Annotated in this window: 81 protein-coding genes, 5 pseudogenes and 1 other annotated feature (1 of these 87 cut by a window edge); of the genes and pseudogenes, 78 read left to right on the top strand and 8 right to left on the bottom strand. The window is 37.9% G+C overall.

Annotation, left to right across the window (positions count from 1 at the left end; all coding sequences use genetic code 11):
• Window positions 1-274 (bottom strand): transposase family protein (locus ABP870_RS02090; RefSeq protein ID WP_350013835.1); only part of this gene is annotated, 274 nt, incomplete at its 3' end.
• A 98-nt stretch (window positions 275-372) separates the two neighbouring features.
• Between ABP870_RS02090 and ABP870_RS02085 the strand changes: the two are divergent.
• A pseudogene (locus tag ABP870_RS02085) lies at window positions 373-918 on the top strand (glycosyltransferase); the annotation flags it as partial.
• Between the two features lie 56 nt (window positions 919-974).
• Window positions 975-1,826, top strand: coding sequence for a dTDP-4-dehydrorhamnose reductase (gene rfbD / locus ABP870_RS02080; protein WP_350013834.1), 852 nt, complete (start codon window positions 975-977; stop codon window positions 1,824-1,826).
• An 82-nt stretch (window positions 1,827-1,908) separates the two neighbouring features.
• Here the strand turns inward: rfbD and ABP870_RS02075 are convergent.
• Window positions 1,909-2,259, bottom strand: a pseudogene (locus ABP870_RS02075) (hypothetical protein); the annotation flags it as partial.
• 677 nt (window positions 2,260-2,936) lie between these two features.
• Window positions 2,937-5,360, bottom strand: coding sequence for an LTA synthase family protein (locus ABP870_RS02070; RefSeq protein WP_350013833.1), 2,424 nt, complete (start codon window positions 5,358-5,360; stop codon window positions 2,937-2,939).
• 78 nt (window positions 5,361-5,438) lie between these two features.
• On the opposite strand from ABP870_RS02070, the pseudogene ABP870_RS02065 reads away from it, so the two are divergent.
• The 24 genes and pseudogenes from ABP870_RS02065 to ABP870_RS01955 all read left to right on the top strand — a co-directional run bounded on the left by ABP870_RS02065 (window position 5,439) and on the right by ABP870_RS01955 (window position 29,598).
• Window positions 5,439-6,252, top strand: a pseudogene (locus ABP870_RS02065) (IS5 family transposase).
• 195 nt (window positions 6,253-6,447) lie between these two features.
• Window positions 6,448-7,236, top strand: a pseudogene (locus ABP870_RS10685) (IS30 family transposase); the annotation flags it as partial.
• A 280-nt stretch (window positions 7,237-7,516) separates the two neighbouring features.
• On the top strand, window positions 7,517-8,668 hold the full coding sequence (cps2T, locus tag ABP870_RS02060) for a beta 1-4 rhamnosyltransferase Cps2T (protein ID WP_350013832.1): 1,152 nt from the start codon (window positions 7,517-7,519) through the stop codon (window positions 8,666-8,668).
• Window positions 8,658-9,602, top strand: coding sequence for a glycosyltransferase family 2 protein (locus ABP870_RS02055; RefSeq protein WP_350013831.1), 945 nt, complete (start codon window positions 8,658-8,660; stop codon window positions 9,600-9,602). The genes cps2T and ABP870_RS02055 overlap by 11 nt, the downstream gene beginning before the upstream one ends.
• Window positions 9,599-10,324, top strand: a complete 726-nt coding sequence (locus ABP870_RS02050; RefSeq protein WP_350013830.1) for a glycosyltransferase family 2 protein — start codon at window positions 9,599-9,601, stop codon at window positions 10,322-10,324. The genes ABP870_RS02055 and ABP870_RS02050 overlap by 4 nt, the downstream gene beginning before the upstream one ends.
• Window positions 10,324-10,668 carry a DUF2304 domain-containing protein gene (locus ABP870_RS02045; protein WP_350013829.1) on the top strand — a complete coding sequence of 115 codons (345 nt, stop codon included), beginning with the start codon at window positions 10,324-10,326 and terminating at the stop codon, window positions 10,666-10,668. Before ABP870_RS02050 ends, ABP870_RS02045 begins: the two co-directional genes overlap by 1 nt.
• Window positions 10,668-12,434, top strand: coding sequence for a hypothetical protein (locus tag ABP870_RS02040; protein WP_350013828.1), 1,767 nt, complete (start codon window positions 10,668-10,670; stop codon window positions 12,432-12,434). Before ABP870_RS02045 ends, ABP870_RS02040 begins: the two co-directional genes overlap by 1 nt.
• 8 nt (window positions 12,435-12,442) lie before the next feature.
• A complete protein-coding gene (locus ABP870_RS02035; protein ID WP_350013827.1) occupies window positions 12,443-13,267 on the top strand; it encodes a LicD family protein in 825 nt (274 codons plus the stop codon).
• Between the two features lie 2 nt (window positions 13,268-13,269).
• Window positions 13,270-13,992 (top strand): IspD/TarI family cytidylyltransferase, encoded by a 723-nt coding sequence (locus ABP870_RS02030; RefSeq protein ID WP_350013826.1) that lies wholly within the window; start codon window positions 13,270-13,272, stop codon window positions 13,990-13,992.
• The gene (locus ABP870_RS02025; RefSeq protein WP_350013847.1) at window positions 13,993-15,051 is read left to right on the top strand and encodes an NAD-dependent epimerase/dehydratase family protein; all 1,059 of its coding nucleotides are present in this window, start codon (window positions 13,993-13,995) and stop codon (window positions 15,049-15,051) included.
• 1 nt (window position 15,052) lies between these two features.
• On the top strand, window positions 15,053-15,991 hold the full coding sequence (locus ABP870_RS02020) for a glycosyltransferase (RefSeq protein ID WP_350013825.1): 939 nt from the start codon (window positions 15,053-15,055) through the stop codon (window positions 15,989-15,991).
• Between the two features lie 15 nt (window positions 15,992-16,006).
• Window positions 16,007-17,359, top strand: coding sequence for a DUF2142 domain-containing protein (locus ABP870_RS02015; RefSeq protein ID WP_350013824.1), 1,353 nt, complete (start codon window positions 16,007-16,009; stop codon window positions 17,357-17,359).
• A 2-nt stretch (window positions 17,360-17,361) separates the two neighbouring features.
• Window positions 17,362-18,783: an oligosaccharide flippase family protein gene (locus ABP870_RS02010; protein ID WP_350013823.1), complete on the top strand. Its 1,422-nt coding sequence runs from the start codon at window positions 17,362-17,364 to the stop codon at window positions 18,781-18,783.
• Entirely contained in the window at window positions 18,780-19,616 is an 837-nt protein-coding gene (locus ABP870_RS02005) for a glycosyltransferase (protein WP_350013822.1), read from the top strand. Before ABP870_RS02010 ends, ABP870_RS02005 begins: the two co-directional genes overlap by 4 nt.
• Entirely contained in the window at window positions 19,603-20,736 is a 1,134-nt protein-coding gene (locus tag ABP870_RS02000) for a glycosyltransferase family 4 protein (protein WP_350013821.1), read from the top strand. The genes ABP870_RS02005 and ABP870_RS02000 overlap by 14 nt, the downstream gene beginning before the upstream one ends.
• Window positions 20,737-21,332: 596 nt before the next feature.
• The gene (locus ABP870_RS01995) at window positions 21,333-22,565 is read left to right on the top strand and encodes an efflux RND transporter periplasmic adaptor subunit (RefSeq protein WP_350013820.1); all 1,233 of its coding nucleotides are present in this window, start codon (window positions 21,333-21,335) and stop codon (window positions 22,563-22,565) included.
• A gap of 2 nt (window positions 22,566-22,567) precedes the next feature.
• Window positions 22,568-23,275, top strand: coding sequence for an ABC transporter ATP-binding protein (locus ABP870_RS01990; protein ID WP_350013819.1), 708 nt, complete (start codon window positions 22,568-22,570; stop codon window positions 23,273-23,275).
• A gap of 9 nt (window positions 23,276-23,284) precedes the next feature.
• Window positions 23,285-24,499: an ABC transporter permease gene (locus ABP870_RS01985; protein WP_350013818.1), complete on the top strand. Its 1,215-nt coding sequence runs from the start codon at window positions 23,285-23,287 to the stop codon at window positions 24,497-24,499.
• Window positions 24,492-25,097, top strand: a complete 606-nt coding sequence (locus tag ABP870_RS01980) for a TVP38/TMEM64 family protein (RefSeq protein ID WP_350013817.1) — start codon at window positions 24,492-24,494, stop codon at window positions 25,095-25,097. The genes ABP870_RS01985 and ABP870_RS01980 overlap by 8 nt, the downstream gene beginning before the upstream one ends.
• A 100-nt stretch (window positions 25,098-25,197) precedes the next feature.
• A complete protein-coding gene (locus ABP870_RS01975) occupies window positions 25,198-25,479 on the top strand; it encodes a GNAT family N-acetyltransferase (RefSeq protein WP_350013816.1) in 282 nt (93 codons plus the stop codon).
• 742 nt (window positions 25,480-26,221) lie between these two features.
• Entirely contained in the window at window positions 26,222-27,376 is a 1,155-nt protein-coding gene (locus ABP870_RS01970; protein WP_350013815.1) for a betaine/proline/choline family ABC transporter ATP-binding protein, read from the top strand.
• A gap of 1 nt (window position 27,377) precedes the next feature.
• Window positions 27,378-28,013: an ABC transporter permease gene (locus ABP870_RS01965; protein ID WP_350013846.1), complete on the top strand. Its 636-nt coding sequence runs from the start codon at window positions 27,378-27,380 to the stop codon at window positions 28,011-28,013.
• A 6-nt stretch (window positions 28,014-28,019) separates the two neighbouring features.
• Window positions 28,020-28,934 (top strand): osmoprotectant ABC transporter substrate-binding protein, encoded by a 915-nt coding sequence (locus tag ABP870_RS01960; protein ID WP_350013814.1) that lies wholly within the window; start codon window positions 28,020-28,022, stop codon window positions 28,932-28,934.
• A gap of 1 nt (window position 28,935) precedes the next feature.
• Window positions 28,936-29,598 (top strand): ABC transporter permease, encoded by a 663-nt coding sequence (locus ABP870_RS01955; RefSeq protein ID WP_350013845.1) that lies wholly within the window; start codon window positions 28,936-28,938, stop codon window positions 29,596-29,598.
• 161 nt (window positions 29,599-29,759) lie between these two features.
• Here the strand turns inward: ABP870_RS01955 and ABP870_RS01950 are convergent.
• Window positions 29,760-29,999: pseudogene (locus ABP870_RS01950) on the bottom strand (IS3 family transposase); the annotation flags it as partial.
• A 112-nt stretch (window positions 30,000-30,111) separates the two neighbouring features.
• Between ABP870_RS01950 and ABP870_RS01945 the strand changes: the two are divergent.
• The 23 genes from ABP870_RS01945 (at window position 30,112) to msrB (ending at window position 57,268) form a co-directional block, all read left to right on the top strand.
• Complete coding sequence (locus ABP870_RS01945; protein ID WP_350013813.1) at window positions 30,112-30,504, top strand: PaaI family thioesterase; 393 nt, start codon at window positions 30,112-30,114, stop codon at window positions 30,502-30,504.
• An 11-nt stretch (window positions 30,505-30,515) separates the two neighbouring features.
• Window positions 30,516-31,232 (top strand): SDR family NAD(P)-dependent oxidoreductase, encoded by a 717-nt coding sequence (locus tag ABP870_RS01940; protein WP_350013812.1) that lies wholly within the window; start codon window positions 30,516-30,518, stop codon window positions 31,230-31,232.
• 1,625 nt (window positions 31,233-32,857) lie between these two features.
• Window positions 32,858-34,066 (top strand): DegT/DnrJ/EryC1/StrS family aminotransferase, encoded by a 1,209-nt coding sequence (locus ABP870_RS01935; protein ID WP_350013811.1) that lies wholly within the window; start codon window positions 32,858-32,860, stop codon window positions 34,064-34,066.
• A 945-nt stretch (window positions 34,067-35,011) separates the two neighbouring features.
• Window positions 35,012-35,455: a MarR family winged helix-turn-helix transcriptional regulator gene (locus tag ABP870_RS01930; protein ID WP_350013810.1), complete on the top strand. Its 444-nt coding sequence runs from the start codon at window positions 35,012-35,014 to the stop codon at window positions 35,453-35,455.
• 41 nt (window positions 35,456-35,496) lie between these two features.
• Window positions 35,497-37,257 (top strand): ABC transporter ATP-binding protein, encoded by a 1,761-nt coding sequence (locus ABP870_RS01925; RefSeq protein WP_405054634.1) that lies wholly within the window; start codon window positions 35,497-35,499, stop codon window positions 37,255-37,257.
• Window positions 37,247-38,995: an ABC transporter ATP-binding protein gene (locus ABP870_RS01920; protein ID WP_350013808.1), complete on the top strand. Its 1,749-nt coding sequence runs from the start codon at window positions 37,247-37,249 to the stop codon at window positions 38,993-38,995. Before ABP870_RS01925 ends, ABP870_RS01920 begins: the two co-directional genes overlap by 11 nt.
• Before the next feature lie 481 nt (window positions 38,996-39,476).
• Window positions 39,477-40,208, top strand: a complete 732-nt coding sequence (locus ABP870_RS01915; RefSeq protein ID WP_350013807.1) for a GDSL-type esterase/lipase family protein — start codon at window positions 39,477-39,479, stop codon at window positions 40,206-40,208.
• Between the two features lie 241 nt (window positions 40,209-40,449).
• Window positions 40,450-41,031 carry a uracil-DNA glycosylase family protein gene (locus tag ABP870_RS01910; RefSeq protein WP_350013806.1) on the top strand — a complete coding sequence of 194 codons (582 nt, stop codon included), beginning with the start codon at window positions 40,450-40,452 and terminating at the stop codon, window positions 41,029-41,031.
• A gap of 83 nt (window positions 41,032-41,114) precedes the next feature.
• Window positions 41,115-41,291, top strand: a complete 177-nt coding sequence (gene rpsU, locus ABP870_RS01905; RefSeq protein ID WP_002884573.1) for a 30S ribosomal protein S21 — start codon at window positions 41,115-41,117, stop codon at window positions 41,289-41,291.
• A gap of 166 nt (window positions 41,292-41,457) precedes the next feature.
• The gene (locus ABP870_RS01900; protein ID WP_350013805.1) at window positions 41,458-42,633 is read left to right on the top strand and encodes a CapA family protein; all 1,176 of its coding nucleotides are present in this window, start codon (window positions 41,458-41,460) and stop codon (window positions 42,631-42,633) included.
• A gap of 743 nt (window positions 42,634-43,376) precedes the next feature.
• Window positions 43,377-43,450: a sequence feature (ribosomal protein L21 leader region), on the top strand.
• A 34-nt stretch (window positions 43,451-43,484) separates the two neighbouring features.
• The gene (gene rplU / locus ABP870_RS01895) at window positions 43,485-43,799 is read left to right on the top strand and encodes a 50S ribosomal protein L21 (protein WP_062709086.1); all 315 of its coding nucleotides are present in this window, start codon (window positions 43,485-43,487) and stop codon (window positions 43,797-43,799) included.
• A 5-nt stretch (window positions 43,800-43,804) separates the two neighbouring features.
• Window positions 43,805-44,140 carry a ribosomal-processing cysteine protease Prp gene (locus ABP870_RS01890; RefSeq protein WP_350013804.1) on the top strand — a complete coding sequence of 112 codons (336 nt, stop codon included), beginning with the start codon at window positions 43,805-43,807 and terminating at the stop codon, window positions 44,138-44,140.
• Between the two features lie 20 nt (window positions 44,141-44,160).
• Entirely contained in the window at window positions 44,161-44,454 is a 294-nt protein-coding gene (gene rpmA, locus ABP870_RS01885; protein WP_350013803.1) for a 50S ribosomal protein L27, read from the top strand.
• 717 nt (window positions 44,455-45,171) lie between these two features.
• Window positions 45,172-45,756 (top strand): MptD family putative ECF transporter S component, encoded by a 585-nt coding sequence (locus ABP870_RS01880; RefSeq protein ID WP_350013802.1) that lies wholly within the window; start codon window positions 45,172-45,174, stop codon window positions 45,754-45,756.
• A gap of 78 nt (window positions 45,757-45,834) precedes the next feature.
• On the top strand, window positions 45,835-46,740 hold the full coding sequence (locus ABP870_RS01875) for a LysR family transcriptional regulator (protein ID WP_350013801.1): 906 nt from the start codon (window positions 45,835-45,837) through the stop codon (window positions 46,738-46,740).
• Between the two features lie 11 nt (window positions 46,741-46,751).
• Window positions 46,752-47,237 (top strand): signal peptidase II, encoded by a 486-nt coding sequence (gene lspA, locus ABP870_RS01870; RefSeq protein WP_350013800.1) that lies wholly within the window; start codon window positions 46,752-46,754, stop codon window positions 47,235-47,237.
• The gene (locus tag ABP870_RS01865) at window positions 47,197-48,093 is read left to right on the top strand and encodes an RluA family pseudouridine synthase (RefSeq protein ID WP_350013799.1); all 897 of its coding nucleotides are present in this window, start codon (window positions 47,197-47,199) and stop codon (window positions 48,091-48,093) included. Before lspA ends, ABP870_RS01865 begins: the two co-directional genes overlap by 41 nt.
• Window positions 48,094-48,279: 186 nt before the next feature.
• Entirely contained in the window at window positions 48,280-48,801 is a 522-nt protein-coding gene (gene pyrR, locus ABP870_RS01860; protein WP_062709060.1) for a bifunctional pyr operon transcriptional regulator/uracil phosphoribosyltransferase PyrR, read from the top strand.
• Between the two features lie 169 nt (window positions 48,802-48,970).
• The gene (locus tag ABP870_RS01855; RefSeq protein ID WP_350013798.1) at window positions 48,971-49,888 is read left to right on the top strand and encodes an aspartate carbamoyltransferase catalytic subunit; all 918 of its coding nucleotides are present in this window, start codon (window positions 48,971-48,973) and stop codon (window positions 49,886-49,888) included.
• 34 nt (window positions 49,889-49,922) lie between these two features.
• Window positions 49,923-51,008, top strand: coding sequence for a carbamoyl phosphate synthase small subunit (locus tag ABP870_RS01850; RefSeq protein WP_350013797.1), 1,086 nt, complete (start codon window positions 49,923-49,925; stop codon window positions 51,006-51,008).
• A gap of 312 nt (window positions 51,009-51,320) precedes the next feature.
• The gene (gene carB, locus ABP870_RS01845; RefSeq protein WP_350013796.1) at window positions 51,321-54,500 is read left to right on the top strand and encodes a carbamoyl-phosphate synthase large subunit; all 3,180 of its coding nucleotides are present in this window, start codon (window positions 51,321-51,323) and stop codon (window positions 54,498-54,500) included.
• A gap of 690 nt (window positions 54,501-55,190) precedes the next feature.
• Window positions 55,191-56,543 (top strand): glutathione-disulfide reductase, encoded by a 1,353-nt coding sequence (gorA, locus tag ABP870_RS01840; RefSeq protein WP_350013795.1) that lies wholly within the window; start codon window positions 55,191-55,193, stop codon window positions 56,541-56,543.
• A gap of 287 nt (window positions 56,544-56,830) precedes the next feature.
• The gene (gene msrB / locus ABP870_RS01835; RefSeq protein WP_350013794.1) at window positions 56,831-57,268 is read left to right on the top strand and encodes a peptide-methionine (R)-S-oxide reductase MsrB; all 438 of its coding nucleotides are present in this window, start codon (window positions 56,831-56,833) and stop codon (window positions 57,266-57,268) included.
• 161 nt (window positions 57,269-57,429) lie between these two features.
• Here msrB and ABP870_RS01830 read toward each other — a convergent pair whose 3' ends face one another.
• Window positions 57,430-57,879: a DUF6556 family protein gene (locus tag ABP870_RS01830; protein WP_350013793.1), complete on the bottom strand. Its 450-nt coding sequence runs from the start codon at window positions 57,877-57,879 to the stop codon at window positions 57,430-57,432.
• Window positions 57,880-58,108: 229 nt separating this feature from the next.
• On the opposite strand from ABP870_RS01830, the gene ABP870_RS01825 reads away from it, so the two are divergent.
• From ABP870_RS01825 to ABP870_RS01795, 7 genes are all read left to right on the top strand, one after another.
• Window positions 58,109-59,251: a cysteine desulfurase family protein gene (locus ABP870_RS01825; protein WP_350013792.1), complete on the top strand. Its 1,143-nt coding sequence runs from the start codon at window positions 58,109-58,111 to the stop codon at window positions 59,249-59,251.
• Window positions 59,252-59,265: 14 nt separating this feature from the next.
• Window positions 59,266-60,486 (top strand): tRNA uracil 4-sulfurtransferase ThiI, encoded by a 1,221-nt coding sequence (thiI, locus tag ABP870_RS01820; protein WP_350013791.1) that lies wholly within the window; start codon window positions 59,266-59,268, stop codon window positions 60,484-60,486.
• A 106-nt stretch (window positions 60,487-60,592) separates the two neighbouring features.
• On the top strand, window positions 60,593-61,744 hold the full coding sequence (hemW, locus tag ABP870_RS01815; protein WP_350013790.1) for a radical SAM family heme chaperone HemW: 1,152 nt from the start codon (window positions 60,593-60,595) through the stop codon (window positions 61,742-61,744).
• Window positions 61,745-61,779: 35 nt separating this feature from the next.
• On the top strand, window positions 61,780-62,520 hold the full coding sequence (locus ABP870_RS01810) for an acyl-ACP thioesterase domain-containing protein (RefSeq protein WP_350013789.1): 741 nt from the start codon (window positions 61,780-61,782) through the stop codon (window positions 62,518-62,520).
• Between the two features lies 1 nt (window position 62,521).
• On the top strand, window positions 62,522-63,139 hold the full coding sequence (locus ABP870_RS01805) for an NUDIX hydrolase (RefSeq protein WP_350013788.1): 618 nt from the start codon (window positions 62,522-62,524) through the stop codon (window positions 63,137-63,139).
• 23 nt (window positions 63,140-63,162) lie between these two features.
• Window positions 63,163-63,936 carry a TIGR01457 family HAD-type hydrolase gene (locus ABP870_RS01800; protein ID WP_350013787.1) on the top strand — a complete coding sequence of 258 codons (774 nt, stop codon included), beginning with the start codon at window positions 63,163-63,165 and terminating at the stop codon, window positions 63,934-63,936.
• A 93-nt stretch (window positions 63,937-64,029) separates the two neighbouring features.
• Entirely contained in the window at window positions 64,030-64,683 is a 654-nt protein-coding gene (locus tag ABP870_RS01795) for a TIGR01906 family membrane protein (protein ID WP_350013786.1), read from the top strand.
• A 587-nt stretch (window positions 64,684-65,270) separates the two neighbouring features.
• Here ABP870_RS01795 and ABP870_RS01790 read toward each other — a convergent pair.
• On the bottom strand, window positions 65,271-65,576 hold the full coding sequence (locus ABP870_RS01790; RefSeq protein ID WP_350013785.1) for a hypothetical protein: 306 nt from the start codon (window positions 65,574-65,576) through the stop codon (window positions 65,271-65,273).
• Window positions 65,577-65,725: 149 nt separating this feature from the next.
• Between ABP870_RS01790 and trhO the strand changes: the two genes are divergently transcribed.
• From trhO to ABP870_RS01775, 3 genes are all read left to right on the top strand, one after another.
• On the top strand, window positions 65,726-66,712 hold the full coding sequence (gene trhO / locus ABP870_RS01785; protein WP_350013784.1) for an oxygen-dependent tRNA uridine(34) hydroxylase TrhO: 987 nt from the start codon (window positions 65,726-65,728) through the stop codon (window positions 66,710-66,712).
• Window positions 66,713-67,388: 676 nt separating this feature from the next.
• The gene (locus ABP870_RS01780) at window positions 67,389-67,694 is read left to right on the top strand and encodes a hypothetical protein (RefSeq protein WP_350013783.1); all 306 of its coding nucleotides are present in this window, start codon (window positions 67,389-67,391) and stop codon (window positions 67,692-67,694) included.
• 30 nt (window positions 67,695-67,724) lie between these two features.
• Entirely contained in the window at window positions 67,725-68,303 is a 579-nt protein-coding gene (locus ABP870_RS01775; protein ID WP_350013782.1) for a hypothetical protein, read from the top strand.
• Between the two features lie 49 nt (window positions 68,304-68,352).
• On the opposite strand, the gene ABP870_RS01770 is transcribed toward ABP870_RS01775, so the two are convergent.
• Window positions 68,353-68,529: a DUF3042 family protein gene (locus ABP870_RS01770; RefSeq protein WP_082785098.1), complete on the bottom strand. Its 177-nt coding sequence runs from the start codon at window positions 68,527-68,529 to the stop codon at window positions 68,353-68,355.
• Between the two features lie 109 nt (window positions 68,530-68,638).
• On the opposite strand from ABP870_RS01770, the gene miaA reads away from it, so the two are divergent.
• The 18 genes from miaA (at window position 68,639) to rfbB (ending at window position 85,769) form a co-directional block, all read left to right on the top strand.
• Window positions 68,639-69,526, top strand: a complete 888-nt coding sequence (gene miaA, locus ABP870_RS01765) for a tRNA (adenosine(37)-N6)-dimethylallyltransferase MiaA (protein ID WP_350013781.1) — start codon at window positions 68,639-68,641, stop codon at window positions 69,524-69,526.
• 112 nt (window positions 69,527-69,638) lie between these two features.
• Window positions 69,639-70,877 (top strand): GTPase HflX, encoded by a 1,239-nt coding sequence (gene hflX / locus ABP870_RS01760; protein ID WP_350013780.1) that lies wholly within the window; start codon window positions 69,639-69,641, stop codon window positions 70,875-70,877.
• Window positions 70,870-71,508 (top strand): cystathionine beta-lyase, encoded by a 639-nt coding sequence (locus ABP870_RS01755; protein ID WP_350013779.1) that lies wholly within the window; start codon window positions 70,870-70,872, stop codon window positions 71,506-71,508. Before hflX ends, ABP870_RS01755 begins: the two co-directional genes overlap by 8 nt.
• A 10-nt stretch (window positions 71,509-71,518) precedes the next feature.
• Window positions 71,519-72,451: a ribonuclease Z gene (rnz, locus tag ABP870_RS01750; protein ID WP_350013778.1), complete on the top strand. Its 933-nt coding sequence runs from the start codon at window positions 71,519-71,521 to the stop codon at window positions 72,449-72,451.
• The gene (locus tag ABP870_RS01745; protein WP_350013777.1) at window positions 72,448-73,212 is read left to right on the top strand and encodes an SDR family NAD(P)-dependent oxidoreductase; all 765 of its coding nucleotides are present in this window, start codon (window positions 72,448-72,450) and stop codon (window positions 73,210-73,212) included. Before rnz ends, ABP870_RS01745 begins: the two co-directional genes overlap by 4 nt.
• Window positions 73,213-73,509: 297 nt before the next feature.
• Window positions 73,510-75,711, top strand: a complete 2,202-nt coding sequence (gene recJ / locus ABP870_RS01740) for a single-stranded-DNA-specific exonuclease RecJ (RefSeq protein ID WP_350013776.1) — start codon at window positions 73,510-73,512, stop codon at window positions 75,709-75,711.
• Between the two features lie 3 nt (window positions 75,712-75,714).
• Window positions 75,715-76,071: a hypothetical protein gene (locus tag ABP870_RS01735; protein WP_350013775.1), complete on the top strand. Its 357-nt coding sequence runs from the start codon at window positions 75,715-75,717 to the stop codon at window positions 76,069-76,071.
• 450 nt (window positions 76,072-76,521) lie between these two features.
• Entirely contained in the window at window positions 76,522-77,040 is a 519-nt protein-coding gene (locus tag ABP870_RS01730) for an adenine phosphoribosyltransferase (RefSeq protein WP_350013844.1), read from the top strand.
• A gap of 105 nt (window positions 77,041-77,145) precedes the next feature.
• A complete protein-coding gene (locus ABP870_RS01725; RefSeq protein WP_350013774.1) occupies window positions 77,146-78,081 on the top strand; it encodes a homoserine O-succinyltransferase in 936 nt (311 codons plus the stop codon).
• Entirely contained in the window at window positions 78,081-78,758 is a 678-nt protein-coding gene (locus tag ABP870_RS01720) for a DnaD domain-containing protein (RefSeq protein WP_350013773.1), read from the top strand. Before ABP870_RS01725 ends, ABP870_RS01720 begins: the two co-directional genes overlap by 1 nt.
• A 464-nt stretch (window positions 78,759-79,222) precedes the next feature.
• On the top strand, window positions 79,223-79,909 hold the full coding sequence (locus ABP870_RS01715) for a tRNA (adenine(22)-N(1))-methyltransferase (protein WP_350013772.1): 687 nt from the start codon (window positions 79,223-79,225) through the stop codon (window positions 79,907-79,909).
• Window positions 79,899-80,687, top strand: a complete 789-nt coding sequence (locus tag ABP870_RS01710; RefSeq protein ID WP_350013771.1) for a Nif3-like dinuclear metal center hexameric protein — start codon at window positions 79,899-79,901, stop codon at window positions 80,685-80,687. Before ABP870_RS01715 ends, ABP870_RS01710 begins: the two co-directional genes overlap by 11 nt.
• 9 nt (window positions 80,688-80,696) lie before the next feature.
• Window positions 80,697-81,521 carry a ZIP family metal transporter gene (locus tag ABP870_RS01705; protein ID WP_405054523.1) on the top strand — a complete coding sequence of 275 codons (825 nt, stop codon included), beginning with the start codon at window positions 80,697-80,699 and terminating at the stop codon, window positions 81,519-81,521.
• A gap of 20 nt (window positions 81,522-81,541) precedes the next feature.
• Window positions 81,542-82,651: an NAD(P)/FAD-dependent oxidoreductase gene (locus tag ABP870_RS01700; protein ID WP_350013770.1), complete on the top strand. Its 1,110-nt coding sequence runs from the start codon at window positions 81,542-81,544 to the stop codon at window positions 82,649-82,651.
• Between the two features lie 76 nt (window positions 82,652-82,727).
• Window positions 82,728-83,597, top strand: a complete 870-nt coding sequence (gene rfbA / locus ABP870_RS01695; protein ID WP_350013769.1) for a glucose-1-phosphate thymidylyltransferase RfbA — start codon at window positions 82,728-82,730, stop codon at window positions 83,595-83,597.
• Entirely contained in the window at window positions 83,597-84,190 is a 594-nt protein-coding gene (locus ABP870_RS01690; protein ID WP_350013768.1) for a dTDP-4-dehydrorhamnose 3,5-epimerase family protein, read from the top strand. The genes rfbA and ABP870_RS01690 overlap by 1 nt, the downstream gene beginning before the upstream one ends.
• 1 nt (window position 84,191) lies before the next feature.
• Window positions 84,192-84,680: a phosphoribosylanthranilate isomerase gene (locus ABP870_RS01685; protein WP_350013767.1), complete on the top strand. Its 489-nt coding sequence runs from the start codon at window positions 84,192-84,194 to the stop codon at window positions 84,678-84,680.
• Between the two features lie 42 nt (window positions 84,681-84,722).
• Window positions 84,723-85,769, top strand: a complete 1,047-nt coding sequence (gene rfbB / locus ABP870_RS01680) for a dTDP-glucose 4,6-dehydratase (RefSeq protein ID WP_018379794.1) — start codon at window positions 84,723-84,725, stop codon at window positions 85,767-85,769.
• 479 nt (window positions 85,770-86,248) lie between these two features.
• Here rfbB and ABP870_RS01675 read toward each other — a convergent pair whose 3' ends face one another.
• Complete coding sequence (locus ABP870_RS01675; RefSeq protein WP_062708960.1) at window positions 86,249-86,440, bottom strand: hypothetical protein; 192 nt, start codon at window positions 86,438-86,440, stop codon at window positions 86,249-86,251.
• A gap of 234 nt (window positions 86,441-86,674) precedes the next feature.
• Here ABP870_RS01675 and ABP870_RS01670 point away from each other — a divergent pair, with 234 nt between their 5' ends.
• Window positions 86,675-86,894, top strand: partial view of an NUDIX hydrolase gene (locus ABP870_RS01670; RefSeq protein WP_350013766.1) — the beginning only. 266 nt of this gene lie beyond the right edge of the window; 220 of the gene's 486 nt are visible here — the first part of the coding sequence; its start codon is at window positions 86,675-86,677; its stop codon lies off the right edge, out of view.

Here is an 86,894-nt window from a genome sequence, read left to right as displayed (position 1 = left end):
ACCACATCTGCGTCACTTCTACTAGAACTTGAGGATCTAGGGTGGCAAAGACACGTTGTAGCGTATCGTGAGACGGAACCCCATTTTCTAACTCCAACACAGTTCGCAAGGAAGACTCATAGGCATTCCCAAACTCCTCGATTTCGTCCCAATATTCTGCACCTGATAGGCGTGCGAAGAAAATAAGCAATACAATATCTGATAAGTGGTGTTTAATTTTCCATGCTTCTCTGTCATCGCGAACATCTATCAAGAAATCTAGTATCTCATTCATAACAAAATCCTCCACTATCTTTAGTATAGCAAAGGGGTCAAACTTATTTTATGAAACTGTTATCTGAAAACGATGGTTTCTTCATGCGTTTGTCGTGAGGAGAACCCACATTAAGATCATTCTTTGCTAGGACATTTTATTGGTTAATCAACCGTATTTCCAGTACGGAGATGGTAGATGGTGCTAGGGACTACCGATTGATGACTCGTCAAGTTGTTGATAGTATTTTAGAACTTGGTGAAGTGAATCGTTTTTCTAAAGGATTGTTTTCATGGGTTGGCTATGATGTGACTTATATTTCTTTTGAAAATAAAGAAAGAATAGCCGGGAGCACATCATGGACTTTTTGGGAACTCTTAAAGTACTCTATTGATGGGTTTGTCAATTTTTCGGAAGCTCCTTTGACATTAGCTGCTTGGGCTGGTTCAGGTTCCTTTATATTATCTATTTTAGCTATGTTTTTTATCATTATTAGGCGTTTAGTCTTTGGCGATCCCGTAGCAGGCTGGGCAAGTCTAGTCACTATTATACTTTTTATAGGTGGTGTGCAATTGCTAGCTATTGGTGTTATTGGAAAATACATTGCCAAGATTTTTCTAGAAACTAAGAAACGTCCTATTTATATTGTTAAAGAAAAAGGGTGAAATAAAACCCTTTTTTTGATATACTTTGTTACAGAATAGAACCAAGGAGAATGACAATGATTTTAATTACTGGTGCCAACGGACAGTTGGGAACGGAACTTCGTTACTTATTAGATGAACGTAATGAGGAATACGTGGCAGTTGATGTGGCTGAAATGGACATTACTGATGAAGCGAAAGTTGAAGAAGTGTTCAAGCAAGTCAACCCCACTTTGGTCTATCATTGCGCTGCCTATACTGCGGTTGATGCTGCGGAAGATGAAGGAAAAGAACTCAACTACGCTATTAATGTAACTGGTACAGAAAATGTTGCTAAAGTTGCTGCTAAACATGATGCTACCTTAGTCTATATTTCAACAGACTATGTTTTCGATGGTGAAAAACCAGTAGGGAAAGAATGGCTTGAAACAGACACACCAGATCCTAAGACTGAGTATGGGCGGACCAAACGTTTAGGTGAAGAAGCTGTTGAAAAATATGCTAAGAACTTCTACATCATTCGTACCGCATGGGTATTTGGTAATTATGGCAAAAACTTTGTCTTTACCATGCAAGAATTAGCGAAAAAGCATCCCCGTTTGACAGTGGTAAATGATCAGCATGGCCGTCCAACCTGGACTCGTACCTTGGCTGAATTTATGACTTACTTGGCTGAAAATCGTAAAGAGTTTGGCTATTACCATCTATCAAATGATGCAAATCAAGACACGACATGGTATGATTTTGCAGTGGAAATCTTGAAAGATACAGACGTTGAAGTTGTGCCGGTTGACTCATCTGCTTTCCCAGCAAAAGCCAAGCGTCCACTTAATTCAACGATGAGTTTAGAAAAAACCAAGGCTACTGGCTTTGTCATTCTAACATGGCAGGATGCTTTGCAAGAATTTTATAAACAAGGGAAAAAATAAACATGTTACCTGAAAGATCCTTTTTAGCGGACACTGCTAGAAAGGACCTTTTTTTAGTGGAAAGTATTCAAAGCAATTGTGGCTAATTGTCAACTGTAGTGGGTTGACTTATAACTAACACCGAGAGAGAATTAGATTGGTTCTCTCTTTTGTTGTGTTCAAAGCGAGATAAATAATCGTTCAAATGGGCAGAAATATAACCTTGTTTGCGACGATAGCTAAGGTTTTTCGTTTCAAACGGGATGACTTTCAAAACATAAAGGCACCATTTGCGGATAACGTTTAGGTTAAATGCGGCACGTTTATCCAAAGTCTGATGGTGATCTTCTCGATTGACAACATCCAAGAGCCAGTGCATACTTTCTACCAACCAATGCTCCAGAGCACAACTGGCAAAGGCCTCTACACCCTTCTTGAAACTAATAATATAGTAATGTTGCCCCTTTTTAGCCAATTCTTCCAGTCATTTGGCATCTATTGAAACAATAAAATCAACCATCGTAGTCATCTCTATCTTTAGTGTACTACTTTGATTAATTTTGTCATTATGATATAGTTTTCTGCAAACGCATAAAAAGTCTCTCTTCCCTGTTATTGGACGCTTACCAAGCCACAATTTGATAAGAACAGAACGAAATCAGTTCGTCCAGTATCATTGACTATAGATCGTTTTCTTTGAAAAGTGGATCAATAACTATCTAAAAAAATGCTTGAACTACTTATTTTCTAGACAATTTTTACGGAATGGTTAATTTGGACTTGAAGTTTAGCACTTACGGCATTTCTATTGATATTCCAACATTTTCTAGCTATAAGCTTGACACCTCAGACGTGTTGGACATGATCAACTCACTTCAATTTTGCAGGAATAAAGACCAATTCTTGACGTGGAACGGTTGAACCAATTTCTTTCAACTTTTCTTGGTTTTATCGTTCTAACCTAGTAGTTAGGTGCCCCTGTTATATTAGTATTAACCATTTAAAACAGTATGACGTTAGTTTTAGAAAACCTTAGCTGATTCAGAAATGCTATTTGGATGAACTTTATTTGTTTCATGTCACTATACCTAGTTATTGATAATCTCTCTTGAATGGCTTGTAAGACATAATTTACTCTAAGATTTCAAAAAAATCGGGATAATTTTTTAGATAGTTATTTCCTACGGTTAAATCATATTGTATTAGTTTTAAATCCTCTTGAGAAATTTTATTTACCTTATTTTCTTTATTTGGTAATGCTTTGGTTAGAAGAGCATAGTAAGGTGAAACTTTTGAGTTTGTTACTTTAAACAGTAAGGCAGGAAAGTCATTCGATCGAATTTCCGAATGGTTAATAATATTATTGTTTTTGTTATGATTTGCCCAAATGAAATAGTCAGTTTTTTGCTTATTGTCGGGCTGCTTATCGAAAAAGTTTGTAGGGTATAGTCCAGGAAGATGATCACCATAAAATACAACTGTAATATTTTTTTCTTGAGATTGCAGTTTTTTCAAAAAAGATTTGGTTGCTTGATCAGTCTCAAATAATCTGTCAGAGTAATCTTTTAAGGCCACATTTTCTACTTCTGAAAAATTTTCCCCTGAAATATCAAATTCTTTCTGCGGTTTATGATAGGGACCATGATTTTGCATTGTTAAACCGTAAATGAACTGAGATTGATTATGATTTAATTCATTTAAAATATTAGCATAAGTCGATTGATCACTTGGATATGAGCCATAATTCTCATTAGCTGAGACTTGAGTATCCCCTCCAGAGAGCGCAATAAACTTATTGAATTGTAATTTTTTATAAACGGTTGTTCTATTGTAATTTTGCGCAGCATTAAGATGAATAATTGTTCTATTTTTAGGGTCATAATAATCACTGACTGAAGGTATTTTTTTCATTATAGGTACAATTTCAGAATAGGCAACGGAGACATTATTGTCAAAATTAGTGAATGGGAGGCCTGTTAAAGATTGGAATTCCATATTAGCCGTTCCCCCACCATAACCATCTGAAATCATCTGTCCGCCGGTGTGTTTTTGCATAACGGAATTTATATATAGAATTGGAGATTGAGTGGCCTGAATACCTTTTAAACGAGTCGGATCAGAAAAGCTTTCGCTAAGCACAAAAATTGTGGTTTGATCATTTATTTTATTAGGTCTTTCTTTATTTAATTCTTTAGCATATATATTATATTTTAAATAAATATTTTCAATGCTTGCTTGATTGTATTTTTGGGGTTTTGGCATTTTTTGGACAGTTAGATTTTTTAACCAAACATAAGATAGGGATTGAAAACGAGCGTTAGCATTGATACCCAGCCAGTTTATATCAAAAACATTAAAAACTGATGACACTATTGGAATTTTTTTAGGGAATGGTTGATTATCTAAGTTTTTTAAATAGTAAATAGGTGAAATAAAACAAACGAGTAAAACGGAAGTCAACATCGCCTGGGTTCTAAAAGATTTTATTATTTTTTCAGTGAAGAAATATTTTTGGGTTATCCAAATGATTATGATAATGATAACAAGAAGAATAGAAGTTAGCATCAAAGTTGAAGATGAGATGTAATCTTTAAAAAAAGTAATGTCTTTTAGCCAAACTAAATCATAAGGTAAAAGCGGCTCTAATCTAGATTTGTATTTTAAAGTATTAGCTACTGAAATTATGGAACCTAGTACAATGATGAATGTTGTTGCGATTATGTAACGATTTATTATTATATATAATAAAACAAAAATTGCGGAAAAAATAATAATTTGAAAAATGGTAGCCCCTGGAGTAATGAACAGATTATAGTGACTTCCGGTTTCTTTTATAGCAGATTGAACGGTGTAGTTAAATATTACAGCAAGTGCAATACTTGTAGTAACTGTGAGTATGAAACTTGCTTGTTTATTTTTAAAATCTCTCGTTGATTTTAATAGGTATAGGCTAACCCCAAAAAATAAGATGTAAAAACTAAGAGCATAAATGAAAATGTTGTTTCTTATTTGAAAAAATGATCCAGAGCTAGTAGGTAGTAATGTATTTTCTTGAACTCTGCTAAGCATTTGGTTTGAAGTAATATAGAAGCTTGTTAAAATTTGAGCTAGCACGTATGTGTCTTTACTTTTTTTTGTAAAAAAACGTTTAGTAAATGGAATTTTTTGAAAAACGATTTTAGATGTTACAGCGATAATCAAAATAATACTCAAATATATAAGACCATTATTTTGCAGAAAATTATCCAATATCTTCCAATGAAAATCTGGATTATTTAGCTGTAAGGTCATTTCAATAAAATAAGCAGAAACAATATAGAAAAGATAAAGAATAACTACTTTTATTAAAAATTTAGTATTTATTTTGATTGAGTATAAAATACCGAGATAGACTGATAATAATAGAGGCCATAGACTGGAAACAAAGTTAAACCTATCAGTATGTAATGCTACAAATCGATCGTATAAAATGATGGCAGATAGTAAGTAGCTTAGTAGGAAACTGATAACTACATAAAATGTGTTCTTTAGACCATTATTTGACGTTAAAAACAAGATCATGACTCCTTATTTTGAAATTGGTTTGTTAATTATTAGACTTGTTCGGTAACCCCAAAGTAGTATCATAAGATCATGAAAAGTGTATATGAAAATGCTGAAAAGCTTGATCCAGAACATTTTAAATTATTGATTGGTGTCAAAAAATAAACCTTCCAATTAATGCTTGAGCACCTCAATTCAGCCTATCAAACCCAACACCAAAAAGGTAGCCGCCCACGTGCTCTTAGTATGGAAGAACAACTTATCATGACCTTGCGCTATTTGCGGTACTACTCTACTCAGCGGTTATTAGCCTTTGACTTTGGGATTGGTGTCGCTACTGTTAATGCCATAATAACATGGGCGGAGGATACTCTACGCGCTTCTGGTAGTTTTGACTTAGACCACTTAGAAGCTCCAAGGACATCTGTTGCCATTGATGTCACAGAAAGTCCGATTCAACGTCCCAAAAAACCAAATCCAAAATGATTCTGGTAAAAAGAAACGACACACTTTAAAAACACAGATTGTACTTGATTTAAGCACTCATCATGTGTGTCAATTAGCTTTTGCGGATGGACATACACATGACTTTACTCTATTTAAAGAAAGTATAGGCCCTACTTTACCAGAGGAGACTGTCGCTTTTGTTGATTTGGGATATTTGGGAATAGCGAATTTTCATAAGAATACTTTTATTCCAGCTAAGAATTCCAAGTATCATCGTTTAACAGATAAAGAGATAGAGCTTAATAAAGAGATGTCAGCGATAAGAATTGAAGTAGAGCATTTTAATGCGACGTTTAAGACTTTCCAAGTGATGTCACAACCTTATCGTAACCGAAAAAAGAGATTTGAATTAAGGGCTGAATTGATTTGTGTTATTATCAATGACGAAACGGATTAGTTTCCGAACAAGTCTATTATATTATATTTATCGCTTTTTTAAATATTTAAAAAATAAGAATTGTGATTAACACAATAGAAACATACTAAGATTAGTAGTGAGTATTCTCTTTCGTCGGAGATTTCCTCACTACTAATCTTAGTATGTTTTCGTTTTGAAAACCTGTAATCGCTTTTCCGAGAATTATTTTACACTAACTACCACAAAGCAGGTCATTCCGCCTATGCTTACTATGAGCGTTACAAAGCGACTAAAAACCATTGTGGTTGTCATCAAACGAAGCTGACAAAACCTGTAAAAGCCTTTGTCCAAAGGTATCTGAAATTAGATTGGAGTCTTGATGTTATCAAAGGAACTTACCCTGATACCATTTCCCTGTTCGATGAGGACACTTTATCGTTTGGCTGATCGTGCTCCCTTTGATAAGCATGACTTACCATGGAAAGGTAAATGAAAACCAAACGGCAAGACAGAAACACGAGAAAAGCAGGCTTTCCGCAGAGACATTCGTGAACGTGCGGCGCTTTATCCAGATTTTGACACCTAATTTTGTCATCTTGAAGGGAATACGATGGTTGGTAAGCAACATAAAAGCGCTGTTATCACACTAGTCGAAAAGCAAGCGATAGCGATATTGAAACCTCTATTAATCAATGGCTGTCTCGATTTCCAAAACATCTGTTTAAGCCCATCACGTTTGATTGTGGGAAGGAATTTTCCAACTAAGAATCCATTTCTAATCAGCATGACATTGACATCTTCTTTGCAGATCCTGTTTGCCCAGGACAGAGAGGATTAAACGAGCATTCTAATGGTCTATTAAGGCAACATGGCCTTCCTAAGCAAATGGATTTTAATAGTATTTCTCAAAAGATCTTATCTGCTATAGCTGATAAGAGAAATAGCATTCCTAGAAAATCTCTAAACTATCAAACTCCTTATCATGTTTTTCTGAGTCAAATAAATCAGTCTAGCTTAATTTGACAATTCAGGATTTATAAAATGTAAGGGTAAATCCTGAAGTAATCAAAAACAAAAGTAATTTTTATAGCAGACAAAATTTTCATACATTGTCGAGAATAAGATTTAACAAAAGTATTTTTTTTCTTCCATTTTCTGAAGGATTCAGGAAGTATTTTAAAATAATTACTTTCCAAAAGTCCATTTCACTATCAACTACAGTTGTAGACGTGGAAAATTTCTGAAATAGCATTATTATTATGATATAATAAATCATGATTGTATCAAATAGAATGGAGTTTTTATGCGCCATATTTTTATTATAGGAAGCAGAGGTTTGCCTGCTAAATATGGTGGCTTTGAAACCTTTGTTGAGGAATTAGTGACACATCAGATTAGTGGTCAAATAAAATATCATGTTGCTTGTTTGAGTGATGAAAAGACGGGACAACATTTTGAATATAAGGGTGCAGATTGTTATACTGTTAATCCACCTAAACTTGGTCCTGCCCGTGTTATTGCTTACGATATGATGGCTATTAATGATGCACTTTCTTACATCAGGAAGCAGCAAATCGAACAACCTATTTTTTACATTTTGGGAAATACCATTGGTCGGTTTATGAAGCCTTTTGCTAAAAAAATCAAAGCAGTTGGTGGCAAATTATTTGTCAATCCAGATGGTTTGGAATGGCGACGGACTAAATGGTCAAAACCTGTGCAAGCCTACTTAAGGCAATCTGAAAAAGTAATGACGCAGGTTGCAGATCTTGTAATTGCTGATAATGAAGGTATTGAGAGTTATATAAAAGAAGTCTATCCATGGAGCAAGACACGATTTATTGCTTACGGAACAGAGACCGTGCCTTCTTCTCTAACTAGTAATGATGCACTTGTCAGAACATTTTATGACAAGTGGCATACTAAGGAAGATGACTATTATCTTATTGTTGGGCGCTTTGTTCCTGAGAACAATTATGAAGCTATGTTGAAAGAATTTATATCAAGTCAAACAAAAAGAAAACTCATTATTATTTGTAACCATGAGGGCAATTCTTACTTTGATGAATTAGCTAAAAAAACCGATTTTCAGTCAGATCCCAGGATTCATTTTGTTGGCACTGTTTATAATAAGGAATTGCTAACCTATATTCGTGAATCAGCCTATGCTTATCTTCACGGACATGAAGTTGGTGGCACCAATCCAGGTCTACTTGAAGCTTTAGCTCATACTGATATTAACTTAGTTTTAGAGGTTAGTTTTAATCAAAAAGTAGCTCAACAAACGGCCTTGTATTGGACAAAAGAAGAAGGAAGCTTGAGAAAACTCATTAATTCTGTAGAGGCTGAGGACTTTGGGGACTTAGGGAATCAGGCAAAACATCATGTCAAATCCAACTATACTTGGAAAAAAATTGTAGGAGAATACGAGGAATTATTTCTAAATGAAAGTTAATATTGTCATGTCCACCTACAATGGGGAAAAGTATTTAGCTGATCAAATAAAAAGTATTCAGGCGCAAACCTTTAAAGACTGGAATCTCTTAATCCGTGATGATGGTTCCAAGGATAACACAACCTCTATCATTAGGGAAATAGCTGAGGAAGATGATAGAATCCGTTTTATAAATGATGGTCAAAATGAAAACTACGGCGTCATTAAGAGTTTTTATCATTTGGTTAAGTTTGAGAAAGCGGATTATTATTTCTTTAGCGATCAGGATGATGTTTGGTTGCCTGAAAAACTAGAAATTACCTTACAAAGAGGGCAAAAGGAAAATCCAGATAAACCGCTGTTAGTTTATACAGATTTAAGAGTGGTCAATGAAAATTTGGAGATTCTTCAAGAAAGTATGATTAAGGCTCAGTCCCACCATGCCAATACTGAATTGGTACAGGAATTAACCGAAAACACAGTAACTGGCGGTACTATGATGATTAATCAAGCCTTAGCTGATAAGTGGCAGGTTTATGAAAATTTGCTTATGCACGACTGGTATTTGGCTCTATTGGCTGCATCACTGGGCAAGCTCGTCTACATAGATCAACCGACACAACTCTACCGCCAGCACGAAGCTAATGTGTTGGGAGCGAGAACAGAAGATAAGAAGTTTAAACTTCTCCGTTTAGGTCCAAAGGCTATATTTACAAAATATTGGCAAATAATTCATGATTCACAGAAGCAGGCTATGACGATTGTAGAATTGTTTGGAAGGGATTTAACCCCGAGAGATCGATTGTTAATTGAACAGTTCTACAATATTGACCGACAGTCAATTCTTAGGAGAGCTGAGAGATTGATCCGATATGGTTATAGCAAGAACCAACTGACACATAAAATAGTATTTAAAATTTTAATATTAACGAATTGGTATAATAGAAATAGATGAAAAAAGTATTGATGATTATCCCTGCTTATAATGAAGAGGGTAATATTGAAAAAACGGTTAGAAGTATTATTGATTATCGTGAATCAAATAATTTACCTTTTCAGCTAGATTATTTGGTTGTAAATGATGGTTCCAAAGATTCAACTCCTAAAATTCTTGATCAGCTGCAGTTTAATCATGTTGACTTGGTTCAAAATTTGGGAATTGGTGGCTGTGTTCAAACAGGTTATATCTATGCATCTCGAAATGGATTTGATATTGCAGTTCAATTTGATGGAGATGGGCAACATGATATTGTAAGTATCAATGACATTGTTGCTCCCATTATAAAGGGCGAAGCTGACTTTACGATTGGATCACGCTTTATTGATAAAACGAATGAAAATTTCCAATCAACAGCTGCAAGACGTATGGGAATTAACTTGATTTCTAAAGCCATAAAATTAATGACTGGTCGGAAAATTTATGATACTACCAGTGGTTATAGGGCGGCTTCTAAACCTGTCATCGATTATTTAGCGAAGCATTACCCTGTTTCGTATCCAGAACCAGAGTCTATCGTTCGAATTATTAAAAAAGGCTACCGTGTTAAAGAAATACATGCAAATATGTTTGAACGTTTGGAGGGAATATCAAGTATTCGAGCATTTAAGGTTGTGACTTATATGCTTGATGTATTGCTATCAATCTTTATTGCAGGTCTTATGAAGGAGAGAGATTAATGTCATTATTTTTACAAATAGAAATGTTTATATTGGCCTTAATGATTTTTTATTTCATCATTAGAATGGTCAATAAAAACGCTTTTTCAATAAGACGGGCGGCTCCATGGATCTTTGTTGGTCTGACAATTATTTTTATCAGTTTATTTCCTCAAGTAGTTTCGTTTGTCGCGCATAAAGCTGGTTTTGAATTAACGATGAACTTTTTACTCTTTGGCTCAATTTTATTTGTTTTTTTCTTGGAATTAATAAATACGTCAAGTAATACTAAAAAAGATAATCAGATAAAAGAATTGATACAGGAAATATCATTGATGAAGAAAGAAATTGAGGATAAAGAATAATGAAAAGATACTTCTTTATTTGTCTATCATTTTTATTTTTTTTAGTAGTTGTTGGTAGTTCGGAAAATGTTTGTGCAGATGAAAATACTAATTACGATATAAAAGTTCATTATCTTTATAATAACAACCCCATTTATAGCGTTCAAGTAGTTGCTAAAAACTATGATTTGGTACACAAAAAATTAACTACTGGAAAGTTCACCAAGTCTGATTTTGAACATTTTTCGATTTCGAAGTTAAAAGCAAATTATAAAGTTGAGAGACAAAAAGTTATTATTAATGACAAAATATCCTTCGGAAAAAATATATCCTTAACTAAAGAAGAAGCTTTTTTTGTTATCGCAGAACTTTATAAAAATAATCTAGATTTTCTAGACTATATCAATGATTTTGGACCTCAGGTAACCTTAAGAAATCCTGAAAATAAGAAGTATAAATTTACCAATAAAAAAGGTTTATCAATAGGTGAGATTCAAGAAGGAGTGACAGTATTCGTATCATCGGTTGATCCTAAAGATATCATCATAAAAGATATTAATAAAGATCAAGATATATACATGGGAAATACTCAGAAACTCCCAGGTATTACACTTATTTCTGATTATAATACTTCGTCCACAGTTGATGGCTTATCTGTTGACTACGGTCAAACAGTAACCTATAAAATTCCTATAAAACATTTAGATACAATTTATCTAGATATTTCTCCTAATTTTGTAATTGAGTCAATTAACTATCCTTATGAGCAGAGTTACAAGATTAATCCAGTTCGAAAAGGAGAGAAAGGAAAATTAACAGGTGGAACATCATTAAATATCATTGAAAATATTATTGATTATAAAATTGGCGATGAATATAGAGAAAGCGAACGATTAAGTAAAATTGCTAAGCAATTATCAAAACTTCAGTCCATTTATAGATTAAAAGTTGATCTGACTGGTAGAAGCCATGATTATGTAGAAGTAAAAGGGCATGTTACCGCAAAAGTACAGTATCAAATGAAGACTCAGATATCAAATGATACTAGCACAGATGTTTTTAGTGAAACTTATGATGTGTTCAACTCCAAAGTAAAACAAGGAATTTTTGTAAACGATGGAAAAAATTTTTATGAAACTCCTCAATTATCTAGTTATAACATAAATTTTGCCATGTACGATTCACATGACAATACTTTGACGACTGGCGGAAAATATGTTTTAGGAAAAATTGATAAATATAATAATTTTTACTTGTATAGTGGTGCTAATAGTGGGAAACCAAAATGGAAAAAACAAAGTGTTAAATTCAATGAAAAAATAAATATTTCTGAGAAAGAGGGTATGGTGATTAAGGGGAATAACAATTACTATATTGATGGTCAGAAACAACCTTTTGAACTTGATACATCGGTTTGGGATTTCAATGAAAAGACACAGAAGACAATCTTTAAGGCTTTGTTTACCCTAAAAGGTTTATCTAGCAGTTATAAATACGTTTTATATCAAGTAGAAGTCCCTGACAATTACAAATTAGAAATTCAACCAATCATTTTTAAAGTAAGTGAGGAAAGCGAAAAAAAAGCTCAATTTTCGAATTATCAAATAAACGGAGGTATTTTAGATATGAAATATAATGAAAATGAGTATAATGCACTTTCTTTGAATCCTAAAAATAAAAAAGTAAACAGAATACCAAATCCATATGTGATGACTGTGCTTGGCACTTTAATAATTGTTTTAATTGCATCAACAATATTAACACTTTTATTGAAAATAAATAGTTAGGGTATATAATGAAAAAAATGACAAACGAGGAAATCAGGAAAGTTCAGCTAGATATGATGGACTACTTAGATGATTTCGCTAGAAAAAATAATATTGAGTATTCTTTAGGAGGTGGAAGTCTGTTAGGTGCTATTCGGCATAAAGGCTTTATCCCTTGGGATGATGATATTGATATTATGCTTAAACGAAGTGACTATGAAAAGTTAATAGATGCTTTATCTAAAGAGGATAATCCTGATTATAAATTACTTCATCACTCTACTGAGAAAAATTTACTTCCGTTTGCTAAATTGTATAGCACTAAGACAATCATGCAAAGTAAAACAGATCGGATGCATCCATGGACAGGCCTATTTATTGATATTTTTCCAATGGATCAGTTGCCAGAATCGTCTGAACAACGCACAGCATTTTTTAAGGAAGTGCACTCATCAACGGAAAACTTACTTAGCACCTCTTTTCCAGAATATGCAAGTGGTTCAAACGCTGTATTCGCATTTGCTCGTCTGTTCTTAAGATTTCCAAGATTTGTCAAACATCATGGACAAACAAAAAAGATGGCTGTTGAAACCGATAAAGTGATGCAAAGGTATAACGGAAGCGACTCACCTTATATTGGCTTTGCTGATTCGCGCTATCGCTTAAAAGAGTGTTTTCCAAAGGAATTATTTGACGAATTCGAAGATATTGCCTTTGAGCATTTGACGACACGAAAAATCAAGAATCATCATGTTTACTTAACACAATTGTATGGCGCCTCTTATATGGAGTTACCTCCTGAAAATAAGCGTCAAAATCATGACTATTACATGTGGTATTGGAAGGAGGACTAACGATGAATATTGGTGTTATTTTTGCTGGAGGTGTTGGTTCCCGCATGCGTTCAAAAGGGAAACCTAAGCAATTTTTAGAAGTACATGGAAAACCTATTATTGTCCACACCTTGGAAATATTCGAGCAGTGCTCTGCAATCGATGCCACAATAGTGGTTTGTGTCAGTGACTGGCTGGATTATATGGAAACCCTAATCCCTAAGTTTAATTTAAAAAAAGTTAGAGCAATTGTTCCAGGAGGGAAAACTGGGCAACTATCTATTTTTAATGGGTTAGAAGCAGCGGAAAAAATAGCGACGAGCGATAAAGATATTGTGTTGATACATGATGGTGTTCGTCCACTAATTAATGTTGAAACACTGGAATTAAACGTTCAAACCGTTAAAGAATCTGGTTCAGCGATTACATCTGTCGCTGCTAAAGAAACGGTTGTTTTAATTAACGAAGATCGGGTTATTGATGAAGTTGTCGATCGAACAAGATCTTATATTGCTAAAGCGCCTCAGAGTTTTTATTTGAAGGATATTTTAGAAATAGAGCGTGATGCCATCTCTAATGGGATTGTAGATGCTATTGATTCTAGTACATTAATGGGAATGTACCAGAAGCCTTTGACGATTGTAGAAGGTCCTTATGAAAATATTAAAATTACGACTCCAGACGACTTTTATACCTTCAAAGCCCTCTTTGATGCGCGAGAAAATGCTCAAATATTTGGAATTTAGATTATGATTAATTATAGTAATAAGATTGTTCAAAGTGACATGCAGCAAATAACAGCGGCTTCCTATATTGACTGGCAAAAACTCAATGGTAAAACAGTTTTAATAACTGGTGTTAATGGGATGTTAGCTACGTATATAGTCTATGTACTTGCTTATTTAAATAGATATTACGATGCAGGTATTACTATTTTAGCAACTGCACGTAACATTAAAAAAGCTAAAGAACGCTTTTGGGGACTTGAAGGTCATTACCATTTTGAACTCATAGAATATGATGTCAATAATCCTTTTGACTATGGTGGTAATGTTGATTATATTATTCATGCAGCGAGTAATGCCAGTCCTAGATTTATCCTTAATGACCCGGTTGGTATCATTAAGGCAAATACTATTGGAACGATGAACTTGTTAGAGTTTGCCAAGGATAAGAATGTAACAAATTTCTTATTTTTATCAACAAGGGAAATTTATGGAAAATCCATAGAAGATAATATTGATGAGCAAGCATACGGCGCCTTTGACATTTTGGAAAGTAGAGCTTGTTATCCAGAAAGTAAGCGAATGGCAGAGACAATGTTGCAATCCTATTATGATCAATTTGCCATCCCTTATACGGTTGCTAGATTGGCTCATTCTTACGGACCAGGAATGGAACTGGCTAATGATGGCCGTATTATGAGCGACTTGCTGAATAATGTTGTAAGACGTGAAGACATAGTATTGAAAAGCGATGGTAGTGCAGAACGAGCTTTTTGCTACTTATCAGATGCTGTTACAGGTTTATTCACTGTGCTACTCAATGCCCAAAAATGTCAAGCCTACAATGTTGCTAATGAAGATGAACCTATCATGATTCGAGACTTGGCACAATTATTAATTGATAGTTTTCCAAATCGCCAATTGGAACTTATCTTTGATATTCCGAAGGTGATGGGAAAAGGTTATAGTAGGATGGGAAGAACTAAATTAAATACCAAGAAACTGGAGTCTCTTGGATGGCATAAAGAAGTATCGTTAAAAGAAGGTATTAAAAAGACAGTTGAAAGTTTTGAGGAATGACATGATAAAGACAGCTGTTTTGATGGCTACCTATAATGGTCAGGATTTTATTGAAGAGCAACTAGACTCTATCCGCCAGCAAACTCTGCGGCCAGACTACGTCTTGCTACGTGATGATTGTTCAACTGATGACACAATTAAGATTGTGACAGATTATATTGATCGTTATCATTTGACAGGATGGTCAATCACTAAAAATGAAACGAATTTGCATTGGCGCTTAAATTTTCGCGAGCTATTACGCGATGCAAGCCACCTTGATGCTGATTATATATTTTTCAGTGATCAAGATGATACTTGGTATTTGGATAAAAATGAAACTCAGGTAGCACATATGGAAGAAAATCACTCAATTGATGTTTTGAGTGGTGATATTGATGTGATTACTTTTGGAGAAAATGCCACTGTTCCAAAGAATTTCACCTTCGAAGATGGGCAAAAAATGTTATCTAAGTATCCGTTTGATATGAGTTATCACAATTATCGTCAAGGTTGGACATTTTGTATAAGAAAGACATTTATTGATCAGATTGTTCCTCATTATCAAGATAACCAAGTATTATCGCATGATAATCTTATGACGGGAATCTCCGGTGTTCTAGGAACAGGCTATAATCTTAATCGTCCTGTAGGAATTCACAAGAGACACGGTGGAAATGCTAGTGGTAATCTTTTGAATTTGAAAAGTTCTAGAAAGCATCATCTTCAAGATTTGACTTTTGTAACTAGTTACTATCAGATTTTATCAGATGTTTTATGCGAGCAAAAGAGTCAATGGTATTCTTTATCATTGTTCTATCTCGATTTTGCAAATGAAAGATTGCATAATGCTATGAATCGTAAGTGGCTTGCCACAATTAAACAGATACTCACTAAAAAACGGTACTATGACAGTTTTTCTAATCGAATGAGAGATATAGTATTTCTTTTAAAAAAATAGTATGCAGGAGTTTATATGAAAAAGATATTTAATATCTTTAAAGACAAAAAAATACATAAAGTTTATATAACCTTAGCTATCACTTTAGGGACGATTTTTAGTCTCTTTATGCCGTTTTTTAACGAGCCGGATGGTCAATATCATTTAGCAGTATCAGGAATGGTTACAGATTCAATTATAGATGCATCACAGTATAATGAATACAAAGTTGATTCAGGAATGACTAGACAATCTGAATTCTATAAAAATGGCACACGGTTAGAAACTTATTATTTTAATAGAGGTGGTTTTGTGGAAAAAGAAAAAGTTCCACGAAATATTAGATTGTCATACCTTGATTTTACATTTTGGGGGCATCTTGTACCAGGAATTGGACTTTTTCTCGGGAAACACATATACCCATCTATGGGAGTTATGATAACAACTGCTCGATTTTTATCAACTATTATTAATAGTACGATTATTTATTTTGTGATAAAAAAAGTAAAAAAAGGGAAACTACTTTTTTGTTTAGTTTTTTTGAGTCCAGTAGTAATCAATTCTTTTGCAAGTTTATCGTACGATTCTACCGGATTTGTAGCGGTAGGATTATTCTTAATGTTAGTCATAAACACAGTTGTTGATGGTCGTATCAGTTCCGATAAAAGAGTCCAGTTTTTATTGTCGACCTTGCTCATTTTATTAGGTGCAAAATGGAATTACTGGTTGTTCATATTATTTTGGCCAGTTCTTGAGTTTACCTATACCGATTGTTTCAAAAATATAAGATTAAAAGTTTCCGATAAAATGAATGTAAATTCATGGTCTAAAAAAAATAAAATTATAGCTATAATTTTAGGCTCCTTTATTACTTTTTCTATGCTCATAATACTAACTAGAAATCATGGAGGAATTTTTCGTGTATTACAAAGGTATTTAATGACGTTTGGTTATAATTATTCTGGATCAGAATTATTATCAAACGATATTTCATCGTGGTTAGTTGCGCCGTATCCTAGTCAAAACTATATGCCAATCTGGATTACTGCGGTTTGGTACTTGTTTTTTTTCTTAGTCCTTTTTATGGAACAGAAATTTGTTAAACGTAAAGCCATTGGTTTGTTATCTTTTCTTTTCTTTATTGTTGGTGTCTTAGGTGTTTACTATACGATGTTAAGTTATAATGACGCTAGAACTAGCTATATAGAGGGTGTCCAAGGAAGGTATTTTACTCCTACCTTGTTACTTCTCCAAATAACAGCATCTAGCATAAAGCCTCGTTTAAATAGATATAGCCGACAAATTGTTCCTGTTTTATTATTTTTCTTAATTATAGTAACAAATTTATTACTGATTTTTGATACTACAGTAGGTTTAATTATGAGGTAAATATGAAGCTTGTAAAAAATATGTTTTATAATGCCAGCTATCAAATATTGGCACTAATATTACCATTATTAACAGTTCCATATGTTTCAAGGGTTCTGTCACCAGAAGGAATAGGGATTAATGCGTACACTAATTCAATAGTAACCTACTTTAGTTTGGCAGGAGCGCTTGGAATTGCTTTATATGGTAATAGAGAGATTGCTTTCGTTCAGAAAGATAGATATCAAAGAAGTAAAGTTTTTTGGGAACTTGTCTTATTAAAGTTTCTATCAACAGGATTGGCATCCCTTTGTTTTTTAATTTTTATTTCAAGTATTAATAAATGGCATTCTTATTTTCTTCTTCAAGGACTTAATCTTTTGGCAGTGATGTTTGATATTTCATGGTATTTCCAAGGTATAGAGGATTTTAAAAAAATTGTTATTAGAAACACGATAGTTAAGTTTACAACAGTAGCTTTGACTTTCATATTAATCAAAGATAAAAATGATTTAGGCACTTACATTTTCTTGATAACCTTTTCAATGCTTCTTGGGAATCTAACTGTTTGGCCATTTTTAAAAAATGAAATACAAAAAATTGCTTTAAATGAGCTTGAAGTAACAAAACATTTATTACCTACAATTCAGCTTTTTTTACCACAGATTACAATGCAGATATATCTTTCTTTAAACAAAAGTATGCTCGGATCTATGGATTCAGTTATTAGTGCTGGTTTTTTTGATCAGTCCGACAAAATAGTAAGAATATTGTTTACAATTGTTTCTGCACTGGGCGGAGTCTTTTTACCAAGATTGTCAAGTTTATTTTCTGAGGGGAAAAAAAATGAAGCTAAAAGATTATTGCTGAAATTAATTGATTTAAGTAATGCTATTTCATTACTTATGATAGGGGGCATCATTGGGGTATCGTCGACCTTTGCCATTTATTTCTTTGGTAAAGACTATGCTCTTGTAGGTCCTTTAATGGCAGTACAATCAATTATGATTTTGTTTATCTCATATGGTAATGCGCTGGGAACACAGTACTTGTTGGCTTCTAAAAGAACTAAACCCTACACTCTTTCAGCAGTTGCTGGTTTAATTACAAATATAATCTTAAACATTATTTTAATTCCTATATGGGGCGCCATGGGAGCAACAGTTTCTACAGTTATTACTGAATTTATTGTATCCTTATATCAGGCAATATCTTTAAGGGACATATTTACTTTTAAAGAATTGACAAAAGGTCTTTGGAAATATACTGCTGGGGCTATAATTGTAGCTAGCACCCTACATTCATTACGTAGTGTTTTACCAATAAATTTAATAGGATTCATCATAAAAGGATTGGTAGGCAGTGGAATTTATATTATTATATTACTATTACTTAAAGCCCCTATTTTTGAATTGTTTAGAGAGTTTAGAAAGAAATCGCTATGAAACTACTAGCAGGAATCGTCACTTTTAACCCAGATATTAATCGTCTTCAAGAAAATTTTGAAGCTATTTTACCGCAGGTTGATAAAGTGATTATTGTTGATAATGGATCTTCAAATTTAGTTAATATTCAGGAGAAATGCTCAAAAGCAGAAATTATTCCCTTGCATAGCAATAAAGGAATCGCAGCTGCTTTAAATGTCATTGGAAATTATGCTATTGATTATCAGTACGACTGGTTTTTAACTTTGGACCAGGATACAGTTGTTAAAAATAATTTGATTTCAATTTATACACCTTATATAGGATTACCAGATGTTGGAACATTATCTTGTGTTTTTCAAGATATTAATAAAAAAGACACAACAGTGCCTCGGTTGCCTTACGAAGAAATTGAAGTAGTCATTACTTCTGCTGCCTTAATGAATACAGCAGCATTTGAAAAATCAAGGAAATTTGATGAATGGATGTTTATAGATTTTGTTGATTTTGATATCAATTTCGAATTTACTCGATTAGGCTATAAAATTTACCGCATCAATCAGGTTGGTTTTTTACATGAAGTTGGCTCTGCAACTCCTATAAATTTCTTTGGTTTAAAAGCTTATACATCAAACCATTCTGCCTTTAGAAGATATTATATGGTTAGAAATACTATTTATTTGATTAAAAAATATGGAAAATCAAATTTAAGGCTAGGTTATTTACGTCATACAAGAGATGAATTTATAAAAGTTGCCCTATTTGAAAATCATAAGATTAAAAAGTTATCTGCAATGATTAAAGGATTAAAAGATGGTATTTTGGCTGAGGTAACTAAAAATGAAAGCAAATAAAATTGTTATTTTCTCGGGCTTTTACTTACCATTTTTAGGGGGAGTAGAACGTTTTACAGAAAAGTTAACGAAACATCTCGTAGAGGCGGGATATAATATTATTATTGTTGCTTCAAAACATGATGAGAGTTTACCTAGTATTGAGGAGAATGATGCGATTAAAATTTATCGTTTACCAAGTTATTCTCTATTTAAAATGCGATATCCGATTTTAAATCATAATTCAGAGTTTAAAAAGCTTATGATGGAATTGGAAAATGAATCAGTTGACCATATCATTTGTAATACACGTTTTCAATTAACGACAACTCTAGGGGTGCGTTTTGCAAAACGAAGAGGTATTTCTCCTCTTATTATTGACCACGGTAGTAGTCATTTTACAGTAGGAAATAGATTTTTAGATTTTTTTGGTGCAATATATGAACACCTTTTAACTTCTTATTTAAAACAGTTTTGTAGTGATTTTTATGCTGTTTCTGAACGTAGCCTTAACTGGTTGAAACATTTTAATATCAAAGGAAATGGTGTTATTTATAATTCAGTTGATGCTGACTTATTTGAGAAATTCTCAAATAAACGTTTTTCTACAGATTTAGACAATAAATTAGTTATTACTTATGCAGGGAGAATTATTCGAGAAAAGGGTATTGAACTCTTGCTTCAAGCCTATTCTGAGATTCCTGAATCGTCCGATAAAATATTGATGGTTGCAGGTGATGGGCCAATTTTAGAGGAATTAAAAGAGACATATCGAAGAACTGATATACATTTCCTTGGGAAATTAGACTTTGAAAAGACTATGTCATTAATGAACCAGACTGATATTTTTGTATACCCTTCGATGTTTCCAGAAGGACTTCCAACGTCTATATTAGAAGCAGGCAGCTTGAAATCTGCTGTTATTGCCACTGATCGTGGTGGTACAAAGGAAGTTATCAATGATTCAAGTTTAGGAATTATTATTGAAGAGAATAAAGAATCATTATACAATGCTTTGGTAGAATTAATTTCCGATAATAAACGTCGTGCCATTATGCAAGAAAATCTTTTCGCTCGTGTTCGTGAGCAGTTTGTGTGGCCAGAGACTGTTAAGAGATTGGTGGATGTTTTGAGAAATTAATAGATATACAATCGTTAGAGTTATCGTGGGAGACGCAATGCTATTATTTCTGTAAGGAGAACGGAAACAATTTGTCTCTGTTTGGAAATTTTGTAGTTTGACAGATAATCATTAAACTTTTATAAACGCTGTTATTTCAATATTTTTGAGTGTTTTGAGCTACAAATAAAAAGATTGGAAGAAAATGTCTAAAATGGACTTTGTCTTCAATCTGTGAAGACCTTCTAGGTCTTCTTTTTTATAGTGTAAGCGTCTCAGTTCCTTGGTAAGCGCTCCATAACGAGGTATCTACTGAGATTGTCAGTTCTCCTGTATGCTGTTAGTAGAAAACAGAACTGGAGGCTATTTTGATGACACAACCTATCGTTCCTTTGAAAACACCATAACCTCGTCGCTTTCATCAGAAAAACCGAATCGATATTCTGGTGAAGGTGCGCCTTGCAAACTTGATCTTAGCTTATGTAAGCCCTGATTCAAGAAATGATAGAACTCTAGTTCCAATTGACTATATTTTCCGAAAATACCCATTTTCCAGTAATCGCTTGCATTGCTTGTGAAAAAAATCTATAATAATACAAATTATCAAGGAGGTTATTATGGTAAGACATGCCAAAAGTTTGGATTTAAAGAAAAAAGTATGGATAGGTCTTGGTGGGCTGGCTCTGTTGATAGGTAGTTTTAGTGTTTATCAGATGGCAACCTCTCGTCATAACGCTAAAAAGGAAACGAGATACAAGACTAGCACAGTCACAAGTGGGAAAATTGCCTCATCCACTTTATTATCTGGAAAAGTGTCAGCCATATCTGAACAGTATGTTTATTATGATAATTCTAAAGGCAGTTCAGCTACCGTGACTGTCGAAGTTGGTCAACAAATTGGCAAAGGTCAGCAGCTGGTTCAATATGATGCAACTAGTGCTCAAGCAAGTTATGATACAGCTGTGCGACATCTAAATAAAGTAGGCCGTCAAATAAATACGTTGCAAACTTATGGGACACAAGCCGTCGTTCCTGCAGATACAGGAAATGAGCAAGATATGGGAAGTTCTGATTCAGCGACAAGTCAGGCAACGCCAGCAAGCTCAGCAACTGGGCAAACCTATAATCAGCAATTACAAGATTTGTATGATGCTTACGCTGATGCTGAATCTGAAGTAGCCAAAGCTCAAGAAGCATTAAATCAGACAGTTGTCTTGAGTGATGTAGATGGGACAGTTGTTGAAGTGAATGATTCCATTGACCCATCTGCTAAAGAAAGTCAAACGCTTGTTCATGTTGCAACACAAGGAGAATTACAAGTAAAAGGAAAACTGACAGAATATGACCTAGCAAACCTTAAAAAAGGTGATGAGGTTGTTATCAAATCCAAAGTTTATCCAGATAAAAAATGGCAAGGTAAAATAAGCAGCATTTCAGATTATCCAGAACAAGCCACTGGTACGGGTGATGCTTCTAACGCTGGATCAAGCGGTGCCAAATACGAATATAAAGCTGATATCACCAGTGATTTAGAAGCATTGAAACAAGGGTTTACAGTATCTGTTGAAGTGGTGAACAATAAAGAATCTCTGCTAGTTCCTACATCGGCTGTTGTTCATTCAAAAGGAAAAGACTACGTATGGCGTTATGACAAATTAACGAAGAAGACCAGCAGGCAGACAGTTGAGACTGGCAGAGCAGATGCTAAAGCTCAGGAAATTTTAAGCGGTTTGGCAAAAGATGACCGAATTATTGATAATCCTAGTAAAGCTTTAAAAGAGGGTCAAAAAATAAGTGACGATAAGATAATACTTGACAAAGCTCCTAAATCTAATAGCAAGGGGAAATAGTCATGGAGAATAACAAGGTATTAATGCAATTAAAAGGCATTACGAAGTCTTATCGAAACGGTGAACAAGAACTTCAGGTTTTAAAAGGGATCGATTTAACCGTTTGTGAAGGTGATTTTTTAGCTATAATGGGACCATCCGGATCAGGGAAATCAACACTGATGAATATTATAGGTCTTTTAGACAGGCCTAGCTCAGGGAGTTATGATCTAGATGGGCAGTCTGTTTCTAGCTTATCGAGTAAGTCACTAGCTAAAGTGCGTAATCAGGAAATCGGATTCGTTTTTCAACAGTTTTTTTTACTCTCCAAAATGAATGCTTTGCAGAATGTTGAGCTGCCTCTGATTTATGGTGGGGTCAGTGTTAGTCGAAGAAAACAATTAGCCAAACAATTTTTAGAAAAAGTTGAGCTTGGTGATCGGATAAAACATTTACCATCAGAATTATCAGGTGGTCAGAAACAAAGAGTCGCCCTTGCACGAGCCCTGGTGAACAATCCTGCCATTATTTTGGCTGATGAGCCGACGGGGGCTTTGGATACCAAAACAGGCAAGCAGATTATGGAATTGCTTCAATCTTTAAACAATGAAGGAAAAACCATCATTATGGTCACTCATGAACCAGAGATTGCTGATTATGCAAAACGCAAGATTGTTATCCGTGATGGTGAAATGACACTAGATACGACGGAGAGTGTTCGAATAGATTAGGAGGAAAGTGTGGAAAATTGGAGATTTGCCTTTAGTTCAATACTTAGCCATAAAATGCGTTCCTTCTTGACTATGCTGGGAATTATTATTGGGGTGGCCGCAGTTGTTATCATTATGGGGCTAGGGGATGCAATGAAAAAAAGTGTTTCTGATAGTTTTACTGGAGACCAGAAGCAAGTTAGGTTATACTATAAGGAAAAAGGTGAAGACGATGACCCCTACGCTGCCTTTTTTGGTGAAGGAGGTTCCGAAAAACCGGTCCAAATGGAATGGTTAGATCAAATAGTTTCTACCATTCCAGGGATTGATTCCTATTTTGTGACTAATTCAGCTAATGGTAAAATATCTTATCACAAAAAGGAACTAGATAATGCCATGATTACCGGCGTGAGTCAACATTATTTTGAAGTTAAAAATTATGACATTGTTGAAGGACGTCAGTTCCAAAGAGGAGATTATAGTCACTTTTCTAGAATTATTATGATTGATACCGTCATGTCAGATCGACTATTCGGTAAAAAGCACTATAAAAAAGCATTAAACAAGATTTTGACAGTTGGGGATAAGGACTATTTGGTAATAGGTGTCTTTAAGGCTTCCAATGATTCGGCAGGTATCAATGGTGCAGCTGTTATGACAAATACCCAAGTGGCTCAAGAATTTCAAACAGATGAGGTTAGTCAAATTTTTGTTCATGTCAATGATGTGACTAATAGTCAGACCTTAGGTAAAATGGCTGCTAAGGAGCTGACTAAGTTATCACAGGAGCGAAATGGTAAATACATGGTGGCGGATAATAGTGCTATCTTGAAGGACATTAATCGAGAGTTTGGTATTATGACAACCGTTATTGGTGCTATTGCCGGTATTTCGCTCTTGGTGGGTGGTATTGGTGTTATGAATATCATGCTGGTTTCAGTGACTGAGCGAACCAGGGAGATTGGTCTTAGAAAAGCTTTGGGTGCTACCCGTCGTAATATCTTGACACAATTCTTGATTGAAGCTGTGGTCTTAACGGTGTTAGGTGGGTGTCTAGGTCTTTTACTTGCCTTTATTGCTGTCGGTAGTTTAGGTGCTGCAATGAGTTTGCCAGGAGCAACTGTCTCATTACATGTTGCCTTTATTGCCATTACTTTTTCAGCTTGTATTGGTATTATGTTTGGATTGCTTCCTGCCAATAAAGCGAGTCAATTAAATCCAATTGAGGCTTTACGTTATGAATAACCCTAAAAAAACAACTCGTTCTTTCATTAGAATATTGTCAACGATAATACTTCTTTTATCTTTGGTTTTTGTTTATTTTTTGGTGGTCAATTTAGATATTATTCACAATCCGGATGCTTTGCAGAACCTGATTAAAAAAGATTTGGTCGTAGGCTCACTATTGTTTTTCGGATTACAAGTTATTCAGGTTTTGATTGCCCCAATTCCTGGTGGAGTTATTACGGTTGTAGGCTTTTTAGCTTTTGGACCTATTTTAGGATTTTTATTAGATTATTTAGGGATTCTTTTAGGCAGCTGGCTTTTGTTTCGTTTGATCAGGAAATTCGGACGATCAGTGATTCATCTCATGCTTTCAGAAGAGAAGTTATCAGCTTATGAGGACCGATTTTTTGGACATTATTTTCAAAAATTAGTAGCCCTTGTTATGCTGGCGCCGATCGGTCCGGCGGATATCACCGTTATGTTGGCTGGTTTGAGTAAGATGACAGAGAAAAGATTGATGATGATACTAGCCATTTGTCGCCCATTATCAATCATTTCTTATAGCTATTTTTGGATCTATGGCGGTCATTGGTTGGATCAATTCTTGCATTTTTAAAAGATGACATAACTATTATCAGGATTTTTCCTTTAATAGTTTTGGTCTATTTGAAAAATGAATACTATGGTTTATAATTTAAGGTGAAGGAGGATTTCAAATGGTTACGATCTCATTTAAAGCAGAAGAGCAGCGTTCTGTTGCTCATGATGGAAGTAAAGAAATAGGGGAGTGTACCTATCAGGTAACAGGTGATGTTTGGAACATCAATCATACTTTTGTTGATTCAGAATATGGCGGTCAAGGGATTGCCAAAAAACTTGTTGAAAAAATCATTTGGCAAGCGCGTGAAGCAAACGTTAACGTGTCAGCTAGTTGTTCCTATGCTATCAATCTCTTTAACAAGACAAACGACTATGACGATGTTCTTGTCGACAATTAAGATCCTATGAACTAGAAGTCTATAATAGAAGCCCTATCTCTACAAGAGTTTAAAGCGATTCAGCTAATGTTAGAGATAGGGTTTATGGATGGCGCATATTACTATATAGTTATTTCAGAGGAAAGAACTATGCTGGTAACAGCAATGGATACTCAAGTTTCTTATATGGTTAGAGGGGGTCTGATTAGAATAGAGAAGTTGATGTCAAGGAGATAATTGTTGCTATAAAATGGCTAGGTAGCAGTAAAGAGACATTTTGTATTTGGCGGATAAGGCTGAGAAGAAAAGGGTTAGCAGTATGTCTCAATCATTACAATTTGGAGAAGCTGAAGAAGTTTGGTTTTCGCTAATTATCAGTGATTGTTAGGGGGGGTATGGCTCAATTTGCTAAGGGTTATTTTTCAAATAATCAATGTACACGCGTGCTTGGCTGTTATTTGGTAATCATTTCTAGAAGCTTTTTGATTTTAGAGAAAACTATTTTTTTGATGGTAAGTTTTGAAAATCAACCTTGTTTCTAATGCTTTATCACAGGATTAGTAGTGTTTTAGCTGCTATTTTTAGTAAAAAGCTGTTAATAGTCTTTTTATTTTCAGGTAATTATAGTAAAAATGGTGTAATTTTGTTATACTATATCTAAATCTGACCATTCTAATACTCATAGAGTGTGGTCAATAATAGCGTTTTATATTTGTTTTTTGCGCTAATTTTAGAAAATTCGACTAATTTCAAGGAGAAAAGGATGACCAATCAACCTATTATTGAATTTAAAAATATCAAAAAAATATACGGTAATAATACCGCTGTTGACACAGCAAATCTATCGGTAGATGCTGGGGAATTTATTTGTTTTATTGGTACTAGTGGATCGGGAAAAACAACTCTGATGCGGATGATTAACCGCATGTTGAAACCTTCGGAAGGTCATATTTATTTTGAGGGAAAAGACATTTCGACCATCAATCCTATTCATCTGCGCCGAAAAATTGGTTATGTGATTCAAAATATCGGTCTTATGCCCCATATGACTATTTATGAAAATATCACTTTGGTTCCCAAGCTTTTGAAATGGCCTGAAGATAAGAAAAAAGCTAAAGCTAAAGAATTAATCAAACTGGTGGAATTACCTGAAGAATTTTTAGATCGTTACCCATCTGAATTATCAGGTGGTCAACAACAAAGGATTGGTGTTATTCGTGCTTTAGCAGCTGATCAAGATGTTATCTTGATGGACGAACCGTTTGGTGCTCTTGATCCCATCACACGTGAGGGAATTCAGGATCTCGTTAAAACCTTACAAGAAAAAATGGGGAAAACCATTGTTTTGGTGACACATGATATGGATGAAGCTTTGAAATTGGCTAGTCGTATTGTTGTGATGGATAATGGGCAAATGGTGCAAGTGGCTACGCCAGATGAGATCCTGCATCATCCAGCCACAGAATTTGTTGAAAAAATGATTGGTGAAGAACGGTTGATGCAAGCTCAAATGGATATTACACCTGTTAAATCTATTATGCTTAAAAATCCTGTTTCCATAACAGCTGATCAGACCATTTCAGATGCAATTACCCTAATGAGGGAACGTCGTGTTGATACTTTACTTGTAACAGAAGATCAAACGCTAATCGGATTGATTGATTTAGAATCTATCAGTAATCAGTATCGTAAAAATCTTTTGGTATCAGATATTCTTCAAAAAGATGTTTTTAAAATTAAAGAAGATGCCCTTTTACGAGATGCTTCTCAAAAAATTCTCAAACGTGGTTTGAAATACGTGCCTGTTGTCAATGATCAGGGACATCTTACTGGGATTGTCACCAGATCAGCTCTTGTTGACATGATGTATGATGTTATTTGGGGGTCTCAAGAGCAGGAGGGAGGTCAAAATGAGTGACATTAATGCTTTCCTAGCCCAATATGGTGGGCAACTTCTTCACAAAACTTGGGAGCAAATCTATATTTCTGCTATTGCCTTAGCTCTTGGTATTCTTGTAGCAGTTCCGATAGGCGTTGTTTTAACGCGCTATCCAAAACTAGCCAAAGTGATTATTGGCTTGGCTAGTATGTTACAAACGATTCCTAGTTTAGCCTTGCTAGCCATGATGATTCCCTTATTTGGGGTTGGCAAATTACCAGCTATCTTTGCGCTGTTTATTTATTCCCTATTACCCATTTTAAGAAATACTTATATCGGTCTTGAAAATGTGAGTCCTGTTTTAAAAGACAGTGCTAAAGGAATGGGGATGAAACCGAGCCAGTCTATTTTGCAGGTAGAACTTCCTTTGGCCATGCCAGTCATTATGACGGGGATTCGTCTGTCAGCTATCTATGTCATTGCTTGGGCAACGCTAGCATCCTACGTTGGTGCAGGTGGTTTGGGAGATTTGATTTTTAGTGGATTGAGTCTTTTTCAACCGCCACTTATTATTGGTGGCACCATTCCTGTTATCTTATTATCCTTGGTCGCTGATTTTCTTCTTGGTAAACTAGAAGTTGCTCTAACGCCAAGACAGAAGAGGGAGGAGGCATAGATGAGAATGAAAAAAATAATAGTAGCAGGTGTCACTTTAATATCACTTCTTGCCCTCACTGCTTGCGGACTTGCGAAGGGAAGTGAAGGAAAAACAGTCAAAATTGCTGCGCAGAACACGACAGAATCAAGCATTATTGCTAATATGATTGCTGAATTAATTGAGCATGAAACTGACAGTAAGGCAACTTTAGTTTCTAATCTTGGCTCTTCTAGCGTCACCCACGAAGCTTTATTACGAGGTGATGCTGACATTGCCGCGACGAGATATACCGGAACAGATATCACAGGGGCCCTTGGCATGAAGGCTATCAAAGATCCTACAAAAGCTTCTAAAATAGTGAAGCGCGAATTCAAAAAACGTTTCGATCAGACCTGGTTCCCAACCTATGGTTTTGCAGATACTTATGCTTTTATGGTCACAGATGATTATGCAAAGGAAAACAATCTGGAAAGTATTTCGGATTTAAGCAGAGTGGCAGATACGGCTAAGGCAGGAGTTGATAGTACCTGGATGACCCGCGAGGGTGACGGGTACAAGGAATTCACAGAAACCTATGGCTTCTCATTCAAGAACATTTACCCGATGCAAATTGGCCTGGTCTATAATGCTGTTGAAAGCGGTAAGATGCAGTCTGTTTTGGGATATTCGACAGATGGTCGTATTCCAAGTTATCATTTAACCATTCTAAAGGATGATAAGCAATTTTTCCCACCTTATGAAACGTCTATGGTTGTCAACAACGAGCTCTTACGCAAGAATCCTAAGTTGAAGACATTACTCCATCGGCTTGATGGTAAAATTGACCTAGAAACGATGCAAAAACTTAATTATCAAGTGGATGATAAATTATTAGAACCTTCAGTAGTGGCTAAGCAGTTCTTAGAAAAACAAAATTATTTTAGAGAGGAGAATGACTAAGATGAGTGAGATGTCTACGGTTGAACAATTTTTCTATTATTTTAGTCAGAATGGCTCATACATTCTTTCTCAATTTTTAAGACACTTTTTGATTTCTGTTTATGGTGTTCTTCTGGCTGCCCTAGTAGGTATCCCCTTAGGTATCATGATTGCTCGCAAGCGAAAACTTCGCGGCTTTGTCATGGGGATTGCTAATGTCTTACAAACGATTCCATCGTTAGCTATGATTTCTATTATCATGTTGGCTCTTGGACTGGGAACCAAAACGGTTATTGCGACGGTTTTCCTCTATTCGCTTTTACCAATTATCAGTAATACCTATGCTGGTATCGCGAATGTTAATGATGACTTGGTAGATGCTGCAAAAGGTATGGGGATGACTAAAAAGCAACGTCTCTTTATGGTAGAATTACCTCTTTCTCTATCTGTTATTATGGCAGGAATTAGAAATGCTTTGGTTGTTGCCGTTGGGATTACGGCGATTGGTGCTTTTGTAGGCGGTGGTGGTCTAGGAGATATTATCGTCCGAGGAACTAATGCTACCAACGGTGGTGCCATTATCTTAGCAGGGTCATTGCCAACAGCATTGATGGCAATATTGTCTGATATAGGCTTAGGATTTGTTCAAAGGTTATTAGAACCTAAAGGAGCCAGTCGTTCATGATAGGTATAAGAGCAGATTGGTAGTTACCGCTTAAAAAGTTGGATGGTTAGGGACTTGTCTCTCTGCTACTGATCAAATCCTTATCAGTTCAGCTTAAATACCAAAAAAGACTGATTATCTGAACTATTACCTATCAAGAGAACAAAAGACATTATAAAAAATTAGGCAAGGGCCTTGTTCCTCATCTCAAGAGGGGCGAGGTCTTTATTGCGCTCTTGAAAACGTTGCTGTTTGTAAAAGTGGGTATTCGAGTCATTATCGGAGACTAACCTCTCAAAAGTCTTGTACTTCTTCAAATCATAACGCTCGGTCTTGAAGTGACCCAAAAAGCTCTCGATTGGCACATGGTCAGTATACTTACCCACTCGAGATCTAGAGTGATGCAACTGATATTTTGTCGATTTTGCGGTGTTGCAAATGCTTCTATATTAAGCTGAACTAGCAGTGTAAATGTTAGAAAAGTGCTATAATAGTGCTATATTTTCAATTTTTGATGAAGGATGAAGAGGTAAGATGTTAGATAAATTACATGAAATTCGTGTTTTTGAGAATTATGATTTGTTGACGGAAGAAGAGGGACATGTTGTTGTTTCAACAGAGATTGTCGAAAAATCCCTTAATTATTATGGCAATGCTCATGGTGGTTACCTTTTTACCTTGTGTGATCAGGTGGCGGGGTTGACTTGTCTATCATTGGGAAGCGAAGCTGTTACTATGCAGTCTAACATCCACTATATGAGAGGAGGGCGCTTGGGCGATTCTCTAAAGATTGATGGGACTTGTCTTCATAATGGTCGAAAAACCAAAGTTATTGAGGTTGTCATCTCCAACCAAGCAGGTGAAGCAGTAGCGCAGGCATCCTTCACCATGTTTGTGACTGGTACTCGCATGATTGCTGAAAAGTAGGTTATTAGGATATGTCTGATGTAACATTTAAAAATAAAGTTGTTGTTATTACCGGTGGTGCTCATGGCATTGGTCAAGCGACTGCTGAGGCCTTCGAAAGAGCTGGCGCCAAAGTGGAGATTATTGATATCGTTCAAGGAGATTATTTTGTTGGTGATATCAGTCAAAAAGAAACCTTGGAAACTTTTGCGGATTATGTCATTAAAAAACACGGTCATGTTGATATCTTAGTCAATAATGCGCTTCCGATGATGGTTGGACTGGACCAAGCAAGTTTTGAGGATTTCCAAAAGGCCCTAACGGTAGGCGTAACGGCACCATTTTATTTAAGTCAGCTATTTGCTAGGCATTTTGCACAAGGTGCGAGTATTATCAACTTATCATCGTCACGTTATGCTCAAAGTCAGGCGCAAACGGAAAGTTATTCGGCAGCTAAGGGAGGTCTTACGGCTCTGACACATGCTCTGGCCATGTCCTTTGCTGGTAGGGTACGTGTTAATGCTGTCGCACCTGGTTGGATTGAGACGAGTGGTGAGAGACATTCTGGTGCAGATATGCTTCAGCATCCCGTCGGTCGCGTCGGTGTTCCAGAAGATATTGCTAACATGATTCTTTATCTAGCTTCCGAAAAAGCTGGTTTTATCACAGGACAAACCATTACCATTGATGGTGGTATGAGTAAGAAAATGATCTATCATGAGGATGAAGGGTGGCATTTCGGTTTCTAAAATTCGTTCTTACTAATATTTGTATGTTAACAAACGTTTTGAAATGACATTTCTAAACGTTTTTTTATAGCCTAATTCATGATATTTTTGAGTAATGCTTAGATACTGGGCTAGGATTGGTTTTTGATAAGCTTTTCTAACAAGAAATGTTAGAAAATGTGCTACTGAATAGATACTCTAAATAATATACAGAATAATCAGAAAATAAAGATAATATAATTCATGATAATAATAGTCTGCTATTTAAGTAAAAAGAAAAAACAGTAATGAAAACACGTTATTTCATATGTTCTAAAAACAGATATAAGATTAAATAAACTGACTATTCGTGAAAAAGATTTTTATACATTATTTTGGGCAAATGCAGACTAGAAAATTAGAAAAAATACAAATCAAAAAGGATAATCGCTAAATAAAAATCTGAAAATATAATGTTTCAGAAAGAGAGTTATTTTTTTATTTAGTCAACTGACTAATGCTTTAATAAAAGGTTTTTTTGAGTGTTTTTTCATTATTTTTTTAGGTGACAAACTTGAAAAGGTATGATAATATATGAAACGAAAAATGAAATCTCTAATATATTTACTGTAAATGATATAAAATAACGATTTTAATTGTGGTATTTTTATAAAAAACTAACCTTATATAACTTAAAAGGAATTAACCCATTATGAAATAATGCCCAATAGTTCTGATTATTGCGATAATAAAGGTAAAATGTTAGGGATATTAAGAATGGAGGTGGTAGTCTAAAATGAAGTAGCTATAAGACAATGGTCATCATATTTCTAGGATGTTTCGACACCATAGGTTCATGTTTGGATGATGTGTTATGATGTTCTTGGTTTCTAAGTATGGTAATTTAGTAGAGGGAGGATAGAAGTGATAACCGGTTATCAGGGTTTGAAAGGTTTCAGTCTGTGATTCGGTTTGTGTACTGCTAACTCTTGCTTTAAAAAGATAGAGTAAGGCAGGGTATCTTGTATAACCTTTATTAGAAAGCTAGTATTTTAATAAGCGAAGTGACTGAGGGTTATGGAGAGAAGGATATGAGAATTAAGAAAAAACAGAGGACTCTGGCCGTTGATGCTGGTTCTGGAGACCCCTAAAGGGTAAAACCAGTGTTGAGCAAAGTAACTTTACCAAGCAGCTTGGAAATTGCTGATTGTGAGATGTCCAAAGGAGACTTGTCCTTGTTTGGTAACAAAGTGATTGGAAAGCTCGAAGCCTACCTTGATGAGATAAGGACCTTGAAATTGATTATATACCAACAGTCATTGTTCCCTTTTTCTGGACGTGAGAGGTTAGAAATGACACAACGAATGACTTTATGAGTAAGGAAAGATTGATGATCGAGTCTAGGACAACAGTTTTATTCGTAGGCTTAAGTTGCCCTTCTTTATAGAGATTTATGCGGGCCTTGATCAGGTTTTGGGTTTAGTAGTCGACGATTTTAAAAAAATGGTGTTCTTTGCACAAAAACAGGAGTAGGAGATTAGTTGAATGTCTGGGTGAATAAGGCCAAAATGTTTTAGTGATGGTTTTTAGCTTAGACAAATATGACAAGAATGGTAAGGGATTAGTTTGATAAAAATGAGAGAAAGAGAGAGTTATGAAACATGCAAATGATGGTACCTTTTTCATCTCCTGATATTACAGAGGAGGAAATTGCTGAAGTAGTTGATACCCTGCGTTCAGGGTGGATTACAACAGGACCTAAGACAAAACGTTTAGAACAGGAAATCAAACACTATACGGGAGCAGCTGGTGCCGTTTGTTTAAATTCTGCAACTGCTGGGTTGGAGTTGGTTTTAAGGATATTTGGGATTGGACCGGGCGATGAGGTTATTATCCCTGCCGTTACTTATACAGCTTCTTGCAGTGTGATTGAGCACGTTGGTGCAAAGCCTGTGATGATTGATGTTCAGGCTGATCATTTTGAGATGGATTATGATGCTTTAGAGCAAGCCATTACTGAGAAAACAAAAGTGATCATTCCAGTCGAATTGGCAGGAATTCCTTGTGATTATGACCGTATTAAAGCTATTGTTAATCGCAAAGCAGATCTATTTAGAGCCAAAACTTTTCTACAAGAAATCTACCATAGACCCTTGATTTTATCTGATGGCGCTCATGCTTTTGGGGCTAAGTATAAAGGAGTCGATATTAGTAATGTTGCTGATTTTACAGTATTTTCATTTCAAGCTGTTAAGAATTTAACAACTGCAGAAGGTGGAGTTGTTACCTGGAAAGCAACAAATGGTGTGGTTAGTGAGTCTATCTACAAACAGTTTCAAATTTATGCTTTAAATGGGCAAACAAGAGAGTTGCCAACCAAGAGTCAGCCTAGTCCATGGGAATACGATATTGTTTTGCCGGGTTATAAGTTTAATATGACTGATATTATGGCTTCTATTGGCCTGGTACAGTTACGACGTTATGAAAAGATGCAAAAGCGGCGCTCTGAGATTGTATCTCGCTATAATGCTGCCTTTGAGGGCTCACGCATTCGGGTTTTGGAGCACTTTAGCGATGATTATGAATCTTCAAAGCATCTTTACATCACGCATATCCAAGGGATTGATCAAAATCAGAGAGATCTTATTATCCAAAAAATGGCGGAAAAAGGCATAGCCTGCAATGTGCATTACAAACCCTTGCCTTTATTTTCGGCTTATAGTCACAAGGGATTTGATATGGCTGATTTTCCTAATGCAGCAGCTTACTATTCCAATACGATTACGCTACCTCTTCATACAAAGCTGACAGATGTTCAGGTAGACTATGTCGCAGCGGAATTTTTAAACATTGTGAGAGAAGTTGCTAATCATTAAGTTATAGCTAAAAGTTGTTTCTATGTCACAGTCTCATATTAATGTTTGGCTGATTGTCCTTCTTGTAGCGATAAGAGTGATTAGTATAAGATATTCGCTGTTTGAAATAGTTAACGATCCCTCTTGATTGCTTGTGTGCTCTGCCTTAAGAATACAGATGGTTCTGGCTATAATGCTGAGGATGATTCAAAATTAAGGTTCAGGAGATATCCATTTGTCAAACCAGCATAAAGGGAAATAAAAATTTCTCGGAGTTGGTTTACCGAATTCTTTTGGATGATGTCATGTTGAAGAAGTCAAAGGAATCAAGGTTTAGTCCTGACATTATTGGCTATATTTAAGCTTGCTTTCGAAATGTTATTCTGAAATATTACTGTATAGAGGTGTGGGATCCGAATCGATCCCTATCATGCTCAAAATTTTAAGTTTGAATGAGACTTAAAAGGAATGATCAATATTTTTACACTTTCTTGGTGCATGGCCAAGGTATGAAGAAAATGTCGTTTTAAAAAAACGATTTTTTTCGTTGAAGTTGCTAGTTTCTAGGTAGAACATGTGTTGTCGTGTCCTGGAAAATGAGAGATAAGACATGCTGTTATATAAATGTCATCAAAAATAGTTTCAAAATGCGTGTGGCTGGAAAATAGCTACATGCATTTTCTTTACATACGCAGTGTTTTTGGTGTTGTGATTCTTTCATCACATGTTTGATTACGGTGTGACAAGTAGTGGTCGTTGACGTTAGTGATTTTAAGATAGATGTAGTGTTTATCTGAGCGTAAGATGAATGTTTTTTTTCTGTCTAGCTTGATCTGGTACAGTGAGGGTATCCCCAAAAAGCATTGGGTTGGTTAAATTGTCAGAAAAAGGTGTTTTATCCTTGACTATAGTTCTCAAGAGAACTATAATAACTTATCAGGAATTCTAGCTTAGAAAGGAAAGTTTATGAAAAACCCGTTACATGCATTGAAGGAAATTATTTCTGATTTAGAACAAGCTGCCGGCGATATTGCTCAAAAACATGATATTGAGCACCTAAAGGGTCCGCAAGGGAGAGCCCTATACTATCTTTTTAAACATCAAGGGAGAGATGTTTATGTAAAGGATATCGAACAATGTCTGCATATCTCAAAGTCTGTCGCTAGTAACCTTGTTAAACGGATGGAAAAAAATGGTTATTTACAATTGGAAACATCGACAGAAGATAAACGCTATAAGCGCTTGGTCTTGACACAAAAAGGGGCATCAAAAATTGAGCCTCTAGAGCATTTTCATAGAGAGTTAATGAGTGAGTTATTTATTGACATCGAGCCAGATGATTGGAGAGTTGTCGAAAAAGTATTAGGTCAATTGACGCAAAATCTGAAGCAGTTTAAGGAGAAAGACTAGTGCCCATATTATTTAAACGTTTAAACGGCAAAGAATGGTCGATGATTGCCTTATCTACCGTTTTTATTTGTTTGGCGGTCTGGATGGATATCGCAACGCCGTCTTACATGTCAGACATTACCAAATTACTTCAAGAGAAAGGAACGACCACTTCCGATATTATGGAGCCAGGCTGGAAGATGCTTGCTTTGTCACTTGGGAGTTTTATGATGGCGGTCTGTGTTGGCTTTCTAGCTGCTCGTACGGCAGCCAGTTTTACGACACGCCTACGCTCTGATATTTTTAATCAGGTCATGGATTATTCAGATGCAGAAATTAAACAATTCTCCGTACCAAGTCTGTTAACACGGACAACTAATGACTTAACACAGCTGCAAATCCTCATCACAATGGGGATGCAAGTGGTGACACGTGGCCCAATCATGGCTGTCTGGGCTTTGACGAAAATTTGGGGTAAAAGCAGCGAGTGGACATGGTCTGTTGTCATTGCAGTTGCTGTAGTTATGCTATTATTAGCAACACTCTTGATTTTTGCTTTTCCGCGTCTTCAAAAAGTACAACGATACACCGACGGGCTAAATGCCACCATGCGGGAAATTCTATCGGGGATTCGTGTCCTTCGTGCCTATAATGCTGAAGACTACCAAGATGCTAAATTTTCAGTCCAAAATGAGGCCCTAACGCGCTTGAATCTTTTTGTAAGTCGATTGTTTGCTCTTATGAATCCAGTTATGACGGTGGTATCAAGTGGATTGACTTTGGCTATCTATTGGATTGGGGCTCAAATGATCGATGATATTGTCATCAAGATGACCTCACGAGCTGCGGCTATCGCTAGTGTTCAAGATCGTATCACTGTCTTTAGTGATATGGTTGTTTTTTCTTCCTATGCCATGCAAGTTGTTATGGGCTTCATGATGATGGTTGCTATCTTTATTATCTTGCCGCGTGCCTTGGTTTCAGCAGGTCGTATTGAAGAGGTTCTATCCCTAGAGCCAAGTGTTAGTTTTAACAAAAAATCAACTGTTAAGGCAGACACAAAAGGTGAGGTTGAATACCGAAATGTCAGTTTTAAATACACCGAAGATTCAGATGCTGTTATTGAGAATGTTTCGTTCAAAGCTAGCACTGGTCAAACCATTGCCTTTATTGGTTCAACAGGTTCTGGTAAAACAACTTTAGTTAACCTCCTGCCACGCTTTTACGATGTGACAGCTGGTCAGATTTTAATCGACGGGATTGATATTAAGGATTATAGTCACGAAGATTTGAATGATAAGATAGGATATATCCCGCAGAAAGCAGTTCTTTTTAGTGGTACTATTCGCTCTAACATGACCTTTGGTGAGAGCAGGCAGGCTCAACTTGATGATGCTGCTATATGGGATGCGCTTGAATTGGCACAAGCTAAAGAGTTTGTTCAAAGCAAAGAAGAAGGGCTTGAAACAGAAGTGGCGCAAGGTGGAACTAATTTTTCTGGAGGACAGCGTCAACGTTTAGCTATTGCGCGTGCGCTTGCCCGTAAGCCAGAAATCTTGATTTTTGATGACTCTTTCTCAGCGCTTGACTATAAGACTGACCGCATTCTACGTCAAGCCTTGAGTGAGAAGACTAGTCAGGTAACTAAGCTCATTGTGGCGCAAAGGGTTTCGACCATTATGGATGCTGACCAGATTTTGGTTCTAGACCAAGGTAAAGTTGTTGGTCAAGGCAGTCATCAGGATCTTTTGGCAAACAATGTCGTTTATCAAGAAATTGCTTATTCACAATTATCAAAGGAGGAATTGAAAGGTGACAATTAAGAAAAAATCGTTAATCAACCAGTCTCTTCCTTTTTTAAAGGGATTCCGTTTGGCTTTTGGACTAGCTATCATATTTACCGTATGTTCAAGCGTTATTACTGTTATAGGGCCTGATAAGTTAAAAGAAATCACCGATGTGATTACTAGTGGAATTACTGGTAAAGTTGATATAGCTAAAATCAAAGATATTGGTTTCCAGTTAGCACTATTATATGGTGGTGGCGCCATTTTGTCTTATTCAGCTAGTTTTATCATTGCAACTATAATCCAGCATTTCTCAAAGCGTATGCGTACAGCTATTGCTGATAAAATCAACCGTGTGCCTCTGTCTTACTTTGATAGTCATTCACAAGGAGATACCTTGTCTCGTGTGACTAATGATGTAGACAATATGACTCAAGCGCTTAACCAGAGTTTGACCACACTAGTTTCAGCTAGTGTCCTTTTGATTGGGTCTATTATCATGATGTTTAAAACCAATGGTATCATGGCTGGGACAGCTATCGGATCAGTTTTGGTGGGCTTTTTGCTTAGCATGGTCATCATGATGAAAAGTCAGCCACTCTTTAGACGTCAGCAAGATAATCTTGCCGTTGTTAATGGTTACGTTGAAGAAATCTACACTGGTCACAATCTTGTCATTTCTTACAATGCTAGGAAACAAGCTAAGACAGCCTTTGATCAACTCAATCAAAACCTTTATAGCAGTATGTGGCAATCGCAATTTTTCTCTGGAATTATGATGCCTATGATGCAGTTTATCGGTAACTTTGGTTATGTTATGGTCTGTCTAGTTGGTGCTAGATTAGTGATTAATGGCGATATCACTATGGGAACAATCGTAGCCTTTATGACCTATGTTCGTATCTTCTCACAACCTCTTGGTCAAATAGCTCAAGGGGCCACTCAAATGCAAACTGTGTCTGCAACGATGGGGCGAATCTTCGAATTTCTTAATGCTCCAGAAATGGAAGACGAAACTAATAAAAGTCAGCAACTATCACAGGTAAAGGGCTATGTTGACTTTGATCAGGTGACGTTTGGTTATACCAAAGACAAAACTGTTATTACTGATTTCTCAGCACGAGCAACACCAGGTCAAAAGGTTGCTATCGTTGGTCCAACAGGTGCCGGTAAGACAACGATTGTTAACTTACTTATGCGTTTTTACGAAACCAATAGTGGTAGTATTCGAATTGACCAAGTTAATGTCCAAGATATGAGACGAGAAGAAGTTCACGATGCCTTTTCAATGGTCTTGCAGGATACTTGGTTATTTGAAGGAACCATTAAGGAGAATTTGATTTACAATCAAGAGCATATAACAGACGAGCAAGTGGTTGAAGCAGCTAAGGCTGTTGGCATTCATCACTTTATCATGACCCTTCCCAAAGGTTATGATAGCATCTTAGACGATAGTCTGAGCTTATCTGTCGGTCAGAAACAACTTTTGACTATTGCGCGTGCTCTTTTGAAAAACGCACCGCTTTTGATTCTAGATGAAGCCACATCATCTGTTGATACTCGCACGGAAGAGTTGATTCAAAAAGCTATGGACAAACTCATGGAAGGTAGGACCTCTTTCATCATTGCCCACCGTCTATCAACCATCCGTAACGCCGACTTAATCTTAGTCATGAAAGATGGAAGCATCATCGAACAGGGCGATCATGATGCCTTGATGGCCGAAAGTGGTTTCTATGCTGACCTGTATAACTCTCAATTTGAGAAGGCTTAAGAACTGTTTTGAATCTTATAATGAGAAAAGCTGGGATTGAGAGACCAGCTTTTCTTATGTTTCCAAGAATTGATAATGATTTTCTTTGAAATTTCATTTAAAATATCAGATAATGGAGGAAGATTCTGAAAGACACACTATCAGAAAAAGTCAATCGTTTCGTCTGACATAATTGTTGTGTCAATTTGTATGGTTTTGGAGGACGCCAAAAAGCCCTCGAAAAATGTCCGTTTTTCAAAAACGAGCTCAAGTATTTTAGTTGGTTATCCACAAATTTTTTGCCTCATTACCTTACACGAGATAAGACGTATGTTCACTATCAAACGCATTATCAATTGAAACTAAAAGCTGTGGTCAGAGCCTTTTCAGGAATCGTCAAGCGATTGGAGGCGATAAACTAATCCACAATGGCTTATTCTAAGTGTGTGGCTTGCGCTTTGGCAGTAGCTGATCGCACTAAATATAATATAAGGAGGTATCAATGACCAAACAGCATAAGAAATGGTTTGATAGATTACTCTATTTCGTCGTGATTCTCATGGGAATTTATAGTCTTTCACAGTTGATGGCGTCCAGAGATACCTCGACCAAGGCGAATAAAATCACCATAGCTGCTGTTGGAGATAGTATTACTTATGGAGCAGGTGTCGCCTCGACACGAGAGACAGAATCTTACCCTGCTCTTCTTCAGCAAGCCTTGGGTAAAAAGTATCACGTCATTAACTTTGGTCTAAGTGGCAGAACCCTGTTATCCAATACTGCTAAGCCCTACTTTAAAGAGCCTTTAGCAAAGAAATCGTTTCAGGTGACTCCTGATATTGTCATTATTATGTTGGGAACGAATGACTCTAGAGATGTTTACTGGCAACCTCAGCGTTTCAAAAAAGAATACCTAGCAGCTATTAAACGTTACCAAGCTTTAGAGAGTCACCCCAAAATTTACCTTATGATCCCACCCCGTGTTTTCTTCGAACATCCGCAACCCACTTTTCCTAATAATAGAGTGGTAGATGGTCAATTGAGGAAACTCATTCCTGAAATAGCCAAGGAGGCTGGTGTATCGGTTATTGATCAATATCAGGGAACTGAAAAACATCCAGAATATTTTCCAGACCAGTTACACCCTAATCTAGCTGGTAATCTGGAGATGGTAGATGCTATTCTTCAACAAACATCATTAAATGCGGTTGATACTAAGAAGAAAACGAGTTAGTTATCTTAGTTATCGTTTTGAGGGATGTTGAGTGATCTTTGGGATAATTTTTAGTCGCTTATGGAACATTGTGATAAGCTAGGACTAGAGAACGAGTTGATTAGGCGTTGAAGGCGTAAGAATCTTTAAAAACAAGTCGCATGTGGATGGTCATCCTTTTGATGACTTCCTTGGAGGCCTTGTGAAAGGGGAACTAATCGCTGGATTGTAGTTCCTCTGTCCATAAAAGTAGAGGAGTAAGATGATGTCAAAGACTAGTATTTATAAAGCCATTAAAGCGGACAAGGATAACCAATCCTACACTGATTCTGAAATTGAACCGCTCTACCAAGTGAGTTCAAAAGCAAAAGTTCTGATTATTGGGCAGGCGCCGGGAATTAAGGCTCAAAATAAGCAGATGCTTTTTCAAGATCCAAGCGGTGACCGATTGAGAGAATGGTTAGGAGTTGATAAAGCGTTCTTTTATCAGTCGGGTCAGATAGCGATTTTACCCATGGATTTCTATTTTCCTGGCAAGGGGAAATCGGGTGACCTGCCACCTCGTAAAGGGCAAGCAGATAAGTGGCACCCTCAATTATTGAAAGAAATGCCTGATATCCAATTAACCTTACTGGTAGGCAAAGCAGCGCAGGACTATTATTTAGACGATAGAAAGGCTTTAACAGACCGCGTGGCGGCCTATCAAGATTATTTACCTGATTATCTTCCTTTGCCTCACCCGTCACCCCGAAATAATATCTGGCTAAGCAAAAATCCCTGGTTTACAGAAGATCTCTTGCCAGACTTACAAACCCGTTTGACAATAATTTTTGGAAAAAATTGATAAAAATCTTGCCAAGATAATCACTTTAAAGTATAATAATTAAGACCGTGTAAATGGTATCTTATCTTGAGGAGGTGAAATCAATGTCAAAAACAGTCGTACGTAAAAATGAATCACTCGATGATGCTCTTCGTCGTTTCAAACGTTCTGTGACTAAAGCTGGTACTCTTCAAGAGGCACGTAAACGTGAACACTATGAAAAACCATCTGTAAAACGTAAACGTAAATCAGAAGCAGCTCGCAAACGTAAAAAATTCTAATTGATGTTAGATTTAACCACTCCTTTCGGAGTGGTTTTTGCGTTCTCAGAAAAAAGTGTTACTTTTCAGTTTTACTCAAGTTAATTTATCCCTCAAAAAGGATACAGTGAAACCGCTATCTATTCATTGGCTTCTTATGGTATACTATCTATAGGAGGATAACTTGATGAAACAGTTAACGGTGATTAAGAAAGCTTGTCTGGCTTTTATTGCTCTGTCCTTGCTTTTTGCAGGATTGTTTGATGGCTATCATGCTTTGGCAAAGCCAGATCCAATGAAAGACGAAAAGGTCAAAAGAGCGCGTGTTCTTGCCAATGGAGACATTCTCATTCATAATGTCCTCTATGCTAGTGCCTTAAAAAGCGATGGGTCTTACGATTTTGACGATTACTTTACCTATGTTAAGGACAGAATCTCCAGTGCTGACTTGGCTATTGGAGATTTTGAAGGGACTATTTCTCCGGATTATCCTTTGTCAGGCTATCCCTTATTTAATGCCCCTGAGAGCATTGCTCAAACCTTAAAAAATACAGGGTATGATGTGGTGGATTTGGCCCATAACCATATCCTTGATTCTGGTTTAGAGGGCGCCCTAAATACTAAGAAAACCTTTAATAAACTAGGGATAGATGCGGTTGGGGTATACGAGAAAAATCGCTCGAAAGAAGAGGTGCTCATCAAGAATGTGAATGGGATTAAGATCGCCATTTTAGCTTATTCTTATGGTTATAACGGCATGGATGCTAATCTGACAGCAGAAGAATATAATCGCCATATGTCAGATCTTGATCGCGATGAGATCAAGTCAGAATTGAAAGCAGCCGAAAAAAAGGCAGACGTCACGATCGTTATGCCTCAAATGGGGGAAGAATATCGATTGACACCTACCGATGGACAGAAAAAACTCTATCGTCAGATGGTCGAATGGGGAGCAGATGTTATTTTGGGAGGTCATCCGCATGTGGTGGAACCAGCGGAAACGATTAAAAAAGACGGTCAGAAGAAATTCATTATCTATTCTATGGGAAACTTTATTTCAAACCAACAAGCAGAAATTATGGAAGATAAGTGGCCAGAGAGAGGTTTACTCATGGATGTGACTTTTGAAAAATCTGGTTCAAAAACGATCATCAAAACAGTGAAAGCTCACCCTACTCTAGTTGACGCAAAACCAACTGGCAGATTTGCACCAGAAGGTTATGGCTTATATGATTATCGTGTGATGGTGCTGGAAGATTTTATTAAAGGCGGTAAATATCGTCAGAAAATCAATAGCGACTTACAGGATAAAGTTGATACAGCTTATCAAGAAATGAATCAACATGTGAATTTAAAATGGTAAGTAGTTCTGCTCTGTCACAAAGTCTAGCAATCTAACCTCTGTTATCATGAAAAATAGTTGTTAAGAAAGAACAGTATTATTGGGTATTTGGCTAATTAAGGGAAATGCCTCACACAACTCTTTTCTACCGTTCGTTAAGTATGTTAGTTTTTTTGATAGACGATATGTGTTAGACAGTAGTCGATGATTGACTATTGTCTTATTTTTTATTTGATTATAGTTTCAAAATAGCATATGAAAATAAAGCCTTATTTTGAGAATTGTTGATAAGGTGCTACAAAGTGTATAAACAACATTACCGATTTTGGGTAGACGTTTTGAGACGTATCATTGTAACGTTTGTAATGCCTTATGAAGTAAGGAATCGATCGAAAGTGAGGATTTATGAAGGCAAATGTGTGTAGCTTAGTTGCAGTCATCTACAATTGTTTTCTTATTGTGCTATTTCTAAAATTAGGCTAAATAGGAAAAGCCATTGATGTTAAACTCAGGTAATCAATTGAATAGGCAGACTAAACGAGATAGAAGATATTAAGCGGACCACACTGATAGCAAAAGGATAAGGTACCCCTAGAAAATCTTCTTCTTCATTAACTGTTGATGTTAAATAATCAATTGAAATCTTATTTTGGAAAATCAGTCATTTTTTGAGTTTGGATATGATGTTAAAAAAAATAAAAAAACAGTAAAATCCTTGATTTCATAACTCTCTTGTGATAATATATGAATGTTGACTAAATGCACATCCTGTGCAACCGCGCGAACATTGTTTAAGTAGGCTTCGTGCCTCGCAATCTAGGCGAGTCTTCACAGAGGGAAACCTCAGCAAAATTTTTTATAGGAGGTGCATCATGAGCACATATGCAATCATCAAAACTGGTGGTAAACAAGTTAAAGTTGAAGTAGGTCAAGCTATCTACGTTGAAAAAATTGACGCTGAAGCTGGCGCAGAAGTGACTTTTAACGAAGTTGTTCTTGTTGGTGGTGAAACTACTAAAGTCGGTACTCCAGTTGTTGAAGGAGCTACAGTCGTTGGTACTATCGAAAAACAAGGTAAACAAAAGAAAGTTGTTTCTTACAAATACAAACCTAAAAAAGGTAGCCACCGTAAACAAGGTCACCGTCAACCTTATACTAAAGTTGTTATCGACGCTATCAACGCTTAATCTTTATGATTCAGGCGACCTTTATTCGTACAAATCAGCGTCTTGTTAGTGTTGAAATAACAGGACATGCTGGAAGTGGTGAATTTGGTTATGATATCGTTTGTGCAGCCGTTTCAACCCTATCGATTAACCTTGTTAATTCCATAGAAGTTCTAACTGACTGTACAGCAGATGTAACAATTGATGAGATTGATGGCGGTTATATGAAGATAACTTTATCTGATTTAACTGACCTTAAGGATGAGAAAGTTCAATTATTATTTGAATCATTTCTCCTAGGTATGACTAGTTTAGCGGAAAACTCTCAAGAGTTTGTTACAACAAAAGTCATTACCAATTAAACAAAGAGAGGACAAACATTATGTTAAACATGAATCTTGCTAACTTGCAACTTTTCGCCCACAAAAAAGGTGGGGGTTCTACATCAAACGGACGCGATTCAGAAGCTAAACGCCTTGGTGCTAAAGCTGCTGATGGACAAACTGTTTCAGGTGGTTCAATCCTTTACCGTCAACGCGGAACTCACATCTATCCAGGTGTTAACGTAGGTCGTGGTGGAGATGATACACTTTTTGCAAAAGTTGAAGGTGTTGTACGCTTTGAACGTAAAGGACGCGATAGAAAACAAGTATCTGTTTACCCAATCGCAAAATAAGTCTAGAAATAGCATCACGAAAGGCTTTCCGAGTTTTCGGAAAGCCTCTTTTTTTGTTTTGGTACCTAAATTTTAAAAACTGATGTAGTAAGCAAACTTGTCGGCGAATTCAATTTTGGCTTTTTGAGTGACGGGAGCGTAGATATCCATGGTAGTATAGATATTTTCGTGGCTTTAGTTTTCCATGACTAAAAAAGTAGTAGGAAGTAGATGACTTTCGGTGGTAAGGTATAAAAAGATAGTCTTGCTATTAATATACTGCTATGAATGCCTTTAACATAAGAATATAAACTTGTCACTGACTGACCAAAGGCTAATAACATCTACAAAAACTAATGATTAATGATTGGTTAGGTATTTAGCTGATTAAGCATATTCTGGTTGCAGTTACAGCAGAATGAATGATATTAAGGTAAGTGAGAGAACTTGAAAAACAGCCTGTCAGCTTGTGGTTACAGGATTTTATCGAAAAGAAAGATGAGTAAGCGAGCGATGGAAAGTAATAGTACTTCTAAAGGAGCAGACTGGCGGTCTTTTCAAGAGCAAGAGCCATTTTATACGATTTGATTATTCGAAATAGAGCCAGTGTTGTCATCTTCTCATGGGATCTTGCTAATCGATAACAAAAGTGTTATGGGTGTGACACGTTTTACTCTGAGGTTAACTATTCATTTTTAGGCTTTTATGTTAAAATAACAAAAAATGAAAGGAAAAGTCATGTCAAAAACAGTATCTTTTAACCTTAAACGTATCGTAATAGGCGCTATTCTCTATTTTTTGTGTCTAGGCCTTGGTGTTTTGTTTAATGCTATTTTCGACCGTAATGGCAATATGTTCTATGCGCCTGCTTTTTCGGCGATTTTCTCAGGAGTCTTATATTTCCAGTACTTACTTAAGAAACCATTCTTTGGCTTTATTACGTTAACCTCTGGATTAGTATCCTTCTTTTTCTTAACTTCAGGGCATTTTTGGGCGACTATTCTACCATACTGGCTCTTTGCTTTGCTAGCAGATGGAGTTGCCATGTCAGGTCAGTACCAAAATGATTGGAAGAATAAATTATCGTTCATTTTCTTCTCCTTAACCACGACAGGTCCTATCCTATTTATGTGGTTGGCGCCTAAGGCTTATGAGAACATGCTTTTAGAGCGTGGTAAGGATATGGCTTATGTAAATCGTGTTATGGTAGCTCAAGATTGGCAAATCATTCTCTTTTTCTGGACATTGACCTTTCTAGGTGCAGTGATTGGGATTTGGCTTGGGAAAACGCTTCGAGTTAGCCATTTTAAAAAGAAAAGCTAAAAAAGTAGTAATCATACGTTTTTCGTATGGTTTTTTTGTATAATAGAGAGAGTGAATTCGAAGAAAGGGGTTCTGTTGATGAACATCCAACAATTACGTTATGTTGTTGCCATCGCTAATAGCGGAACATTTCGTGAAGCTGCCAGTAAACTTTATGTCAGTCAACCCAGTTTGTCGGTGGCTATTAAAGATTTGGAGACTGAACTAGGTTTTCAAATTTTTACGAGAACAACGACTGGAGCGGTTTTAACAGCTCAAGGGATGACCTTTTATGAAAAATCTCTGGAAGTTGTCAAAAGTTTTGATTCTTTTGAAAAACACTTTGTCCAGCCTGAGGAAGAAGATACCCAGTTTTCAATTGCAAGTCAACATTATGATTTTCTCCCACCTTTGATGACGGAATTTTCGCAGACTTATCCTGAACTCAAAGACTTTCGTATTTTTGAATCTACGACCATTCAAATCCTAGATGAGGTTTCTAAAGGATTTAGTCAAATTGGTATCATTTACATGAATCATCAAAACGAGAGTGGATTGTTTCGTCGTATGGAAAAACTGGGATTGGAATCAGTCGATTTGATTTCCTTTAGAACCCATATCTACTTGTCAAAAAGTCACCCTTTAGCTGCAAAAGAAACGCTTCAAATGGACGATTTGGTAGGTTTGCCAACGGTAAAATTTGCGCAAGAAAAAGATGAGTATCTGTACTATTCCGAAAATCTTGTTGATACATCTGATAGTACCGTCATGTATTATGTGACTGATCGCGCGACTTTGAATGGTATTTTGGAGCGAACGAATGCTTATGCGACAGGCTCAGGTTTTTTAGATAGTCGTAGCGTAAATGGTATTACTGTGGTTCCTTTAGAAGATAATTTAGTCAACAAAATGGTTTACGTCAAGCGCAAGGATGCTAATTTAAGTCCGCAAGCTCTTTCCTTTATCAAGGTGATGATCGCTTATTTTGACAAGTATAAGCCATAATAGGAGATCGTATGCGGAAAATTCTTTTTAGTGGGTTAGTATTAGTATTGATCGTTTTAGATCAATTAAGTAAATTTTGGATCGTTGATCACATTCCACTAGGTCAAGTCAGACCTTTTTTACCGGGTATCTTTAGTTTGACTTATTTGAAAAATAGGGGGGCGGCCTTCTCTATTCTGCAAGATCAACAATGGTTCTTTGCTCTTGTTACCTTTGTTGTCATTGGAGTATCTGTTTACTATGCCAATAAAATGATCAAGGGTTCTCCTTGGTTTTTAACAGGATTACTGTTAATCATAGCTGGTGGGGTAGGTAATTTTATTGACCGAGTTAGGCTTGGTTATGTTGTGGATATGGTGCATTTGGATTTTATGGATTTTGCTATTTTTAATGTGGCGGATTCTTATTTAACAGTTGGGGTTATCATTTTGATGATTGCCTTATGGAAAGAGGAAGATGGAAGTAATTATAAAAGAGGCGGGAATTCGTCTAGATAAGGCAGTGGCAGACTTAACTGAGTTGTCCCGTCAAAAAGCTAATGAAGATATTAAAGCAGGTATTATTTTGGTCAATGGTCAGACGGCCAAGGCGAAATACGCGGTCAAAGAAGGGGATGTTATCAGCTATGAAATGCCTAAAGCAGATGTTTTAGAGTATGCAGCTGAAGATATTGCCCTGGACATTATTTATCAAGATGAAGATGTTGCTGTGGTTAATAAACCGCAAGGCATGGTTGTTCACCCTTCAGCTGGGCATTCGTCTGGTACCTTGGTTAATGCACTTATGTATCATATCAAAGATTTATCATCTATCAATGGAGTCGTTCGACCAGGGATAGTTCATCGTATTGATAAGGATACGTCAGGACTTTTGATGATTGCTAAAAATGATCAGACCCACCAAGCTTTGGCTGAGGAACTTAAGGCGAAAAAATCCTTGCGTCAGTATGTGGCTCTCGTTCACGGCAATCTCCCCAATGATCGCGGCGTCATTGAGGCGCCTATTGGACGTTCAGACAAGGACCGTAAGAAGCAAGCTGTCACTGCAAAAGGAAAGCCGGCTTTAACGCGTTTCCATGTGTTAGAGCGATTTGGTGATTATACGCTGGTTGCCTTACAGCTAGAGACAGGTCGTACCCATCAAATCCGTGTTCATATGGCCTACATTGGGCATCCGATTGCTGGTGACGTCACTTATGGTCCTCGTAAAACCTTGGCTGGAAAAGGCCAATTTCTTCATGCTAAAACACTTGGTTTTACACATCCCAAAACAGGTGAATTGGTAACGTTTGAAGCTGAACTACCAGAGATTTTTCAGGACACATTGCAAAAATTGCGTCAAAAAATGAAATAGTTTTTATTTTAGCTTGCTTTAAGAGTTGCTTTTTGCTAGAATAAATTAACCAAATAATCCTTTAATCCTGTCCCGTGAGGCAGGCAAGGAGGCCAGAAAAAAGTACAGGATAACTGTACCTTATTTGCTATCTCCTTGAGTTATCAGGGAGATTTTTTTGTAGATTAGAAAGGCTGGTTGTTTACCATGAAAACCAAAGAAATTGTTGATGAAGTAACCATGAAACGCGCCGTTACCCGTATTACCTATGAAATTATTGAGCGCAATAAGAATCTTGATAATATTGTTTTAGCAGGTATTAAAACACGTGGTGTTCATTTGGCTCGCCGCATTCAAGAACGTTTGCAACAATTGGAAGGGTTGGAAATCCCTCTCGGAGAACTAGATATCAAGCCTTTCCGTGATGATATGAAAGTCGAAGAAGATACGACACAAATGCCTGTTGACATCACTGATAAGGATCTTATCTTGGTTGATGACGTTCTTTATACAGGACGTACGATTCGTGCAGCCATTGATAACCTGGTTAGTATCGGTCGCCCAGCGCGTGTTAGTTTGGCTGTCCTTATCGATCGTGGTCACCGTGAATTGCCCATTCGCGCGGATTATGTTGGTAAAAATATCCCAACATCAAGCGTGGAAGAAATTGTCGTTGAAGTTACAGAAGTCGATGGACGTGACAGTGTTAGCATTGTAGATCCAAGCTAGCCATCATTGAAAATCAAAAGGAGCTTCCGTTAGAATTTTGGGTGTTACTCGTGCCTTTATGGTGTCAATCAGCATTGCTTACTTTTGATTTTCTAATAGTAGAGTCTGAAGGAAATCAATGACATGTTGTCATTGCTAGAATAAAAAGGTATTAGATTAGGTTGAGGAAATGCTGAGTTTACAACATTTGGTAAGTATGGAAGACTTGTCAGCAGAACAAGTTATGGCACTTTTGGAAAGAGCATTGTTATTTAAGAAAGGTCAAGCCAATTTTGAATTGGATAGTCAAACCTTTGTTGCCAATCTCTTTTTTGAAAATTCCACTCGAACCCACAAATCGTTTGAAGTGGCTGAGAAGAAGCTTGGTTTGGAAGTCATCGATTTCAATGCTGACACCAGTTCCGTTACTAAGGGAGAGACCCTTTACGATACTATTTTAACCATGGACGCTCTAGGTGTTGATATCTGTGTTGTTCGCCATCCTGCGGTAGAGTACTATAAAGAGATTATTGAGAGCCCAACCATGACAGTTTCTATTGTTAATGGCGGTGATGGTTCGGGACAACATCCTAGTCAGTGTTTGCTGGACTTGATGACCATTTACGAAGAATTTGGTTGTTTTGATGGCTTGAAAGTCTGCATAGCTGGTGACATCACACACTCTCGAGTAGCTAAGTCCAACATGCAAATGTTAACCCGATTAGGCGCTGAGGTTACTTTTGCAGGTCCTAAGGAGTGGTACTCTCAAGAGTTTGACGCTTATGGTCAACATGTAGGGCTTGATGAGATTGTGCCAGACCTTGATGTGTTGATGCTCTTACGGGTTCAACACGAACGCCATGATGGTCAGACATCTTTCTCAAAAGAAGCCTACCACCAGCTGTTCGGATTGACCCAAGAACGCTATCAAGATTTGAAATCATCAGCTATTGTCATGCATCCGGCGCCTGTTAATCGCGATGTGGAAATTGCTGATGCTCTCGTAGAAGCAGACAAATCGCGCATTGTTAAGCAAATGTCCAATGGTGTCTTTGTGCGTATGGCCATCTTGGAAGCTGTTTTAAATGGTCGCAAGAAAAAGCGTTAATAAGTCCCTGAGAGGATTTGACGAAGGGAGAAATATGGGAAAACGTCTCTTAATTTTAGAAGATGGTACTCTTTTTGAAGGTCAGGCCTTTGGTGCTGATATTGATGTGACAGGTGAAATTGTCTTCAATACTGGGATGACTGGTTATCAAGAATCCATCACGGACCAATCTTATAATGGTCAAATTTTAACCTTTACCTATCCCTTAGTGGGAAATTACGGGATTAATCGTGACGATTATGAATCCATCAGTCCAACCTGCAAAGGAGTTGTTGTTTCTGAGTATGCTCGTCGAGCAAGTAATTGGCGTCATCAGATGTCTCTGGATGAGTTTTTGAAAGCTAAGAATATTCCTGGTATTTCTGGTATTGACACGAGAGCTTTAACCAAAATTATTCGCCAACATGGTACGATGAAAGCTACTATGGCAGATGATGGCGACAGTGTTGAGCATTTGAAAGATCAGCTACGAGCGACGGTTTTGCCGACTAATAATATAGAACAAGTATCGACAAAAACGGCTTACCCAGCACCAGGGGTTGGAAAGAGCATCGTCTTGGTTGATTTTGGGCTCAAACATTCCATTTTAAGAGAACTGTCAAAACGCAGAGCTAATGTGACAGTAGTGCCTCACGATACAACTGCTGAACAGATTTTAGGGCTTAATCCTGATGGTGTCATGCTTTCAAATGGTCCTGGTAATCCAACAGATGTACCACATGCTATAGAAATGATTCAAGGCATACAAGGTAAGATCCCCATTTTCGGTATTTGTATGGGGCATCAACTATTTGCTTTGGCAAATGGCGCTGAGACTTATAAAATGACCTTTGGGCATCGTGGATTTAATCATGCCGTTCGCGAAATTGCTTCAGGTCGTATTGATTTTACCAGCCAAAACCATGGTTATGCGGTCAAGCGAGAAACCTTACCTGATTGCCTGATGGTTACTCATGAAGACATTAATGATCAGTCGGTTGAAGGCGTTCGTCACAGAGATTTTCCTGCCTTTTCAGTTCAGTTCCACCCTGATGCTGCGCCGGGTCCGCACGATGCTGACTATCTTTTTGATGACTTTTTAGAAATGATAGACGCTTATCAGGCTGAACAAGATCACTGAGTGTGTCAAAAAGCAAGTGATTTAATAGGATGCAAAGCCACGGATCTGAGAAATCGGTCTGACCTTAAAGGATTCTAAATTAATTCCTGACCAAATCTGGTTCTTAGTGTGAAGGGATTAAGTCAGGAATTAATTGTATCAATGAACAATAGCGTCGGAACTATCATTAAAGAACTGAAATCGTCATAGACATCTGGGATTTGATGACTAACCTGATTTTCCTGACGAGGCGATATAAACGAGATGGTTCATTTCTGACTTACTGCCATTTAATGCTATGCTGAGAGATAGAAACAACTGAAGGATAATAAGATGCCAAAAAGAAAAGATATCAAAAAAATTATGGTGATTGGGTCTGGTCCCATCATTATCGGTCAAGCTGCTGAGTTTGATTATGCTGGTACGCAAGCTTGTCTTGCCTTGAAGGAAGAGGGGTATAGTGTTGTTTTGGTCAACTCTAATCCTGCGACTATTATGACAGACAAAGAAATTGCGGATAAGGTTTATATTGAACCGTTAACACTTGAATTTGTCTCTCGTATCTTACGAAAAGAGAGACCAGATGCTCTTTTGCCAACTCTCGGTGGTCAAACAGGCCTCAACATGGCTATGGAACTATCGAAAGCAGGCGTCCTGGAGGAGCTTGGTGTTGAACTTTTAGGAACTAAACTGTCAGCCATTGACCAGGCAGAAGACCGTGACTTGTTTAAACAATTGATGGAAGAATTGGATCAACCGATTCCAGAATCTGAAATTGTCGAAACAGTAGAAGAAGCACTTGAATTTGCTCATGCAATTGGTTACCCTGTCATCGTTCGCCCCGCCTTTACCCTCGGTGGAACAGGCGGAGGGATTTGTTCTAATGAGAAGGAGCTTCGGGATGTTACCAAAAATGGCCTTAAATTATCACCCGTAACCCAGTGTCTTATTGAGCGCTCTATCTCTGGTTTCAAAGAAATTGAGTACGAAGTCATGCGAGATGGCGCTGACAATGCCTTAGTTGTTTGCAACATGGAAAATGTTGATCCTGTTGGTATTCATACAGGTGACTCTATTGTTTTTGCGCCGACTCAGACCCTTTCTGATATTGAAAACCAGATGTTGCGCGATGCCAGTTTGAAAATCATTCGTGCTCTTAAAATTGAGGGTGGATGTAATGTTCAACTAGCTCTTGACCCCCATAGTTTTAAGTACTATGTTATTGAGGTGAATCCTCGTGTATCACGTTCCTCAGCTCTTGCTTCTAAAGCAACTGGCTATCCCATTGCCAAATTAGCGGCTAAAATCGCGGTTGGCTTGACTCTGGATGAGATGGTTAATCCCGTAACAGGTTCAACCTATGCTATGTTTGAACCAGCCTTGGACTATGTAGTTGCAAAGATACCCCGTTTTCCATTTGATAAATTTGAGCATGGTGAACGCCGTCTAGGAACCCAAATGAAGGCAACTGGTGAGGTTATGGCGATCGGTCGCAATATTGAGGAAGCACTGCTTAAAGCCTGCCGTTCTTTAGAAATTGGCGTTTACCATAATGATATGCCAGAATTATTTGAGGCTAGCGACGATCAGCTTTTCGAGAAAATCGTCAAAGCGCAAGATGACCGTCTCTTTTATATTTCGGAAGCTATTCGTCGAGGGATTTCCATTGAAGAGATGGCTGATCTCACTAAAATTGATATTTTCTTTTTGGATAAGCTGCTCCATATCTACGAATTAGAACAAGCATTATCACTTAAAGTTGGTGATTTAACTCTTTTAAAAGAAGTTAAGCGTTATGGTTTTGCAGATCGCAAGATTGCTGAACTCTGGGGCATGCGTGAAGAGGAGATTCGTGAGATTCGCCTGGCTAATAACCTTTTACCGGTTTACAAAATGGTTGATACCTGTGCGGCAGAGTTTGAGTCTAGCACTCCTTATTTCTATTCAACCTATGCTTTTGAAAATGAATCTGTGCCTACTAAAAAAGAGTCGGTTCTGGTTCTTGGTTCTGGTCCTATTAGGATTGGTCAAGGTGTTGAATTCGACTATGCCACTGTCCACTCTGTTAAGGCCATTCAGGCAGCTGGCTACGAAGCCATTATCATGAATTCTAATCCTGAGACAGTTTCGACGGATTTCTCCGTATCGGATAAACTTTACTTTGAGCCATTAACCTTTGAAGATGTTATGAATGTCATTGATTTGGAAGCGCCTAAAGGGGTAGTTGTGCAGTTCGGTGGACAGACAGCCATTAACCTTGCAGAACGTTTGTCTGAGGCTGGTGTGACCATTTTAGGAACACAGGTGGAAGATTTGGATCGCGCTGAAGATAGGGATTTGTTTGAAAAAGCTCTCAAAGAACTAGGTATTCCACAACCACCAGGGAACACGGTAACCAATGAGGAAGAGGCTATTGAGGCTGCTCGTCAGATCGGCTTTCCTGTCTTAGTCCGTCCATCCTATGTTTTAGGTGGGCGTGCTATGGAAATTGTGGAAAATGAAGATGATCTGCGCTCCTACATGAGAACAGCTGTCAAAGCTAGTCCTGATCATCCTGTACTTGTTGATTCATACATTGTTGGGCAAGAATGTGAAGTGGATGCCATTTCCGACGGAACAGATGTTCTGATTCCAGGAATTATGGAACATATCGAAAGAGCAGGCGTTCACTCGGGTGATTCCATGGCTGTTTATCCGCCACAAACTCTCTCGAAGCCAGTTCAGGAAACGATTGTTGATTACACTAAACGTTTGGCTATTGGTTTGAATTGTATCGGAATGATGAACATCCAGTTTGTTATCGATGATGAGACTGTCTATGTCATTGAAGTTAATCCACGTGCCAGTCGTACGGTTCCTTTTCTCTCAAAAGTAACTAATATTCCAATGGCACAAGTCGCAACAAGGTTGATATTAGGAGAAAACTTAGCAGACCTAGGTTATAAAGATGGGCTCTATCCAGAATCTTCTCAAGTTCATGTTAAGGCGCCAGTCTTTTCTTTTAGTAAATTAGCTAAAGTTGATAGTCTACTAGGACCCGAGATGAAGTCAACTGGGGAGATTATGGGATCAGATGCTACCCTTGAAAAGGCACTTTATAAAGCTTTTGAAGCCTCATCTTTCCACTTAGCAGAATACGGAAATGTTGTCTTTACCATCGCTGATGATAGTAAAGAAGAGGCTCTGGGGTTGGCGCAACGTTTTGCGGCTATTGGTTATAGTATTTTTGCTACTCAAGGAACAGCAGATTATTTGAGTAACAATGGTCTTGACGTCCGCTTAGTTAATAAGATAGGTGAAAATCAAAACCAAGATATTCCAGCTTTAGTTCGTTCTGGTAAGGTACAAGCGATTGTTAATACTGTTGGAACAAAACGCACGGCGGACAAAGATGGGCAGATGATTCGAAGGTCAGCCATCGAGCAGGGGGTCCCGCTATTTACGGCACTTGACACGGCAGATGCTATGCTAAAAGTGTTAGAAAGCCGCGGTTTTAGAACTGAGGCCATATAGGGCGTTAGGACCTGTGGTATCTAGTACATGGAACCGTTAACCATATGTTTGGAGTTGGTATCACATGGAGAAAATAATCTAAATGTTACAATAGTGAGCAGAGCTTTTTAGTTCTGCTTATTTTGTTCTCAGTTTGAAACAGGTGATACTCATTTAATTTCAAAAATAGCTATTTTGTCTATAGGATGTCTTTTTGCTATAAAATAGAGCAGTCTAAGTGAGTCAAATAAAAGGCTGTTTCAGTGAATGAAATGGACAGCAATAAAAAATCTGTAGTTTGTGCCTGAATCACCTAAGAAAATGGAATAAATGTTAATTTTGATTTTTATTGTGTATGACTGTGTGTTCTCAAGTGTTCTAGATAAATGAGATAAGAAACGAGAAACTAGGGTGGATAACAGATCCGATAAAACTAAAAAAGGCTGTTTATCTGATACATCAAGTCTTGTTGCCAATCATCCGTTATCAAGTAAAACCTAAGGTTAATCCACGGTGGTTATTTAATATGATGGATTGAAAACAGTTTGAAAAGACGAAGTGGTTAATTCTACTCAATTGTTAGGTTGCTAAATGTGTGATCAATAAAGAACAGGATGTCTTGCTTTTTTGCTTGCCGTAGCAGAAAGTTGAGCAGCTTTTGACTTTGTGATAATCTTGAAGAAGACTAGATCAAAAGAAAACGAGGATACTATGATGAAAGAGTATGATTATATTGTTATTGGTGGTGGTTCAGGAGGAATCGCCTCTGCCAATCGTGCGGCCATGCATGGTGCTAAAACACTGCTCATTGAAGCCAATGAAGTTGGCGGAACTTGCGTTAACTTAGGCTGTGTCCCTAAAAAAGTCATGTGGTATGGCGCTCAAGTGGCTGAGACGCTTAACCGCTATGCTGGTGAATATGGCTTTGATGTAGATGTTAAAAATTTTGACTTTGCGACCTTGAAAGCTAATCGTCAGGCCTACATTGATCGTATCCATGGCTCTTACGAACGTGGCTTTGATAATAATGGTGTGGAGCGACTCTATGATTATGCGACATTTGTGGATGCACATACGGTTGAAGTAGCAGGTGAGCAGTACACGGCTCCTCATATTCTGGTTGCGACTGGTGGACACGCAGTTGTTCCTGACATTCCAGGTGCTGAGTATGGCATCACTTCAGATGGTTTCTTTGAGCTTGATGCAGCACCAAACCGGACAGCAGTGGTTGGAGCTGGTTATATTGCTGTTGAACTAGCAGGGGTTCTAGATGCTCTGGGTTCGGAGACACACTTATTTGTTCGTAAGGAACGTCCTTTACGTCAATTTGATGAAGAAATCATTTCTGTTTTGACAGATGAAATGGCTAAGCACGGTCCCTCTTTACATGCCCATTCGGTACCAAAAGAAGTGATCAAAAATGATGATAGTTCTTTGACGCTTGTTTTGGAAAATGGAGAATCCTACACAGTTGATTGCTTGATTTGGGCCATCGGACGAAAGCCAAATGTAGCCGGTTTTGGTTTGGAAAAGACAGGCGTTGCTTTAAATGAAAACGGGTATATTCAAACAGATGAATTTGAAAATACATCTGTCGAGGGGGTATATGCTTTAGGTGATGTTAATGGGAAGTTAGAATTGACACCAGTTGCTATTAAGGCAGGACGTCAACTATCTGAACGTCTCTTTAACGGTAAAACGACTGCTAAAATGGATTACGAGAACGTAGCCACAGTCATCTTTGGACACCCTGCTATTGGCTCTATCGGTTTGTCAGAAGAAGCAGCCATTGCTAAGTACGGTCAAGAACAAATCAAGGTTTACCGTTCAAGTTTCACGCCAATGTACACTGCGTTAGGAGGCAATCGTCAAGCATCAACCATGAAGTTAGTCACCCTTGGTGAAGACGAAAAAATCATCGGACTCCATGGTATTGGCTACGGTGTTGATGAAATGGTTCAAGGCTTCTCAGTTGCCATTAAAATGGGAGCAACAAAAGAAGATTTTGATGCTACGGTAGCTATTCACCCAACTGGCGCAGAAGAATTTGTAACCATGCGATGAGAAGACTTTTGTTTAGTCAGTATCACATGTAATCGCGCTCACTTCCGTCTAGGGTTCATAGTTTTATTAAAAGTGGAAAGATATTGTCTATCCCCTACCTAGTCACCCGACTGGCGTAGAAGAATTCGTGACCATGCTTTAAACAAATCTAGTCTTGTTATTTCGCCAAAGAAGTGATGTTCGTTTTGATATGATGACTTTCCATAATGGAAGTTTAATTATCGTTTTTTAGGTTTTGGGGCAGTTTTATCAACTAAAAGTATTTTAAAAAGAGAGTAGGAGGATGTATGACAGAATCACAAGAAGAATTACGCCAACGCATCGGTGACTTGGCTTATGAAGTGACGCAAAATGCTGCAACAGAGCGTGCCTTTACAGGAGAGTATGATGAATTCTTCGAAAAAGGTATCTATGTGGACGTGGTTAGCGGTGAGGTACTCTTTTCATCGCTTGATAAATATAATTCTGGTTGTGGATGGCCAGCTTTTACAAAACCTGTGGATAATAGACGGGTGACTAATCACGATGACCGCTCTCATTTTATGAGACGTATTGAGGTTAAAAGCCGTGAAGCTGGGTCACATTTGGGACATGTTTTCAATGATGGTCCTACCGAAACTGGAGGTCTACGCTATTGTATTAATTCCGCAGCTCTCAAATTTATTCCTTATGAAGAGCTAGAGTCAGCCGGTTATGGTGATTTTTTAGCATTATTTGATGAATGATACTCTTAAAAAAATCAAAAGCAGACCTTGTTGGCTTGTTCCGATGACCTTCAGTTTTATCTGCGTTGACGCTGCCTAGTCTACTTTTGATTTTCATTGAGTATTAAATAATTGGTTAAAAAAGAGCCTGAGATAGCAGATTTCTCAGACTCTTTCTTACATTATGGAGTTGTTGTGGGTTGATCGCTTGTTACGTCAGTTTGTGGAGCCGAAGAAGCAGTCGTTGCATCAGCGTCAGAAGTTGGGGTAGTAGATGTGTCATCATTAGTGGTATCTTGAGGGTTATCTGGACTAGTGACATCGCTCTGATAATCTGATGAACTGCTTGATGAAGTTTCGGTGTTGGTGGCATCAGAATTAGGATTTGAGGTACCTTGACCGCCATTGTTTTGAATCACAACTGTTGAAGAAGGTGACTTATCATTATTGGTTGAACTGTTATTATGAATAAAATTAGTAATCGTAATCGAAGCGACAATAATTGACAAGATAGAACCAATTAGGGCTAAGGTTTTTTGAAAGGCTGTCAAGCCATATTTGATATGTTCAGTAGGACGACGTTTGGTTTTTTGTCCTTCTTGTTTAGATTTTCGAGAATACTGTTGTGGCATGATGTCCTCCTTTTATAGACTATATTATATGATTTAATTCGAAAAAAATCATGCAAAAATAGTAGGTAAGCCTATTCTTTTTAGCACTAAAGTTTGAAAACCTTTTACTAATGAATTGAAAACCTATTTAAAAAGGATTTATGCTATAATAAATAGTCGAAAATGCAAGATTAGTCTCCACCCCCAGGCCTTATCTTGCTCAAAAGTAAGAGAAAGTTGGTCATTTTTAGTGATTTTTTTTGATAATGCAAGCACTACACAAACTTATCCTGAAGCCCTTAGAACTTACCAAGAGGTAACAACTAAGATTTGGGGGAATCCATCAAGTTTGCATCGCTTGGGAAATCAGTCAACTCGTATTTTAGAAGCTTCTCGCAAACAAATTGCGGAGCTATTGGGAAAAAAAGCAGACGAAATCTTTTTTACCTCAGGTGGCACTGAAAGTGACAACTGGGCTATTAAGGGGATAGCATTTGAAAAACAGGCTTTTGGTAAGCATATTATCGTTTCAGCTATTGAGCATCCTGCGGTAAAAGAATCCGCCAAGTGGTTGAGTCAGCAGGGGTTTGATGTTTCTTATGCTCCAGTTGATAGCCGTGGTTTTGTGGACATAGAGGCTCTGAAAGGCTTGCTGCGTCAGGATACTATTTTAGTCTCAATTATGGCAGTTAATAATGAGATTGGGGCCATACAGCCCATCCAAGCCATTTCAAAATTATTGGCTGACCGCCCTAACCTTACCTTTCATGTGGATGCGGTGCAAGCTATCGGAAAAATTCCAACAGCATTTTATTTAACAGACCGAGTTGATCTGGCGTCTTTTTCTGGTCATAAGTTTCACGCTGTTCGTGGCGTAGGATTTCTTTATAAAAAATCTGGGAAGAAGATAAGTCCTCTTTTAACAGGTGGTGGTCAGGAGAAGGATCTCCGTTCAACAACGGAGAATGTGGCCGGCATTGCCTCTATGGCAAAGGCACTCCGTCTCGTCAAAGATAAGGAAGACATGGCGCTGCCTAAAATTGCCAAAATGAAGGACATAATCTTGGACGAATTGGGCAAATATGAAGATATTCTTGTATTTTCTGGTCAGGATAACTTTGCACCTAATATCATTACTTTTGGTATCAAAGGAGTGCGAGGCGAAGTGATTGTCCATGCCTTTGAAGAGCATGATATTTTCATTTCGACCACATCAGCTTGCTCCTCAAAAGCCGGAAAACCTGCTGGAACCTTGATTTCTATGGGTATTCCAAGCAAGGATGCTCAAACAGCTGTTCGTGTTAGTTTGGATGATGACAATGATATGGGGCAGGTCGAGCAATTTTTAACCATCTTTAAACAAGTTTATGCGAAAACCCAAAAAGTAAGATAATAGAAAGTATAATAATGAACCTACAATATTCAGAAATCATGGTTCGCTACGGTGAACTGTCAACTAAAGGAAAGAATCGCATGCGCTTCATCAACAAGCTACGCCGAAATATTCAGGACGTTTTGTCAATCTATCCTGAAGTAAAGGTGACAGCAGATCGTGATCGTTGTCATGTTTTCTTAAACGGTGCAGATTACGCTCCTGTAGCTGAGTCTCTTAAGCAAATCTTTGGGATTCAGGCTTTTAATCCTGTTTACCGTGTTGAAAAAGATGTGACTGTGTTAACTGAAGCAGTTCAAGCGATTATGACAGACTTGTATCAAGAAGGTTTGACTTTTAAGGTATCAAGCAAACGTAGTGATCATCATTTTGAGTTGGATTCGACGCAGTTGAATCATACTCTTGGAGGAGCTGTTTTTGAGGTTCTTCCAAATATTAAAGCTCAAATGAAAAAGCCAGATGTTAACCTCAAAGTTGAAATTCGTGACGAAGCGGCTTACATTTCACACGAAGAGATTAGAGGTGCTGGAGGACTTCCAGTAGGCACGGCTGGAAAAGGAATGCTTATGTTATCTGGAGGGATTGATTCGCCAGTGGCAGGCTACTTGGCTCTTAAACGTGGTGTTGATATTGAAGCCGTTCACTTTGCTAGTCCCCCTTATACTAGTCCGGGTGCATTAAAAAAAGCCCATGATTTAACACGTAAGCTGACAAAATTTGGTGGAAATATTCAATTTATCGAAGTGCCTTTCACTGAAATTCAAGAAGAAATCAAGGAAAAAGCGCCTGAAGCCTACTTGATGACCTTAACACGTCGATTTATGATGCGCATTACGGATCGCATTCGAGCAGAGCGTGATGGACGCGTGATTATTAATGGTGAAAGTCTTGGGCAGGTTGCCAGTCAGACTTTGGAGTCAATGCAGGCGATCAATGCCGTAACTAGTACACCAGTCATCCGTCCAGTGGTAACCATGGATAAATTGGAAATCATTGATTTGGCAGAAAAGATTGATACGTTTGCTATTTCTATTCAACCATTTGAAGATTGCTGTACGATTTTTGCTCCAGACCGCCCTAAGACAAATCCAAAGATTAAAAATGTTGAGCAGTACGAAGCTCGCCTTGATGTCGAAGGACTTGTTGAGCGTGCGGTAGCAGGTATTATGGTTACTGAAATCACACCTAATGAAACAGCTGATGCGGTGGATGATCTCATTGATGAGCTTCTATAAGATAAGCTGAGAAATGCTAATTGATAACTTAGAGAGGTAGATCATTATACCTCTTTTTCTATTTTTCATTCGTGCCAAGACCTCATAAAAATGCTAAAATATTAATATGTTTAATAAACCAACTTCAGCTTACGTACACATTCCATTTTGCACTCAAATTTGCTATTACTGTGACTTTTCAAAAGTTTTTATTAAAAATCAGCCTGTTGATGAGTATCTTCAGGCTCTTATTCGTGAATTCGAGTTTTATGATATTCATGACTTAAAAACCCTTTACATCGGTGGTGGAACACCAACAGCTATCACTGCTGAACAGTTGGATTATTTGCTAACTCATTTAGAGAAAAATATTAACCTAGAGATGCTTGAAGAATTTACTATTGAAGCTAATCCAGGGGATTTGACACCAGAGAAGATTGCTGTTTTAAAAAAATCAGCTGTCAATCGTGTTTCCCTAGGAGTTCAGACTTTCTTTGACAACCAGCTCAAACAGATTGGTCGTAGTCATAACGAAGCCCAGATTTATGAAAGTATTGATGCGCTAAAGGCTGCGGGCTTGACTAATATTTCGATAGACTTGATTTATGCACTGCCAAATCAGACAATGGAGCAAGTAGAGGAGAATGTTCGTAAGGCCTTAGCCTTGGATATTCCTCACCTTAGCCTTTATAGTTTGATTTTAGAAAATCACACGGTCTTTATGAACAAACAGAGACGAGGACGTCTGCATTTGCCTAATGAAGATATTGAAGCAGACATGTTTACTTATATTATCAACGAATTGGAAAAAAATGGTTTTGAACACTATGAAATTTCCAATTTCACCAAGCCTGGTTTTGAAAGTCGTCACAATCTCATGTACTGGGATAATGTGGAGTATTACGGTGTTGGCGCAGGGGCGTCTGGTTACCTTGCTGGCGTTCGCTACCGTAACCGTGGTCCTATTCAACATTACCTTAAAGCTATTAAAGAACACGGGCATTCTCGTCTAGGTGAGGACATTCTCAGCAAAGAAGAAATGATGGAAGAGGAATTTTTTCTCGGGCTTCGTAAAAAATCAGGTGTCTCTATTAGTCATTTTGAAGAGAAATTTGGTGTCGGTTTTGAAGAGCGCTATGGTCAAATCGTAGCTGACTTGGTTAGGGATGGTCTTTTGATTCTTGAAGAGGACACGATTCGTATGACCAAAAAGGGGCTCTTTTTAGGTGACACAGTCGCTGAGAAATTCATCATTGAGGTATCTGATGATTATGATTAGTGTCTATTTGGATAATATTAGAAAGAAGGATGAGCATGGGAAAACGATATAGTGCCAGTTATGAGATTCCGTTTTACGAAACAGATGTCAATCACTGTGCTAAATTACCATATTTATTATCAGCAGCCTTACAGGTCTCTGGTCTGCAATCAGCAGCCTTAGGCGTGTCTGATCAGTATGTCTTGGATACTTATGGGTTAGTTTGGGTTATCACTGATTATGATATTCACATCGAAAGGTTACCCAAGTTTTCGGAAAAAATCACCATTGAAACCGAAGCCAAATCATATAATAAACTCTTTTGTTATCGCGATTTTGACATCCTGGGACAAGATGGTCAGAAAATCATGACCATCGCTGCAAGCTTTGTCTTGATTGATTTTAAAACACGAAAAGTCACTCCTGTTCCAGTGGACTTAGTCAAGGTTTTTGATTCCGAATATGTCAAAAAAGTTAGACGTGGTCCTAAGTATCCTCTTTTGGAAAATGCTGACAAAACGGACTATCATGTTCGCTATTTTGATTTGGATATGAATGGTCACGTCAATAATAGTAAGTATTTTGATTGGATTTATGATGTCATGCCCTTTGCGTTTCTCAGAAGCCATTCCCCTAAACATATTGCCTTCAAGTATATCAAAGAAATCCATTATGGGCGTGATATCGTTTCAGAAGTGCTTTTGGAAGATAACATTAGTCGCCACCAAATCACAACAGACGGACAAGTCAATGCTCAAGCCATCCTCGAGTGGAGAGTTGTCCCAGAGGAGGTTTAGTATGAAAGAAGAAGCTTGGTTAGAATGGGCAGTGCGATTGCAAGCACTGGCTCAAAATGGTTTAGCTTACGATCCAGAAGTTTTTGATCGTGAGCGTTATAAGGAGATCCGTGATATAGCTAGCCAAATGTTGAGTGATGTTTCAGGAATTCCCCACTCAAAAGTGACCGAACTATTTGCTAGCGAAGATGGTTATCAGACGCCTAAAATCGACACTAGAGCAGCTATTTTTGAGGATGACAAGGTTCTTTTAGTCCAAGAAGCTAATGGTCTATGGGCACTTCCTGGAGGGTGGTGTGATGTACAAGAATCGATCTTGTCAAATACCATCAAAGAAGTTAAAGAAGAAACCGGTTTTGAAGTTGAAGCTAAACGCTTGGTAGCGGTGCAGGACAAGCGCAAAAATAACCAATCTAATACCGCCGTCAGAGTCATCAAGCATTTTGTGCTTTGCCACTATATCAGGGGGGCTTTTCAGGCTAATTCAGAAACACTTGATGCCAAATATTTTGACTTAAATCAACTGCCCGAATTGTCACAAAATAAAACAACTGCTAAACAAATTCGTCTGTGCTATGAGGCTTATCGGGCTGAGCATTGGGAGACGGTTTTTGACTGATACGATAAATATGAGAGGATATTATGGCTTATAAAGGCTATTTAATTGATTTAGACGGTACTATTTATAAAGGAAATGAGCGCATTCCTGCAGGGGAGCAGTTCATTATTGACTTGCAGGAGCGTGACATTTCATATCTGCTGGTAACCAATAATACGACCAGAACACCTGAGATGGTTCAAGCAATGCTTTCTAGCAAGTTCAATGTCAACACGCCACTTGAAACGATCTATACAGCTACATTAGCAACTGTCGATTATATGAACGACATGAATCGTGGTAAAACAGCTTATGTTATTGGTGAAAAAGGCTTGAAAACAGCTATTGAGACGGCAGGCTACATCCATGATGAGGAAAATCCAGCCTACGTTGTGGTTGGTTTGGATTCTCAGGTAACCTACGAGCAGCTTGCAGTGGCAACGTTGGCTATTCAAAGAGGCGCTTTTTTCATCGGAACCAATCCTGACTTAAATATTCCGACCGAACGTGGTCTGATGCCAGGCGCAGGATCACTTTTAGCACTTTTAGAAGCTGCGACGCGTGTCGCTCCAGTTATTATCGGAAAACCTGAAGCTATCATCATGAATAAAGCTTTGGAACGTCTTGGTGTCAAACGTGAAGAAGCTATTATGGTGGGGGATAATTACTTGACTGATATCACGGCAGGCATTAAAAATGACATCGATACGCTTTTGGTCTTGACAGGCTTTACTAAAAAAGAAGAAGTCGCTTCTTTGCCTATCCAACCGACACATGTTTTGGATTCCTTGGCAGAATGGTCCTTTGAAGACAAATAAGTTTTCCTTAAGAATGTCGTGATAAGCTATCAAATGGTAGAAGAGAAGGAACATCTCATCTCGTTTTAATAACAGACATTAGTTGAGGTAGACATGAAAACTATTCTTAGTCAGCGATTGTTAGCGTTGCTCAGTATTATTTGGCTTCTTGCTTTAGCCATTCTTTTAACAATTTATCTAGCCTGGCTAGCTTATCCCTTAGAGATTGACAGACTTAACCTCTTAGACATGGTCAAGCTGTCTAAAGAGGATTTATTGAATAATTATAATCATCTCTTGAGTTATTTGACCAATCCTTCTCATCACGTTCTAGATATGCCGGATTTTCCATCATCAAAAGATGGACTCAAGCATTTTTCAGATGTTAAAGACTTATTTCATTTGAGTCAATTGGTTTTCTTAATAACAAGTTTGCCAACTTTCTATTTTTTGATCAACTCGTGGCGACATAAATCACTCTTTATCTACCAGAAGCTCTATCTAATAGCGGCTATTTTCCCTGTTTTTATTGGATTATTAGGGATAGCAGTGGGCTTTAATGAGTTTTTTACGCTCTTTCATCAGCTGCTCTTTCCTGGCGACAGTAGCTGGCTTTTTAATCCCTACACAGATCCCATTATCAATGTCCTGCCCGAGTCCTTCTTTAGGCATTGCTTTATCGCCTTTTTTGGTTTGTACGAGTTGCTTATGTTACTGTTTTTTATCGTTAGCCGAAAAACACTGAAATTAAGAACGTTACCATCATAAATCACATAGTATCAATAATGGAGCAACAGTTGCTAACTTAAAAAGAGCGACTTTTGTTCCACTTTTTATTGTTTAAATGACTTGCTTTGCAATCATTTGTCTCAAGATTAGTTATGTAAATAATTAATGCTTTTTTATTCTTCGCTTCAAATAAGTTTCCTAGATCTTTGAAGTTTTCCATCCGGTATCTTGTTAATGAAACACTAAAAAAAGTTGGAGCCGTGCGCCCCAACTTCAGCTTGTAGCCAATGGTCATTTTGATGAATGGCTTTTTTGTCACCCCTAAGATATAGTCTTTTGAATTAACTTTGATACATCGTCACTTTTGACTTTCCTTACGCGAGTACTGTCTGCGTCCTCTGTTCCTTGTCTGAAAGCTAATTCATTTGACTATACTTTTCATAATTGTCCTAATAGCAAGACGTTTTTGAAACATCTAATCTTCATTTGATAGAATTGAGGTATAGTATAGCTTAATGTTACCAATTGGGCCACTACCATCAAGTAGTCTATCGCGAGAAAAATAAATGCTTCTTTTGCTGATTTCGGTATAACTGAAAACATATCTCTTGTTCCTAAGGCATTGATTATTCCCAAAAGAATTTTTCGATTCTGATATCCTCTTCAGGGTAATCTTTAGTTAGGATAGTAATTATTTGCTCGTGTTCTTTTCTGACCAAGTCCAGGATGTCTGGTTTGTCATGTCCAACAAAGAAAAATTGGGATTCGATAACAAGAAATAGTTGGTGGAAGTGGTCATTGAGCTGTTCTAGTTTTTCCATTAGGAGTTGGTTGTCCTTGATAAAATCAGGCACCTCATTTTCCTCTTCAAGGCCAGCACAGATAGCCTTTAAAGGATAAGTCCCGTATTCTAAGCAAAATTCGTATGTCATTAGCAGTCTCCTTTTTATTAGTTTAACAAAATCTGGTTTTCCTCGTCAGTTTCAGTGTTTTGGAAGTCATATCTTTTGAAAATCCTTTAAAAGAGCGTTAGAATAGTAAGTAACAACGCCTATTGCAAAGGTGATTAAAGGAGACTACGATGTCAGAAAAAATTAGAGTTTTGCTGTACTACAAATATGTTCCAATTGAAAATGCAGAAGAATATGCTAAAAAACACTTGGAATTTTGTAAATCAATCGGTCTTAAAGGACGTATCTTGATTGCCGATGAGGGAATCAATGGTACTGTTTCTGGTGACTACGAAACTACTCAAAAATACATGGACTGGGTACACAGTGATGAACGTTTTGCTGACCTATGGTTCAAGATCGATGAAGAAGAAGAACAAGCTTTCCGTAAAATGTTTGTTCGTTACAAAAAAGAGATCGTTCATCTTGGTCTAGAAACAGACTACGAAGATGAAGATGTTAACCCGCTTGAGTTGACAGGAGAATACCTCAATCCAAAACAATTTAAAGAAGCCCTTCTTGACGAAGATACTATCGTTTTGGACACACGTAACGACTATGAGTACGACCTCGGCCACTTCAAAGGGGCCGTTCGTCCAGACATTCGCAACTTCCGTGAACTACCACAGTGGGTGCGCGACAACAAAGAGAAATTCATGGAAAAACGTGTTGTTGTTTACTGTACTGGTGGGGTTCGTTGTGAGAAATTCTCTGGTTGGATGGTCCGTGAAGGTTTCAAGGATGTCGGTCAACTTCATGGGGGCATTGCTACTTATGGTAAAGATCCAGAAGTGCAGGGAGACCTCTGGGAAGGGGCAATGTACGTCTTTGATGAGCGTATTTCAGTGCCTATCAACCACGTTAATCCAACAGTGATTTCTAAAGATTATTTTGATGGTACACCATGTGAGCGTTATGTTAATTGTGCCAATCCTTTCTGTAACAAACAAATTTTCGCTTCAGAAGAAAACGAAGCGAAATATGTTCGTGGTTGTTCAGCAGAATGTCGTGCACATGAGCGTAACCGTTACGTTCAAGAAAATGGCTTGAGTCGTGACGAATGGCAAGTACGCTTGGAAGCGATCGGTGAAAGCTTACCAGAATACGTTAATGCTTAAAGATGATCAAATAGGGATGCAGTTTTCTTGTCTCTACGGGTTGACACAAATGTTCATTTGGGGCATTTGCGTCAACCTTTTTTGTTGTCCAATTGAGTCTCAGGAATTTTCTTATACTGATTCAAAATCAAAAAAATAGGGGAGATCTAGTCTCTATGTGCAATCGATTTCAGTTGGGAAGGAATAAGTTATTTTATCATAACATTCCGATGTCGCTATTTCTGAATATTATTAAGTATCAGTTTCAGTGACAGCCTTCTCCATTAATGGCATGCTTGTACTCTAGATGAAAAAGATCATTTTTATAAGGTTGCTAGCTACTCTTATATGACAAACTGATGCCTCAAAGATTTTTGAAAGCCTTTCTAATTTTATTACCCTCTTAGATGTTGATTGCTTTAAACTCTGTAGTCCCTCCCTTAAGCGCTTCAACTCAATCAATATCAAAAAAAGTGAGGCTGAAGAATATCGGCTGCTTATGGCATTAAGTAATCAAATGGCTTTGCTCGTTAATTTCTCAATTAAGGATGTCAAAGTGTCAGAGAAGATTTGCTTGTTTTAAACACAAACTCAGAAAAAGCGGTTAGATTATTCCACTGTCGCCGTGGATGGTTATTTCTTGTGATAAGATATCATGGTATAATTAGTGAATGATATAACAAATTGGAGGTTATGTATGACATTGCAAAAGGCGCCGTTAGCAACGGCAGGGCTTGTTTTAGGATTGCTGGGTTTAGGAAATCTTTTAAAGGACCTATCCTTGGTTTTTACTGCTACCTGTGGCTTTTTAGCGCTTTTAATTTGGTTGTATCTTTTGTACAGTATGATTAGTGACCCTAAAAGTGTCAAAGAGCAGATGCAGAATCCCTTAATATCATCTGTTTTTACAACTTTTTTTATGTCTGGATTTTTAGGAGTAACCTATTTAAAGCTATACTTTGGTGGGGCTAGTTTTGTTGGCTCGCTGATTAGACCGCTTTGAATTTTTTGTTTTATTAGTATCGTTTGTCATATGCTGATCTTTTCTGCTAAGTATTTAAGGCATTTTTCACTAGATTCAGTCTTTCCATCGTGGACCGTCCTCTATATTGGCGTTGCCATTGCTGGTTTAACCGCTCCTGTTAGTGGATGGTTTGGAGTTGGACAATTCACCATCATCTATGGTTTTGTAGCAACTTGTTTGGTCTTACCATTTATCTTTAAGCGTCTAAAACAATCGCCTTTACCGTCTGTTGTTAAGCCCAATACAGCGACCATTTGTGCACCGTTTTCTTTGGTAACAGCTGCCTATGCCCTAGCTTTTCCTCAGCCTAATCCCTTGGTGATGAGCGGCCTCTTAGCCCTTGCTCAACTCTTTTATTTTTACATTGTTTTGCAATTACCAACATTACTAAACAGACCCTTCTCGCCAGTCTTTTCAGCCTTTACTTTTCCCTTAGTTATCTCTGCAACTGCCTTAAAAAATGGTATGGCTGTCTTAGGACTTGCAGGTGTTTGGGATTGGCTTTTATTTGGCGAAATGCTATTAGCTAGTGTGATAGTGATTGGTGTTTTAATCGGCTACATTAGGTTTTTTCTCACAAAACAGTAACAATATCACCATAAAAAGAAGCTGAGATCTTAAATCCCAGCCTCTTTTTTTAGTGTGATACACGGCGACGAGCCGCTTTTTTGCGATTTTCTTCGATGAAAGCTTCTTTTTTTTCTTCTGGTTCGATAACCGTCTTCTTAACAGCGAAGACAGCACCTGCAACTGTAGCAGCAGTAGCAATAACACCTGTGGCTAAACCTTTAGCAAAAGCGAATTTTTTTGACATGAGAGTTCTCCTATTTCTATGAAAATAAAGCTAGAATGCCTTGATTTTCAGTATGATATAATAGTATTATTATCTTAAAAATAGAAGAGAATAGCAAGTAAAAAACGTTATGAAGAAAAAAATTATTGTTGTGGCAGGACCAACGGCAGTTGGAAAAACAGCTCTTGGTATTGAACTGGCCCAGAGATTTAATGGAGAAATCATTTCAGGAGATAGCCAACAGGTCTACCAAGCATTAAATATTGGGACAGCTAAAGCAAGCCCAGAGGAACAAGCAGCGGCGGTACATCATTTAATTGATGTGCGTCATGTAACAGAGACTTACTCAGCTTTTGACTTTGTGACAGAGGCTCATGAGGCCATTGACGACATCATCCATCGAGGCAAATTACCCATTATTGTTGGTGGAACAGGGCTATACCTGCAAAGTCTTTTAGAAGGGTATCATTTGGGTGGTAATCTTGATCAGGAGGCTCTGCTTGCTTATCGCAAAGAGCTAGAACAAGAAGACAATCAGATGCTTTTTGAGAGAGTTGAGGCGCTTGAAATAGCCATTCCCCAACTTAATCGTCGCCGTGCTATTCGCGCTTTAGAGTTGGCCAAATTCGGACAAGATTTGGTCAATCAAGATAGTGATTTGGATACCTTGGTTATTGGACTAACGGATGATAGACAGTTACTTTATGATCGGATCAATGCCCGTGTGGATGTGATGTTGCAAAATGGTTTACTGGAAGAAGCCAGATGGCTTTATGATCACTATCCCCATTCTCAAGCTGCTCGTGGCATCGGTTACAAGGAACTTTTTCCTTATTTTGAAGGTCGGGAGGATTTGGAGCAATCCGTCGCTCGTTTGAAACAAAATACCCGACGTTTCGCCAAACGACAGTTGACTTGGTTTAGAAATCGAATGACAGTCGATTTTTATCAGATTTCTGAAGAGAACGTTCAGGAGAAGATTGTTGCAAAGGTTAAGGATTTTTTAGAAAAAGCCTAAAAACCTTGTCTAATGTGACTGCGTCAAAAATATGCTATAATAAGAGACAGTTTTGATAGTCCATTCTGGGCTATTTTTTCATGATAAGAATCTAACCTAAGGAGGTGATCCCATGCATGAAACACAGGAAAAGCAAGAGCGTGTGATTATAGTTGGTGTAGAGCTGCAAGAGACGGAACACTTTGACATGTCGATGGAAGAGTTGGCTAGTTTGGCTAAAACAGCTGGTGCTCAAGTTGTTAATGCTTACAGCCAAAAACGTGAACGCTATGATAGTAAGACATTTGTCGGTTCAGGGAAGTTAGAGGAAATCCGCCAAATGGTCGAAGCTGATGAGATTGATACCGTTATTGTCAATAATCGCTTGACGCCCCGCCAGAATACTAACCTAGAGATAGAACTTGGTGTCAAAGTCATCGACCGCATGCAATTGATTTTAGATATCTTTGCCATGCGTGCTCGTAGCCATGAAGGAAAACTACAGGTCCATCTTGCCCAGCTCAAGTATCTATTGCCGCGCTTGGCCGGCCAAGGTATCATGCTCAGTCGTCAGGCTGGTGGTATTGGTAGTCGTGGTCCGGGTGAAAGCCAACTGGAACTTAACCGTCGCTCTATCCGAAATCAAATCAATGACATCGAGCGTCAGCTAAAAGTGGTTGAGAAAAACCGTCAGACCATCCGTGATAAGCGCGTGGATTCTGAAACCTTTAAAATCGGTTTGATTGGCTATACTAACGCAGGCAAATCAACCATCATGAATACCTTGACAGATAAGAAGCAATATGAAGCTGATGAACTCTTTGCGACCTTGGATGCTACAACCAAGCAACTCTATCTCAAAGGTCAGTTTCAGGCGACTTTGACCGACACCGTTGGCTTCATTCAAGATTTACCAACAGAACTTGTGGCTGCCTTTAAGTCAACTCTGGAAGAAAGTCGTCATGTGGATTTGTTGTTACATGTTATTGATGCTAGTGACCCAAATCATAGCGAGCATGAAAAGGTAGTGCTAGATATTCTCAAAGATTTGGACATGTTGGATATTCCACGTTTGGCTATTTACAACAAAATGGATAAGGTGGAAAGCCTAACAGCAACCGCCTTTCCAAATGTTCGTATCTCAGCGCGAGATAAAGAAGCTAGGCAGTCTATTCGCAACCTGATTATCGATGAGATTCGTGATTTATTTGTGCCTTTTTCGATCAAGGTTGACCAAAAAGATGTTTATAAACTCTATGAACTTGAAAAACTGGCACTTTTAGACCATTATGATTTTTCGAAAGAAACAGAAGAAGTTTCGGGCTATATCGCTAGCCGAATTAGATGGAAGTTAGAAGAATTTTATGACTGATTATATTGATTTAGCCCTCAAGTTTGGTGGGTTTACCAATCTTGATAAGGTATATCTGGAGAAACAATTAGAGGCACTGGGTGACCAACAAAGATTGGCTTTTATCACACCGCCACCTAGTGTTATCAATGCTTATTTTGCTGAACTCTATCAAAAACAAGGTCAAACAGCAGCGACGGATTATTATTTTGAGATTTCAAAAGCACTTCATTTATTTCAAAAAAATCCGAGTTTTGCTGAAGTAAAACCCTTTGTCCGACTCAATCTCTCTGGAAAATCCTATGGCTTCGCCTTCGAAAATGAGGATGGCATCGCTCAAGTGTTCTCTGAAGCAAATGAGCCTATCCATGCCAAGATTTTCTTTGACTTGGCAGAGATTTTTCCAGCTTATAAGATTTACCAAGAAAATGACCGTATTAAAATGTCCCTCATGACCTTTGATGAGTCAGGTATGAAAGACGTGACACCAGCGTCAGCCCTACTCAGTCAGGTTTATCAACTCAAAGCTAATATGACCAAAATCACCAGTTTTAACCAAGACGAGCTGTTAGAATTGCTCCAAACCTACCAAGGTATGGTTTATTATGGGTTTGAACAACGTCAATATATAGCTTATATCATTGAAAATTAGAAGAGAAACAATGCAATTACAATTTTTAGGAACAGGTGCTGGCCAGCCTGCTAAGGGGCGTAATGTCTCCAGTTTGGTTTTAAAATTATTAGATGAAATTAACGAGGTGTGGATGTTTGACTGTGGGGAAGGTACCCAACGGCAAATTTTAGAAACGACGATCAAACCTCGTAAAGTCAGCAAGATCTTTATCACGCATCTTCATGGTGATCATGTCTTGGGGCTACCGGGTTTTTTGTCAAGCCGTGCCTTCCAATCCAGTGAGGAACAGACTGATATTGATATTTATGGTCCCAAGGGTATCAAGTCTTTTGTCATGTCTAGTCTGCGTGTGACGGGTTCCCGCTTGCCTTATCGCATTCATTTTCACGAGTTTGAGGCAGACAGCCTTGGGAAAATTATGGAAACGGATAAATTTCAAGTCTATGCGGAAGAACTCAACCACAGTATCTTCTGCGTGGGCTATCGTGTGGTTCAAAAAGACTTAGAAGGCCGTTTAGATGCTGATGCGCTTATCGCAGCAGGTGTTCCATTTGGTCCTTTATTTGGTAAAGTCAAAAATGGGCAAGACATTGTTTTGGAAGACGGTACCAAAATCATTGCTAATGAGTTTATCTCAGAACCTAAAAAAGGCAAGGTCGTAACCATCCTGGGCGATACCCGAAAAACAGATGCCAGCATTCGCCTTGGTTTAGACGCTGATGTTTTGGTTCATGAATCAACCTATGGTAAAGGTGATGAGCAGTTAGCTAAGTCACATGGTCATTCGACCAATATGCAGGCAGCACAAGTAGCAAAAGCAGCAGGTGCCAAGCGCTTGCTACTCAATCATATTAGTCCACGATTTCTATCGAGAGACTGTCGTCAACTGGAACGAGATGCTGCTAAAATCTTTGAAAATGTAAAAGTTGTTTTTGATTTAGATGAGGAGGAGATACTGTGAGTCAACGCATTATTGTCATAACAGGTGCTTCAGGCGGTATTGCCGAAGAAATGATCAAGCGTCTTCCGAATGAAGATGGTTTGATTCTCTTGGGACGAAGTCAGGAAAAACTGGAAGACATGTATCGACATGTAGAAAACAAGACTTGTATAGGCCTTGATATTACAGATAGAGAAGCAGTCATTTCTGTTATTGATCAGATTTACCTCCAGTATGGTCGTATTGACATTTTGGTTAATAATGCTGGTTTTGGAGAATTCAAAACCTTTGATAACTATGAATTTGATGAGATTGAAGAAATGTTTGATGTTAATACTTTAGCAAGCATTCATTTCTCACGACTTATTGGAAAACGTATGGCTGAACAAGGCCATGGGCATATCATCAATATCGCTTCAATGGCTGGTTTAATTGCCTCTGCTAAGTCAACCATTTATTCAGCGACAAAATTTGCAGTCATCGGATTTTCAAACGCCTTACGTTTAGAATTAGCTGACAAGAATGTCTACGTGACAACCGTTAATCCAGGACCGATTGCAACCAAGTTCTTTGACAAAGCGGACCCCTCAGGCGACTACCTCAAAAGTGTTGAAAAATTCACACTCAAACCTGATTATGTGGCCAAAAGAATTGTTAAAGTGATGGGAAAAAACAAACGTGAGCTTAACTTGCCCTTTAGCTTAGCTGCGACCCATAAAATTTATACCCTCTTTCCACGGCTAAGCGACGTTATGGCTAGAAAAGTTTTTAATTATAAATAAAAGTCATTAATGATATTCTTAGATCTAGAGCTATTGGATAAAGAAGGTTTCGTTTAGCCAAACTTCAGAAAGTGTTCATTTGGAAGATTATTTGTCTCAGTTATTTAGAGAATAAGTGACAGAACATGAAGAAACAATCTTTCTATTCACTCAAAAATTCTTTCAAGGCGCAGAAAGAGGAAGAGAAACTTTTCATGCATTTGACGTGGTAACTCATGGTCTAAGAGTGATTCTTAGGCCTTTTTTTGATATACTGGTAAAGATTGATTTCGGAATAGAAAAGAGTAACAAAGAGACATGATAAGGTCCAAATACAATTGGAAAATAGAAGCTAACGAAGTAGATGACAGCTTTTTGAAATTAGCTAAAAAAAGAGGACTGGATGCTATCGCCGCCAAGCTTTTAGTAGATCGTGGGATTACCACAGAAGAGGCACTGGATGACTTTATCAATGCGGATTTATCTAAGCTTCACGATCCCTTTTTATTACACGATATGGAAAAATCTGTTAATCGGATTCGTCAGGCTATTGAAAATGATGAACAAATTTTGGTTTACGGTGATTATGATGCAGATGGCATGACCAGTGCTAGTGTTGTCAAGGAAACCTTGGAGATGATGGGAGCTGAAGTGCAGGTCTATCTGCCTAACCGTTTCACCGATGGGTATGGCCCCAACCTAAGTGTCTACAAGTATTATATTGAGCAACAAGACATTTCGCTGATTGTGACAGTGGATAATGGTGTTGCTGGTCATGAGGCTATTACCTATGCGCAAGAGCAAGGGGTTGATGTGATTGTAACAGACCACCATAGCTTGCCCGTTGACCTGCCTGATGCTTTTGCCATTGTCCATCCAGAACATCCAGAATCAAACTATCCCTTCAAGCATTTGGCAGGAGTGGGTGTTGCTTTTAAATTATCTTGTGCGCTTTTAGAAGCTATTCCTAGTGACTTTCTAGATTTGGTGGCGATTGGAACCATTGCTGATATGGTTAGTCTAACCGACGAGAATCGCATTATGGTTAAGGTCGGTCTGGAAATGCTCAAACAAACGGAACGTATCGGTCTACAGGAACTCTTGCAACTGTCAGATGTTGCTCCAGAAACCATCAATGAAGAGACTGTTGGCTTCACTATTGCTCCCCAGCTGAATGCATTAGGACGCTTAGATGATCCTAATCCAGCCATCGAGCTGTTAACGGGTTTTGACGATGAAGAAGCGCAAGCTATCGCCTTAGAAATCAAAGCCAAAAATGAAGAGCGTAAAGAACTGGTGCAAACCATTTACGATGAAGCTATGACTATGGTCGATTTGTCGAAACCAGTCCAAGTGTTAGCAAAAGAGGGTTGGCATCCAGGTGTCCTAGGAATTGTTGCCGGACGAATATTGGAAAATATCTCTCAAACGGTCATTGTTCTCACTATTGAAAATGGACTTGCTAAAGGTTCAGCACGCTCCCTTGACGTGTTAAATATTTTTGATGCTTTAGATCCTCACCGTGAGATATTTACAGCCTTCGGAGGTCATGCTGGTGCAGCAGGGATGACTTTGCCAGTTGAAAATTTAGAAACCTTGTCTGCTATTCTTTGTCAGTATGTTGAAGATAACCAGATTGATACTAGTGTTAAAAATACATTGGTATTGGATGAAGCGCTATTCTTGCCAGATTTAAGCTTAGCGTCACTCAAGAGTTTAGAGCGTTTAGCACCTTTTGGTATGGACCATAAAAAGCCTGTTTTCTGGCTCAAGGATTTTGAGATTCTTCAAGCGAGAACCATGGGGCAAAATAATGCCCATTTGAAACTAAAGGTTAGCCAAAATGGTGCGACATTTGATGTGGTTGCCTTTAACCAGGGGACTATGGCACAAGAGTTTCAGCAAGCTCAGCCGTTAGAACTAGCTGTGACCCTTTCTGTAAATATCTGGAATGGCCAAACGACCTTGCAACTCATGTTAGTAGATGCTCGCGTTGAAGGAGTTCAGCTGTTTGATATTCGTGCTAAGAATGCTCACCTACCTTTTGATGTGCCAGCCCTAACATCTGATTTAGTTCATAGTCAGTCAGCAGTTTTAGTGGATTTGCCTGAAAATCCTGAAGAGCTAAAAAGCTGGTTTGCTGCTAACGCGTTAGAAGTGATATATTTTAAAAATAGGATCAAAACACCTTATTACTTGTCAGGTTTTGGCACACGTCAGCAATTTGCAAAATTGTATAAAACAATCTACCAATTTCCAGAATTCGACATTCGTTTTAAATTAAAAGAACTTAGTCAATACCTCAAGATTGAAGATTATCTCTTAATCAAGATGATTCAGATTTTTGAAGAATTAGGTTTTGTTAGCATCAAAGATGGGATCATGACTGTCAATAAGGAAGCTGAGAAAAAAGAGATTGAGAGTAGCCAGATATATCAAGAATTGAAAAGAACTGTTAAATACCAGGAACTCATGGCTCTAGGAACGCCAAAAGAAATCTATGATTGGTTAGTGGAATAATTGATGACACCTTTAGCTAGAATAAATCTTCACTTATCTGATGATATTGTAACGATTAATGCCTTTTATTTGCTTCATATAAAATTGTTAAAGCAAACAGATGACCGACTGACTGCTTTACAACTCCATTTTAAAGCAGAATTCTGGCAAGAACGAAGAGAGTTTCCAGATCAGGGGTACCTTCTTGAACAGGCAGTCTTGGGAAGAACCATTGAGTCTATTTCGATTCTTGATCAGATGGGACGATTGAGCATTTATGATTTGCCTTATCTTAGCGATGACTTTGGAGCAAATAGCCTACAAAAATCCGGCTTGCTTGACGATGGCTCTCTGCTTATCGCAGTAGGGGAAAACCTGTAAGACAGTGGCTCTAGGATGAAGTGCTAAAACAGCTGTGATAGCAGTCTTTGAGACAGATTGCCAATCGTCTATGTTGGCTGGAGAAATGTTTATGTGAGGATTAGCTATTTTTGACGATTGGTTCTATCTTTATTTGGTTGGTTATGACAAAATAGAAGTGTGTAGCCCTAAACCTGATGGGCAAATTCTAATGTTCAGGGGTAAAGCAAGTCTATTGTAAGCTTGTGATGATGCAACAGTCCTTGTGCAGAATTTTTTGTAAGGGCTAGCCGAAGACGTGCTGAATTACTTAATGACAAAAAAGCCATTTCATAAGCTTTCTATCATTTGAACTTTCCAACTTATGGAAAATAGTGATATAATAATGTGTAAAAATAATTTTGAGAACACTCAAGAACAAGAATAGGGAGGATATGCGATTTTATTGGAATAATGAATCGCAGTAATACTATGGATTTAACAAAATACATCGCTTCAATCGAGAACTACCCACAAGAAGGCATCACTTTTCGTGATATCTCCCCCTTGATGGCGGATGGAAAAGCATATAGCTACGCTGTCCGTGAAATTGCGCAGTATGCTTGTGATCATGACATCGACATGATTGTTGGCCCTGAAGCGCGTGGTTTCATTATTGGTTGTCCGGTCGCGGTTGAACTTGGTATCGGTTTTGCACCCGTTCGTAAACCAGGAAAACTACCTCGCGAGGTGATTTCAGCTGACTATGAAAAAGAGTATGGCGTAGATACACTGACCATGCATGCTGATGCGATAAAATCAGGACAACGTGTCCTTATTGTTGATGACCTTTTGGCAACAGGTGGTACTGTTAAAGCAACCATTGAGTTGATTGAAAAACTTGGCGGTATCGTTGCTGGTTGTGCGTTTATGATTGAACTTGATGGGCTTAATGGTCGCGAGACAATCGGTGATTACGATACTAAAGTATTGATGAATTTCCCAGGATAATAGTTATAGATAATAACTATATCTAAAGCTAGTTTTTCCAAATTTGAAACCTATAACTCCCTTGGCTATAATAGTATCTATGACTAGGTAGAAAAGGGAGTTTTTATGCCAATAAAATTAGACACTCAATTACCCACTTTAAGCATATTACGTTCAGAAAACGTCTTTATCATGGATAATGAACGTGCCCAACATCAGAACATTCGTCCCTTGGAAATGTTAATTGTAAACCTCATGCCGACCAAGGAAGCAACAGAGGTACAACTCTTGAGATTACTGGCAAATACACCTTTGCAAATCAATGTAGACTTTCTTTATATGGAAAGTCACAAGTCAAAAAATACAGAAGTTCAGTATTTGAAAACGTTTTACAAGACCTTTGATGCTATTCAACATCGCTACTATGATGGCATGATTATCACGGGTGCTCCAGTCGAAACCATCCCTTTTGAAGAGGTTGATTATTGGCAGGAGTTGATTGCTATCTTTGATTGGGCAAAGAGTCATGTCTACTCAACCCTTCATCTTTGTTGGGGAGCGCAGGCATCGCTTTATCATAACTATGGCATCAATAAGATATTGCTAAAAGAAAAGTTGTCAGGTGTTTATGATCAGAAGGTTGAACATCCTGCCAATCTTTTGTTCCGTGGCTTTGATGATACCTTCAAGGCACCCCATTCTCGTTATACTGGTATTCTAGAAAAAGATGTTAAAGAAAAAACGAGGTTAATGGTTTTAGCTAAAGGACGTGAGGTAGGCGTATCGATACTTGCCTCTGATGATTTGCGAGAAGTTTATAGCTTTGGTCATTTAGAGTACGATCGTGATACCTTGGGAAATGAATATCTGAGAGACCAGAAGGCAGGTAAAAATCCCAAACTGCCTGTATCTTATTATCAAAATGATCAGCTGAAAGACGGGATTCAAATGCGCTGGAGTTTAGCAGCAGCAACCTTTTTCAGTAATTGGATTAACTATGCGGTTTACCAAGAAACGCCCTACCATTTGGAAGATTTAAAAAATACAATTAGAGGATTTTGATGACCTATACCCAAGCCATGAAGCAGGGACACATAGTCTTACCTGCTGCTTTATTATTTCATTATCACAAGATTTTTGAGTCAGCTGAAGATTTTTTGGTTTGGCAATTCTTTTATTTTCAAAATACTAGCCACAAGGAAGAAATGGCTTCTAGTGAAATTGCCGAAAGTATTGGTAAAACAGTCACAGATGTCAATCGCATTATCTCGCGGTTAACTGATCAAGATCTACTGGATATGAAGACGATTGAACTTGGTGGTGAAATTGAGATGATTTTTGATACCACGCCAGCTTTGGTTAAATTAGATGACCTGTTAGATGTTAAAAATGAGGCTCCCAAAACATCAGGCAATGCCTTTAAAGAATTGGTTCAAGATTTTGAAAACGAATTGGGTAGATTGTTGAGCCCCTTTGAGTTAGAAGATTTAACTAAGACAGTTAAAGAAGACGACATTGATCCAGATTTAGTTCGACAAGCACTGCGTGAAGCCGTTTTTAATAACAAGACCAGCTGGAATTATATCAATGCTATCTTACGAAATTGGAAACGTGACGGCATCACGACCGTCCGTCAAGTAGAAGAAAGACGACGTCAGCGTGAAGAAGCTGATCCCAACAAAGTCACTGTGTCAGATGATTTCCTTAATGCCATGAGTATTTGGGGGAATGAGAATTAATAGTAACTGAAAAGATTAGGTAAATATCTTGATCTTTTTTACTATATCAACTGAGATTTTTTCAGATTCCATCTCTATTTCTGATATGAGAAAGAGATTGCTGCATCATCTGTTATTCCTAGTTGTTTTATTTGTGCGTTGAGCTTGGTGCTAGTGTAAAATTTTTAAAAAGGAAGTTATTATTCTCTTTTTGATCCTAAATCATGGTATCTCACTTCTGGTTTATGGGAACTTTCAGGTTGCTTGTTCTGGGTTCATTTTCTTTTTGGAACTCCCCTCGCCTTATTTAGAACACCTTTCATCGTTCTGTTATATATTCTAATAACAATGGCACATGGAAAGACTTACTTTAAACTAAAAACGTGATTAGAAAGCCTGTTATTCTCTCAATTCTCCACCCACGTTTGGGTGGTTTTTTGGTATAATGGAAGTATTGTTAGAATGAAAGAGGGACGATGTAACAAATGGAAATACAACTATCAAAACGACTAGCAGAAGTAGCCAAGTTTGTCCCTAAAGACGCTGTTTTACTGGATGTCGGTAGTGATCATGCCTATCTCCCCATAGCTTTATTAGAACAAAACGTCATTAAGCGTGCTATTGCTGGTGAGGTGGTAGAAGGTCCTTATCAATCAGCTGTCAAAAATGTGCAGTCATCGAACTTGCCAGACAAGATTGAGGTCCGCTTGGCCAATGGCTTAGCTGCGTTTGATCCAAGAGATCACGTCACAGCGATTACTATCTGTGGCATGGGAGGACGTCTGATTTCAGATATTTTAGAAGCAGGTAAGGAAAAACTTGGTGCCATTGAGCGCTTAATTTTACAACCAAACAACCGCGAAGATGATTTACGACATTGGTTACAGGAAAATAATTTTCAAATTGTCTCTGAAATCATCATGACGGAAAATAAAAAATACTATGAAATTATAGTGGCAGAGCATGGTAGTATGGCTTTGAATAGTCGTGAATTAAGATTTGGACCACATCTGTTAAAAGAAAAAACAACCATTTTTAAGCAAAAGTGGCAAAGAGAATGGGATAAGTTAGCTTATGCTCATTCTTCTGTACCAGAAGATAAAAAGGTAGAGCGCGATATTCTCATCACTAAAATGACGGAGATTAAGGAGGTCATTGAAAATGCTGGCTAAAACATTAGTAGATCGATACGATATTTATTGTTCACCTAAACTTTCAATGGAAGGTGATGTGGTTGGGCTTCAAATAGGCAGTTTGGATAGGGAAATCAAGAAGGTTATGGTGACTCTTGATGTGCGTGAAAATACAGTGGCAGAAGCTATTGCCAAAGAGGTTGATTTGATTATCACCAAACACGCGCCTATTTTTAAAGGGCTCAAAGACCTGGTTTCATCTCCTCAACGCGATATCCTTTTGGATTTGGTAAAACATGATATTGCCGTCTATGTGAGTCATACTAATATCGATATTGTCCCAGATGGCTTGAATGATTGGTTTTGTCAGCTTTTAGGAATTGAAAATACGGAACCTCTGCTATTAACCGAGGATTCAGTAGGGATTGGTAGGATTGGTGATATATCTGAGCAATCTTTGGAGGATTTTGCTGAAAGAATCAAGAATAGTTTTGGATTAGATAGTGTTCGCTTGGTGCGTTATGATCATCAAAATCCAAGGATTTCAAAAGTCGCTATTTGTGGTGGCTCAGGACAATCTTTTTATCAAGAAGCTTTGTCTAAAGGAGCAGATGTGTATGTGACTGGTGATATATATTATCATACGGCGCAAGAAATGCTGACAGATGGGCTCTATGCGATTGACCCAGGTCACCACATTGAAGTGCTTTTTATTTCTGAAATAGCGAAACGCCTTAATCAGTGGAAACAGGAAGAAAACTGGGATGTAGAAGTGCTTGAAAGTCAGTCATCAACCAATCCCTTCTCGCATTTGTAGAGGTGGCTTATGATTGAATGGATGTCATCGCAAAATGTCGTTTTTCTGGCTCTACTAGCTGGTCTATTTACTTGGTTTTGTACTATTGTGGGGTCAGCCATCGTTTTTTTCTTCAAACGTATCAGTCGCAAACTCTTAGATGTGATGATGGGATTTGCAGCAGGGGTTATGATTGCGGCTTCTTTTTGGTCGCTTTTAGAGCCCTCCATTTCCTATGCTGAAAGTTCCTACGGTAAGTGGTCCTTTGTTCCCGCGGCGGTAGGTTTTCTCTTAGGAGGCTATTTTATCCGCTTAATTGATGCTTTGGTACCTCATTTGCATCTGGATAAAGAGATGGAAGATGTAGAAGGCTTACAGCCCGAAAAAAAATTATCCAAAACAGCGCTCTTATTTTTAGCGATCACCATACACAATATTCCAGAAGGTTTAGCTGTTGGTGTTACTTTTGGCGCCTTGGGACAAGGTAATTTTACCATTCCGGCTTTAGTTGGTGCCATCAGCCTAGCTGTTGGGATTGGCTTGCAAAATATTCCAGAAGGGGCTGCTCTATCTATCCCAATTCGGGCAGATGGTAAAAGTCGGAAAAGTGCCTTTTTTTTAGGCTCTATGTCAGCCATCGTAGAACCAATTGGTGCTGTTCTTGGTGCAGCACTGGTTCTTGCCATGATGCCCATTTTGCCTTATGCTTTATCTTTTGCGGCAGGGGCGATGATTTTTGTTGTCGTAGAAGAGTTGATTCCAGAATCACAAACCAATGGCAACACTGACATTGCTACTCTCGGCTTAATGATGGGCTTTGTGATTATGATGGTTATGGATGTGGCTCTGGGTTGAGTTACTTAGAAAGGACAAAAATGAAAGTTGCTATTATTGGTGCAGGCATAGTGGGGGCAACTGCTACCTACTATTTATCAAAAGAAGAGGATATCGAACTTACTGTCTTTGATCATGGTCTGGGTCAAGCGACAAAGGCTGCCGCAGGGATTATTAGCCCATGGTTTTCACGTCGTCGTAATAAGGCCTGGTATAAAATGGCTCGCTTAGGAGCTGATTTTTACCCGCAAATGGTTTCTGATTTAGAAAAGGATGGGTTTGATACCTCCTTTTATAAGCGAGTTGGTATTTTACTTCACAAAAAGACACCTGAACATTTCCAAGATTTATATGAACTGGCGCATAGTCGTATCGAGGAATCACCGTTAATTGGTGAGTTGACTATTCTTTCAGAAAAAGATGTTAAAGCAGCCTTTCCAGATTTACAGACTAAAGGTCAAATGCTTTATGCTTCAGGTGCGGCTCGATTGGACGGTGCGGCTTTGACACAAACACTATTACAAGCCTCAGCCTGCCCAGTTATACGTAAAGAAGTTACCTTGACAAAGGTAGCCGATGGCTATGAAATTGATAATCAGCTGTTTGATAGAGTCATTCTTGCTACGGGAGCCTGGTTAGGGAAACTATTGGAACCACTTGGCTACGAAGTTGATGTGCGTCCTCAAAAAGGTCAGTTATTAGATTACCAGTTTGAAAATTATCAAACGGAAAACCTTCCTGTCTTTATGCCCGAAGGGGAACTGGATGTGATTCCATTTGTTAATGGTAAGGTTTCTGTTGGTGCCAGTCATGAGAATGATAAGGGCTTCGATTTAACGGTGGATGAAGAGGTGCTGGATCGCTTAGAAGCAGAAGCTCGCTTCTTCTTCCCTAAGGTGGATGAGGCTGTGTCTAAAAGTGACCGTATCGGTATCAGAGCTTATACCAGTGATTTTTCACCTTTTTATGGTCAAGTCCCTGATTTAGAAGGGGTTTATGTCGCCAGTGGATTAGGTTCATCTGGTTTAACCACAGGTCCTCTAATTGCCAGAGAGCTTGTCGCTATGCTGAAAAATCAAGAGTTTTGGTTGCAGGCAGACGATTACAAAGCCTCTAACTATATTGACTATCCTGTTAAAGCTGACAACTAACATCAAAATATGGTAAAATAAAGCGATTACTAATTAAAGGAAAAGAAATTTCCTAATAAAAAAGGAGTCCTTCAATATGAAAGGTATTATTCTTGCCGGCGGTTCAGGAACACGTTTGTATCCTTTAACGCGTGCTGCTTCAAAACAGCTCATGCCCATTTATGACAAGCCAATGATTTTTTATCCCTTATCAACCTTGATGTTGGCTGGGATTAAAGATATTTTGGTGATTTCAACTCCGCAAGATTTGCCACGTTTTCGTGAGCTTTTAGGCGATGGTTCAGAGTTAGGAATTCGTTTAGAATATGCTGAACAACCAAGTCCAGATGGCTTGGCCCAAGCCTTTATCATTGGAGAAGAATTTATCGGTGATGACAATGTTGCCTTAGTATTGGGAGACAATATCTATCACGGAAATGGTTTAACCAAAATGCTTCAACGGGCTGCCGCCAAAAAATCAGGGGCAACCGTATTTGGTTACCAAGTTAAAGACCCAGAACGTTTTGGAGTTGTTGAGTTTGATGATGATATGAATGCTGTTTCTATCGAAGAAAAACCTGAGGAGCCAAAGTCAAACTTTGCGGTTACAGGACTTTACTTCTATGACAACGATGTGATTGAAATCGCTAAAAATATCAAACCCTCACCTCGTGGTGAATTAGAAATTACTGATGTTAATAAAGCTTACCTTGATCGTGGGGACTTATCAGTTGAGTTGATGGGCCGTGGCTTCGCATGGTTGGATACTGGTACACATGAGTCACTCCTTGAAGCAAGTCAGTATATTGAAACCGTTCAGCGGCTGCAAAATGTTCAAGTAGCAAATCTTGAAGAAATCGCCTATCGTATGGGCTATATCAGTAAGGAACAAGTCTATGAACTTGCTCAATCATTGAAGAAAAATGAATACGGACAATACTTGCTCCGTCTGATTGGAGAGGCATAATGACAGAGAATTTTTTTGGTAAGACCTTATCAGCTAGAAAGATTGATGCTATTCCTGGTATGTTAGAATTTGACATCCCTGTTCATGGTGACAATCGTGGCTGGTTTAAGGAGAATTTTCAAAAAGAGAAAATGCTACCCTTAGGATTTCCAGAGGCTTTCTTTGCGGAAGGAAAACTCCAAAATAACGTCAGCTTTTCTCGTAAGCATGTCTTGCGTGGACTTCATGCAGAGCCTTGGGACAAGTATATTTCGGTTGCAGATGACGGAAAAGTGCTTGGATCTTGGGTTGATTTGCGTGAGGGTGAGACTTTTGGAAATGTCTACCAAACAGAAATTGATGCTAGCAAGGGCATTTTTGTTCCTCGCGGTGTGGCAAACGGTTTCCAAGTCCTATCTGATAAAGTAGCCTATAGTTATTTGGTAAATGACTACTGGGCCTTGGAATTAAAACCAAAATACGCCTTTGTTAACTATGCAGATCCAAGCTTAGGGATAAAATGGGAAAATCTTGAAGCGGCAGAAGTATCTGAAGCCGATAAAAACCATCCAATGCTAAAGGATGTCAAACCATTGACCAAGGAAGAATTGTAAGATGTATAGTCGCTTTTTAGAGATTGCAAAGTCTTTAAATGAATTAGGAATCATCCCACTTTTAATGGGATCGGTTGGTCTAGAGCAGCGAACAGGTAGAAGTTGGGCAGCTCGTGATTTGGATATTCATGTCCCCAGTGACCCTAGAGGCTGGGAAGTACCCGATGAAGAACGGATTTATCGGGCAGATGAGTTGATTGCGATGATGGGACAACTAGGCTATATCTTAGTAGATCGCCACGAACATGAATTCCAAAAAGAAGGTTGTTCGGTAGAATTTGGTGGTCTTCATTCGCTTCCAGCTTTTGCAGGTGTTCCATTAGAAGACTTGGAAGAGCTGAGAGATGGCGATGTCCGCTACTATTTACCCACTCTGGAGCAATACTTAAAAATCTACCAAGCATCTTCTAAAGACAGTTATCGTAATGATAAGAATAATCAAAAAGACTTTGCTAAAATTGCTTATTTGAAAGAAATTTTAAACAAATAAGCCTATCTTGGTAATAACAAAATAACATTTATCGGAGAAATCATGTCTGAATTTAAGAATATCATCGTCACAGGAGGAGCTGGTTTTATCGGCTCAAATTTTGTGCATTATGTTTATAACAATCATCCAGATGTCCATGTGACAGTCTTGGATAAGCTAACCTATGCTGGAAATCGTGATAACCTAGTTGAAATTCTTGGGGATCGTGTTGAGCTAGTGGTTGGAGACATTGCTGATAGTGAATTAGTAGATAAGTTGGCAGCCAAAGCAGATGCCATTGTTCACTATGCGGCTGAAAGCCACAATGACAACTCATTGAATGATCCAAGTCCTTTTGTTCATACTAACTTTATCGGAACTTATACGCTTTTAGAGGCGGCTCGTAAATACGATATTCGTTTCCATCATGTCTCAACAGATGAGGTCTATGGTGACCTTCCGCTTCGTGAGGACTTGCCAGGTCATGGTGAGGGACCAGGTGAGAAATTCACTGCTGAGACCAACTACAATCCGTCATCGCCTTACTCCTCAACTAAGGCTGCATCGGACTTGATTGTTAAAGCTTGGGTTCGTTCATTTGGTGTCAAAGCAACGATTTCTAACTGTTCAAACAATTACGGTCCCTATCAACACATTGAAAAGTTTATTCCTCGTCAAATCACGAATATTTTAGCGGGAATTAAACCAAAACTATACGGTGAAGGTAAGAATGTCCGTGACTGGATTCATACCAATGACCATTCAACAGGTGTGTGGGCTATCTTAACTAAGGGGCGCATAGGCGAAACTTACCTGATTGGTGCCGATGGTGAAAAGAACAACAAAGAAGTTCTTGAATTGATTCTTGAAAAGATGGGGCAACCTAAAGATGCCTATGATCACGTAACGGATCGTGCTGGACATGATTTGCGCTATGCTATTGATTCTAGCAAGCTCCGTGAAGAACTTGGTTGGGAACCACAATTTACAAACTTCACAGAAGGTTTGGAAGATACGATTAAATGGTATACTGACAACCAAGATTGGTGGAAAGCAGAAAAAGAAGCCGTTGAAGCTAAATATGCTGCAACACAAAAAGTGTTAAAATAAATGCAAAAAACTAAGGCTCTCTAATTTCTGTGGTGGGTAAAATACCGCAGGGATTATAGAGTTTTTTTTTTAGTGCGAAAACGATATGACTTATAATGAAAAGTAAGCGATGCATAACGGAGTATATTAAAAACGTTCCAAAGTCAAGCTGACTCTGGAACGTTTTGCTATTTGCATCTCTCCTGATGTTTTTAGCCCACGACAAATACACCTCTAGACCTTCCTTTTGGCAAGAGATTCCTCATCGAAAGATGTTATAGAAAATAAGTGATGCATGTTTCAGCGTTTAAGCTATGATGTTTACAATGGAAGAACCTTGACGGAGCTTCGTTTTGTAACGGATGTCTGGAATCATAACTGATGAATAACCTTATCTAGAAGATAATGGCAGTTATAAAAAAGAGGAGGGACGCTTTGAACGACTCTCTAAGGTTAGGTATAAATCTACCTCTAGGAATCATTCATTGCTCCAACCTTTTTTATTTTCCAAAGATATTTTTCACTTTGTCAACGACGCCACTAACGGCGTCAGAGTTTTCAACTAATGCTTTGGCTTTATCGAAATATTGTCCTAAATCGTCTTTATGATCCTCGATAAAGTTTTTAGCTTCTGAAAAATCTTTTTTGGCAATCATTTCTTTTACTTGGTCAAATAATTCTTGTGGTTTCATAAATAAATACCTCTTTTCTATGTTCATTAAACCACTTTATAGTGGATTTAGCAATTATTTGAATAAGAGACTCACACATTCAGGGACATGAAAGTCGTTTGGTATAAGTTCCAAAATAGAGTGTATGGAGCATATGAGAAATGTCCTCTGTGATTTTTTAGTTCTTGAAGAAATTATAGCACATTTTAGAAGATAACTTGTTATAATAGTTAGATAAGTGAAAGAGGTGGTTAAATGACTAAGCTGGCAACTATTTGCTACATTGATAACGGTCAAGAGCTCTTGCTCATGCACCGGAATAAAAAAGAAAATGACGTTCACGAAGGCAAGTGGATTTCTGTGGGAGGAAAATTAGAAGCTGGAGAATCTCCTGAAGAATGTGCTATTCGTGAAATTTTAGAAGAAACCCATTTAACCGTTAAGGAAATGGATTTTCGTGGAATGATTACCTTTC

The organism is Streptococcus jiangjianxini (genome assembly GCF_040225085.1).
Lineage (GTDB): Bacteria > Bacillota > Bacilli > Lactobacillales > Streptococcaceae > Streptococcus > Streptococcus jiangjianxini.
This window is presented reverse-complemented; position numbering and strand designations above follow the sequence as displayed.

What these genes read in the sequence shown, in the direction of transcription:
- rfbD (WP_350013834.1), top strand. Translation starts at nt 975, where the DNA reads ATGATTTTAATTACTGGTGCCAACGGACAGTTGGGAACGGAACTTCGT.
- cps2T (WP_350013832.1), top strand. Translation starts at nt 7,517, where the DNA reads ATGCGCCATATTTTTATTATAGGAAGCAGAGGTTTGCCTGCTAAATAT.
- ABP870_RS02055 (WP_350013831.1), top strand. Translation starts at nt 8,658, where the DNA reads ATGAAAGTTAATATTGTCATGTCCACCTACAATGGGGAAAAGTATTTA.
- ABP870_RS02050 (WP_350013830.1), top strand. Translation starts at nt 9,599, where the DNA reads ATGAAAAAAGTATTGATGATTATCCCTGCTTATAATGAAGAGGGTAAT.
- ABP870_RS02045 (WP_350013829.1), top strand. Translation starts at nt 10,324, where the DNA reads ATGTCATTATTTTTACAAATAGAAATGTTTATATTGGCCTTAATGATT.
- ABP870_RS02040 (WP_350013828.1), top strand. Translation starts at nt 10,668, where the DNA reads ATGAAAAGATACTTCTTTATTTGTCTATCATTTTTATTTTTTTTAGTA.
- ABP870_RS02035 (WP_350013827.1), top strand. Translation starts at nt 12,443, where the DNA reads ATGAAAAAAATGACAAACGAGGAAATCAGGAAAGTTCAGCTAGATATG.
- ABP870_RS02030 (WP_350013826.1), top strand. Translation starts at nt 13,270, where the DNA reads ATGAATATTGGTGTTATTTTTGCTGGAGGTGTTGGTTCCCGCATGCGT.
- ABP870_RS02020 (WP_350013825.1), top strand. Translation starts at nt 15,053, where the DNA reads ATGATAAAGACAGCTGTTTTGATGGCTACCTATAATGGTCAGGATTTT.
- ABP870_RS02015 (WP_350013824.1), top strand. Translation starts at nt 16,007, where the DNA reads ATGAAAAAGATATTTAATATCTTTAAAGACAAAAAAATACATAAAGTT.
- ABP870_RS02010 (WP_350013823.1), top strand. Translation starts at nt 17,362, where the DNA reads ATGAAGCTTGTAAAAAATATGTTTTATAATGCCAGCTATCAAATATTG.
- ABP870_RS02005 (WP_350013822.1), top strand. Translation starts at nt 18,780, where the DNA reads ATGAAACTACTAGCAGGAATCGTCACTTTTAACCCAGATATTAATCGT.
- ABP870_RS02000 (WP_350013821.1), top strand. Translation starts at nt 19,603, where the DNA reads ATGAAAGCAAATAAAATTGTTATTTTCTCGGGCTTTTACTTACCATTT.
- ABP870_RS01995 (WP_350013820.1), top strand. Translation starts at nt 21,333, where the DNA reads ATGGTAAGACATGCCAAAAGTTTGGATTTAAAGAAAAAAGTATGGATA.
- ABP870_RS01990 (WP_350013819.1), top strand. Translation starts at nt 22,568, where the DNA reads ATGGAGAATAACAAGGTATTAATGCAATTAAAAGGCATTACGAAGTCT.
- ABP870_RS01980 (WP_350013817.1), top strand. Translation starts at nt 24,492, where the DNA reads ATGAATAACCCTAAAAAAACAACTCGTTCTTTCATTAGAATATTGTCA.
- ABP870_RS01975 (WP_350013816.1), top strand. Translation starts at nt 25,198, where the DNA reads ATGGTTACGATCTCATTTAAAGCAGAAGAGCAGCGTTCTGTTGCTCAT.
- ABP870_RS01970 (WP_350013815.1), top strand. Translation starts at nt 26,222, where the DNA reads ATGACCAATCAACCTATTATTGAATTTAAAAATATCAAAAAAATATAC.
- ABP870_RS01960 (WP_350013814.1), top strand. Translation starts at nt 28,020, where the DNA reads ATGAAAAAAATAATAGTAGCAGGTGTCACTTTAATATCACTTCTTGCC.
- ABP870_RS01955 (WP_350013845.1), top strand. Translation starts at nt 28,936, where the DNA reads ATGAGTGAGATGTCTACGGTTGAACAATTTTTCTATTATTTTAGTCAG.
- ABP870_RS01945 (WP_350013813.1), top strand. Translation starts at nt 30,112, where the DNA reads ATGTTAGATAAATTACATGAAATTCGTGTTTTTGAGAATTATGATTTG.
- ABP870_RS01940 (WP_350013812.1), top strand. Translation starts at nt 30,516, where the DNA reads ATGTCTGATGTAACATTTAAAAATAAAGTTGTTGTTATTACCGGTGGT.
- ABP870_RS01935 (WP_350013811.1), top strand. Translation starts at nt 32,858, where the DNA reads ATGATGGTACCTTTTTCATCTCCTGATATTACAGAGGAGGAAATTGCT.
- ABP870_RS01930 (WP_350013810.1), top strand. Translation starts at nt 35,012, where the DNA reads ATGAAAAACCCGTTACATGCATTGAAGGAAATTATTTCTGATTTAGAA.
- ABP870_RS01925 (WP_405054634.1), top strand. Translation starts at nt 35,497, where the DNA reads ATGATTGCCTTATCTACCGTTTTTATTTGTTTGGCGGTCTGGATGGAT.
- ABP870_RS01915 (WP_350013807.1), top strand. Translation starts at nt 39,477, where the DNA reads ATGACCAAACAGCATAAGAAATGGTTTGATAGATTACTCTATTTCGTC.
- ABP870_RS01910 (WP_350013806.1), top strand. Translation starts at nt 40,450, where the DNA reads ATGATGTCAAAGACTAGTATTTATAAAGCCATTAAAGCGGACAAGGAT.
- rpsU (WP_002884573.1), top strand. Translation starts at nt 41,115, where the DNA reads ATGTCAAAAACAGTCGTACGTAAAAATGAATCACTCGATGATGCTCTT.
- ABP870_RS01900 (WP_350013805.1), top strand. Translation starts at nt 41,458, where the DNA reads ATGAAACAGTTAACGGTGATTAAGAAAGCTTGTCTGGCTTTTATTGCT.
- rplU (WP_062709086.1), top strand. Translation starts at nt 43,485, where the DNA reads ATGAGCACATATGCAATCATCAAAACTGGTGGTAAACAAGTTAAAGTT.
- ABP870_RS01890 (WP_350013804.1), top strand. Translation starts at nt 43,805, where the DNA reads ATGATTCAGGCGACCTTTATTCGTACAAATCAGCGTCTTGTTAGTGTT.
- rpmA (WP_350013803.1), top strand. Translation starts at nt 44,161, where the DNA reads ATGTTAAACATGAATCTTGCTAACTTGCAACTTTTCGCCCACAAAAAA.
- ABP870_RS01880 (WP_350013802.1), top strand. Translation starts at nt 45,172, where the DNA reads ATGTCAAAAACAGTATCTTTTAACCTTAAACGTATCGTAATAGGCGCT.
- ABP870_RS01875 (WP_350013801.1), top strand. Translation starts at nt 45,835, where the DNA reads ATGAACATCCAACAATTACGTTATGTTGTTGCCATCGCTAATAGCGGA.
- lspA (WP_350013800.1), top strand. Translation starts at nt 46,752, where the DNA reads ATGCGGAAAATTCTTTTTAGTGGGTTAGTATTAGTATTGATCGTTTTA.
- ABP870_RS01865 (WP_350013799.1), top strand. Translation starts at nt 47,197, where the DNA reads ATGGAAGTAATTATAAAAGAGGCGGGAATTCGTCTAGATAAGGCAGTG.
- pyrR (WP_062709060.1), top strand. Translation starts at nt 48,280, where the DNA reads ATGAAAACCAAAGAAATTGTTGATGAAGTAACCATGAAACGCGCCGTT.
- ABP870_RS01855 (WP_350013798.1), top strand. Translation starts at nt 48,971, where the DNA reads ATGCTGAGTTTACAACATTTGGTAAGTATGGAAGACTTGTCAGCAGAA.
- ABP870_RS01850 (WP_350013797.1), top strand. Translation starts at nt 49,923, where the DNA reads ATGGGAAAACGTCTCTTAATTTTAGAAGATGGTACTCTTTTTGAAGGT.
- carB (WP_350013796.1), top strand. Translation starts at nt 51,321, where the DNA reads ATGCCAAAAAGAAAAGATATCAAAAAAATTATGGTGATTGGGTCTGGT.
- gorA (WP_350013795.1), top strand. Translation starts at nt 55,191, where the DNA reads ATGATGAAAGAGTATGATTATATTGTTATTGGTGGTGGTTCAGGAGGA.
- msrB (WP_350013794.1), top strand. Translation starts at nt 56,831, where the DNA reads ATGACAGAATCACAAGAAGAATTACGCCAACGCATCGGTGACTTGGCT.
- ABP870_RS01830 (WP_350013793.1), bottom strand. Translation starts at nt 57,879, where the DNA reads ATGCCACAACAGTATTCTCGAAAATCTAAACAAGAAGGACAAAAAACC.
- thiI (WP_350013791.1), top strand. Translation starts at nt 59,266, where the DNA reads ATGAACCTACAATATTCAGAAATCATGGTTCGCTACGGTGAACTGTCA.
- hemW (WP_350013790.1), top strand. Translation starts at nt 60,593, where the DNA reads ATGTTTAATAAACCAACTTCAGCTTACGTACACATTCCATTTTGCACT.
- ABP870_RS01810 (WP_350013789.1), top strand. Translation starts at nt 61,780, where the DNA reads ATGGGAAAACGATATAGTGCCAGTTATGAGATTCCGTTTTACGAAACA.
- ABP870_RS01805 (WP_350013788.1), top strand. Translation starts at nt 62,522, where the DNA reads ATGAAAGAAGAAGCTTGGTTAGAATGGGCAGTGCGATTGCAAGCACTG.
- ABP870_RS01800 (WP_350013787.1), top strand. Translation starts at nt 63,163, where the DNA reads ATGGCTTATAAAGGCTATTTAATTGATTTAGACGGTACTATTTATAAA.
- ABP870_RS01795 (WP_350013786.1), top strand. Translation starts at nt 64,030, where the DNA reads ATGAAAACTATTCTTAGTCAGCGATTGTTAGCGTTGCTCAGTATTATT.
- ABP870_RS01790 (WP_350013785.1), bottom strand. Translation starts at nt 65,576, where the DNA reads ATGACATACGAATTTTGCTTAGAATACGGGACTTATCCTTTAAAGGCT.
- trhO (WP_350013784.1), top strand. Translation starts at nt 65,726, where the DNA reads ATGTCAGAAAAAATTAGAGTTTTGCTGTACTACAAATATGTTCCAATT.
- ABP870_RS01780 (WP_350013783.1), top strand. Translation starts at nt 67,389, where the DNA reads ATGACATTGCAAAAGGCGCCGTTAGCAACGGCAGGGCTTGTTTTAGGA.
- ABP870_RS01775 (WP_350013782.1), top strand. Translation starts at nt 67,725, where the DNA reads ATGCTGATCTTTTCTGCTAAGTATTTAAGGCATTTTTCACTAGATTCA.
- ABP870_RS01770 (WP_082785098.1), bottom strand. Translation starts at nt 68,529, where the DNA reads ATGTCAAAAAAATTCGCTTTTGCTAAAGGTTTAGCCACAGGTGTTATT.
- miaA (WP_350013781.1), top strand. Translation starts at nt 68,639, where the DNA reads ATGAAGAAAAAAATTATTGTTGTGGCAGGACCAACGGCAGTTGGAAAA.
- hflX (WP_350013780.1), top strand. Translation starts at nt 69,639, where the DNA reads ATGCATGAAACACAGGAAAAGCAAGAGCGTGTGATTATAGTTGGTGTA.
- ABP870_RS01755 (WP_350013779.1), top strand. Translation starts at nt 70,870, where the DNA reads ATGACTGATTATATTGATTTAGCCCTCAAGTTTGGTGGGTTTACCAAT.
- rnz (WP_350013778.1), top strand. Translation starts at nt 71,519, where the DNA reads ATGCAATTACAATTTTTAGGAACAGGTGCTGGCCAGCCTGCTAAGGGG.
- recJ (WP_350013776.1), top strand. Translation starts at nt 73,510, where the DNA reads ATGATAAGGTCCAAATACAATTGGAAAATAGAAGCTAACGAAGTAGAT.
- ABP870_RS01735 (WP_350013775.1), top strand. Translation starts at nt 75,715, where the DNA reads ATGACACCTTTAGCTAGAATAAATCTTCACTTATCTGATGATATTGTA.
- ABP870_RS01730 (WP_350013844.1), top strand. Translation starts at nt 76,522, where the DNA reads ATGGATTTAACAAAATACATCGCTTCAATCGAGAACTACCCACAAGAA.
- ABP870_RS01725 (WP_350013774.1), top strand. Translation starts at nt 77,146, where the DNA reads ATGCCAATAAAATTAGACACTCAATTACCCACTTTAAGCATATTACGT.
- ABP870_RS01720 (WP_350013773.1), top strand. Translation starts at nt 78,081, where the DNA reads ATGACCTATACCCAAGCCATGAAGCAGGGACACATAGTCTTACCTGCT.
- ABP870_RS01715 (WP_350013772.1), top strand. Translation starts at nt 79,223, where the DNA reads ATGGAAATACAACTATCAAAACGACTAGCAGAAGTAGCCAAGTTTGTC.
- ABP870_RS01710 (WP_350013771.1), top strand. Translation starts at nt 79,899, where the DNA reads ATGCTGGCTAAAACATTAGTAGATCGATACGATATTTATTGTTCACCT.
- ABP870_RS01705 (WP_405054523.1), top strand. Translation starts at nt 80,697, where the DNA reads ATGATTGAATGGATGTCATCGCAAAATGTCGTTTTTCTGGCTCTACTA.
- ABP870_RS01700 (WP_350013770.1), top strand. Translation starts at nt 81,542, where the DNA reads ATGAAAGTTGCTATTATTGGTGCAGGCATAGTGGGGGCAACTGCTACC.
- rfbA (WP_350013769.1), top strand. Translation starts at nt 82,728, where the DNA reads ATGAAAGGTATTATTCTTGCCGGCGGTTCAGGAACACGTTTGTATCCT.
- ABP870_RS01690 (WP_350013768.1), top strand. Translation starts at nt 83,597, where the DNA reads ATGACAGAGAATTTTTTTGGTAAGACCTTATCAGCTAGAAAGATTGAT.
- ABP870_RS01685 (WP_350013767.1), top strand. Translation starts at nt 84,192, where the DNA reads ATGTATAGTCGCTTTTTAGAGATTGCAAAGTCTTTAAATGAATTAGGA.
- rfbB (WP_018379794.1), top strand. Translation starts at nt 84,723, where the DNA reads ATGTCTGAATTTAAGAATATCATCGTCACAGGAGGAGCTGGTTTTATC.
- ABP870_RS01675 (WP_062708960.1), bottom strand. Translation starts at nt 86,440, where the DNA reads ATGAAACCACAAGAATTATTTGACCAAGTAAAAGAAATGATTGCCAAA.